Below are 112113 nucleotides of genomic sequence, written 5' to 3' on the forward strand. Positions count from 1 at the left end.
TGCCGGGAACGTTGAGCGTGGTGGTGGTGTCCGCGGCGGCGGCGCCCACGTTGATCGTGGACAGCGGCCCTGCGCCCGCGTTCAAGGCCGAACCCTGGGCGTCGCGCGGGGTGCAGCGGGTGGGTGCCCACTGGTTGCCGAAGAAGCTCGCGAGGGGCAGGAAGGTGTAGTAGTTCTCGTTGTTGTTGTAGGTACCCGCGCTGCCCGCGGTGCGCACCTTCGGCGTGATGACGCCGGCCGCGCCCGCGGTGACGGTGACATCGATGGCGGGGAGCCGGAACCAGCTGTCCCCGTTGGCGTTGGTGCTGCCGTCGAGGTTCTTCTTGAGCTTCGGTGCCCGGATGCCGCCCAGGCTGTTGGTGCTCGACGAGGGGCTGTTGCCGATGACCTCGTTGTTACCCGAGAGCCGCAGGATCGGACCCGCCGCGTCGGGGCTGCCCGAGGTGTTCACCCGAATCACACTGGGCGCAACGTTGTCCAAGTTGATGCCGGTGCCAGGGACCACATTCGCGCTGACGAACGTCGCGTTCGCGGGGATCTCGTAGTCCACCTTCAGCCGCGAGATGTAAGTGGTCGTGGCCCCGGAGTCGCTGTTGGGGTACGACCCGCCGCCGGGCTGGATGCGGTAGGTGAACGTCTCACCCGCCGTGACCGAGGCGGGCGCGTCAACGGTCATCGACGTGTCGGCCACCTTGTGAACGGTGATGGTGGCGCTGGCCTGGCAGGCGTTCTTGAACGAGGTGGTCGTGGGTGCCGCGGACGCGGGACTGCCGATCAACAGCAGACCCGCGGCCAGCGCCACGGACGTGACCGGTACGGCGCATTGCCGCACTGTGGACTTGGACATAACACTCCTTGCGCCCGACTCGCGGGAGAGATGTCGAGCATCGGTTGGATGAAATTGCCCACACTGTGCCACCGCAATCGGGAACTTGTTGCAGTTTTGACTACAGGCACCGCAAGTTACGGTCGGGTAACGAGTTGTGTCAGAAACCGCGGGTATTGCCTGGAATGTCGGTTTCAGCTGGCCTCCGAGGCCCATCGATCTCGGAAATCCGCCGATTTCATCTTGCGGATCGGCGCCGATAATGCAACACGTTCATCGGAGCAGGCGAGGGGTTCGCTCAGGCAGGCGCCGCCGCGAGCGGCAGGTCGACGATCAGCTCCGGTTCCGTGCACTCCAGCACCTGCGCCACCTCGACACCCGGCGCGACCTCACGCAGGACCAGACCTCCGGCGGTGACGTCGATGACGGCCAGATCGGTGATGATGCGGTGCACCACCGCCCGGCCGGTAAGCGGCAGCGAGCACCGCTCGACGATCTTCGGCGCGCCGTCCCTGGCGCAGTGCTCCATCAGCACGATCACCCTGCCCGCGCCGTGCACGAGGTCCATCGCCCCGCCGGGCCCCTTCACCATCTTGCCGGGGATCATCCAGTTCGCCAGGTCGCCGGTCGCCGAGACCTGCATGCCGCCGAGGATCGCCGCGTCGATCTTGCCGCCCCGGATCATCCCGAAGCTGAGCGCGGAGTCGAAGAACGACGCTCCCGGGAGCACCGTCACCGTCTCCTTGCCCGCGTTGATCAGGTCCGGATCCATCTCGGGCTCAGTCGGATACGGGCCGACGCCGAGGATCCCGTTCTCCGACTGCAGCACCACCGAGCAGTCGGCGGGCACGAAGTTCGGCACCAGGGTGGGCAGCCCGATCCCCAGGTTCACGTACCAGCCGTCGCGCAGTTCCTGCGCGGCCCGCGCCGCCATCTCCTCGCGGGTGCGGGCGCCCGCCGTTGTGTTGCCGCCGGCCATGCTCATCGCTCGCTCTCGGTAGTCGTTCTGACGGTGCGCTTTTCGATCCGTTTGGTGATGCCGTGGCCGACCTCGAGCACGCGGTGCACGTAGACCCCCGGCAGGTGCACGGCGTCGGGATCGAGTTCGCCCGGTTCCACCAGTTCCTCGACCTGGGCGACGGTGATCCGGCCCGCCATGGCGGCCAGCGGCGAGAAGTTGCGGGCCGACAGATCGAACACCAGGTTGCCGTGACGATCACCCCGCGCGGCGTGGACGAGGGCGAAGTCCGTACTGATCGCCTCCTCGAGCACGTAGTCGCGGCCGCCGAAGGCCTGCACCGGCTTGGCGGGCGAGGCCACCGCGACGCCGCCCGTGCCGTCGTAGCGTCGCGGCAGTCCGCCCTCGGCGACCTGGGTGCCGACCCCGCTCTGGGTGTAGAAGGCCGCGATGCCCGAGCCCCCGGCCCGGAGCTTCTCCGCCAGCGTGCCCTGCGGGGTGAGCTCGAGTTCCAGTTCACCGGAGAGGAACTGGCGCTCGAACTCCTTGTTCTCCCCGACATAGGAGGAGACCATCTTCCGGATCCGGCCCGCGCCGAGGAGCAATCCCAGGCCCCAGTCATCGACGCCGCAGTTGTTGCTGACGACCTCGAGATCCGATGCGCCGCCGTCGAGCACCGCCTGGATGAGCACCGAGGGGATGCCGCAGAGCCCGAACCCGCCCACCGCCACGCTGGAGCCGTCGGTGATGTCGGCGACGGCCTCGGCGGCCGTCTGTACGGTCTTGTCCATCATCGCGCGCTCCACCCGCCGTCCATCGTGTACGAGGCGCCGGTCACCATGCCGGCCTCGTCGCCCGCCAGCCAGGCCACCAGCGAGGCCACCTCGGCCGGTTCGACCAGGCGCTTGATCGCGCTCTCGGTGAGCATCACCCGCGCCAGCACCTCCTCCTCGGGGATGCCGTGCACGGCGGCCTGGTCGGCGATCTGCTTCTCCACCAAGGGGGTTCGCACGTACCCGGGATTGACGCAGTTGCTGGTCACCCCGTGCCTGCCACCCTCGAGCGCGGTCACCTTGGACAGCCCCTCGAGGCCGTGTTTCGCGGTGACATATGCGGACTTGAACTCGGAGGCGCGCAGCCCGTGCACGGAGGAGACGTTGATGATCCGGCCGAACCCGTTGGCGTACATGTGCGGAAGGGCCGCCCGGATCAGCAGGAAGGGTGCCTCCACCATCAGCGTCAACAGCCTGCGGAACTCCGAGGGCGGGAAATCCTCGATGGGGCTGATGCTCTGCACGCCAGCGTTGTTCACCAGGATGTCCGTCTCGAGGGTGAGCCCGGCGAGCGCCTCGGTGTCGAGCAGGTCGACGGCCCAGGCCCGGCCGTCGAGTTCGTCGGCGAGCGTCTTGGCGGCGATGTCGTCGACATCGGCGATCACGACCCGGGCGCCCCTGGCCGCGAGCGCCCTTGCGGTGGCCGCGCCGATCCCGCTCGCGCCGCCGGTGATCAGGGCGGAGCGCCCGGCGAGGGTCTGCTGCGTCATCGGGCCACCGCCGCGCTCTGGCCGGAGACGAGCGGTGCGTCCGCCGCCTTCTCCTCGGCGAGTGTCCGCGCGTCCGCGGCGTCGATGGATTCGAGCGAGATGCCCTTGGTCTCACGGGCGAAGGCGACCGCGACGATGGTCACGACCGAGGCACCGAGCAGGTAGAACGCGATCGGCACGGACGAGTGGAAGCGGCTGAGTAGGCTGGCCGCGATGATCGGCGCGAGCGAGCCCGCCACGATCGAGGTGACCTGGTAGCCGAGCGAGACACCGGAGTAGCGCATCCGGGTGGGGAACATCTCCGCCATGATCGCGGGCTGGCCGGCGTACATGAAGGCGTGGATGATCAGCCCGATCACGATGGCCGCCAGGACGACCGCGTTGTGCGCGCTGTCCATCATCGGGAAGGCGAAGAAGCCCCATGTGCCTGCCAGGACGGCACCGATCAGGTAGGTGGGGCGGCGGCCGAGGGTGTCGGACAGCCGGCCGCACAGCGGAACCGCGACGAAATGCACGCCGTGGGCGATGAGCATCATCCACAGGATCTTGCTGGTGTCGGCGTGCACGACCACCTTGAGGTAGGTGATCGAGAAGGTCACCACCAGGTAGTACATGATGTTCTCCGCGAACCGCAGCCCCATCGCGGTGAGCACGCCGCGCGGGTAGCGGCGCAGCACCTCGAACACGCCGTACGAGGCGGCCTTGTTCTTCTCGACCAGCTTCTGTGCCTCGAGGAAGATCGGCGCGTCACTGACCTTGGTGCGAATGTAGTAGCCCACCAACACGATCAGGGCGGACAGCCAGAAGGCGACGCGCCAGCCCCAGCTGAGGAAGGCCGCGTCGGAGAGCGTGGTCGTCAGGACCAGGAGCACGACGGTGGCGAGCAGGTTGCCGGCGGGGACGCCCGCCTGCGGCCAGCTGGCCCAGAAACCCCGACTGCGGTTGGGGCTGTGCTCGGCGACGAGCAGCACCGCGCCGCCCCATTCGCCGCCGACCGCGAAGCCCTGGATGAAGCGCAGCGCCACCAGGATCGCGGGCGCCCAGTAGCCGATCTGTCCGAAGGTGGGGATGCAGCCCATCAGGAAGGTGGCCGCGCCGACGAGCAGCAGGCTGAACTGCAGCAGCTTCTTGCGGCCGAACTTGTCGCCGAAGTGCCCGAAGACGATGCCGCCGATGGGCCGGGCCGCGAAGCCGACCGCGTAGGTGACAAACGCGGCGATGATCGCGTCGAGCTCGTTCCCGCCCGCGGGGAAGAAGACCTTGGAGAAGACCAGCGTGGCGGCGGTGCCGTAGAGGAAGAACTCGTACCACTCGACGACGGTCCCCGCCATCGAGGCGCCGACGACCTTCTTCAGCCCGGACGGCGCGGTGTCCTTGGCCGGGCCCGGGTCGCCCCCGCCCGCCCGTGACAGTTGTTCGGTACTCATCGCTGAACTCCTCATGTGCTCGGCCCGACAATCGCGTCCGCCCTGTGATGTAGTCCACATTCGGCGTCCTGCGATGAGTATTGGTGCACGCGATGCGCCCCACAATGAGGAAAATCGCACCCTGTATCTGCAAGAATGCAGATGTGGTGGATTCCGTGGACCGGCATTCGCTCGGTCGTCCGAGCGCCGATGATCTCCTGGTGCTGCTCGCCGTCGGCCGGACCGGGCGCTTCACCTCCGCCGCAGAGGATCTCGGCGTCAATCACACGACCATCTCCCGCCGCATCGCGGCCTTGGAGAAGAGCCTGGGCGGGCGACTGCTGGTGCGGGCGGCGGGTGGCTGGGAGCTGACGGACCTCGGCAGGCAGGCGCTGGCCGCGGCGGAGAGCGTCGAGTCGGTGGTCGACGCGCTCGCCTCCGACTCCTCCGGTCAGGGCAGGCTCAAGGGGGTGGTGCGGGTGTCCGCGACGGACGGGTTCAGCGCGTACATCGCCGCGCCCGCCGCCGCGCGGGTGCGCAGGCGCCACCCGGACCTCGCGGTGGAGATCGTGGCGACCACCCGCCGCGCCTCCCGGCAGCGGTCCGGCATGGACGTGGAGATCGTGGTCGGCAGGCCGCAGGTGCACCGGGCCGAGGCACTGCCGTTGGCGGACTACGTGCTGGGGCTGTACGCCTCCCGCGACTATCTGCGTGAGCGGGGCACCCCGCACGCGATCGAGGAGCTCGCCGAGCACTCCCTTGTGTACTTCGTCGATTCGATGCTGCAGGTCGACGACCTGGACGTCGCGCGGAGCATCGCGCCCGAGATGCGGGAATCGGTGAGCTCCACCAACGTCTTCGTGCACGTGGAGGCCACCAGGGCCGCGGCGGGCATCGGGCTGCTGCCGTGCTTCATGGCCGACCGGCACCCGGACCTGGTGCGGTTGCTGCCGGAGTTGGTCTCGACAAAACTGACCTATTGGCTGGTGGCCCGGTCGGAGGCGCTGCGCAGGCGGGAGGTGGCGGCCGTGGTCGAGGAGATCAGGGACACCGCCGAACGGGAGCGCGACCGGCTGCTCGGGACGTTTCGGTAGCGCCGATGAGTTTCGGTCGCTCCGCGAGTCAGAAGCTGTGACACCCGCGACACCGAGCGCACAGGAGCACGACGATGAAACTGACAGTCACCACCTTCGTCACCCTCGACGGCGTATACCAGGCTCCTGGTGGTCCCCAGGAGGACCCCAGCGACGGGTTCGTCCACGGGGGCTGGTCGGCGCCGTACGGCGACGAGGACTTCGGGCGGTTCATGACCGAGGTGTTCGACGAGGCGGACGCCTTTCTGCTGGGCCGGAAGACGTACGAGATCTTCGCGTCGTACTGGCCGCTCCAGACCGACCCCGCGCACCCGATCGCCACCAGGCTCAACACGCTGCCGAAGCACGTCGTCACCACCACTCTCGCCGCGGCCGACTGGCAGAACACGCGGCTGATCACCGGTGATCCCCGCGCGGCGATCGCCGCCCTCAAGGAGCGGGACGGCCGCGAGCTACAGGTCCACGGCAGCGGGGAGCTGGTGCGGTGGCTGTTGAAGGAGGGCCTGATCGACACGCTGCGCCTGCTGTCGTTCCCGGTCCTGCTCGGCACCGGGAAGCGGCTGTTCCCGACCGACGCCCTGCCGACTGCCTATTCGTTGGTTCAGTCGCGGACCACGAGTACCGGTGTCGTCCTCAGCTCGTATGAGCGTTCGGGTGAGCCCGAGTACGGCGACCTGGGAGAGGAGTAGCGGGACTAGGCGGGGGTGCGCAGCTCCCCGAGCGCCGTGCGGAATCGGCGCTGCTTGATCGTGGCCAGGGTCGCGCCCGCCTTGGATGCGAGGCCCCTGGCGCGGTCCATCGCGGCGGACAGGACGGCCTGCTCGTCCACCGCCTCGTCGGCGATGCCCTCGGCGGTGGCCTCGGCCCCGCCGTAGCGCCTGCCGGTGGTCATGGCGTCATGCGCGGTCCGCACGGGGAGCTTGGCGGCAATCAGTTCGGACATGCCCACCGAGAAGGGGATCTGGATGTCGACCTCGGGGAAGCAGAAGTACCCGCGGTCGGCGCGCATGACCCGCTGATCGTGGGCGAGCGCGAGCATGGCGCCCGCGCCGAAGGCATGTCCCTGCAGCGCCGCGACGGTCGGCAATCCCAGGGCGAGGACGCGGGCGAACAGGGCCTCGACCCGCGCGCTGAACGCCGGGATCTGGTCGGCGTTGGCCATCAACCACTGTAGGTCGAGGCCGTTGCTCCAGATCTTGCCCGTCGCGGTGGTGACCAGGGCCCTCGGACCCTCGGCGGCCTCGATCGCGTCGAGGTGCGCGTCGATCGAGTCGAGCCAGCCGGGGTTGAACCGGTTCTCGCCGGAGCCGAGGCTCAGCACGAAGACGTCGCCGTCGCGGTTGAGAGTGGGCAGGTCGTCGTGGGTGTTCAAGAATGTCATTTCTAGAAAATATCTTCTAGAGCGGATGGCTGTCCAGTCGCGGACTCTGCGATACTCGGCGAATGGCCCGGACCACGTTCTCCATCGACGCACTGCTCGACGCCGCGCGTGAGGTGATCCTCGAGCGCGGTCCGCGGTCCGCGACGGTTGCGCTGATCGCCGCGCGGGCCGGTGCGCCGACGGGGTCGATCTATCACCGCTTCGCCTCGATCGACGAACTGCTCGCGCGGACCTGGCTGCGTGCCGTGCGCCGCACGCAGGAGGTCCGCCCCGTCGGGTTCGACCCCGCAGGGGATCCCGTCGAGGTGGTGGTCGAGCTGGCGCTCGCGCTCTACGACCACTGCGTCGCCGAGCCCGGCGACATGCTGTTGCTCGATCGGCTGCGCCGCGAGGACGTGCTGCACCTGAACCTGGGCGACGGTCTGCTCGCCGAGGTGGGGCGGTCCGACGAGCAGACCGGCAGCCTGATCGCGAAGCTGGCGCGCGCGGTGTTCGGGCGGGCGGGCAAGCGGGAGACGGACCTGGTGGTGCTGGCCCTGGTCGACCTGCCGTACAGCTTCGCCGGCCGCTATCTCCAGGCCGGTGCCCGGCCGCCGAAGAGCCGCCGGGACCGGCTGCCCGACGCCGTGCGGGCGGTCGTCGCGGCCGGGCGGCCGGACTAGTCCCTGGCTCAGGCCGGCCTGATGTTGGCGTTGAGGTGGAAGGTGTTGTCGGGGTCGTACTGTGCCTTGACCGCTGCCAGCCGGTCGTACTTGCCGGGGCCGTACGCGGCACGGACCCGGTCCTCGTCGGGTTCCGCCATGAAGTTGACGTAGCTGCCCTGGTTCGACGAGAGCGGCCGGAGCGCCTCCCAGATCGATCGGGTCCAGGCCCGGTCCGCGGCGAATACCTCGGGGGCGTCGGACATCCCGGTGATGTTGCAGACGTAGTGCGGGGTGCGGGCACCGCCGAACGCCGTGTCGTCCTCGCCGACCGCGGTGAAGGCCCCGTCCAGCCGGAAGATCGGCATGAACGAGAGCGGTGAGCTCTTGCGCGGCGCCCGCTCGACGATCACGGCGATCACCTCGTCCGTGAGGGCATCGAGGTCGAGCGCCTTCTCGTAGCCGAGGATGCCCCATGGCGCGGCGCCGTCGAGCATCTGCTGCAGTCCGGTGTAGTGGATGGGGGTGACGAACTCGAACAGGGGCGCCAGGGCGTCCCGGACAGGCGCCACCGTGGCCGCGTGCTCCGCCGCCGACGAGTACCCGGCGATGATGAGCGCGTGGCCGGGCATGCCCCGGAACTGTTCGGGTACAAACGGTTCCGGAGGGGCACACATCCCGGCCGCGATCAGGCAGCCGGCCCGTGCCGGCAGGGTCGGGATGAACTCCTCGCACACGTGCAGCGCGGCGGCGCCGTCGTCGAGCGACCAGAAGAACAGTCCGAGGTTCACCTCGGGGCCGACCGGGTGCAGGCGGTACTCGAACTCGGTCACCACGCCGAAGTTCCCGCCGCCGCCCCGCAGCGCCCAGAACAGCTCCGGATGCTCGTCGTCGGACGCCCGGACGACGCTGCCGTCCGCGAGCACCACCTCGGCCGACTCCAGGTTGTCGATGGACAGCCCCGCGAGTCGGGTCAGCCAACCCATGCCGCCGCCGAGGGTGAGTCCACCGACCCCGGTGTGGCTGATGACCCCGCCGGTCACCGCCAGCCCGTGTGCCTGGGTCGCGGCGTCCAGGTGCGCCATCGTGGCGCCGCCCCCGACCCGGGCCATGCCGGTCTCGGGTTCCACAGAGGTGTGGTTCATCGCGCTGAGGTCGATCATCATGCCGCCCTCGCTGACCGAGGTACCGCTGTAGGCGTGCCCGCCGCCCCGGATCGAGACCTCGAGTTCGCGATCCCGGGCGAAGCCGAGCGCGGAACCGACGTCGCCGGCGGACGTGCATCGCGCGACGCAGATCGGACGGCGATCGATGTCGCCGTTCCAGATCGATCTGGCCTCGTCGTATCCGGTGTCGCCGGGACCGAACACCGGCCCGCCGATCGCCGACCTCAACACACCGAGGTCGTCGCTCACCTCAGTCATCACGCTCTCCGTCCGTCGGGCCGGCTCCGCAATGCGTGCGGTCGCGCGCTGCTCCCACTGTCCGAGAACGCCGGACCTCGGTGCCGACCGGACCGCGACGGCGCCCCGAACAAGGCACCTGTGACGTGTGTCAATCGTATTCGGTGGCGTTTGAGCGCGGCAAGGTCGCGCACGGAAGGGAATCGCCCGCGTCTGCGGGCAGGGGGGCGTCACTCCGCGCGATGTCGATCTGCCATCTGGACCTGGACCATTGACCAGGGCCCGGTCCAGATATCCAGGGCCACATTCTGTTTGGCGAGTATTGGGGATGGTTGTCCACTCAGCCGGCGTCGAGCCTGCACCGCGTCTTCTGAATTGCCTGGGTGACCGCGAAGACGATGCGGTCACTCGTGTTGGACAGGCTCAGCCATTCGCCCCGATAGTCGCGGGCTGACCCATTCTGTTCGGCGAGATCACGGATCCTCGATGGGAACGCACGGAGTTCGGCAGGGTCCACCTGCAATGGATCGGACATCGTTCCCCCTCCGGAATCCCCCAAAACCTCGCTATTACAGCACATCGCGCTCGCGCCTGCGCGGTGAATACTGCGGGACTTGGCTGCCATACTTCCTGGATCGCCACCGAATTTCTGCGAATGATCGATCGGTCGTAGGCGTGGATCGACGGAACCGATCGGGAGGGCGGTGCGTCTAAGTGCACCTATTACGAAGTCGATGATCCCAACCGGGAACTCTGTGACGTCGCCTTCGGCGTCGGCGACGAATTGATCCTTGTTCGTGTTGCGAAGAAGGAGGGGTCGGGTGAGTTGTGGAAGACCCCTCCGCGGTGGCGATCAGAACTGCAATCGGGCTGAATGGCCACCTTCCGGCGTGGAAAGGCTTACGCCGCAGCGCAAGAAGCCAACGCAGGTGGGATGGGTGCGCGACCGGGACGGCCAGGCGGAGGGCAATCGGCGCCGCGACGACACCTGCGGCAACCTGGTGCAGCCGCGCCAGGATCGAACCGCCGGACCCGTCCGGTGCCGCCCCGCGTGGGGACGGCACCGGGGGTCCTCAGGCGAGCGCCTCCGCGTCCTCGGGCGCGTCCTGGTCGGCCCATTCGACGAACTGGACGACGATGCCGTTGGGATCGGTCACCTGGAACAGCTTCTCGCCCCATGGCTCTTCCCGCAGCGCCATCGTGATCTCGACACCCTCCGACTTGATGCGGGCCTCCTGGGCGGCGAGATCGTCGACGGTGAACGCGAGGATGAGGCCGTCCGCGTGGCGGTCGCGGAACCCCTCGGGCAGCACCTCGATGCCGCGCTGCAGCAGCACGACGTCGACGGCGGCATCGTCGCGGCCGAGTGAGGCGAAGCCGTCGGCGGCCACGCGCTGGGCGTAGCCGAGATGGGTGGTGAAGAACCGGGTCGACGCCGCGACGTCGTCGACGGTGAGCGAGATGGTGGACGTGGTGACCTGCATGGGACCTCCTGGCTGGGTGGGCGGCTGGTGGCGGGGCGGGATCGGGTCAGAAGGCTCGGCGACGGGGCACACCGAACGGCTGTCGCACCCGGTCGTGGTGGCGGGGCGTCGGCTGCTGGTGCCTGCGGCTCCGGCGGGACGGGCGCGGTGCGGTGGCGGACATCGTCTCGGTGAACGGCAGGGGCGCGGTCATGTGGGCTCCGATCTGTCGGTCGTAATTTTACGACGGACGTAATTATACCCACGGCGAACCGGCCGTCAAGGATTTTCTTACTACGGGTGTAAAAATTGATCGAACGTATGAAATGCTGAGGTCATGATCGGACTGCGCGCGCAGAAGAAGCAGGAGACCCGGCAGGAGATCTCAGACCAGGCCACCCGGCTGTTCATCGAGCGGGGCTTCGAGGCCACCACGATCGCCGAGATCGCCGACGCCGCGCGAGTGGCGAAGAAGACGGTGACGAACTACTTCCCGCGGAAGGAGGACCTGGCCCTCGACCACCATGAGGCGTTCACCGCCGGGCTCGCGGCAACGGTCGCCGGGCGGGCACCGGGGGAGTCCGCGCTGGCCGCGCTGCGCGCGGCGTTCCTGGGCGCGGCCAGCAGTCACGACCCGGTGATCGGGTTCTCCGGCGAGCCGTTCGCCCGCATGATCGCCGACAGCCCGACGCTGACCGCGCGCCTGCGCGAGCTCCACGAGCTGCGGGAGGAGGCGCTGGCCGCCGTCCTGGCCGTCGAGACGGGCACGGCGCCCGGCGACATCGGGCCGCGGGCGGCCGCGACCCTGCTCGGTGGCGCGCACCGGGTGCTGTTCCGCGAGGTGATGGACCTGACGCTCGACGGCCTCGGCAACGACGAGATCGCGGACCGGGCCGTGGCGTCGGCGTCGGCGGTGTTCGACCTGCTCGAGCCGGCGCTGGGCGACTACGCAGTGCGCGACGCGGCCTGACTCCGGCGCGAATAGAGCTGGGGGAGGCACGCCCTAGACGCCGGCCAGCCAGCCGTCGATCGCGTCGGCGCTCAGGGTGATCACCGCATCCAGCGCGCCCGGCTCCTCGAACAGGTGGGTGGCGCCGGGCACCACCGCGAGGTCGACCGGGCCCGCGAGCAGCCGGGCCGCGCGCCGGTTGAGTTCGAGCACCGTGACGTCGTTGCCGCCCACGATCAGCAGGGTCGGCGCGGTGACCCGGGGGAGTGCGTCGCCGGCCAGGTCGGGCCGCCCGCCGCGGGAGATGACGCCGCGGATGCGATCGGGCCGGTCGGCGGCCGTGGTGAGCGCGGCCGCGGCCCCGGTGCTCGCGCCGAAGGCGACCGCGGGCAGCGTCGCGGTGTCGTCCTGGCCCGCGAGCCAGTCCACGACGCCGGTCAATCGGCCGGCGAGCAACGGGATGTCGAAGCGGTACTCGCGGGTGTGCAGATCCACCCGCTCCTCGACCGTCGTGAGCAGATCCATCAGCAGGGTCGCGCATCCGGTCCGTCGCAGCCCGGCGGCCACGTGCCGGTTCCGGGGGCTGTGCCTGCCGCTGCCGCTGCCGTGTGCGAAAACCACCACCGCGCGGGCGCCGTCGGGGACGCACAGGTCGGCGTCGAGCACCGTCCCCGCGGTCTCGATCCGCGCGGTGCGCTCCTGGGTCCCGCTGTCGGCCACCGCGGTTCACTTCCCGGTCTCGCTCGCCGTGGGGCCGATCCTACGCGCGGGGTGGCCGATGGCCGAGCGTCCTCGAGTGGTGGACGATCGGACATGTTTCGGAGATCTGGAGACATTCTGCGGCTCGTCGGATCTCCCTACGGTTGAGAACACCAACCCGATCGACAGAGGAGTGTTCGCAATGCTGGCAGTAATCCAGAACGAGTTCGGCGGCCCCGAGGTGCTCGAGGCCGTGCAGATCGACCGGCCGGAGCCGCGCGGCGGCGAGGTGCTCATCCGGGTGCACGCGAGCGGGGTGAACCCGGTGGACGTGGCGGTGCGGTCGGGTGCGTACCCGCTGCTGGGTGAGCCGAGCTTCGGGGTCGGCTGGGACGTCTCGGGCGTGGTCGAGGAGGCCGGGCCCGGCGCCCGGTTCCGCGTCGGCGACGAGGTGTTCGGGATGCCGTTCTTCCCCCGCGCCGCCACCGGCTACGCCGAATACGTGGTCGCCCCCTCGCGGCAGGTCGCCCGCAAGCCGGCGACCATCGACCACGTGCAGGCGGCCGCACTCCCGCTCGCCGGGCTCACCGCCTGGCAGGGGCTGGTGGACGCGGCGCGGGTCGGCGAGGGCGACCGGGTGCTGATCACCCGGGCGGCGGGCGGCGTCGGTCACCTCGCGGTGCAGATCGCCAAGGCGCGGGGCGCGCACGTGATCGCCCTGGCCGGTGCACCCCGGCACGAGTTCGTGCGCGGTCTGGGCGCCGACGAGGTGATCGACTACCGCGAGACCGACTTCGCGGAGGTGGTGCGGGACGTCGACGTGGTCTTCGACTCCACCTCGCAGGGCAGGCGCTCGCTGGGAGTGCTGCGGCAGGGCGGCACGCTGGTCAGCATCATGGAGCACGGCGACCGGCAGCTCGCCGCGGAGGTCGAGGCCGCCGGGCGGCGCTTCGCCGGGGTGTCGGTCGAGCCGGACTACGCCTCGCTCGAGGCGATCGCCGCACTCGTCGACGCCGGCCGGATCCGTCCACACCTGGACGCGACATTCCCGCTGGCGGAGGCGGGCCGGGCGCACGAGCTGGTCGGCTCGGGCCGGACCAAGGGCAAGGTGGTGCTCACGGTCGCGTGAGCGCCGGTGCGTGGACCGTATCGTTGCCGTCGAGACGAGGAGGCACCGCGTGGACATCCTGACCGAGGCGCTGGGCTCGATGCGTACCGGGCACCCGTCGTCCGTACGCACCGACGGTCGTGCCCCGTGGGGCCTGCGGCTGCCTCCGGTCGCCGGGGCGGGATTCCACGTGGTGCTGCACGGCACCTGCTGGCTGGTGCCGTTGGAGGATGCGCCGCACCTGTCGCCGATCGCGTTGAGCCCGGGTGACGTGATCTTCCTGCGCGACGGGCGCGGGCACATCCTCGCCGATCATCCGACCACCCCGCCGGTGCAGGAGACCGCCCAGCGGTTCGACCCGGGCTCGCCGATCGGGACGGTGTCGCTGGGCGGCGACGGGCCGCTGACCAGCCTGCTGTGCGGCAACTATCACCTCGACCAGCGGCGCCCGCACCCGCTGGTGCGCCAGCTGCCGGAGGTGGTCCACCTGCAGACCGGGCACGGCAGGCATCCCGAGCTCAGCGCAGCCGTGCAGCTGCTCGGGGCCGAGTTGGAGAACCCGCGGATCGGATCGGACGGCATCGTGCCCACGCTGATCGACTCGCTGTTGCTGTACATCCTGCGGGCCTGGTTCGAGGCCCAGCCGTCGGCGAGCGCCGAGGGCTGGGCCGCGGCGCTCGCCGACCGGGCGGTCGCGCCCGCGCTGGCGGCGATCCACGACGATCCAGCGGCCGCGTGGTCGGTCGAGTCGCTGGCCGACCGCGCCGGGCTGTCCAGGGCGGCGTTCTCCCGGCGCTTCACGACACTGGTCGGGGAGCCGCCGATGGCGTATCTGACCCGATGGCGGATGACGACGGCGGCCCGGCTGCTGCGCGAAACGGACGCCCCGCTGAGCGTGGTCGCGGGCCGGGCGGGATACGGCTCGGAGTTCGCCTTCGCGAAGGCGTTCAAGCGCGAGTACGGGCTTGCGCCCGGGGCGTACCGGCGCGAGGCACGAGCGGCCTGACGACGGCATCGGCCGACCCTTCGTCGGGGGTCCGGCCGAGCACGTGTTCGCGGCCCCAGGCGCCGAGCGGTGCCAGGGCCGCGTTCAGCGAGCGGCCGAGCTCGGTCAGCGAGTACTCCACGCGCGGGGGCACCTCGCCATAGTCGGTGCGGAGCACGATGCCGTCCAGCTCGAGCTCCCTTAGGTGGGAGGCGAGCACCTTCTCGGTCACGCCGGGCACCTGCCTGCGCAGCTCGCCGAACCGGCACGGTCGCTGTTCCAGCTCCCACAGGATCAGCACCTTCCACTTGCCGCCGATCACCCCCATGGCGGCATCGATGCCGCAGACATAGGTTCCCGCTCTCGGTACGGTTGCCATCTCCCCGCCTCCCACCTCGTCACTCACCTCAGGGTAACCACCCACCTCAGAGTGCGTACTTGTTCGTCCAGGCATCGGAGACGAGCCTGATCCGTATGACAGACAACAACATTCAGACAAACTCGATCACCTTGCTCGGCCTTGGGTCGATGGGCACGGCGCTGGCCCGGGCGTGGCTGGCCGCCGGCACGTCGCTGACCGTGTGGAACCGCACCCCAAACCGCGCGCAGGCGCTCGCTTCGGAGGGGGCGACGGTCGCGCCCACGGCCGCCGAGGCGGTGGCCGCCGGCCGGCTCGTCGTGGTGTGCCTGCTCGACGACGAGTCGGTCGGCGCCGCGTTGGACGGGATCGACCTGTCCGGCAAGGATCTGGTGAATCTCACCACCGGCACGCCCGCCCAGGCCCGTGCCCGGGCGGAGTGGGCCCGCGAGCGCGGCGCCCGTTTCCTGGACGGCGGGATCATGGCCGTGCCCCCGATGATCGGCGTCCCCGATTCGGGCGCCTACGTCTTCTACAGTGGGTCCGAGGACCTGTTCACCGAACACCGCGAGGCGCTGGCGGTCCCGGCGGGAACGACCTTCGTCGGCGTCGACCCCGGCTATGCCGCGCTGCACGACGTGGCGCTGCTGAGCGCGATGACCGGGATGTTCGCAGGGGTCGCGCACGCCTTCGCCCTGGTCCGCCGCGAGGACATCGCACCCACGGGGTTCGCGTCGCTGCTCGCCGACTGGCTCGCCGCGATGACCGCGTCGGTGCACCTGGCCGCCGAGCAGCTCGAGACCGGCGACTACACCACGGGCGTTGTCTCCAACCTCGCCATGCAGGTCGCGGGAAACGCCACGCTGCTGCGCACCGCCGCGGAACAGCGGGTCAGCCCGGAGTTGCTCACGCCGTACATGGCGTTGATGGAACGACGTCTGGCGGCGGGGCGCGGCGACGAGGACACCACGGGCGTGATCGATCTCCTCGCCGTCGGCTGAGCATCCCGGATACACAGAAGGGCCCGATCCGCGTCGCGGATCGGGCCCTTCTGGCACTGTCGGGGTGGCGGGATTTGAACCCACGACCTCTTCGTCCCGAACGAAGCGCGCTACCAAGCTGCGCCACACCCCGTGCCCTGCATCTGCCCTCATCGGGCAGCGAGCGAAAGTCTAGCGCACGACTGCCGCGGAAGACGAAACGCCTGGTCGCACGCCCTTGTTGGGACCCTTGTTCGGTGCCGCGACGAGGGTCAGCAGGGTCGCCTCCGGCCGGCAGCAGAACCGAGCGGGCGCGTAGGGGGAGGTGCCGATTCCCGCCGAGACGTGCAGCTGGGTGTGCGCGCCCCACTTCGACGGACCCTTGACCCGCGACCGGTCGATCTGGCAGTTGGTGACCAGCGCGCCGTAGAACGGCAGGCACAACTGGCCGCCGTGGGTGTGCCCGGCGAGCACCAGGTCGTAGCCGTCCTCCGCGAACCGGTCCAGCACGCGGGGCTCCGGCGAGTGGGTGATGCCGAGCTTGAGGTTGGCCATCGGGTTCGGCGGCCCGGCGATGGTGTCGTAGCGATCCCGCTTCAGGTGCGGATCGTCGACGCCCGCGGTCGCGATCCGGATGCCGGCGACCTCCAGCTCGCGCCGGGTGTGGGTCACGTCGAGCCAGCCGCGCTCGGTGAAGGCCGCGCGCAGGTCCTGCCACGGCAACGGCTCGCCGTGTGTGCGCTTGTGTTCCTTGTTGAAGTACTTGAACGGGTTCTTCGGCTTCGGGGCGAAGTAGTCGTTGCTGCCGAAGACGAACAACCCTGGGCGACCGAGCAGGCTGCTGAGCGACTGCACCACCGCGGGCACGGCACGCTGGTGCGACAGGTTGTCGCCGGTGTTCACCACCAGGTCGGGGTCGAGCCGGTCGAGCTCGCGGAGCCAGTTCTGCTTGAGCTTCTGATTCGGCATCATGTGCAGGTCGCTGATGTGCAGCACCCGCAGCGAGGATGACCCGGGTTCGAGGACCGGCATGGTGACCTCACGCAGGGTGAAGGCGTTCCGCTCGATCAGGGAGGCGTACCCGATTCCGAGCGCCGCGGCGCCCGCCAGTCCGGCCGCTGTTCCCCGGAGCACGTTGCGTGAGTCGTCTAACACCATTTCAGGATACGCAGCGCGCGCAATCGACATGCGCGTCAGTGCGCGGAGCGCGTAGCGTTCGGCACCATGTCCGATTCGACTTCTTCCCTCAAATCCACGCTCCGGGCCGACATGACGGCCGCCATGAAGGCCAAGGACGCCCTTCGTCTGCAGACCCTGCGGATGCTGCTCGCCGCCATCCAGACCGAGGAGGTCTCCGGCAAGGAGGCCCGGGAACTCACCGACGACGAGGTCCTCAAGGTCCTGGCGAAGGAATCCAAGAAGCGCGGCGAGTCCGCCGAGATCTACACCGAGGCGGGACGCGGCGAGCTGGCCGCGACCGAGCGTGCCGAGGCGCAGATCATCGACGAGTACCTCCCCACCCCGCTGACCGACGCCGAGCTGGCCGACGTCGCGGACACCGCCATCGCGCAGGTCGCGGAGGAGATCGGTGAGCGGCCCGGGATGCGTCATATGGGGCAGGTAATGAAGGCCGCCACCGCGCTCGCGGCGGGCAAGGCCGATGGCACCCGGATCTCGAAGGCCGTCAAAGACCGGTTGTAGACGCTTCGAGCCCCGTGAGTACTTCCGGCCCCTAGGGGGACCAGAAGTGCTCACGGGCGGCGCAGCCGCCTCAGCGCGGCAGCGGGGGGAGCTGGATCGGCGGCAGGCCGGGGATCTGGATCGGCGGCGGGGGTGCCGCCGCGGGTCCCGGCGCCGGTGCCGCAGGCGCGGCGGACTTCGCCGAGCCGTCGCTGACGTAGAGGGAGATCGCCGAACCCGGCACCGCCGAGCCGGCGGGTGAGGTGCTCAGCACGTTGCCGCGCGGCGACGGTCCAGGCGTGTTGACGGCGTTGACGGTGAAGCCGGCCGCCTGCAGCGCCCCGGTCGCCTGCGACTGCGTCATCCCGGCCACGTCCGGCACCTGAGCGTTCTTCGATCCGCGCTGGTACTTCGGGTCGATCGGCGGTAGCGCGGTCGGACCGTACTTGTCGACCACCGGCTTCATCGCGAGATACCAGGCCCTTGCGGGTTCGTTACCGCCGAACACGTTGCCGTCGCCGCACTGTCGCAGCGGCGAGGTGCAGATCTCGCGGGGGGTCGGCGAATCCGCGTACACGTAGACGCTGGCCGCCAGGTTGTTCGTGAAGCCGACGAACGCCGAGGACATGTGCGACTCGGTGGTGCCGGTCTTACCTGCCATCGGCAGCGTCCAGCCGACGGATCCGGCGGCGCCAGCCGAGGTGCCGCCGGGCTTGTCGTCCTTGCTCATCGCGTTGGCGAGGGTGTCGGCGAGGCCGGGCTCGACGACCTGCTCACAGGCTTCCTGCGTGATGGACACCGGCTTGCCGTTGCGGTCGTAGATCGAGTCGATCGGCGTTGGTGGGCACCACTTTCCGTGCGAGGCGAGGGTCGCGGCGACGTTCGAGAGCTCGAGCGGGTTGATCCAGGTCGGGCCGAGGGTGAACGACCCGAGGTTCTGCTCCTTCTGGAAGTCCGCCATCGACTGGTTGTCGTGACCGGAGGTGCCCGGCTGCGTGTAGGAGCGCATGCCGAGGCGCACCGCCATGTCGACGGTCGGCGCGACGCCCACCTGCTCGATCAGCTTGACGAACGCAGTGTTCGGGGACTGGGCGAGGGCGTCGGTGACGGACATCGAGGCGGGGTACTTGCCTGCGTTCTCGACGCAGTACATGTTGGCCGGGCAGCCCTTCGCGCCGCCGAAGCCCATGCCCTTGACCTCGGCGCGGCCGGGGACCTGGAGGACCGCGCTGGTGCCGAGGCCCTTCTCCATCGCCGCGGCGGTGGTGAAGAGCTTGAACACCGAACCCGCGCCGCTGCCGACCAGTGAGTACGGCTGCGGCTGCACGGTTTCGTTGATCTCGCCGTTGAGGCCGTAGGTCCGGCTGCTGCTCATCGCCAGCACCCGGTGCTGATCCTGGCCCGGCTGCACGACGTTCATCACCTCGGCCACCCCGTCGACCTTGGGGTTGGCCGTGGCGGTCAGGGCGCTGTGCGTCGAGTTCTGCAGGACCGGGTCGAGGGTGGTCTTGATCAGGTAGCCGCCCTTGTTGACCTGTTCGCGACTGATCCCGGAGTTGGCCAGGTACTGCAGCGCGTAGTCGCAGAAGAAGCCGCGGTCGCCCGCGGCGATGCAGCCTCGGGGCAGGGTGTTCGGCTCGGGCAGGACGCCCAGCGGCTCCTCCTTGGCTGCGCGGATCTCGTCGGCGCGGCCGGGGATGTTCGCGATCATGGTGTCGAGCACGATGTTTCGGCGCTCGAGCACGCCCTCGGGGTTGGTGTACGGGTTCAGCGCGGAGCTGGACTGCACCATGCCGGCGAGCATCGCCGACTGGGTGAGCCCGAGATCCTTCGCGTCGACCCCGAAGTAGGTGCGTGCCGCGTCCTGGATGCCGAACGAGGCGTTGCCGAACGGCACCAGGTTCAGGTACCGGGTGAGGATCTCGTCCTTCGTCAGCTTCTTGTCCAGGGTCAACGCCATCCGGATCTCGCGCACCTTGCGGGCCGGGGTCGTCTCGATGGCGGCCCGGCGCTCGGCGTCGGTCTTGGCGACGACCAGCAGCTGGTAGTTCTTCACGTACTGCTGGTCGATCGTGGAGGCGCCCTGCTGGACCTGGCCGCTGGTGGTGTTCGTCAGGAAGGCCCGCAGCGTGCCCTGCCAGTCCACGCCCTGGTGGTCGGCGAAGCGCTTGTCCTCGACCGAGACGATCGCCAGCTTCATGTTGTTGGAGATCTTGTCGCTCGGCACCTCGAATCGGCGCTGCTCGTAGAGCCAGGCGATGGGGTTGCCCGCGGCGTCGACCATGGTCGAGACGGTTGGGGCATCGCCCTGTACCAGCTCGGCAGAGACGTTGTCGACGGTATCGGCGGCCCGGTTCGACAGGATTCCGAACCCGCCTGCCAGGGGGAACATGACGCCCGCGAGCAGAGCCCCGGCAAGAGCGGAGCATCCGGCGAGCTTCGCGACAGTTTTTGCGATCGGCACGGGGGACAGCCTACGTGGGCCTGCGGCTGCGACCTGCAGATGTGGGCCGCATGCAGCACTTGATGGACGTCCGTACCAAAAAAATGCCTCAGCATCTTGCGCTGGACGATCTTCAATGCCTAAGTTGTCTTCTGAGTGTGATAGAGATAACACTCGTTGAGGAATGTGGTGTGACTCGCTGTGATACGGCGGGTCATACGTAATTCCAGAGCGTCAGCGAGGGCGACGCTTGGACTGCAGAGGGGCACCAGAATGACCGTTATCACCACGGCCCACAGGTTGGACGTCGAGGAAGCCGAGGCCCGTATCGCGTGGGTCGCACAGGCCAGATGCCGGGCTGTTGATCCTGACCAGTTGTTCGTCCGCGGCGCGGCACAGCGCAAGGCCGCCACGATTTGTCGGCATTGCCCGGTTCTCATGCAGTGCGGCGCCGACGCCCTCGACAACAAGGTCGAGTTCGGCGTGTGGGGCGGCATGACCGAGCGTCAGCGACGTGCCTTACTCAAGCAGCATCCCGAGGTCGAGTCCTGGGCCGACTTCTTCGATACCCAGCGCGCACAGTCCAACGCCGTCTGACACCGGCGCGCCGGCCGGGGCGAATGCCCCGGCCGGGCCGGTCGGCGGAGGTAACGACACCCCGCCATTTCGGCTGTAAGAACCCGCTCGATTCATTTCACCCGCAGATATTCCTGCCGGTTTTGCCCGTGGACCGAATGGCCACGTGACCGTGCTGTTATCTGCGGGGGTCCGGCACCGCGCCAGGGGCGCTAGTCCCCGCGCAGGCGGAAGTCGGCGAAGTCGAATCCCGGCACGACCACGCAGCTGACCAGCGTCGGCTCGTCTCCTGCGGGGCGGGCCCGCTGCCAGTGCCGCGCCGGTACCACCAGTTGCGGCGCCTGACCGGCGACGATGTCGGGGCCGAGGAGGTGTTCGGTCGCCTGGCCGGGTCGGTCGTCGTCCCCGCCGAGGTCCAGCCGGAGCGGGCCGCCGCGGTGGTGGAGCCAGATCTCCTCGCTGCGCACGGTGTGCCACGCGGACTGTTCGCCCGGCATCAGCAGGAAAAGGATGGCGGTCCCGGCAGCGCGGGCGCCGGGATAGTCGCCGGGCAGGGCGGTCGCCGGGACGGTGATGTCGCTGCGCCAGGTCTCGCGATACCAGCCGCCCTCCGGGTGTGGCGCGAGGTTCAGCTCGCGCGCCCAGTCGGGCAGCTCCGTCATGACACCGATCATTGCAGGGTCGGGGTCCCGCCGTGCGTCGACACGCCTCCCTCCGAGTTATATGCTTGCCGATAGGCAATTAATTCGGGAGGGGTAGCGATGGCGACGGTGTACTCGGAGGACGAGGTCACCCGCCTCAAGATCGCCCTCGCCCGGATCGCCCGACTCGTCGACCGGCAGGTCTCGGGCGGCGGCATGACCCGGACGCAGCTCTCCGTGCTCGGCACCGTCGCCCGGCTCGGCCCGCTGCGGTTGGGTGCGCTCGCCGAGACCGAGGGACTGAACCCGACCATGCTCTCGCGGGTGGTCGGCAAGCTCGAGGCCGACGGCCTGCTCGAGCGTTCCACCGACCCGGCGGATCGACGGGTTGCGCAGGTGCAGGTCACCGAGGCGGGCGAGCTGTTGCACCACAGGCTCCGCCGTGAACGGACCCGACTGTTCACCGACGCACTCGCCCGGCTCCCCGAGGAGCAGGCGCGGGCCCTTCGATCCGCACTGCCCGCGCTCGAATCGCTGGCGACGGAGATCGCACCGCAGCCTGCCGGATCCGGAACGGGCGCCGCCGCGCGCGGCCGGCCGTGACCACGCTCGCGGCGGCCGCGCACCGGACCTTCGCATCCCTCGCCACCCCGAACTTCCGCCGGTACTACGGCGGGCAGGCGGTGTCGATGGTCGGCACCTGGATGCAGGCCGTCGCACAGGCATGGTTGGTGCTGCAGCTGACCGGTTCGGGCACCGCGCTCGGCCTGGTGATCGCGCTGCAGACCCTCCCGGTACTGCTGTTCGGGCCGTACGGCGGCGTCGTCGCCGACCGGATGGACAAGCGCAGGCTGATGATCGGGCTGCAGTCGATGATGGGCGTGCTCGCGCTGGTGCTCGGGATCCTGACGGTGACCAACGCGGTGACGCTGTGGCAGGTGTACCTGCTCGCGTTCCTGCTCGGGGTGAACAACAGCTTCGAGAATCCCGCACGACAGGCATTCGTTCTCGAGATGGTCGGGCCCGAGGACCTGCGCAACGCGGTCAGCCTGAACTCGGTCCTGGTCAACGTGGCCCGCGCGGTCGGGCCTGCGGTCGCAGGCATCATCATCGCGGCAGGCGGGCTCGGACTGTGCTTCCTACTGAACGCGGTCAGTTTCGTCGCGGTGGTCGTGTCGCTGGTCACCCTCGACCTCGACGCGCTGCGTCCCGCGCCGGCCGCGCAGCGCAGGCCGGGGCAGCTGCGGGAGGGCCTGCGGTACGTGCGGCGCACCCCGGCACTGTTGGTCCCGCTGCTGATGATGGCGCTGGTCGGCTGCCTGGCCTACGAGTTCCAGGTGGTGCTGCCGGTGCTCGCGCGCGACACCTTCGGGGGCGACGCCAGCGTCTACGGATTCATGACCGCGGCGATGGGATTCGGTGCGGTGGTCGGCGGGCTGTTCGTCGCCGCCCGCGGCAAGACCGGGATCCCCGCGCTGGTCGCGGCGGCGACGCTGTTCGGGGTGCTGATCGCTGCCGCCGCCATCGCCCCGACCCTCTGGCTCGAGCTGGTGATCCTGGTTCTGGTCGGGGCGGCGAGCGTCGGATTCCTCTCCATCGGGAACAGCACCCTGCAGCTCGAGGCCGAACCCGGCATGCGCGGCCGGGTGATGGCCCTGTGGTCGGTGGCGTTCCTCGGGTCGACGCCGATCGGCGGTCCGATCGCGGGCGCCGTCGCCGAGCAGTTCGGCGGCCGGGTCGCCCTCGCGATGGGCGCGGCCGCCTGCCTGGTCGCCGCCGGCGGCGCCGCGCTCGTCGTGCGGCAACCCCGACGGGCGGGGGCCGAGCCGGGCGGCGAGGTCGGTCAGCCCCGGCCGGTCAGCTGATCCGCGACGGCCCGCAGCGCCTCGAGGTCGGAGACCTCGAACGGCAACGACGGCACGCCGACCACCGGCACCCGGGGATGGGCGCCCGTGAACCGGCCGAGCAGCCGCAGCTCTCGCTGCGCGGTGCGGGCCCGCTCCGCGTGGATCCGCAGGACCGCCGCCGTCAACGGGTGCTCGCCCCGGTCCTTCAGCTGATCGGCCGCGGCCGTCGCCCGATCGGCCGACAGGGAGCTCAGGGTCGGATGGGTCCGGTTGAGCACCAGCCCGGCCAGCGGCATCCCCTCGGTGGACAGCCGGTCGACGAAGAACGAGGCCTCGCGGAGCGCGTCCGGCTCGGCGGCCGCGATCACCAGGAAATGGGTGCCCTCCGCGCGCAGCAGCTGATAGGTGTGGTTGGCCCGCTCCCGGAACCCGCCGAACATCGACTCGAAGGACTGCACGAACGCCGATGCGTCGGACAGCATCTGGCTGCCCACGATGGTGTTCACGGCCTTGAGCGCCAGGCCCATCGCGCCGGTCACCAGGCGGCCGATCCCGCGGCCGGGAGCGGACAGCATCCGGATCATCCGGCCGTCGAGGAACGCGCCGAGGCGTTGCGGGGCATCGAGGAAGTCGAGCGCGTTGCGCGAGGGCGGGGTGTCCACGACCACCAGGTCCCACTCGTCGCTGGCGGCCAGCTGACCCAGCTTCTCCATGGCCATGTACTCCTGCGTGCCCGAGAAGGAGGTGGCCACCGTTTGGTAGAAGGGGTTGGCGAGGATCTGCTGCGCGGTGTCGGGGGCGGAGTGCTCGAGCACCATGTCGTCGAACGTGCGACGCATGTTCAGCATCATCGCGTGCAGCTCACCGGTGGCGCCGGGAGCCAGCTGCACCGGCTGCGGTGAGTTGTCGAGTTCGCGCACCCCGAGCGCTTGGGCGAGCCTGCGGGCCGGATCGATGGTGAGCACCACGACCCGGCGCCCCTCCTCGGCCGCGCGCAGCGCCATCGATGCGGCGGTGGTCGTCTTGCCGACGCCGCCGGCCCCGCAGCACACCACGATCCGGGACGCGGGGTCGGTGAGGATCGCGTCGATGTCGAGTGTCGTGGTCATCAGGTGTTTGGCGCGGATACTCCGTCGTTCACGGGGGAGTGGGAGCGCCATCCTCCTATCGCGGGTTGTGTCGGGAAGGTTTGTCGGTGGCTGTGGCTACGTTGCCTGGTGTGGACGAGGTGGTGTGCTTCAGCTATCGGCTGCGGCCGGGTGTGGTAGCTGAACGCGCTCTGAACGCCGAGTGGCAAAGGTGCCGGTTCCTCTGGAACGAGGCTGTCCACCAACAGAAATCGGGCGGAAAGCCGACACTCGGGAAGCTGAGCAAAATCCTCACCGACGCTCGCTCCCGCAGCGGATGGTTGCGGGAAGGGTCGCAGGTCGCGCAGCAGCAGACGTTGCGCAACTACGCCCGCGCTCTCGGTCACTCGTTCACGGTGAAGGGTCGTGGCCGGCCGGCATTCAAATCCCGAAAGAAGACGCTGCCGTCGTTGGAGTACACGCGGCGGGGGTTCAGTCTCCGTGACGGTCGGCTGGTCCTGCCGAAGGGTGTCAGTGTTCCGGTGGTTTGGTCGCGGGAGTTGCCATCCGAACCGACCAGCGTGCGCATCTATCAGGATTCGCTCGGGCATTGGTACGCCTCGTTCGTCGTCCGTCGGGACGTCCTGCCCGCACCGGAGGTCACGGGTGGGATCGGTGTCGACTGGGGTGTGAGCACGACGGCCACGACCACCGACACGGAGTTTGACCTGCCGTATCTCGGGCACCGCAAACGCTGTGCCGGCGAACTCGCGAAGGCGCAACGGAAGATGGCGAGGCGCCACAGCGGGAAGCTTGGTCCGCAGTCCCACGGGTACCAGCGGGCAACGCGCGAGGCCGCGAAGTTGCACAAGAAGGCGGCCCGCCAGACCGCGCACGACAGCCGGGTGTGGGCGAAACGGGTAGTCGATCGGCATGACCTGATTGCGGTGGAGGACTTCAAGCCGACCTTTCTGGCGAGGTCGACGATGGCGCGCAAAGCTGCGGACGCGGCTATCGGTGCGGCGAAGCGGGAGTTGATCGAGCGTGGTGCGCGGGCTGGCCGGAAGGTGGTGTTGGTGCAGCCCGCCTATACGACGATGAAGTGTTCGAGTTGCTTTGCGAGAGCCAAGCAGCGATTCGGACTCGCCGAACGAACCTTCCGATGCCCTGAGTGTGGCTTCACCGCAGGTCGGGACCGGAACGCTGCCAGGGTGATTCTGGCTGTGGCAGAACGCGGCCACATCGGTGTCGACGACGTGAGACAAGCGGATCACCTCCTTCGGGTGGGTGGTTCGGTTGCGGTCTGAGCTGTGAATCTCCTGCCAAGCAGGAGAAGCGTTAACGGACGCCCTGCTCGGCCAGCTGTTCGGCCAGCTCGTACAGCGCACCGAGGTCGATCCCGTCGGTGAGCGCCGTCAGGTGCAGTCGCGCGACGTCCAACTCGTCGAGGGTGGCGGCGCTGTCGTCCTGGGCGCGCAGCGTCGCGGCGTACTCGATGGTCTCGGTGAGCAGGCCCGCGAAGTCGGCCTCGGACAGCGAGATCCCGGCGGCCTCCAGCCCGTCCCGGACCGCGTCCGCGTCAATGGTGCCGTTCGCGGCCTGCGCCATCGTCTTGGTCGGCAGGTAGGCGGTGCCGCTGCGGTTGACGATCACCGTGCCGAGCCGGAGGTCGGCGGCCTCCAGTTCCACCACCGCGTCGGTGGTCTCCTGCACGGGCAGCGCCTCGAGCAGCGTCACCAGGTGCACCATCGTCTCGTCCGAGTGCAGCAGCCGGACCACCCCCTCGGACTGCGAATACACCGGCCCGCCCTTCGCGAGGTCGGCCATCGCCTTCGTCACGTCGAGGAAGCTGCCGATCCGGCCGGTGGGCGGGGAGTCGACGACGACCTCGTCGTAGATCCGGGCGCCGGACTTGTCCGTACGCACCACGCACTCCTTGATCTTGCCGGTGACCAGCACGTCCCGGAGGCCGGGCGCGATGGTGGTGGCGAACTCGATGGCGCCGATCCTGCGCATGGCCCGCCCGGCGAAGCCGAGGTTGTAGAACATGTCCAGGTACTCGAGGAACGCGTGCTCGATGTCGAGGGCAAGCGCGTAGACCTCGCCGCCGTCGTCGGCCGTGGCGATCTTGGTTTCCTCGGGTGGCAGCGGGGGCACGTCGAAGAGCTGCGCGATGGACTGCCTGCCCTCGACCTCGACGAGCAGGACCCGTCGCCCGCCCGCGGCGAGCGCGAGCGCCAAAGCGGCCGCGACCGTGGACTTTCCGGTGCCGCCCTTGCCTGAGACGAAATGCAGCCGAGCCTTGTCCGCCTTGGCGGGCCACTCGTATACGGGTGCTGTCGCGGGTGCTGCCACCCCCCGAGCCTATAAGTCGCGGGAGCGCGGCGTCGGCCGACTAGGCTCAGCGGCATGAGCGAATTGACTACCTGGGAATATGCCACCGTTCCGCTGTTGACCCACGCGACCAAGCAGATCCTCGACCAGTGGGGTGGCGACGGCTGGGAACTGGTGTCGGTGCTGCCCGGCCCGACCGGCGAGCAGCACGTGGCCTACCTCAAGCGCCCGAAGGGCTGATCGCGCATGACGGACTGGACCTCCAGGCTCGCTGAGCTGCGGATCGAGCTGCCCGCGGTGGCGGCGCCGGTCGCGGCCTACGTTCCCGCGGTACGGACCGGGAACCTCGTGTACACCTCCGGCCAGCTGCCTTTCATCGACGGTGAACTGCAGCAGGCGGGCAAGGTGGGCGGCGCGGTCTCCGTGGACACGGCGAAGGATGCGGCCCGCACCTGCGCGCTCAACGCGCTCGCCGCGATCGACGCGCTGGTCGGACTCGACTCGGTGGTGCGCATCGTCAAGGTGGTCGGCTTCGTGGCCTCCGCGGAGGGGTTCACCGGGCAGCCCGGCGTCATCAACGGCGCCTCCGAGCTGTTCGGCGAGGTCTTCGGCGACGCGGGAGTGCACGCCCGGTCCGCGGTCGGCGTCGCCGAGCTGCCGCTGAACGCGCCGGTCGAGGTCGAGGTCATCGCCGAAGTCCGATAGGGGCGGTATGCCCGTGCGCGTTCCGCCCGCCGACCGGTGGGCCCGCGCACGGGCGTCGACGGCGGATTCAATCCGCATGCGGCCCAAGGCCCGCGGCGACGACGGGTCGTACAGTGAGCCCATGACCACGGCACATCCGGCGTACGCCCAGCTGCGCCAGGTCACCCCGATCGCGGCGGTGATGCTGGAGAACAACCCGGGCATGATGACGCTCGACGGCACCAACACCTGGATCCTGCGGGCGCCCGGCCGCGAGGAATGTGTGGTGATCGATCCGGGTGACGCCGACGAGGAGCACCTGTTGCGGGTGGCGGCCGTCGGCCCGGTGGCGCTGACCCTGATCACGCACCGGCACGGGGACCACACCGGTGGCGTGGAGCGGTTCGCCGCGCTCACCGGCAGTCCGGTCCGGTCCGTTGACCCGCGGTTCCGCACGCACACCGACGCGGGCCTGCCGGACGGCGAGCTCATCGAAGAGGTCGGTCTGGCGATCCGGGTGCTGCGAACTCCCGGGCACACCAAGGACTCGACCTCGTTCGTGATCGAGGGGGAGGGGTCGGTGCTGACCGGCGACACCATCCTCGGTCGGGGCACCACCGTCCTGGACGCCTCCGACGGCGATCTCGGCGACTACCTGGCCTCCCTGCGTGCGCTCATCGACCTGGGCACGGGCCGCGCGGTGCTGCCAGGGCACGGACCCGACCTGCCGGACCTGCAGACGGTGGCGCAGCAGTACCTGAGTCATCGCGAGGAGCGACTCGATCAGGTGCGTGCGGCGCTCGAGGTCCTCGGCGCCGACGCCGGCCCTCGTGCGGTGGTCGAGCACGTGTACTCCGACGTCGATCAGAGCCTGTGGCCGGTGGCCGAGCAGTCGGTGCGGGTGCAGTTGGAGTACCTGCGCCGCTGAGCTCCAAAGTGATATGGGTCACAAGACTGCTTGTCTTGTGACCCATTTTGCATTGGCCTACCTGCGCGTTTCGGGCAGGGGGTGCGGATTTCTGTGTAACCGCGCGTAACGGACGACTAGACATTTGCTACGCCTAACTAATAGCTTGGCGTCCGGCACGGTATGTGTGCCACGTCACAACGCGATGTTAGGAGTTCCCCATGGGATCCGTTGAGAACCTGCTCGATGCCAACGGCGCCGGTTTCGGCCTGCTCGACATGCTCAAGCTTCTCCCGCTGATGAAGGCCATCGAGGGCCTCGATTCCGTCAGCGCGGCGAACTGACCGACCGATCACGAACTGGAGACGACGATGACCTCTGTCGAGAACCTCACCGAGCTGGTCAACTCGCTGACCACGCTGTTCACCGGACTCAACTCGGGCTCGGCCGGCGCCGGTAGCGCGGGCGAGACCCCCAACCCGTAACGCCGGACCGCCGGCGGCACCCTCGACTTCTAGGAGTATGACCATGGGATCTGTTTCCGATCTGGGCGACGTGTTCAAGGCCCTCGTGCCGGTCCTCGGCGACCTGCTGGGCAACCTGGCCGGCGGCTCGCTGAGCCCGGTCGAGCCCAAGTAGTCCCTGCGCTCCACGCGCACCCCACCGACGGTCGCCGCGCGATCGGTCCATTCCGGCCCGATCCCGCGGCGACCGTTGCGCATTCGGGCGGGGGCGACGACTGTTGACATCAGGCGCAGTCGAGACCGAGGAGCGCGGCGATGACCGACTACGGGCGTCCACTGCAGTTCGGCATGTTCCCCACCCCGGATGCCGACCGGGTCGACGCGATCCTCGACCTCGTCCGGATGGCCGACGAGGAGGGCCTGGATCTCGTTGGCATCCAGGATCATCCGTATCAGAAGAGATTCCTGGACACCTGGTCGCTGATGGCCGTCGTGCTCGCGCGCACCACCAGGATCCGCGTGTTCCCCGACGTGGCGAGCCTGCCGCTGCGGCCGCCTGCCGTGATGGCGAAGGCGGCCGCGAGTCTGGACGTGATCTCGGGCGGACGGTTCGAGCTGGCGGTCGGTGCGGGCGCGTTCTGGCAGGCGATCGGTGCGATGGGCGGGCCCGAACGGACCCCTGGCGAGGCCGCGGGCGCGTTGACGGAGGCCCTCGACGTCATCCGGCTGATGTGGTCCGGCGAGAAATCGGTGCGCTACGACGGCGCCCACTACCAGCTGTCCGGCGTGCACCCTGGACCGCGACCCGCCCACGACATCGGACTGTGGCTCGGGGTCGGCGGCCCGCGGATGCTCGGCGTGCTCGGCCGGGAGGCCGACGGCTGGGTCCCGTCGGTCAGCTACTTTCCGCCGCCGGTGCTGCCCGGCCTGCACGCGCGCATCGACGAGTCCGCGACGGCCGCCGGCCGCGACCCCGCGGCGATCCAGCGCATCTACAACGTGTTCGGGGCCATCACCGATGGACCGAGCGGCGGGTTCCTCAACGGGCCGGTGCAGCAGTGGGTCGACGAGCTGACCGGGTTGGTGCTCGAATCGGGCATGGACACCTTCGTGTTCGGCGCCGAGGGCGACGACCCGCACCAACACCGGAAATGGGCGGTGGAGGTGGTCCCGGCGGTTCGCGAGGCGGTCGCCCGGCATCGAGACATGCCCAAATAGCTATAGGGTGCGAGGAATTTCGCATTTGTTCGGCATGGATCGACGGCCAATCATGGGTCCATGACCACATCGCGCGAAGCCTGGATTCGCAATTACGTGGACGGCGGCTTCGTCGACCCGGACCCGGAGCGAAGTTTCGAGAACCTCGACCCGGCCACCGGCCGGCTGGTGGCCCGGGTGCACGAGGCGGACATCGCTCTCGTCGACCGCGCCGTGCGATCGGCGCGGCGCGCGCTGGACAACGGTTGGGCCGACACCCCCGTGCGGGAACGTGCGGCCCTGCTGCGGCGGGCGGCAGACCGGATCGAGGAGCGCTTCGAGGAGTTCGTCGCGGCCGAGATGGCCGACACGGGTAAGCCGATCACGCAGGCCCGCGAGCTCGACGTGGCCCGCGCGCTGACCAACTTCCGCACCTTCGCGGACGTGGTCGCCGCCGCGGGCCAGGAGTCGTTTCTCACCGACCTCGCGGGTGGTCGGCAGGCGTTGAACTACGCGGTGCGCAAGCCGTTGGGCGTGGTTGCGGTGATCGTGCCGTGGAACCTGCCGCTGCTGCTGCTCACCTGGAAGGTGGCGCCCGCGCTGGCCTGTGGCAACGCCGTCGTCGTCAAGCCGAGCGAGGAAACCCCGTCCACCGCAACGCTGCTCGCGGAGGTGCTGGAGGAGGTCGGACTCCCGGCCGGCGTCTACAACGTCGTGCACGGTTTCGGCCGGGACTCGGCAGGGGAGTTCCTGACGGATCATCCCGGCATCGACGGCGTCACCTTCACCGGGTCGTCCGCGACCGGCTCGCACGTGATGAAGACCGTGGCGCCGCGGGTCCGGCCGGTCTCCTTCGAGCTCGGCGGCAAGAACGCCGCCGTGGTGTTCGACGACGTCGACGTCGACGAGGCCCTCACCGGGCTGACCCGGTCGGTCTTCGCCAACACCGGGCAGGTGTGCCTGTGCACCGAGCGGGTGTACGTCCAGCGCGGCGTGTTCGACGACATCGCGGCCGGGCTGGTCGAGCGTGCCGAGGGGCTTCGTCTCGGTGCGCCGGCCGACACCGCGACCACGACCGGTCCGCTGATCTCCCAGGCCCATCGCGAGAAGGTCCGCGACTACTTCGAGATCGCCGAGCAGGCCGGGGCCAAGGTGCTCACCGGCGGCGGGATCCCCGCGCTCGGCGAGGGCCTCGCCGGCGGCTCCTGGATCGAGCCGACGCTGTGGACCGGGCTGACGAATGCCGATCGCGCAGTGCGCGAAGAGATCTTCGGTCCGGTCGCGGCACTGATCCCCTTCGACACCGAGGAGGAGGCGATCGCGCTCGCCAACGACACCGAATACGGACTCGCCGCGGCGGTCTGGACGAACGACCTGCGCCGTGGGCACCGCGTCGCGCAGCAGATGCGGGTCGGCATCTCCTGGGTGAACACCTGGTTCACCCGCGAACTCCGCTCCCCGTTCGGCGGCGCGGGACTCTCCGGGATCGGCCGCGAGGGCGGCGAATCCTCCCTCCACTTCTATACCGAACCCACGAATGTGTGCGTGCAACTGTGACTGTGACATCGGGAACGACAGTGGACAGGGAGAGTGAGAAGTGATGCCGCTCAACATGATCGATATCGAAGGCCTCTGCGACCGTCTGGACCGCGCCCAGCGGACCGTCACTGACACGCCCAGCCTCGCGGACAGCCATGAGGTCGACATCGACGATGCCTACCGGATCCAGAACGCGCTGATCGGCCGCAGGCTGGGCCGGGGCGAATCGATTGTCGGGGTGAAGCTGGGATTCACCAGCAAGGCGAAGATGGCCCAGATGGGTGTCTCCGACGTGATCGTCGGGCAGCTCACCGATGCCATGCGCATCGAGGACGGCGGCGACGTCGACCTGACCCGGTTCATCCACCCGAAGATCGAGCCGGAGATCGCCTACCGGCTCGCCCGCGACGTGGATCCGGGCGATCCGGCCGTGGACGTCGTGTCCTGTGTGGACGCGGTCGCGCCCGCGATGGAGATCATCGACTCGCGCTACCGGGACTTCCGCTTCACGTACACCGACGTGGTGGCCGACAACACCTCCGCCGCCGGCTATGTCATCGGCCCCTGGCAGCGGATGCAGGACGTCGACGACCGCGAGGTACGCCTCGAGGTGGGCGCGGACGCCGTGCTGGGATCCACGTCGGCGATTCTGGGCGATCCCGTCCGCGCGCTGCACGCGCTGGTCGACATGGCCCGGCGGCGCGCGATCCCGCTGCGCGCGGGGCAGGTGGTCCTCGCAGGGGCGGCCACCGCGGCGGTCGCGCTGACCGCCGAGGTCGCGCAGTGCCACATCGCCGGTCTCGGCCGAGTCAGCGTGAAGGGGACGAGATGACCGACGCCAAGGTGATCGACCGGCTCGCGACACCGCGGGGCCGGTTCCCGCACGTGAAGGTCGCAGGCGATTTCGTCTACGTCTCGGGAACCAGTTCGCGACGCCAGGACAATACGTTCGTCGGCGTCGAGGTCGACGAGATGGGCACAACCGCGCTCGACATCCGCGCACAGACACGCGCGGTCATCGAGAACATGCGCGCCATCCTCGCCGAGGTCGGGGCCGAGCTCGGCGACCTGGTCCAGGTCACCTCGTACCTGGTGTCGATGAACGACTTCGGCGGCTACAACGAGGTATACGCCGAACTGTTCGACGAGAACGGGCCGACCCGGACCACCGTCGCGGTGCACCAGTTGCCGCATCCGCACCTGCTCATCGAGATGCAGGGTGTCGCATACCGACCCGTCGCTCGCCCGCCGCACCCAACCACCGCATCGGAGGCCCTGTCATGACCCGAGTCCCGCAGACCATCAACTTCCAGAAGTGGATCGCCGACAACGAGCACCTGCTCAAGCCCCCGGTGAACAACCAGACCATGGCGCTCGGCAGCGACTTCATCGTCCAGGTCGTCGGCGGGCCGAACCAGCGCACGGACTACCACCTGGACCCCTACGAGGAGTGGTTCTACCAGATCAAGGGCGACATCCACGTCGACGTCATGACCGAGAACGGCCCCGAGAGGGTGCACATTCGCGAGGGCGAGACATGGTTGTTGCCGGGGAATCTGCCTCACTCACCGCAGCGCCCGACCGCGGGCTCGATCGGTCTGGTCATCGAGCGGGTGCGCGAGGAGGGGACCCTGGAGAAGTTCCAGTGGTACTGCATGAACTGCGACGCGCTCATCTACGAGGTCGAACTGCAGGTCAGGGACATCGTCGCCGACCTTCCCCCGGTCTTCACCTTGTTCTACGACAGCGTCGACGCCCGCACCTGCGCGAGCTGCGGAACCCTCCATCCGGGCAAGGGGTGAGACGTGAGCGGAATGATCGACGTCCACACCCATTACGTGCCGAAAGGGTGGCCCGACCTGACGTCGGACGCGGGACCGGAGGCGCCGTGGCTGCGGATCGAATCCGAGTCCGAGGCGATGATCATGATGGGCACCAAGGAGTTCCGCCGGATCCAGGCGGACGCCTGGGACGCCGAAACCCGGTTGCGGGACATGGACGCGGACGGTGTGCACACGCAGGTGGTCTCGCCGACCCCGGCGTTCTTCAACTACGGGCGCACCGGCGCGCAGGGGGAGCGGATCGCGCGGATCTTCAACGACCTCGCCCTGGAGATCGTCGCACCCGCCCCGGATCGCCTGATCCCGTTCTGCCAGGTCCCGTTGCAGGACACCGATGCCGCGTGCCGTGAGCTCGAGCGGTGCATCGCCAACGGGCACCGGGGCGTCGAGATCGGCAACCATGTCGGCGACCTGGACCTCGACAGCGAGGGCGTGGTCACGTTCCTGCAGCACTGCACGTCGCTGGACGTGCCGGTGTTCGTGCACCCGTGGGACATGGCGAGCTCCCCTCGGCTGGATCGGTGGATGGCGCAGTGGTTGACCGCGATGCCGTCCGAGACCCATCTCTCCATACTTGCGTTGATCCTCGGCGGCGTGTTCGACCGGATCGACGAGAGCCTGAAGATCGGATTTGCCCACGGCGGTGGATCTTTCGCGTTCTGGCTGGGGAGGATGGAGAACGCCTGGCACGGTCGGAACGACGTGATCGGCACGTCGGAGTTCCCGCCGTCGCACTACCTGGGTCGCTTCTACGTGGACTCCGTGGTCTTCGACGAACGGGCGTTGCGCTTGCTGGTCGACACCGTCGGCGTCGAGCGGGTGATGGTGGGCAGCGACTACCCCTACCCGCTGGGGGAGCGGCCGGTCGGAGAAGTGGTGCGCAAGAGTGAGTGCCTCGATGACGCTGCGCGGCAATTGATTTCCCATGGAAACGCCGAGCGGTTCCTGGGGCTGGGCTGATCGGATCGGCGCCCGGTTCGTCGGGGCGGTCCGGCGCGCCGGCTATGACCAAATGGGCATGGAAGATCGGCGAATCGGCATTTGTGTGTCATGGCTCACACGGTGAGACTGTGATCAGCAACGCACGCACCCTGTTTGCGTCACCATCGGTCCCCACATCCGCTGTCTCCCAACATGATAGGTCCCACGATGAACGAGAATCCGGAACCCGGCCCCGCCGCGGCGGCCCGCAGTCGGGTGGCCATGGCCACCCTCGCGGGCACGACCCTCGAGTGGTACGACTTCTTCCTCTACGGCACCGCGGCCGCGCTCATTTTCAACAAGCAGTTCTTTCCCAGCCTGAGCCCGTCGGTCGGCACCCTCGCGGCCTTCAGCACCTTCGCCGTCGGCTTCGTCGCCCGACCCCTCGGTGGCCTGGTGTTCGGCCACTTCGGTGACCGAATCGGCCGCAAGGCCACCCTGGTCGTCTCGCTCGTGATGATGGGCATCGGGTCCACGCTCATCGGGCTGATCCCGAACTACGACTCGATCGGGTTCTGGGCCCCGGTGCTGCTGGTGGCGCTGCGGATCGTGCAGGGCATCGGCCTCGGCGGGGAGGGCGCGGGCGCCACCCTGATGTCGATGGAGCACGCGCCCGAGGGTAAGAAGAACCTCTATGCCGGCTTCCCGCAGATGGGGACGCCTGCCGGTCTCGTGCTCGCCAACGCCATCTTCCTGACCACGAACGCGGTGCTCCCGGACGAGGCCTTCGCGTCGTGGGGCTGGCGTATCCCGTTCCTGCTGAGCTTCGTGCTCGTCGCGATCGGCCTGGTGATCAGGCTTCGGGTGACGGAATCACCGTCGTTCGCTGGGGTTCTCGAGAAGGGTGATGTGGTCCGTTTCCCGCTGCGGGAGTCGCTGAAGGTCGGGTTCCCCCGACTCTCCCTGACCCTGCTCGCGGTGGTGGCCAACTCCGCGGTCGCGTACGCCTTCATGGTGTTCACCCTGTCCTACGGCACCCAGCACCTCGGATACGGCAAGCAGTTCCTGGTGCTGTGCGTGACCGCGGCGGCCGTGCTGTGGTTCGCGAGCATCCCGTTCTGGACGATGGTCGCGGACCGCTACGGCAGGCGGACGATGTTCATCGCCGGATCGGCGGCGATCCTGCTGTGGTGCATCGCGTTCCTCCCGCTGCTCAACACCGAGAACTCGGTGCTCGCGGTCATCGCGTTCCTCGGCATGGGCCTGATCGTCCCTGTCACGCACTGCGTGCAGGGCAGCATCATCGCGGACACCTTCCCGGCGCGGGTGCGCTATTCGGGCTCGTCGCTGATCCTGCAGACCGCAGCCATCCTCGGTGGCGGCCTCGCGCCGATGATCTCGACGGCGCTGCTGAACGCCACGGGATCGTCGGCCGGCGTCACCTGGTACCTGGTGATCATCTGCTCGATCAGCCTTGCGGGCGCGATCGCGCTGTTCCGGCTGGTGCCGTCGACGTCGCGCGGGCCGCAGGCCGCGACCGCGCAGGAGCACGCGCACGCGTAGGACCGGCGAGTCATCGCACTCTCGACGAGCCGCTCATCCCCGACGGGTGGGCGGCTCGTCGCCGTCGGCGCGACGGCGACGAGCTCACCGACCGGGCGGGGCGATCTCCGCGGCGATCCGACGCAGATTGCCCACCAGTGCCTCGGCAGACGGGCTGAGGGTGCGGCCGGGGGAGAGGGTGATCCCGACGCTGTGCCCGATCGGATCCAGCGCCACCGGGAGCGTGGTCAGCCGGGCGTCGTCGCGCGGGATCAGGCTCGGCAGCACGGCGATCATGTCGGTCTCGATGAGCAGCTGGCGGACGGTGAGGAACGACGTGGCCTCGACCCGGTTCGCGGGCAGGGGCATGCCGTTCCTGGCGAAGAACTCCTCCAGCTCGCGGCGCAGCGACGTCTCGGTGCCGGGCAGGATCCAGGGGTAGTCGGCCAGGTCGGCGAGCGTCAGGCTGTCGAGCTCGGCCAGCGGATGGCGGGCGCGGGTGACGAGTTCCACCGATTCCTCGTAGAGGGTGTCGCGGATGGCGGACTGGTCGGTGGGGGAGGTGAGCCGGCCGACGATCAGGTCGACCCGGCCGGCCTCGAGCTCGACGAGCAGGGTCTCGGGGGTGCCCTCCCGCACGATCACCGTGAGCAGGGGCCGCTCCACCTTCAGTCGCGCGATCGCGCCGGGGAGCAGGACGTTCGAACCGGCGAGGTGGGTGCCGACCACCACGGTCCCGCGATCCGCTTCGGCCAGCTCGAAGACGTGCCTGCCCGCCTGTGTCAGCTGTGCGATGACGGCCCTCGCGTGTGCGGTGAAGGCCTCGCCGAAGATCGTCGGGGTGATGCCGCGCGGGCCCCGCTCGTACAGTTCCACTCCGAGGATCGACTCCAGGTCGTGCAGGCTGCGGGTGGCCACCGGCTGGGTCACGTGGAGCGCCGCGGCGGCACCGACCACGCTGCCCTGCTTCGTCAGCGCATCGACGAGCACGAGGTGTCGCAGCTTCAGCCGCCCGTCGAGCAGTTTGGGTATGTCCATGCGGCCGAGCCTATCGGGATCTGGAGCCCTGGCAATAGCTGAATGCGACAGTTCTCGGTCCGCGCTATGCTCTTTCGGCTATGGCAGGGCGCGGGCGGCGGAGTGCCGTTCTGCGAGCCCGTCGATCATCCGGACGAGGGCGCGGTTGAGCGTGGTGGTGGGGTCGGCAAGATCGAGAAAGATGTCGTAATGGTTGCGATCGGGAACGACGAGCAGGGTGCAGGCGGAGTGTTCGGCCCAGGCGTCGTGGAACCGCTTGGTCTGCGTGCGGAACCCGGCGCCGTCGCGGTCCGCAACCGCGATCACGGCCGTCGGTCCCGGTCCGTCCGCGAGAAGCAGTGGGCTCAGCGCCCGCGCGCGCTCGATGTCGAGCCCGAGCCATTCGTTCGCGAACGAGTCCACGAGCGGGCGGAGGTCGAACAGTCCGCTGATCGGCATGGCACCACGCACGACGTTCTCGGGTAGGCCGAGGGGTTGCTGCCAGCCGGGGACCATGAGGGTGCCGGTGAGGTGCCCCCCTGCGGAGCTGCCGCCGACGACGATCCGATCGGGGTCGAGCCCATGGTCGGCGCCGTGGTGGTAGACCCAAGCGACCGCAGCTCGGACCTGGCGGACGATCTCCTCGAGCGGCGTCTCCGGCGCGAGGCCGTAGTCGACGGTGACGGTGGCGATGCCCTCGCTGTCGAGGGCGCGCGCCATGAAGGCCGTGTGATGTCGGGACAGGGCGCGCCAGTAGCCGCCGTGGATGGCGACGAACACCGGCCTCGGCTCGTCGGAGGTTCCCCACACGTCCAGTTTCTGCTGGCTGTGCGGGTCGTAGTAGATGTCGGTGAATCCGCGCAGGCCCCGTACCGCGCTCTCGGATCGGGCCAGGTACTCGGCGATGATCTCGTCGAAGAGCTCCGGCGAGACGGTGTTCCGGACGTTGTACTCGACGTCGGTCTGCGGGTCGGACATCAGATGCCCATTCCGGGATGCCCGTGGTGCAACGGATCTCATCCCTCGATACTGCGGTCTCGGTCCCATGCCTGTCGAATGCGAATTCCGCTCTCGGATATGCCCCTACGCCTATATGGACGGGCCACAACGCAAATCGGCCACCCCGCATGACGGGATGGCCGATTTGTTGTCGCTGTGGGTTACCGCGCGCGGCGGGCCAGGCGCTCCGAGTCGGAGATCAGCACGCTCTTGCCCTCGAGGCGCAGCCAGCCGCGGTGCGCGAAGTCGGCGAGCGCCTTGTTCACGGTCTCGCGGGAGGCGCCGACCAGCTGGGCGATCTCTTCCTGGGTGAGGTCGTGCGTCACGCGCAGCGACCCGGCCTCCTGGGTGCCGAAGCGCTGGGCGAGCTGCAGCAGCGCCTTGGCGACACGGCCGGGGACGTCGGTGAAGATCAGGTCCGCGAGGTTGTTGTTGGTGCGGCGCAGGCGACGGGCCAGCACGCGCAGCAGCTGCTCCGCGATCTCGGGGCGCTGATCGATCCACGACTTCAGGGCGTCGCGGTCCATCTGCACGGCGCGGACCTCGGTCACCGTGGTTGCGGTGGAGGTACGCGGGCCCGGGTCGAAGATCGAGAGCTCACCGAACATGTCGGAGGGGCCCATGATGGTCAGCAGGTTCTCGCGACCGTCGGGGGAGCGGCGTCCGAGCTTCACCTTGCCGGACACGATGATGTACAGCCGATCACCGGGCTCGCCCTCGTTGAAGATCACGTGCCCGCGAGGGAAGTCGACCGGCTGCAGCTGCTTGACCAGCGCGGCCACCGCCGACGGTTCGACTCCCTGGAAGATTCCGGCTCTGGCCAGGATCTCGTCCACGTGTGCTCCTTCTTCGGGTCGTTGGGGGACGCCATCGTGTGGTCTCCCCCGACGTGATCGACGCAAGATCGCGTCGACCTATCGTTGGTACTCGATGGAAGTCTATCGTCCCGACGTCGAAGACTAGTGACCGACGCCACGCGTCGCATGCCGAACAGGGTCCGACACTCCGGAAGGGTCAGCTGGCGCGCTGTTCCTGCGCCTGCGATTCGTCGTCGTCCTCGTCCTCGGCGCCGCGCTTGCGGCGGAGGTGGAACCGGGCGAGCGCCCGGGGCAGGCCCTCGTTGGCCAGGGTGGCGACGTCGGCATGACTCGCCTTGTCCAGGAACTCCTGGACCTCCTGCTCGCGCACGGTCAGCCGGCGCAGCCGGAACTCCACCCGCTCCATTGCCAGTGCAAAAAGAATGAGCAGCACTGGGAAGAGCACCACAGCCAGTCCTTGCATACCGGGTAGTAAACACGGCGTTTGTCTCAGAAGCGAAACGATGTCCAGTTCCGTTTGGCACCGTCCGTAGAGTTGGTCCGGTGTCCACCACCGCATCGCAGACCCCGGCCCCGCGTGGGGCGGCGCCGACTGTGCGACCGGCGAAGGAGGCGACCCGGCTCGGCCTCGTGCGCCGGGCGCGCCGGATGTACCGCACGCTGACCGTGGCGTTCCCGCACGTTTACTGCGAGCTCGACTTCACCACGCCGCTCGAGCTGTCGGTGGCGACCATCTTGTCCGCACAGTGCACTGACGTGCGGGTTAACCAGGTGACGCCCGCGCTGTTCGCCCGCTACCGCACCGCCCGCGACTACGCCGAGGCGGACCGAACGGAGCTCGAGGAGTACATCAGGAGCACCGGCTTCTACCGGAACAAGGCGAACTCGATCATCGGGCTCGGGCAGGCGTTGCTCGAACGGTTCGACGGCGAGGTCCCCGGCGACCTGAAGAATCTGGTGACGCTGCCCGGCTTCGGCAGGAAGACGGCAAACGTGGTTCTCGGAAACGCGTTCGGTGTGCCGGGTATCACCGTCGACACCCACTTCGGCAGGCTGGTCCGGCGGTGGGGCTGGACGCAGGAGGAGGACCCGGTGAAGGTCGAGCACGCGGTCGGCGAACTCATCCCGCGCAAGGAATGGACCGACCTCTCGCACCGGGTGATCTTCCACGGCCGCCGGGTCTGCCACGCGAAGAAGCCGGCCTGCGGGGTGTGCCTGCTGGCCAAGGACTGTCCCTCCTATGGGATCGGGGTCACCGATCCGGTGGCGGCGGCCGCGCTGGTGAAGGGCCCCGAGACCGAACATCTGCTCGAGCTGGCGGGTCGGTGAGCTGAACGTGCGATTGTCGAACACCGGCCGGTGGAGCCTGGCCGCGCTCGTGGTGGTTGCGGCCCTGATCGTCGCGATCTGGCCGCGCGGCGACTCGGAGGAGACCGGCTCGCGCAGCTATGCCGACTACGGCGTCCCCACCGCTGCGCCCCAGGAGCGGGCCTCAGGCGACACCCCCGAGGCTCTGGCCGGGGTGCGTGCCGAGGCAGCCCTGAGCGCCTGCCCGGCTCCCGCGCCAGGTGCGGTCCCGGCCGGACCGCTGGCCGGGATCGGGCTCGAGTGCCTCTCCGACGGTGGCAGGATCGACGTCGGTGCCGCGCTGGCGGGCAAGCCCGCGCTGGTCAACCTCTGGGCCTACTGGTGTGGGCCCTGCGCGAGGGAACTGCCCGCCCTGCAGGAGTACGCGCAGCGCGCGGGAGACGCCGTCACCGTGCTGACCGTCCACCAGGACCCGAAGGAAGGGAATGCGTTGTCCGCCCTGACCGAGTACGGCGTGCACCTGCCGGGCGTACAGGACGGCACGGGCAAGATCGCCGCGGCCGTCGGGGCTCCGAACGTGCTGCCCGTGACAGTGTTGGTCCGGGCCGACGGCACCGTGGCCGGGGTCCTGCCGGTGCCGTTCGAGAGCGCCGACCAGATCGCCGACGCGGTGCGCGAGAAGCTGGGCGTGAGCGTGTGAGCGAGACCAACCACCTGCCGCCGGAATGGCTGCGTCGGGTCTCGACGCTGCCGCCGTCGGAATCCAATTCCGTCAACCCCGTGTTGCTGCGGCGGGCACCGAGCGGCGTTGCGGCGCGCGAGGCCGCGGTGCTCGTGCTCTTCGGCGGGTCCCCCGAGGCGGATCCCATCGCGGTCGGTGGCCTGCCCGAGGACGCCGACCTGCTGCTGCTCCAGCGCGCCTCCACCCTGCGCCAGCACGGCGGCCAGATCGCCTTTCCCGGTGGTGCCAGCGATCCGGGGGACGACGGGCCCGTCGGGACCGCGCTGCGGGAGGCGGAGGAGGAGACCGGGCTCGACCCGGCCGGGGTGCGCACCCTCGCGGTGCTGCCCGGCATCTTCGTCCCGCCCTCGGGCTTCGACGTCACGCCGGTGATCGGGTACTGGGACCGCCCGTCCCCGGTCCGCGCGGTTGACCTCGCCGAGACCGAGCGGGTGGCCAGGGTGCCGATGCGCACCCTGCTCGACCCGGACAACCGTTTCCAGGTCCGGCACCGGCTCGGCTACCAGGGCCCGGCGTTCCTCGTCGACGGCATGCTCGTGTGGGGCTTCACCGCGGGCGTGCTGGCCGGGCTGATCGCGATCTCCGGCTGGGAGATCGAGTGGGACCGATCGGACATCCGCGACCTCGAGGTCGCGCTGGCCGAGGTGGACGCGGGGATCGTGGAGGTACACGAGCGATGACCGGTTCAGCCTGGATCGACCTCGCGATCCTCGCGATCGCCATCCTGGCGGCGACGTCGGGGTGGCGGCACGGGGCGGTCGCGTCCGCGCTCGCCTTCTTCGGCGTGGTGCTCGGTGCGGTCGCGGGGATCCTGATCGCGCCGCACGTGCTGGTACACGTCGACGAGGGTCGGATGCGCGTGCTCGCGGGCATCACCCTGATCATCGTGCTGGTGGTCGTCGGCGAGGTCGCGGGCATGGTGCTCGGCCGCGCCGCGAGGGGCGGCATGCACAGCCCGGTCGCGCGGTCGGTGGACAGCGTCATCGGTGCAGGCCTGCAATGCACCGCCGTCCTGGTCGCCGCGTGGCTGCTGGCCATCCCGCTGACCGCGTCCTCGCAACCGGAGGTCGCCAGCGCGGTACGTGGGTCGCGGGTCCTGACGCAGGTGGACGAGTACGCCCCGAGCTGGATGCGCAGGCTGCCGGACGAGTTCTCGGCGCTGCTGGACACCTCAGGCCTGCCCGACGTGATCGGGCCGTTCGGCCGCACCCCGATCGCCGTCGTCGAGCCGCCCGACCCCAGCGTGCTGCGCAGTCCAGTGGCGCAGCGGCTGCAGACCAGCGTGCTCCGGGTGCGCGGGGTCGCACCGAGCTGCCAGCGCGCGCTCGAGGGGTCCGGTTTCGTGGTGTCGCCGGAGCGGGTCATGACCAACGCGCACGTCGTCGCGGGGACGACCGGGGTCTCGGTGGACACAGCGGACGGGCCGCTCGACGCCGAGGTGGTGCTCTTCGATCCTGCGGTCGACGTCGCGGTGCTGGCGGTTCCCGGCCTGCGGGCCCCGGTGCTGCCGTTCGCGCCCGAGCCGGCCGGGAGCGGGGACAGCGCGATCGTCCTCGGTTACCCGGGTGGCGGCCCGTACACGGCCAGCGCGGCCCGGGTGCGCGAGACCCTGGACCTGACCGGCCCCGACATCTACCGCGCCGCCGAGGTCGAGCGCGAGGTGTACACGGTGCGCGGTTCGATCCGTCAGGGCAATTCCGGTGGGCCGCTCGTCGACGAGCAGGGCAGGGTCCTCGGCGTGGTGTTCGGCGCCGCGGTGGACAACAGCGACACCGGCTTCGTGCTCACCGCCGAGGAGGTCTCGCGCCAGCTGGCCGCGGCCTCCGCGGCGAGCAACGCGGTCAACACGGGCGGCTGCATCCTCTAGCGGCTTCGCCGAGTGTGCAGTTGTCAGGGCATCGCCCGAGTGGACGCGCTGACAACTGCACACTCGCCGGGAGGTCAGCGGGTGAGGAACTCCGTCAGCGCGGCGGTCACCTCGGCAGGCCGCTCCTGATGGGCGAAATGGCCTGCGCCCGCGACGGTGTGCAGGCGTCGCCCCGGGGCCCACCGGGTGTCCCTGCGCAGGGCGGCGGCCAGTACGTAGGGGTCCTGGTCCCCGTGAATTTGCAGCACCGGGATGGTCATCACCTGGTTCATCGCCTTCATGAACCGGCGGCCGTCCGGCCGCCACTGGCTGCGGAACGCCCAGCGCTGGTACTCCAGCGAACAGTGCGCGGCGCCCGGGATCTGGACCGCGGACCTGGCGCGCTCGACGACCTCCGCGAACTCCTCGGTCTGCGGCCATTCCGGACCGGACCGCCCGCGCAACAGCCGCTCGACTTCGGCGCCGTCGTCCCTGGTCAACATCCGCTCGGGCCGCCACGGCAGCTGGCAGCGCAGGAACGCGGGCAGGAAGGCGGACCGCTGGGCGCTGTCGGCCAGCACGGACCGCTTGAGCGCGATCGGATGCGGCGAGCTGACCAGGGCGATCGACCGGACCAGCCGGGGATGCAGCACCGCCGTTGCCCAGCACACCAGGCCGCCGTCGGCGTGGCCGACGAGCGTGGCCTCGGTGTGACCGAGGGCGCGGATCAGCCCGGCGACATCACCGGCCAGGGTCCAGCCGTCGTATCCGCGCGGCGGCTTGTCGCTGTCCCCGTAGCCGCGCAGGTCCAACGCGACCGCGCGGTAGCCGGCGTCCGCGAGGGCCGTCAGCTGGTGACGCCAGGACCACCAGAAGTCGGCGAATCCGTGCAGCAGGACGACCAGCGGTGCGCCTGGGTCGGACGGGCCCGCCTCGACCGCGTGGAAGCGGATGCCGTTGGCGTGCACGTCGCGGTGCTGCCACGGGCCGTCGAATCGGACTGTGGAGGGATCCGGGTAGGTCACGGGAAGGGTGATGCTCTCGGTTCGATGCCGGCGCTAGGGTGCGGTCCGGCGGGCGTACTCGCCCGGCGTGTAGTCGCCGTGCTTGTAGCTCGATTCCGCGGCGTTCGGCAGCACCGTCGCGGCCTGGCGGAGCGAGTCGATGGTCTTCTCCGGGGCCCGGAGCTTGCGGACCCGCAGGTAGCCGAACAGCGCCAGCACCGCGGTGGTGACCACCATCAGCAGGAACACGATCAGGAACGCGAGCCAGCGCGGCGTCCAGACGGCGAGGGTCTCGGCGAGGAAGAAGAAAAAGAAGAAGGAGCTGAACAGCAGGACGGTGAGGGCGAGGATGAAGAACAGCGAGCCCTGCAGGCCCTTCTTGACCTCGCTGGTCACCTCGGCCTTGGCGAGCGCCACCTCGGCGCGGACCAGGGTGGAGACCTGCGTGGTCGCGTCCTTGACCAGGTTCCCGATGCTGGCGGTGCCGGGGGCGTGCGCATCGACGTCGGTGAGCGGGATCGACGTGATGGTGTTCGGCACCCCGTCCCCGGTCAGCCGGTCGTACCTGTCGCCGTTGCGGTCACTGATGCTCACGTCTGCGCCCCTCCAAGGTGTCGTCGTCCGGCTCGCCGGAGTGTGGTCGTTTCTGACCGGTCGCGGAACCGGCCGCGTTGGCGCGCGCATGGTGGACGCGCCCCCGGCGCAACAGTAGCGCCGAGCCGATCAGTGACGCCGTCAGCGAGGTCAACAGGACCGCAGCCTTCGCCGTCTCCGCCTCGGCTCCTTCGAGCGCGAGTTCGGCCACCAGAAGGCTAACGGTGAACCCGATCGCGCCGAGCACCGACAGCGCGAACATGTCGCGGAAGCCGAGGTTTCCCGGCTTCGTGGCCAGGCCAAGCCGGACCGCGACCCACGAGACACCGAAGATGCCGACGGTCTTGCCGACGAGCAGGCCCAGGATGATCGCCAGCGCGATCCGGTCGGTGAACATCGACTCGAGGACCTCTCGGCCCAGCGGGACCCCCGAGGCGAACAGGGCGAACACCGGCACGCAGAACCCCGCGGAGAACGGCTGGATCCGGTGCTCGAGCCGGGTCGCGGGGGCCTCGGCCTCGCCCGGGTCCCTGCGGACCCTGGTCAGCAGGCCGAGGGCGACGCCCGCGAGGGTGGCGTGGATGCCCGCCTCGTGCATCGAGTACCAGGCGAGCAGCGCCAGCGGGACGTACAGCAGCGGGGTGGTGATCCGCCGGTGCTGCGCGTACGCGTAGGCGGCGAGGCAGGCGACCGCGCCGAGCAGCCACAGCATCGCGATCGAGGTGGTGAACAGCGCGGCGATGATGATGATGGCCAGCAGGTCGTCGACGACCGCGAGGCTGAGCAGGAACACCCTGGCGCTGGCCGGGATCCTCGATCCGGTCAGCGCGAGCACGCCGAGGGCGAAGGCGATGTCGGTGGCGACCGGGATCGCCCAGGCCTGCTCGATGCCGGGGGTGCCCCAGCCGACCGCGAGCGCGATCAGCGCGGGCAGGATCACGCCGCCGACCGCCGCGATGATCGGCAGCAGGGCCTTCTTGCGGTCGGCCAGCTCTCCGACGACCAGTTCGCGTTTGAGTTCGAGGCCCGCGACGAAGAAGAACACCGCCAGCAGGCCGTCCTGGGCCCAGGTGTTCAGGCTCAGGTTCAGGTGGATCGCGCTCGGCCCGACCTGCCAGTCCCTCAGGGCGGTGTATGCGTCGGCCCAAGGGGAGTTCGCCCAGATGACGGCGACGGCGGCCGCCACGAGCAGGATCGACCCGCCGACGGTCTCCGTGCGCAGATACCGGGTCAGTTCGGAGCGGAGCGGTTGGATCACGTCAGGCTTCTCCAGGTGGTCGCGGGCGTACAGGTGTGCCATGTGCCGACCAGACTTCCCGGCGCTCCGCTAGCAGCTTAACGCGATCTTGATACCGCTCGGCGCAAACACCTCGCGCTGGATTGCCCCGGAAACGGCGGGGGTGATCTGCTTCCTGAGGTTTGGGCGGTGGATGTCCATTCCGTGGAACAGGTGTGCAGGAGAATCGGATGAGCAAAGCCCCGGACGTACTGGTCGACGAGGCGGTCGCCGCGAAGGACGCGGTACCCCGCAGTCGGATCGTGGTGGCCAGCATGATCGGTACCTCGATCGAGTTCTACGACTTCTACATCTATGCGACGGCGGCCGTCTCGGTCTTCCCGCACCTGTTCTTCCCCAAGGGGAACGGCACCACCGCGCTGCTGGCCTCGCTGGCCACCTTCGGTCTCGCGTTCGTCGCCCGTCCGCTCGGCTCGATCGTGTTCGGCCACTACGGCGACCGGATCGGCCGCAAGGCCACCCTGGTCGGGTCGCTGCTCACCATGGGCATCGCGACGTTCGTCATCGGCCTGCTCCCGACGTACCACTCGGTCGGGCTGATCGCCCCCGCGTTGCTGGCCCTGATGCGCTTCTGTCAGGGCCTCGGGCTCGGTGGCGAATGGTCCGGCGCGGCGCTGCTCGCGACCGAGACGGCGAAGTCCGGCAAGCGGGCGTGGGCGGCGATGTGGCCGCAGCTCGGTGCGCCGATCGGGTTCTTCCTGGCCAACGGCCTGTTCCTGATCATCACCCTGTTCATGGGCCACGACAACGCCAACCCCGATCTGGACAGCGCCTTCCTGACCTGGGGATGGCGAATCCCGTTCCTGCTCAGCGCGATCATGGTGATCATCGGCCTGTACGTCCGGCTCAAGCTGGAGGAGACCCCGGTGTTCGCGCGCGCGGTCGAGCGCGGCGAGAAGGTCAAGACCCCGCTGGCGACGGTGTTCAAGACGAGCTGGCGTCAGCTGATCATCGGCACCTTCGTGATGCTCGCGACGTACACCCTCTTCTACATCATGACCACCTGGGTGCTGAGCTACGGCACCGGCAAGACCGTCGCCGCAGGCGGCACGGGTCTCGGTTTCAAGTACTCGGATTTCCTTGTGCTGCAGCTGATCGCCGTGTTGTTCTTCGCGGCGGGCGTGCCCGTCACCGGCTGGCTCGCGGACCGGTACGGGCGGCGCATCACCCTGCTGGTCACCACCGCCGCGATCATGGTCTTCGGGCTGACGTTCGCGGTGACCCTCGACCCCGAGAAGATGACCGACGCCCGCATGCTGGTCTTCCTCATCATCGGAATGGTGTTGATGGGCTTCACTTTCGGTCCGATGAGCGCGGTACTGCCGGAGCTGTTCCCGACCAATGTGCGCTACACCGGCTCGGGCATCGCCTACAACACCGCGAGCATCCTGGGTGCGGCGGTCGCGCCGTTCATCGCGACCTGGCTCGCGACCAGCTACGGCGTCGGGTGGGTTGGCATCTACCTGCTGGCGGCGAGCGCACTGACGTTCATCGCGCTGCTGGTGATGCGCGAGACCAAGGACGCCTCGCTGGACGCGCCGGAGCTCGATCCGCGCGGGGTCGAGCTCTAGTCCTGATTCGTCCGCCGGACCAGCACCACCGCGCCCGCGCCCACCGCGATCAGCACCGCAAGGGCGCCGAGCAGGCCCCAGTTGGGGCCCGAGTCCGACGGCGCCGCGTCGCCGTACCGATCCCGCTCCTGTTCGGCACTGGTCCGTAGGTCCGCCGCCCCCGGATAGCCGGGCGCGAGGGATAGCACCTCGTCGAAGTCGGCGATGGCGGCGGTGTAGTTCCCGTCGACGTAGTGCTCGACCCCCGCGCGGTAGGCGGTGTCGGCCGGTCCGAGTGCCGGGGTGACGCCCTTCTCGCGCATCAGGTCCGTGAGTCCGCGTGCCGGGGCAACGAAGGCGAACGGCTGTGTCTGCCCGTGGATTCCGAAGCTGTTCACCCCGATCGCCGCTCCGTTGAGGTCGGCGGTGGGGCCTCCGCTCATGGCCTCGGACACCTCAGCGTCGGTCTGGTAGACGGGGACCGTCCCCGTGGCCTTCTTGGCGTTGATCTCGCCGCCCGCGACCACTGGTCGCAGCGTCGGCTCGGCCGCGGTGTCGGTGGTGCCGGGGAACCCGGCCGACACCACCGGGGTGCCGAGGTCGACGCCGGTGTCGGTGCTCAGCTCCGCGGCGGCCAGGCCGCCCCGCTGGACCTTGAGCAGCGCGACGTCCCCCTCGGTGAGCGGCACCAGGCCGACGACCTCCGCGCCCAGTGCCTCGCCCTCGGCGGTCCCACCCGCGATCACGGTCATGGCAAGCGAGGGGGGCGAGCCCGGCTCGTCACCCTCGACCCGCCAGTTCGCTTGGGCGGTCTCGGTCACGAGCGCGGGATCGAGGGTGGGGATCACGTGTACCGCCCAGTCGACGGCGGTACGCAGGAGTGCCTCGCGGGCGCCCTCGGCGCAGTGGCCCGCCGTGGCCACCCAGCCGTCCGGGTTGACGACGAATCCGCTACAGCGCCAGCCTGTTATGAAGGGATCGACCTTGATCGGCGGGCCGTCGGGAAAGCGGACCCAGCCCCTTGCCTCCGCCTTGACCAGGACGACGGACGGGGTGACGAGCGCGGCCGCGCGTTGCTCCTGGCTCGGCACGGGACGATCGGGGGAGTCCTGGTCGCCGAGTGCGACGGCGGGGGAGCCGATGAGCGCCGCGAGCAGCAGTACGAGTATGGCGGCGAACCTCGTTCGCCGATGCCGATCGGGCATGACGGTCTCCGTTCGAGCTCGGACCCGCGGTTGACCCGTGAGCGTCACTCGGCTCGGCACTCGTCATGAATGGGACTGTGGGCCATCGCTGACGGACCCATGGTAGGCCAATCCGGCACGGCCGGGAAGGTTCGCGGCCCCCGGCCGGCGGGGCCACGCGACCGGAGACGACGGTGCCCCCGTGCGAACGAATCGCGCGGGGGCACCGTCGGTGGTGAGGCGGTGAAGGGCTACTTGCCTCGGATCGCGTCGAACACCTTGGGGTCGACCAGCGTCGAGGTGTCACCCAGATCGCGGCCCTCGGCGACGTCGCGGAGCAGCCGCCGCATGATCTTGCCGCTCCTGGTCTTCGGCAGCTCGGGGACGATGGTGATCTGGCGCGGCCGGGCGATCGGGCTGATCTCCGTCGACACCTGGACCTTGAGCTCGGCGATCAGCGTCTCGCCCGTGTTCTCGGCCCCCTCCCGCAGGATCACGAAGGCGACGATGCCCTGGCCGGTGGTCTCGTCGGCGGCGCCGACCACCGCGGCCTCCGCCACGCTGTGGTGGCCGACCAGCGCCGACTCGACCTCGGAGGTGGAGATCCGGTGGCCGGAGACGTTCATGACGTCGTCCACCCGGCCGAGCACCCAGAGGTCGCCGTCGTCGTCGTAGCGGGCGCCGTCCCCGGCGAAGTACCAGCCCTCCACGGCGTACCGGGACCAGTAGGTGTCCTTGAAGCGCTCCATGTCACCCCAGATGCCGCGCAGCATCGACGGCCACGGCTGGTCGAGCACCAGGTAGCCGTTGCCGCCCGCGCCGAGCGGCTTGGCATCGTCGTCGACGATCTTCGCGGAGATGCCCGGCAGCGGCGCCATCGCGGAGCCCGGCTTGGTTGCCGTGACGCCGGGCAGCGGGGAGATCATGATGGCGCCGGTCTCGGTCTGCCACCAGGTGTCCACGATCGGGCAGCGCCCGCCGCCGATCACGTCACGGAACCAGCGCCACGCCTCGGGGTTGATCGGTTCGCCGACGCTGCCCAGCAACCGCAGCGAGGACAGGTCGTGCGCGTCGGGGATCTCGCGGCCCCACTTCATGAAGGTACGGACCAGCGTCGGTGCCGTGTAATAGATACTGACGCCGTACTTTTCGATGATGTTGAAGTGCCGGTGCTCGTCCGGCGAGTTCGGGGTGCCCTCGTAGACCACCTGCGTGGTCCGGTTCGACAGCGGCCCGTAGACGATGTAGCTGTGTCCGGTCACCCAGCCGATGTCGGCGGTGCACCAGTAGACGTCCTTGCCAGCCTTGTGGTCGAAGACGTTGTGGTGGGTGTACGACGCCTGGGTGAGGTAGCCGCCCGAGGTGTGGATGATGCCCTTGGGCTTACCCGTGGTGCCGGAGGTGTAGAGGATGAACAGCGGGTGCTCGGCGTCGAAGGCCTGTGCCTCGTGCTCGGGCGAGGCCGTGGCCACCGTCTCGTGCCACCAGAGGTCGCGGCCCTCGGTCCACTCGACGTCGATGTCGGTGCGCTTGACCACCAGCACGTTCTGGACGGACTCCGCTCCGTCGACGGCGGTGTCCACGGCGGTCTTGAGGGGGGCCGCCTGGCCGCGGCGCCACTGGCCGTCGGTGGTGATGACCAGCTTGGCCTCGGCGTCGTCGATCCGCGACCGCAGCGCGGACGCGGAGAATCCGGCGAAGACCACCGAATGGGTCAGGCCGAGCCGGGCGCAGGCCAGCATCGAGACGATCGCCTCGGGGACCATCGGCATGTAGATGGCGACGCGGTCGCCTGCCACGAGGCCGAGCTCGGTGAAAGTGTTTGCGGTCCTGCTCACCTCGGCGAGCAGGTCGTTGTAGGTGACGTCGCGGCTGTCGCCCGGCTCGCCCTCCCAGTGGATTGCTACCTGGTCGCCGTGGCCGTCGAGGACGTGCCGGTCGACGCAGTTGTACGCGACATTGAGCTTGCCGCCGACGAACCACTTGGCAACCGGGGCGTCGGACCAGTCCAGGACCTGGCTCCACGGCTCGTGCCAGTGCAGACGCGAAGCCTGGTCGGCCCAGAACCCCAGCCGGTCGGCATCCGCTGCGGCCTGGAGTTCCGGCCCGGCATTCGCGGTCGCGACGAACTCCGCGCTCGGCGGGTAGCTCGTCGCGTGCTCGGCTGCGTTGGTATCGGCGGTACTGGTCATTATGTGTTTGGCGCGGATACTCCGTCATTCACAGGGAGTTGAAGCGCCATCCTCCTATCGCGGGTTGTATCGGGAGATTTGTCGGTGGGTGCGGCTAGGTTTTGGGCATGGATGAGGTGGTGCGCTTCACCTATAGGCTGCGGCCTGGTGTGGTGGCGCAGCGTGCTCTGACAGCAGAGTGGCATCGGTGCCGGTTTTTGTGGAACGAGGCTGTCCACCAGCAGAGGTTGGGCGGCAAGCTGACCTTTGGGAACTTGAGCAAACTCCTCACGGCAGCTCGCTCGTGTAATGGATGGTTGCGGGAGGGATCGCAGGTCGCGCAGCAGCAGATGTTGCGTAATTATGCTCGCGCCCTCGACCACTCGTTCACAGTTAAAGGGTGCGGCCGGCCGACGTTCAAACCCCGCAAGAAAACCTTGCCGTCGTTGGAATTCACGCGGCGAGGGTTCCGGATTCGCGACGGCCGGTTGGTCCTGCCGAAGGGCGTCAGTGTTCCGGTGGTGTGGTCTCGGGAGTTGCCATCCGATCCGTCCAGCGTGCGCATCAGCTGTGATTCGCTCGGACACTGGTACGCCTCGTTCGTCGTCCGCCGCAATGTCCCGCCCGCGCCTGAGGCTAACGGTGGGATCGGTATCGACTGGGGTGTGAGTACTACAGCGACGACCACCGAGACCAAGTTTGATCTGCCGTATCTCGGACACCGCAAACACTGCGCTGCTGAACTCGCCAAGGCCCAACGGAGAATGGCGCGTCGCCACAGCGGGAAACGCGGCCTGCAGTCCAACGGGTACCAGCGTGCCAAACGAGGCGCCGCGAAGCTGCACAAGAAGGCGGTCCGCCAGACCGAGCACGACAGCCGGATGTGGGCGAAACGGGTGGTCGAGCGCCATGACCTGATAGCGGTGGAGGACTTCAAGCCGAGATTCCTGGCGAAGTCGACGATGGCGCGCAAGGCTGCGGACGCGGCTATCGGCGCGGCGAAGCGTGAGCTGATCAAGCGTGGCGTGCGGGCTGGCCGGAAGGTGGTGTTGGTGCAGCCCGCCTACACGAGCATGACGTGCAGCCAGTGTTTTGCGAGAATCAAGCGACTCGAACTGTGCGAGAGAACCTTCCGGTGCCCTGGGTGCGGTTTCACCGCAGGTCGGGATCGGAACGCTGCCAGGGTGATTCTGGCTGTGGCAGAACGCGGCCACATCAGTGTCGACGACGTGAGACAAGCGGATCACCTCCTTCGGGTGGGTGGTTCAGTTGCGGTCTGAGCTGGAAGTCTCCTGCCTTAGGTAGGAGAAGCGTTAAGTCGCCCGTGCCCTCTTTCGGTGATCGCTGGGGCGCTATTCGCGCCTTTGTGAGGGTAGTCACATGTCCCGGCGGGCGCATCGTTGCAGGCGCTTGCAACCCTCGGATCTGCGGCGATCGGTCGTCTCCGCACGACCGACGGTCTAGGTAAGCGACGAACGGTCCTGACAGGGGGACAGGCCGCGCGCGACCGCGCGGTGACCGATCGTTCCGCCAGGTATCCGAGGCGTTGCAATTGCCCGACGACTTGGTCCCGACCGAGACAATCGCCAGACACCCGGACGCCCGGTGGTTACTCTTCGCGGCATCCACGGTCGGCCGCGTGCGCGCCGCGCCCACCCGGCGCGGGCGACGTCGGCGTCTTGGTGTGAACGAACAGGAGGCGACTCTTGAAGTTCCACAGGTTGACCGCACTGACAGCGCTCGCGCTGTCCGGGGTGCTGGTGCTGTCCGCGTGCTCGTCGACCTCCGACGGAGGCAGCGACATGGTCACGGCCAACGGAAGCGAACCCCAGAACCCGCTGATCCCGACCAACACGAACGAGAACGGCGGCGGACGCATCGTCGACCGCCTCTTCGCCGGACTGGAGTCCTACGATGCGCGGGGCAACATCCAGCACGAGGTGGCCCAGTCGATCGAGACCACGGATTCGAAGTCGTTCGTGATCAAGATCGAACCCGACTGGACGTTCACCGACGGGACACCGGTCACCGCGAAGTCGTTCGTGGACGCCTGGAACTACGGCGCGCTCTCGACGAACGCCCAGCTGCAGTCCAGTTTCTTCGAGCCGATCGTCGGCTACGACGAGGTCGCAGCCGGCCCGCCGACCGCGCAGACGATGTCCGGGCTCAAGATCGTCGACGACACCACCTTCACCGTGGACCTCAAGCAGCCGACCGCGGACTTCCGGCTGCGGCTCGGCTTCACGCCGTTCTATCCGCTGCCCGAGGTGGCGTTCCTCGACATGGCGGCGTTCGGTGAGCGGCCGGTCGGAAACGGCCCCTACGAGTTCGCGGCCGGCGACGCGTGGCAGCACAACGTCAGGCTGGACCTGGTGCCGAACCCCGACTACCGCGGCAACCGGACCCCGAACAACGGCGGCATGAGCTTCGTCTTCTACAGCTCGCTCGACACCGCCTACGCGGATCTGCAGGCAGGCAATCTCGACGTCCTCGACACCGTCCCGGAGAGCGCAATGAGCACCTTCAGGGCTGACCTCGGTGACCGCGCCCTCGAGGCCCCGACCGCGCAGAACGGGCAGATCGGCATCCCGGGAAACCTGCCGCACTTCGCCGGGCCGGAGGGCGGTCTGCGCAGGCAGGCACTGTCGCGGGCGATCGACCGCGGGCAGATCACCCAGCAGATATTCCAGGGCCTGCGCACGCCTGCGCGCGATTTCACGGCGAGCTCGCTGCCCGGGTTCAACGCGAACCTGCCCGGCGTCCTTGCGCTCGAGTACGACGCGGAGGCCGCGAAGGCGCTGTGGGCGCAGGCCGACTCCCTCTCCCCGTGGAGCGGCCGGTTCGAGATCGCCTACAACTCCGACGGCGGACACCAGGCGTGGGTCGATGCGGCCGCCAACAGCATCAGGAACACGCTTGGTATCGACGCGGTCGGCGCGCCGTATCCGACGTTCAAGCAGATCAGGACCGAGATCACGAACCGGACCATCGGGTCGGCGTTCCGGTCGGGCTGGCAAGGCGACTACCCATCGATCCTCGAGTTCCTCGAGCCGCAGTTCGTGACCGGTGCCGGCTCGAACGACGAGGACTACTCGAACCCGGCGTTCGACGACCTGGTCCGCAGGGCCGAGGCCGCAACCGGACAGGAGGAGTCGTTCGCGCTCGCCGGGCAGGCGCAGGAGATCCTGCTCCGTGACCTGCCCGTGCTCCCGCTGTGGGACTACATCGCGGCCGCCGGACACTCCGAGGCGGTGAGCGAGGTGCAGATCAGCTGGAACGGCCTGCCCATGTACGAGGCGATCAAGAAGTCCTGACGCCGCGCCGCGCGGCCGGAAGGAAGTGACCTGGTGGGGTGGTACATCGGGCGGAGACTGCTGCAGATGATCCCCGTGTTCATCGGGGCGACGCTGCTCATCTACGCGATGGTGTTCCTGATCCCGGGCGACCCCGTACAGGCGCTCGCGGGCGACAAGCCGCTCAGCCCCGCGGTGGCGGACCAGCTTCGCGAGCGATACCACCTCGACCGGCCCTTCGTCGTGCAGTACCTGCTCTACCTCAAAGGCATCTTCACCCTCGACTTCGGCACCTCGTTCTCCGGCCAGCCGGTGCGGGACGTGCTGGCCAGGGCCTTCCCGGTCACGATCAGGCTCGCGTTCATGGCGATCGTCATCGAGGCCGTGTTCGGCATCTTCTTCGGTGTCATCGCAGGCCTGCGCAAGGGCAGGGCGTTCGACGCGACCCTGCTGGTGCTCAGCCTCCTCATCATCGCGGTGCCGGTCTTCGTGATCGGCTTCCTCGCCCAGTTCTTCCTCGGCGTGAAGTGGGGGATCGCGCCGGTCACCGTCGGTGCCGATGCCGGCTTCTCGAGGCTCCTGGTGCCCGCCTTCGTGCTCGGCCTGGTGTCCTTCGCGTACGTGCTGCGGCTGACCAGGACGTCCGTGGCGGAGAACAAGGACGCCGATCACGTCCGTACCGCCACCGCCAAGGGATTGAGTCGTCGCCGCGTGGTGGCGGTGCACATCCTGCGCAACTCGCTGATCCCGGTGGTGACCTTCCTCGGCGCCGACCTGGGAGCGCTGATGGCGGGCGCGATCGTCACCGAGGGCATCTTCAACATCAACGGCGTCGGCGGCACGATCTACCAGGCGGTGATCCGAGGCGAGGCCCCAACCGTCGTGTCCTTCGTGACGGTGCTGGTGGTCGTGTTCCTGGTCGCCAACCTGCTCGTGGACCTGCTGTATGCCGCGCTCGACCCGAGGATTCGCTATGCCTGATGCGGACCTCCCCGCGGTACCCGATCGCGCATCCTCCGAGGCGCGAGCGGGGCAGGGCTACTTCGTCGCAGGACCCGAGGAGGTGGAGGTGCTCGGCATCGATCGGCTCGACGAGGCCTCGCCGCCCACCAGCATGTGGCGCGATGCCTGGCGCGGGCTGCGGCGCAACCCGATGTTCCTCGTCTCGACCCTGCTCATCCTCTTCGTCCTCCTGGTCGTTGCCGTTCCCGGACTGTTCACCGGTCAGGACCCGCGAATGTGTCTGGGGGAGAACAGCATGCGGGGACCGGGGTCTGGGCATCCGTTCGGGTTCGACCTGCAGGGCTGCGACATCTTCGCCCGCACCGTGTACGGCGCGCGGGCCTCGGTGCTCACCGGCGTCGGCGCGACCGCGATCTTCCTGCTCATCGGAGGCACCGTCGGTGCCCTCGCAGGCTTCTACGGCGGCCGACTCGACGCGGTCGTCTCCCGGATCACCGACGTCTTCTTCGGCATCCCACTCATCCTCGCCGCGATCGTGATGATGCAGCTGTTCCGGAACCGGAGCATCTGGACGGTGATGCTGATCCTGGCGCTGTTCGCCTGGCCGCACGTGGCCAGAATTGCGCGGGGCTCGGTCATCGCGGTGCGCGGCAGCGACTTTGTGCTCGCGGCGACGGCGTTGGGCGTCTCCCGGTTCCGCATCCTGCTGCGGCACGTGCTCCCCAACGCGAGCGGTCCGGTGATCGTGGTGACGACGATCTGGCTCGGCGTCTTCATCGTCACCGAGGCGACGCTGTCCTACCTGGGCATCGGGCTGCCGACGACCGTGGTGTCGTGGGGCGGGGACATCAGCACGGGGCAGAGCAGGCTGCGGTCCGGTTCGGGGATCATCTTCTACCCCGCCGCGGCCCTTGCGGTGACGGTCCTCGGCTTCATCATGCTCGGCGACGCCCTGCGTGATGCGCTGGATCCGAAGGCGAGGAAGTGATGAGAGACGAACCGCCTCCGCTGCTCGAACTCCGCGACCTGAGCGTCGACTTCCGCTCCGGCGGTCGCGCCGTACCCGCGGTGCGCGGGGTGAGCCTGACCGCCTACCCGGGCCAGACCGTGGCGATCGTGGGGGAGTCGGGCTCGGGCAAGTCGACCGTGGCACACGCCATCATCGATCTGCTGCCGGGCACCGGGAAGGTCACCTCGGGGCAGATCCGCTTCGACGGCCGGGACCTGGTCGGGGCCACGAAGGCGGACATGGTGGCGCTGCGCGGGCGCGGCATCGGGCTGGTTCCCCAGGAGCCGATATCGAACCTGAATCCCGTGTGGAAGATTGGCTTTCAGATCGCGGAAACCCTGGCGGCCAACGGGATCGCGAAGGGGAAGGCGGCAAGGGCGCGGGCCGTCGAGCTGCTGGCCGAGGCGGGCATGCCCGACGCGGGGCGTCGGGTCGATCAGTATCCGCACGAGTTCTCGGGCGGTATGTGCCAACGTGCGCTCATCGCCATCGGGCTCTCCTGCCGACCTAAGCTGCTCATCGCGGACGAACCGACCTCCGCACTTGACGTGACGGTGCAGCGGCAGATCCTCGACCATCTCGCCGGGCTCACCGGTGAACTCGGCACGGCGGTGCTGCTGATCACCCACGACCTGGGCCTGGCGGCGGAACGGGCCGAGCATCTGGTGGTGATGTATCGCGGCCGGGTCGTCGAGTCCGGGCCCGCCCGGCAGATCCTTCGCGATCCGCGGCACGAGTACACCAGGAAACTGGTATCCGCCGCGCCGTCCCTGTCCTCGCAGCAACTCGAGCCCGTCAGGGCCCGCGCGCGGGCTCGGTCGCGCGCGATCCCGGTGACCGGCCAGGCGGCGGCGGACGACGGGACCGGGACGGGCGGCGGTGACGTGCTGGTGGCCTCGAACCTGGTCAAGAGGTTCAGGATCCGGGGCGGCGCGCCGTGGCGGCATGCCGACTTCACGGCCGTCGACACCGTGTCCTTCCGTCTCGAGCGCGGCACCACGACGGCGATCGTCGGGGAGTCCGGATCGGGTAAATCGACTGTGGCGCAGATGGTTCTGGGTCTGACGAAGCCGACCTCGGGAACCGTCACGTTCGAGGGTCGCGACCTGGCGGAGTTCGACGCGAAGGCCACCTTCGCGTTCCGGCGCCAGGTGCAGCCGATCTTCCAGAATCCCTACGGGTCGCTCGACCCGATGTACTCGATCTACCGCACCCTCGAGGAGCCGTTGCGCACCCACCGGGTGGGGGACAGGGGCGAGCGCGAGCTGATCGTGCGCGACCTGCTCGAGCGGGTGTCGCTGCCGAGCTCGGTGCTGCGGCGATACCCCAACGAACTCTCCGGTGGCCAGCGGCAACGGGTGGCGATCGCGCGGGCGCTGGCTTTGCGGCCGGAGGTGCTCGTCTGCGACGAGGCGGTCTCATCGCTGGACGTGCTCGTGCAGGCGCAGATCCTGGACCTGCTCGGCGACCTGCAGGCCCAACTCGGCCTGTCTTACGTGTTCATCTCGCACGATCTGGCGGTGGTGCGGCAGATCGCCGACGACGTGGTGGTGATGAGCCAGGGCCGGGTGGTCGAGGCAGCCACGACGGTGGAGGTGTTCGACAACCCACAGCACGACTACACCAGGAAGCTGCTCGAGGCCATCCCCGGCCGCGACCTCGTGCGGGGTGTCTGAGGCCGCGGAACGGCCCGGCTCGAGCCCGAGCACGTGGTTCAGTGGGGGGATGGATCAGCATCTGAGCGTGCTCACCCTCGGCGTCGTCGATCTGGCTCGATCGCACGCGTTCTACGTCGGGGGTCTTGGGTGGAGGCCGACGCTGTACGTCGAGGGCGAGGTGCTGTTCCTCCAGGTCGGACCCGGCATCGTGCTCTCGCTGTGGTCGGTCGACGAGATGACTCAGGAGGCCGGGCCGACGGCGCCCGTCGAGGGTGAGCAGGGCCGGGCCCCCATCACCCTCGGTCACAACGTCGGCAGCCAGGGGGAGGTCGACGAGGTCCTCGCGACCGCGGCACGAGCGGGCGGAACGGTCCTGGTGCCGGGCGCCCGGCGGGCGTGGGGTGGGTACAGCGGGTACTTCACCGATCCCGACGGCTACCGCTGGGAGATCGCGTACAACCCGGGTCTGGTGGTGCACGAGGACGGCCGCGTCGCCTTCGGGGAGGCCGACCCCGAAGGTGCGGGGTGACCGCTCGCGGAGCCGCCCGGCCTCCTCGCGCGCGGGACCGATAGCGGCGCCGGGTAGCGTTGAGCAGCGTGAACGACCCCTTGCAGCCCCTGGTGGACCTGCCCGGCGTGCGCGAGGCCGCCGACCGGGCACGCGATGCGCTCGGCGACGTGCACCGGCACAAGACGAATCGCCGCGGCTGGCCGACGACGGCGGCCGAGGCCGCCATCCGGGCCGCGCGGGCGTCGGCGTCCATCGACGGGGGCAGCACCGAACTGCCCGCCGAGGGCCAGGAGGGCGACCCGATCCTGGCCGGCGCGCTGCGGGTGGCTCAGGCCATCGACGGTGACGCGCTCACCATCATGGTGCCGACCTGGCAGCGGGCGCCGCTCCAGGCACTGGCCCGGCTGCACCTGCTCGCGGCGGCCGACCTCGTCACCGACCAGTCCACGTTGGGCCGACCGCGGACGGACCCAGGGGTGGCCGAGCGACTCGACGGTCTCGCGCAGTTGGTGACCGGCGGAACGAAGGCGCCCGCTCCTGTCCTCGCGGCCGTGGTGCACGGGGAGTTGTTGTCGCTGGCTCCGTTCGGCACCGCCGACGGCATCGTCGCCAGGGCCGCGTCCCGGCTGGTGGCGGCATCGACCGGGCTGGATCCCCACAATCTGGGTGTGCCCGAGGTGAGTTGGCTGCGGCGGCAGCAGGCGTATCGCGACGGTGTCAAGGGCTTCGCGTCGGGAACCCCGGAGGGTGTCGGCAGCTGGGTGATCCTGTGCTGCGGCGCGATGGAGGCCGGGGCGAGGGAGGCCACGTCGATCGCGGACGCGGCGGCCGCGGGCTGATCCGATCGGGGGCGGACTTCGTCTGCGGCGCAACGGCACTGGGCTCGATGCGTCAACGGCCCCGGACGCAATGCGAGCGGCGCTGCCGACTCTCGTCGACTTCGCCGCCCGCTAGCACGGATCGCCGGGTTACCAAGCGTGCTTGGTGGGTTGTGTGTCCGGCCTCGGCGTAGGCTCGAGCATCGTCAGTTCGCCTCTGCAACTCGTGCAAGGTCCTCGCTGCCGAATGTTCGAGTCACGCAGGCCCACAACGCTGCTGCCCTTATAGTGGCTTGCGGCTCCGCGTGGGTGCCTGGTGTCCGTGCTGGGACTTTGCGGCCGGGAGACCGATCCTTCTCTTCCGGGTCGACCTTGGCCTGCCGTTCATCCGTAACTCCTTTGTACCCTGTGACAGCACTCGCTTCAAGGGGTTCGGACACCTGGATTGATACCAGTCTTCGGGGTCTGTCAGCGCCGACGGCGCAGCATTCCGTACGTCAGTGCGCCAGCCGCGAGCGCCCCGAAGCCCAGCGCCGCGGTTGTCGCGACGGTGGTCCTCGACGGTGGCTGGAGGCGGGCCCGGAGGGACACCGGGTTGGAGAAAGTCAGTATGGGCCAACCATTTCCGGCAGCTTCCTTCCGAAGGGCGCGGTCCGGGTTGACGGCGGTCGGGTGGCCGACCGCGGCGAGCATCGGCAGGTCGGTCACCGAATCCGAGTAGGCGAAACTGCGGTCGAGATCGTAATTCTCCCGTCGCGCCAGTTCGCGGATCGCGTCGACCTTGCCCTCGCCGTAGCAGTAGAAGTCGACCTCGCCGGTGAAGCGCCCGTCCTTGACCTCCATCCGGGTCGCGGCGGCGTGGTCGGCTCCGAGGGCGTCCGCGATCGGCGTCACCACCTCCTCGCCGGATGCCGACACCACGATGACATCGTGGCCGCGCAGCTTGTGGTCGGCGATCAGATCGGCCGCCTCGGCGAACACGAGTGGGTCCACGATGTCGTGCAGCGTCTCGGCGACCACCGCGCGGACCTGCTCCACGTCCCAGCCCGCGCACATATTGGTCAGGTGGGTGCGCATCCGCTCCATCTGGTCGTGGTCGGCGCCGGCGAGCAGGAAGAGGAACTGCGCGTAACTGCTCTTGAGTACCGAGCGTCGATTGATCAGGCCCTGGTCGAAAAAGGGCTTGCTGAACGCGAGCGTGCTCGACTTTGCGATGATCGTCTTGTCCAGGTCGAAGAACGCCGCGACCCGGCCGTTCCCGGGCTGTCTGTTCGCCTCTGCGGTCACGGAAACCAGGATAGAGCCCCCGGGTGAATCGTGGATCCGAGCACGATTCTCAGTGTTCACCTTCGGATCTCCGACAGGAAATTCGAATTTGCAAACTCGGATCGCGGCGGGTGTAGTATCAAAATCACCTGGACTTGATCTGGGTGTGTTCAGCCCGACCCCCCGGGGCTGAACTCTGAAGACCCCCGCCTCCTCCCCCCCTGGCGGGGGTCTTCCTCCGTTTTCAGGCTCGTTCGGGCCTCCTCTTCTCCCGCGCAGCGCGATGGTTCCGCACGGTCATCGACGCCGGAACGGTTCGCGGGTACCGGAATCCATCCCCAGGCCGGATTCTGTCCACATTCGGCGAGATCTCCGGCCTGCGGTCCCGTCCGGTCGCGCAGGCTCGTCGGCATGGAACCCCCACATGCACCGGATGCCCCGCGTCCGTCGAATGTCCGGCCGGTCCTCGCGGTCCTCGCCGAGGACGGCCTGTCCCTGAGCGTGCGCCGTGCCGCGGCCGCGGCCGACCGCGCCCTTGACGAGCGGATGCTCCCGATTCCCCGACAGGTATGGGACGGCGCGGCGTCGATCGCGCTTGATCCCGCCGCCGCGAGGGCCTGCGCCGCCGACGCGTTGCCGCGCAGGTCGGCCGTCCATGTGGTGTGTCAGGGACCGCCCGGTCTGCCCGAATGGCAGGCCGCCGCGGCGGTGGGGGCGGAGTCCGTTCTCGTCCTGCCTGCCGACGAACCCACCCTGGTCCAATCGCTTGCGCAGCGACGCGACCGTATCGTCGCCGGCGGTTCGGTGATCGCCGTGGTCGGCGGCTGCGGGGGTGCCGGGGCATCCACGCTGGCCGCGGCGATCGCCCTGGCGGGCCCCGCCCGTCGGGCCGGGAGCCGCTCGCTGCTGGTGGATGCCGACCCGCACGGCGGCGGCCTCGATCTGCTGCTCGGTCTGGAGGATCGGCCGGGGCTGCGCTGGCCTGCGGTGGTCGTCGAGGGCGGGCAGGTGTCGGCGGCCGCCCTGCACGACGCCCTGCCCGGTGCGGGCGCCGGGGTGGCGGTGCTGTCCTGCGGGCGCGGCGGCGAGGCCGGACGGCCGTCCGCGACGGCGATGCGGGCGATGATCGAATCAGGCTGCGGTGCTGGTGATCTCGTGGTGTGCGACGTGGGACGGGGGCTCGGCGACCTGGCCGCCGCGGTTTTCGATCTGGCCGACCTGGTGGCGGTCGTCGTGCCGGCCCAGGTGCGGTCGGCGGCGGCCGCAGAATCCGTGGTGGCCGCGGCGCGCACCAGGAATCCGAATGTGGGTGTGGTGGTGCGCGGTCCGGCGCCCGGCGGGCTGCGCGGCAGGGATGTCGCCGAGCTACTCGGGCTTCCCGTGCTCGCGGTGATGCGGCCGCAGCCGCGGCTGTCGGCCGCCCTGGAGCGCGGCGGCCTGCGGCTGCGCAGGCGATCGCCGTTGGCCGCGGGCGCGGGCGCGATCCTCGAGGTGCTCGGGACGGGTACCGGGGGGCGGGCCGGATGAGCTCCCTGGTCTCGCCCGAACTCCTGGACCGGGTTCGGGAGCGGTTGTCGAGGACGTCGGCCCAGCCCAGCCCGGCGATGGTGGCTGCGGCGATCCGGGCGGAGGCCTCAGGGGTGCTCGGGGACACGGACCTGCTCGACGCGCTGCAGGTCCTGCAGACCGAACTGACCGGTGCCGGAGCACTGGAACCGCTTCTCGCGCAGTCGGATGTCTCCGACGTCCTGGTCACTGGGCCGGACCAGGTCTGGGTGGACCGGGGCTCAGGCCTGGAGCGCGCACCGGTCCGGTTCGCCGACGAGGCCGCGGTGCGACGGCTCGCGCAGCGCCTCGCGCTGGCGGCGGGCAGGCGGCTCGACGACGCCCAGCCCTGGGTGGACGGCCGCCTCCCCGCGGCGGCGGGGTCCGGCTTCGGCGTTCGGCTGCACGCGGTGCTCGCGCCGCTCGCGCAGGGCGGAACCTGCGTGTCGCTGCGGGTGCTGCGCCCCGCGACGCAGGGACTCGACGCCCTCTGCTCGGGCGGCACGGTGCCCGCCGAGGCTCGTGAACTGCTGGTGCGGATCGTCGCCGCCCGACTCGCGTTCCTGGTCGTCGGCGGGACGGGCGCCGGCAAGACCACCCTGCTGGCGGCGCTGCTGGCGGAGGTCGACCGACGTGAGCGGATCGTCTGTGTGGAGGACGCGGCCGAGCTGGCGCCGACCCACCCGCACGTGGTGCGGCTGGTCGCCCGCGCCCCGAACGTCGAGGGGATCGGCGAGGTGACTGTCCGGCAATTGGTGCGGCAGGCGCTCCGGATGCGGCCGGATCGCATCGTGGTCGGCGAGGTGCGCGGTGGCGAGGTGGTGGACCTGCTCACCGCGTTGAACACCGGTCATGACGGCGGGGCAGGCACCGTGCACGCGAACTCGCCGGAGGAGGTGCCTGCCCGGTTGGAGGCGTTGGCGGCGCTCGGCGGCCTGGATCGTGCCGCCCTGCACAGCCAGCTCGCGGCGGCGGTGCAGGTGGTGCTGCACGTACACCGTGCGGCGGACGGCAGGCGCAGGCTCGCTCAGATCGGTGTGCTGGACCGGGACGAGCGCGGGCAGGTCGGCGTGCTGCCTGCGTGGACCCCGGCCGCCGGTAGCTGTCCGGGCGCGGACCGTCTCGCGGACCTGCTCGAGCGACGCGGCATCGGGGTGGGGTCGTGGTGATCGCGGCGTCGACGGCCGCAGCGCTCGCGCTCATCGTCGCGCCCACCACCAGGACGATGACGAGACTGAGTCCGCCGCGTCGCGTCGAGGGCCCGTGGGGACATGCCCGGTTGCGGGCGGCCGTGGCGCTCGGACTGATTGCCGCCGTGATGATCTACGCGCCGACGGCGGGATGCGCGGGCGCCGCGCTCGCGTTGACGACGGCCTATCGCCGCGCTCGCCGTCGGCGCGAGTGCGCGCGTGACGCGGACCTGCGCGGGTTGCTCGGCTGCCTGGAGGCGGCGACGGGGGAGCTGCGGGTGGGGGCGCATCCGGCGAATGCCTGCACCACCGCGGCCGGGGAATCGAGCGGTGCCGCGGCGGATGCGTTCCGGGCCGCCGCGGCCCGCGCCCGGCTCGGTGGCAGTGCCGCCGACGGATTGCAGGCTCAAGGGAGCGCGATCGACGTCGAGTTGGCGCGGGTGGCGGCGGCGTGGCGGGTGGCCGACCGGTACGGTGTCGCACTGGCGGACCTGCTCGATGCGGTCCGCGCGGACATGTTGGGGCGCATCAGGTTCCGGGACCGGGTGGAGGCCGGGCTGGCGGGAGCCAGGGCCACGGCGGCGGTGCTCGCCTGCCTGCCGTTGCTGGGAATCGCGCTGGGCCAGTTGATGGGCGCGAGCCCGCTGCGGGTGCTGCTGTCCGGCGGACTCGGGGGGATGCTGCTGGTACTCGGCACGGTGTTCGCCTGCGCCGGCCTGCTCTGGACGGACCGCATCACCGGGCGGGTGACCCGATGAGCGCAGGGGCGGCGGCGCTGTTCGCGGCCGCCGCGCTCGCCGCTCCCGGTGCCGGTGCGGCGGCGGCGCGACTCCGGGGACCGGCGGCGGCGCCGCAGGGGCGGGCGCACCGCGCGCGGCACCGCGAGGTCACCGATCCCATGGCGATCGCGGCCGGATTCGACCTCTTGGCGGCCTGCCTGCAGGCGGGGATGCCCGTCGCCGTGGCGGCGGAGGCGGTCGCGGTGTCCGCTCCGGAGCCGCTGGGCAGCGCGCTCGACTCGGCCGCGAACCTGCTCACCCTCGGCGCTGAGCCCGAGATCGCCTGGGAGCGCGCGGCGGCGCACTCGGAGACCGATGGGCTCGCGCGGATGGCTCGTCGCTCCTCGCGGTCCGGCGCGGCCTTCGCGGGTGCGGTGACCGAATTGGCGGCGCAGCGCAGGCTCGCGCTCGAGGACCGGGCGGTGGCCGCGGCGGAACGGGCGGGTGTGCTGATCAGCGGTCCGCTCGGGCTGTGTTTCCTGCCCGCGTTCCTCTGCCTCGGAATCGTCCCGGTTGTGGTCGGCCTGGCCACCCGGGTGCTGAGCGGGGGTGTGCTGTGAGTCCGCGCAGCCGAAGGACCGAGAGGACCCGCCGCGGAGACGCCGCGGCGGTGATCGAGAAGGGGGAACATCATGGTGACCAAGGGGATTGGTGTGCTGCGTACCCGATTGCTGCTCGCCGCGGCCGCAGAGGAGGGCATGTCGACCGCGGAGTACGCGATCGGGACCATCGCCGCGGCGGCATTCGGGGCGGTGCTGTACTCGGTGGTGACGGGCGACTCCATCGTGACGGCGCTGACCGGGATCATCGACAAGGCGCTGAACACCGCGGTGTGAACGAGGCCGGTGCGGTGACGGTGGAGGCCGCGATCGCGATCGCCTCGATCACGGTGGTCGTGGTGTTGTGCCTGGGTTCCTTCCTCGCGGTGTCCGCGCATGTTCGCTGCGTGGACGCCGCGCGGGAGGCTGCCCGGCTCGTCGCGCGCGGCGACCGGGCTGAGGCGATCAACGCGGCGCAGCGGGTGGCTCCTCGCGGCGCGCGTATCACGGTGCGGGAGGTCGACGGGTTCGCCACCGCGGTGGTCGAGGCCGCGGTGCCACTGCTGCCCGCGCTCGACATCTCGGCGGAAGCGGTTGCCGCAATGGAGGACTCGGGTGTCGCCGAAGCCTCTGTCGTCACTTCGCCGCCTCCCGGGGCGAACGGAGCAGGAAGGTGAGGGACGAGCGCGGCTCCGCGACCGTTCTCGCCTGCTGGGCGATGCTCGCGCTGATCGCGGTGGCGGCCCTGGTGATCCATCTCGGCTCGGCGGTGTCGGCACGGCACCGGGCCCAGTCGTCGGCGGACCTTGCGGCGCTCGCGGCCGCGGCCGCCCTCGAACGTGGCACCGAGGCGGCGTGCGCGTCGGCGACCACGATCGCCGCGCGGATGCGGGCGGTGGTCCGTGACTGCCGGGTCGAGAGCTGGGACGTGGTGGTGACCGTCGGTGTCCGGCTGCCGCTACCGGCCGTCGGAGGTGGTGAGGCCGTCGCGGCGGCCAGGGCGGGTCCGGTGTCGTAGCGGCGCGACCAGGCACGTCCGGCGTCCAACGCCCTTACCCGATCGCAAACTTGAGCCCCACCTCACAGCAACCAATCGGTTGGTTGGGTTGACGGGCGATTCGGGTGGACCTAATTTTCTGTCCACGGTCATGAGTGTCAGCGTCAAGCCCCGGCTCGCTGATCGGCAACCCTCCAGTGCGGCGGGGTGCTCCGGGTGACGACCGGATGGCGGTCATCCGACGCCATAAGCGCTCTATTCAGTCCTCGAAGGGGATACCCATGTCCGCAGTACAGTTCGCCCCGGCTCTCTCGTCGCAGATCCCGGCCACCGAGGCCATCGCCGAGGTCCCGCTCACGGATCTGGTCGTCGTCGCCGATCGATTCCGCGGCTTCGCCGATGGCACGCGCGTCCACACAGTGTCGGGTCTCGTCTCCGCGCTGCGCGGCGGCGCGTTCCGGAACATCGACACCGACCTGACCATCCGGCTCGGGCAGGGGATCAAGCGGCACGACAAGGAATACGTCGAGCACGTCGCGTCGATCCATGCCCCGGCCGCGGAGGTGCGCCTGCTCGGCGACATCGACGCCCCGGCGCCACGCCATCACGTGCACAAGTACCAGGAGACGAACGTCCTCATCGCCAACCTGACGCGTGCCGAGGACGGGAGCTTCACCTCCGACCTCCGGATCGACGGGGACAACGAGCTGCTCATCGACCACCAGACCGGCGAGCACGTCCAGGGGCTGGTGATCGTCGAGGCGGCGCGGCAGCTGTTCCTCGGGGCGTTCGAGCTCGAGTACGGCAACCGCTGGCCCGAACGGCACTACTACGTCGTCTGGAACTCGATCGACCTCGCGTTCAAGACCTTCCTGTTCCCGTTGCCCGCATCGCTGCACGCCCGGTTCGGCGCGGTCTCGATCCAGGACCCGGCCAAGCTGAAGTTCACGATCGACATCGAGGTGACCCAGTTCGGCCGCAGCGTCGCGACCGCGACGATCTCGTTTGCCGCGCTGGAGAACTCGACGATAAGCCAGATCGAGCGGCGCAAGGCGGCAAAGGCGATCGAGGCCTTCCTCGGGGCCACCGCGTGACGGGCACCGGCCCACGACCCGCGCAGGTCGCCTTCTTCGACGTCGACGAGACGCTGATCACCGTCAAGAGCATGTTCGCCTTCCTCGAACACTGGCTCTGGGAACGCGGTGACGACGGCAGCGAGTACGCGAGGCTGCTCGGCGCGCTGCGGCGGCAGGCGGACGAGGGTGCCCCCAGGGAGGAGGTGAACCGGAGCTACTACCGCACGTTCCGAGGAGTGCCGCTCGTCGAGCTCGAGGAATCGGGCCGCCGGTGGTACCGGGAGTTCGAATCCACAAATGCGCCGTACTACGCGGCCACCCTGGCCGCACTGCACGCCCATCGCGAGGCCGGAGCCGTGATCGTGCTGCTCTCGGGCTCGTTTGCGCCCGTCCTCGTTCCGATCGGAGAGGCCGTCGGTGCCGACCGGATCGTGGCGAGCCGCCCGGTCACCGACCAGGGAGGGGTGCTCACCGGCGAGGTCGAGCGGCCGATGATCGGGAAGGCCAAGGCGGAGGCGGTCACCTCGGTGCAGGCCGAACTCGGGGTCGATGCCGAGAACAGCTACGGATACGGCGACCACGAGAGCGATCTCGCCTTCCTCGAGGAGGTCGGGCACCCGGGACTGCGCGGCGACGACCAGGTGCTCCTGGCGCGCGCTGCCCGGGATCGGTGGCGGTTCCTCGGGAGCGAGACCACCGGCCTCGCCGGAGACGGCCCGCTCACGGGCTCCGCTACCGCCGGGCTCGCGCAGCGAGGCATCCTATGACGGAACAGGTTTCGACCGAATCCAGGGTCTACGAGCTCACCCCCACCACGCAGGGCCCGCTCTATCCGCCCAGCGAGGTGGTCGACGACGAGGGCAATTTCATCGTGGTCGGGTGGATCACCAGGGACACGGGTGACGGCTCCGTGACGCGGGAATGGGGGAGCGCGATCGTCGATGCGGGCACCCCGGTTCCGGTGTTCGGGGGCGTGAAGCCGTACGCGATCGTGCGCGAGCTCGGGGCGCAGCTGTCGGCGGAGGACGAGGCGACGGTGCTGCACACCCTGCCGCTACCGTTGCCCGCCAACAACTATCCGATCGTCTTCGCGCCCGACCAGGTGCCGGAGGCCGCGCAGGTCCGGCGGCCCAGCTATGCCTTCCACGAGACGCCGATCCCGGATCTGCGGCACGAGGACGGCAGGCGCCTGACCGAACCGGTCACCCTCGGGAACTGGCTGCGGGCGCGAGGGACCGTGCGGGTCGGAGTCAGCGCTGACGGCAGGCACGGCGAGTTCGACTTCGAGTTCTCGGGCCTGATCCCGGAGTCGCTCTACACCGTGATGTCGCTGCGCCAGCGGGACCTGGACCCGGCCGCGCCGACGCGGCCAGGGCCGTTGGGGGTGCCGAACGTATTCGTCACCGATCCGGAGGGACGCGCGACGTACCGGGCCTCACTGCCGAACGCGTTCCCGCCCGCGGACAGCCCCGGCGCCAACCGCATCGTCAGTGTCGTGGTGCTGTGGCAGAGCTACCAGCAGAATTACGGGGGTGCGATCGGTCAGTTCGGGCTCGGTGGCGACATCCATGCGCAACTGAAGATCCCGGTCCCGGGCTTCGAGGAGTTCACCACCAGGGAATGAGCCCGGCGCTCACGCCGGAGCCCCTGTCCCGCAACGGGACAGGGGCTCCGGCGTCGGTCGTTCTCAGCCCACTCGTGTCGACGCGTAGGCGAGGCCGGCACCCGCGAGGGCCACCGCGGACATCGCGCCCGCGACTGCCCAGTAGCCGGCCCCGGCGAGCAGATTGGCCAACTGGGGACCGGTGCTCGCACCGAGGAACAGGGTGAACGTGTACAACGAGGTGGCAGCGCCGCGGGCGGGTCCCGCCCGCTCCGCGATGGCCTGAACCAGCGCGGGAGCGGCGACCGCGATCGCCGCCACGAACAGCAACAGGCACAGTGCGACCCACACGCCCCCGAACGGCGCGATCGTGGCCGCCGCGGTGATCGCCGCGGCGAGCAGCGCCGCGACGACCCGGGTCGTCGGGGCCACCCCGGCCAGCCGGCCCGCCAGCAGCGGCACCGCGACCATCGCGGGCAGGGCGCTGGCCCGAAGCGCCAGCATCGCCCCGTCGCCGATGCCGTCCGGGGGGCTGAGCTGGATCCCGGTGTAGAGACCGACGAACACGCCGAGCACGCTTATGCAGCTGGCGAACAGCAAGGCCGACACCGGGTTCCGCAGCAGTCCGGCGAACGGCCGGAACGAGGCGCGGAGGCCGGACGGCTCGTTCGCCCGCGGGGCCGGGGAGGGTGCCCGCGGTTGGAGCACGAACCAGGCTGCCGCGCCGACCAGCACGAATCCCACGCTGCTCAGCAGGAAGATCGCGCTCGGGCCCCATGCGGCCGCGGCCGCCTGCGATGCCACCTGAGCGAGCACGCCTGCCGCGAGGAATGAACTGGTCAGGCAGGTCAACGCGAGCACCCGCCGTCGCGGTTCGATGTGCTCGGCGAGGTAGGCGAAGGCGGCCGGGGCGAACAGGGAGGCGGTCGCACCCTGCGCGATCCGGGCCGTCAGCCCGAGTTCGAGGCTCGGGGCAAGTGCCACGAGCAGGGTCGTCACCGAGGTCGCCAGCAGCCCGCCGACGATCACCGGGCGCCTGCCCCAGCGGTCGGAGAGCGGACCCGTGACGAGAAAGCCCAGCGCGTAGGCCAGCCCGAAGCACGTCGTCGTCCACGTCACGGCCGCGCGCGCCGCCCCCCACTCCCGCGCCAGGGCGTCGAGGAGTGGGAGAACGACATACAGCTGCCCGACGACGAGGACACCGGCAAGACAGATCAGGCCGACCGTTCGTCCCGTCGGCGCCCAGTGTGGTTCCGCCGTCGCAGCGGCGGGCGCCGCCGCGAGATCAGAAGGCAGCTGCGAGCTCACGCGCCCGCTCCTGCGCGAGGGCAAGGCCGGCCCCGGGGTCGGAGGTCAGAACAGTCGGGGCGTAGCGGATCTCGGAGACCGACTCGACGCCGACGAAACGCAGCCAGTCCTCGACGAACGGGGTCGCGAAATCGGCTCCGAACTCCAGGGGGACGCCGGGGCTGTGGACGCCGCTGGTGTAGACGGTGACCGCTCGCTTGCCCTCGAGCAGGCCGGTGTATCCCTGCGTCGGATCGAACTCGAACGCCCACCCCGGCTGGGTGACGAGGTCGATCCACTGCTTGAGGATGTACGGGATCCCGGAGTTCCAGATCGGGATGCTCAGCACGTAGAGGTCCGCCGCCGCGAAGCGGTCGAAGACCTCTCGGGCCTGCTCCCAGGCCCGACGCTGTTCGAGCGTCTGCTCCTGGCCGGTGAAGACGGCGAGCTTCGCGCCAGCGGCGGCGGTGGCGAAGTCGGGCAGCCGCTCCTCGAACAGGTCGAGCGTGTCGACGGTGAGTGTCGGGTCCTGGGCGGCAAGGGCGTCGAGGAACGTCGTGGCGATGCCGCGCGAGTCGCTCGATTTGCCGCGCGCGGAGGCGTTGATGTGCAGGGCGTTGGTCATCGAAGGTCCTTCCATTGTGGGCAGGCCATACTTCTACCAACCAGTTGGTTGGGGCACAAGGGTTCGGGGAACCAGGAAATGTTGCGGATAGGATTCGCGCATGGATGGGCAAGCCGATGGATCATCGACGCGACGAAAACTCCTGGACGCGGCGCGCTCTGAGTTTGCGGAGAACGGCATCGCGGGCGGACGGGTCAACCGGATCGCCGAGCGGGCAGGCGTCAACAAGGAACGCATCTACGGGTACTTCGGGAGCAAGGAAAAGCTGTTCGACGCGGTGATCATGGAGGCGCTGACCGAGCTCGGCCAGGCGCATCCGCTCACCCCGGAGACCGACATCGAGGAGTACATCGGCGCGGTGTTCGACTTCCATCGCGCGCGCCCGGATCTGCTGCGGCTGTTGATGTGGGAGTCGTTGCACTACCGGGAGGAGGACCTGCCGAGCGTCGAGGCCCGCAGCCAGGTGTACCTGGACAAGGTGCAGAGCCTCGCGGGCCTGCTCGGCCGCGAGGCGGACGTCCGCACCGCGATCTCGCTGTTCACGCTGATCGGGATCGCCGCATGGCCGTCCACCGTGCCGCACCTGCTGACGATGGTGACCGGCGGAGCCGAGGCGGTGGACGAGGCCACGCTTCGGGCCTCGATCATCGAGCTCGGAAAGCGCGCGATCGGCTGCTAGCGCAGGCCCTGGCCGCCGTCGACGCCGAGTGTGACGCCGGTGATGTACGAGTTCGCCATCAGGAACAGCGCCGCGTGAGCGGCCTCGCGGGCGTCGCCGATTCGGCCGAGCGGGATGGAACGTCCCGCGGCCGCAACCGATTCGTCGTCGACGGGGCCGCCGGTGGTGCGGGCGAGGGCGCCGCGCAGCATCGGGGTGTCGATCCGCCCCGGCCGGATGGCGTTGACGCGATTCCTCGGTGCCAACTCGAGCGCGAGCCCCCTGACGAACGTCTCGAGTGCGGCCAGTCCGGCCGCGACGACGCTCGTGTCGGCCGCGGGCCGGATCGCGAATCCGCCGGAGGTGAAGACGAGCGAACCCCCGGCCGTCAGGGCGGGTGCCGCGCGTTGCGCGACGGCATACGCGGTTGCGAGGCGGTCGCGATACGCCGACTCGAGGGCCGACCACGGGGTGGTCCGTGCGGGGCCGGTCGCGGCGAATCCCGCCGTCAGCAGCACGTGATCGACCGCGCCCGCACGGGTGAAGATCGACTCCAACCCGGCCGGGTCGCGGGCGTCCGCCGCGATCGGGAGCAAGCGGGCGGCGTCAGGTCCGCCGATCGTGGTGAAGGACCGTTTCAGGCTCGCCTCGTCCCTGGCGACGCCGACGACGGAGGCCCCCGCCCGGTATGCCATCGCGGCGGCCGCGAGGCCGATACCGCTGCTCGCGCCGATGACGAGTATTCGGGCGTCGGATAAGTTCAGGTTGACCGGCGCCGGTCTGGATTCGTTCACGGTCCGACACTACTGAATTGTGTTCGGGCCCATTGTTTCACGGTGATCCGAATTATTGTGAACCGTTTCGGAATTGTAAATGTGCAGGGCTGGGTGGTCGCGGGAAGGCCGGCACGGGCTGCGGCGGCCCGGCAAGCCCAACCGGACGGTTGACACCTGCTGGGGGCCCGGATACCTTCTCTCCCAACGGTCATGAGTATCAGCTGACAGCCCCGGCTTGCTGATCGGCAACCCTCGCGGAGCGGTGGGGTGCCCCGGGTGAGGACCGGGCTGTATCCATGCGGATACGGCAAGCGCCCCTACTGTTGTGAAAGCTGAACGCGTTGATGATCGCCATGGAGTGTAGAAGCCGATCAGTCTGAGAACTGATCGGTATTCGAGTCGAGCGCTGCCGCTGTGCCGCGCAGACAAGTCGAGAATTCAAAGAGACGGATATCGACGTCGAAACCCCCCTTCGAATGAAGGGCCGGAATCGGCGATCGGTGTAATTCGCGTGCCCCGTCCCTCTATTTCAACGTCCTTTCACCTTCGCCCGCGACAACGAGGTCGCGGGCGAAGGCTTCCCGTCTGTCGCGGCGAGCTCGCGCGGATGAAACACCCGGAGGAATTCGCAGAATGAGTACCCACCCAGCCGTCCAAGGACGCACCCGCAGGCTAGTGGCGGGAATGGTCGTCTCGGTGTCGCTGCTCGGTTTGACCGCCGCATGCAGCGATTCGGAGGCGGCCACCGCCGGCACCGTCTATTTCGGTGTGTCGGGGCCCAAGACGGGGCCGTCGGCGGAATACGGGCGTCTCTGGCAGCAGGGCTTCGACCTGGCGCTGGAGGAGATCAACCAGAACGGTGGCATCGACGGGCGCAAGGTCGAGCTCAAATGGGAGGATTCGCAGTCCGATCCGAAGCAGACCGTCCCGATCGCGACGAAGTTCGTCGACGACCAGACGGTGATCGCCGAGCTCGGCGACTTCTCCTCGCCCGCCTCGATCGCCGCCTCCCCGGTGTACAACCGGGGCAAGCTGGTGCAGTACGGATTCACCAACTCCGCGGTCGAGTTCACCAACGGGGGCGAGTACTCGTGGAGTCCGTCGATCACGCTCGACGTCTTCCAGGAGCGCAATGCCGAGTGGGTTTCCCGCAAGGCGAAGAAGGTCTCCGTCGTCTATCTCGAAACCGACTGGGGTAAGCAGGCATTCAAGTACTTCTCGCAGTTCGCGGCGGAGAAGGGTATCGAGATCGTCTACTCGTCGCCGATCCTCCCCGACTCTACGGACGTCAAGCCGATCCTGATCAAGGGTCGTGAGGCGGCGCCGGAGGCATTCGTGCACCTCGGCTACGGACCCGACGGCGCCCTGGTGGTCAAGCAGCTCCGGGACGTCGGGTTCGACAAGCAGTTCTTCGGGGGCCAGAACACGCCACAGTTCATCGAGCTGGCGGGCCCCGCGGCGGAGGGCGACATCGTGAACGGGATCTTCAGCCCGGCGGACACCGATCCCCGGATCCAGGACTTCGTCGGCAAGTTCCGGGCGAAGTTCGGGGTCGATCCCGGTGACTTCAACGTCTACGCCTATGACGCACTGAAGGTGCTCGTCGACGCCGCGAACCACGGTGGCGCGACGCGGGAGGGTGTCCTGAAGGGCCTGAAGGAATCCGAGTTCAACGGAATCGGATTGGGCGAGTTCACCTTCGACCAGAAGTCTCGCCGTCCCGACGGGGTGTCGCCCCGCGAACTGGTGCTCCAGAACGGGAAGTTCGTACCCACCACATGATCGACACCCTCATAGCCGGACTGATCCACGGCAACGCCTATGCGCTGATCGCCGTCGGGATCACCCTGATCTTCGGCGTGACCAACGTGATCAACTTCGCCCACGGCGCTGTGTTCGCGTTCGGATCGATCTTCGCGTGGTGGCTGATCGCCGAACTCGGGCTGTCACTGTGGACCACCATCGTGGTGGTGGTCGCCGTCTCGGGTCTGCTCGGGTTCGTCATCAACATCGTCGCGGTGCGCCCGTTGAGCCGCGGCCCGGCGGTGGCGGCCCTCCTGGCCACCGTCGCCGCGGGCATGATCATCGAGAATCTCGTCCAGATGATCTTCGGACCCGAGACGCGGCCGTTCCCCACGGTGCTGCCGACGAACAACTGGCAGATCGGCGGCGTGCGGTTCGGGACCTCGGACGTCGTGATGCTCGCCATCACGATCGTGGTCATGGCCGCCCTCGCCGGTTTTCTCAAGTACGGACGGTACGGGTTGGCGATCCGGGCGACGGCGCAGGACCCCGATGCCGCCCTCCAGATGGGGATCCCGGTTCCTCGCGTGCAGAACCTGGCGTTCATCATCGCGTCGGGCCTCGGCGGTCTGGCGGGAATCTTTGTCGGACTCTACAACTCGAACATCTCGCCGACCAGCGGCACGATCGCGGGGATGAGCGGCTTCGTCGCGGCGACCATCGGCGGGCTGGGCTCGATCCCCGGTGCGGTTATCGGGGGCTTCGTACTCGGCATCATCGAGGCAGTGGGGATCTACCAGTTCGGGGACGGATACCGAGACCTGATCACCTTCGGGGTGCTCATCGCGCTCCTCGTGCTGAAACCAGGGGGACTGCTGGGGAGGGCGCCGTCCATCGCGAGTGAACCGCTGACCGGCACCTTCCTCGGGGCGGGTCGACAGATCCGGGTGCAGTGGTGGCAGGCGGCGGCCGTCTTCGTGGTGGTCGGGCTCGGGGTGCCGCTGGTCTCCAACAGCTACGGCCTCGTGGTCGGGACCCAGATCATCGCCTACGCCATCATCGCGGTCTCGATGACGCTGGTGGCGGGTTCGGCCGGCCAGCTCACCATCGGCCAGGCCGGGCCGATCGCGATCGGGGCGTACACCTCGGCCATCCTCACGATCAGCTACGAATGGCCCTTCCTCGCGGCGGTGGCGGCGGCCGCGCTGACCGCGGCGATCGTGTCCTCCGTGCTGGCGGCTCCGCTGTGGAGGCTCAACGGCCACTACGTGGCGATCGCCACGCTCGGGATCGGCGTCGTCACGGTCGGGATCATCCGCAACTGGGAATCGGTGACCCGCGGCAGCTACGGACTGTTCGGGATCCCGGCGCCGCGGATCTTCGGATACGAGTTCTCCACGGCCGCCGACTTGTTCCGCCTCGATCTGGTGTTCCTGGCCGTGACCGTGGCGGTGGTGGTCGCGATCCAGCGGTCACACCTCGGCACGGTGCTCAGATCGGTCGGCTCCGATGAGGTGGCGGCGAGATCGTCGGGCGTCCGGGTGCGCGACTACAAGGCGCTCGCCTTCGCGATCAGCGCGGTCTTCGCCGGTATCGGCGGAGCTCTGCTCGGGCACCAGTACTCGTACATCGATCCGACGGTGTTCAACCTGGGGCTCTCGCTACTCGTGGTCACCATCATCGTGCTCGGCGGGACCGGGTCGCCTTACGGCGCGATCCTCGGCTCGGTGGTCCTGATCGGCGTCCCGGAGCTGTTCCGGCTGGCGCCGGAGGTCCGCATTCTGCTCTACGGGGTGATCCTGCTGTTGATCATCCGCTTCAGACCACAGGGAATCTGGACGAGGAGGGACCGTGTCAGCGCAACAGTCTGAGCAGATCCTGTCGGTGACGGGACTGCGCCGATCCTTCGGTGGAGTGCGGGCAGTCGACGGGATCGACTTCGAGGTCAACAGGGGTGAGTTCGTCTCCATCATCGGGCCCAACGGGTCGGGAAAGAGCACAACGATCAACCTGGTGTCCGGCGTCCTCCGTCCCGATTCCGGTCGGATCCTGCTGCGCGGCAGCGCGGTACGGCACGGCTCCCCTGAGGATGCGGCGGAGGCGGGTATCGCGAGGACCTTCCAGAACGGCCGGGTCTTCGGAAATCTCACGGTGGCCGAGAACGTAGAGGTGGGGCTGCACACCACCCTCGGGGCCGCGCGACCGTTCCGTTCTCTGGTCCGGTATCCCGTGCTCCGTTGGGTGCCGATCCTCGCGGAGTTGGCACTGGCGCTGCTGCCGACTCCGAAGGTGCGTGCCGAGCGGGAAATCCTGCGCGCCGAGGTGGATTCCGGGTTGGCGAGATTCGGGGAACGGCTCTCGCCGCGTGCGGGGGACCCGGCCTACACCCTGTCGTACGCGAACCGGCGGCGGACCGAGATCGCGCGCGCCCTCGCCCTCGACCCCGTCCTGCTGCTGCTCGACGAGCCGGCCGCTGGCATGAATCAGAGCGAAACCGCCGAGGTCGGACGTCAACTGGCCGAGCTCAAGGCGAACGGCCAGACCATCATCCTGGTCGAGCACAAGCTCGAGCTCGTCAACCAGCTCTCCGATCGCGTGATCGTCATGGACGAGGGCTCGATCATCGCGGTCGGGACCCCGGAACAGGTGCAGGCCGATGAGAAAGTGATCGAGGCCTATCTCGGGCGGCGTCGCCTGCGGCCCGCCACGGTCGGCGGGGGAGGGCAGGTGGACTCCGATGGCGGTCGATGAGAACGCGGCCCCGATCCTCGAACTCGACGGGGTGAGCGTGTACTACGGACGCTCGCGCGCGCTCGACGAGGTGTCCATCCGGGTCCGGCCGGGCGAGATCGTGTCCCTGCTCGGGGGGAACGCCTCCGGTAAGTCGACGACGATGAAGACCGCCCTCGGGCTGCTGACCCCCGTGACGGGGCGGGTGCTGATCGACGGGGAGGACGCCACCGCGGTGGCTCCCGCGGGCCGGATCAAGGCCGGACTGGCCTCGGTTCCCGAGGCGCGCCGGGTGTTTCCGGAGATGACGGTCGAGGAGAACCTGTACGTCGGTGGCTACGTGCATCGCGAGCGGCGCTCCGTGCTGGCGGACCGGGCCGCCGAGCTGTTCGATCACTTCCCGCGGCTGGCGGAGCGGCGCGGGCAGCACGCGGGGACGCTGTCCGGCGGCGAACAGCAGATGCTGGCGTTCGCCCGTGCGCTGATGAGCCGGCCGCGGTTGATCTGCATGGACGAACCGACGATGGGGCTGTCCCCGCTGTTCGTCGACCGGGTACTCGACGAGATCGTCCGGCTCAACGAGCGGTTCGGGCTCGCGATCCTCATCGTCGAGCAGCAGGCCGAGCTCGCGCTGTCCATCGCGCACACCGGCAACGTCCTGGTGGGCGGCCAGATCGTGCTGGACGGCGAGGCCTCTGACCTGTTGGGAAATCCCGCAGTTCGCGAAGCATATTTGGGAAAGGTGGCATGACGTGACCGAGGACAAGCGGCTCGGGTGGTTCACCCGACTGGTCGGCGACGAGGGTCGGGACGCGGGCGAGCTCTATCGTGACGCGCTGGCACAGTTCGTCCTCGCCGAGGAACTGGGTTTCGACGTCGGCTGGGTGGCCCAGCATCACGTCGATCCCGCCGAGGGCGGCCTGCCGTCGCCGTTCGTGTTCCTGGCGCACGCGGCGGCCAGGCTGAGCACAATCCGTCTCGGCACGGCCATCGTCACGCTCGGGCTGGAGGACCCGATCCGGGTCGCCGAGGACGCGGCGGTGCTCGATGCGCTGTCCGGTGGCCGGCTCGAACTGGGTCTCGGCACCGGCGGGTCGGCGAGCGCATTCGCGTTGTTCGCTCAGGCGGATGCGGATCGACGGGCGCTGTACGACAACAAGATCGGTCGCCTGACGTCCGCGCTGTCGGGATCCGAGATCGTCGACGACAAGCGGCTCTACCCGCGGGCGACGGGGCTGCTCGAGCGTCGCTGGCAGGCGACCTTCTCTGTGTCGGGCGCCGTGCGAGCCGGCGAATCCGGGGACGGTCTCCTGCTGTCGCGAACCCAGCCGAGGGAACCGGGTCTCGCGGTCGCGACCCTCGGGGAGGTCCAGCAGCCGTTGATCGAGGCGTACCGGGAGGCGCTCCCGGCTGGTGCGAAGCCGCGGATCGGTGTCTCGCGCAGCGTCTTCGTCGCGGACGACCACGAGGTGGCCTTCGAGCTCGCCCGTCGCGGTGCGCTGCGTTTCCGCGGATACCTGGAGCGGCTCGGCCTCGCCGACGGCAGCGAGAGCACCGAGGACATTCTGCGCGATTCCGTCGTCGGCACCCCGGACGAGGTGACCGACCTGCTCGCGGCCGACCCGGCTGCGCAGCAGTCGACCGATCTGATCTTCCAGGTTCATCCGATCGACCCGGACCAGGCGGCCACGCTGCACTCGATCGAACTCATCGCCACGAAGGTGGCCCCGCGCCTCGGCTGGAATGGTGCCTACCGGAAGGAATCACGACCATGACAACGTCCTCGACCCAGTCCCCGCCGAACTCGACGGCGGATGTGCTCGACGGGGTGCTGGGCGCCCGGCTGGCAGGCGCCGTCGCCCCGCTCAGGTCGGCGCGGCCCGCGGTCGCGGAGCACACCCAGCGGCTGCACGACGCGCTCTTCGTCGCGCCGTCCGCCGACCTGCCGACCCGCGAGCAACTCGTCGCCGTCGCGCTGCGGGTCGCGGTGCTCGCTCGGCAACCCGCACTCGCCGAGCACTATTCGGCGCTGCTGCCCGAGGACCTCGCCGAGGCGGTGGCGACGGGTGCCGTCCACGACCCGGTGCTCGCGGCATTGCTGAGTCATGCCGCGCTGGTCACCGTCGATCCCTCGGCCAGCGCCCGGTCCGCGATCGAGACCCTGCGTGCGGCGGGGCTGTCGGAGACCGCGATCGTGACCGTGTCCCAGGCGATCGGCTTCGTCAACTACCAGATCCGGCTCGTCGCCGGGTACACCCTGATCGGAGAATCGGCATGACCGAGGTACGTGAGGTCGAACAGCACCGCCGCCCAGGCGGTTTCACCCAGGACCAGCTCGACTGGGTGCCCTGGCTGGAGCCGATCCGGCTCGAGGACGCGACCGAGGAGCAGCGTCCCCACCTGGAGGGCTTCCGCGGCGAGAGCCCGTATTTCCGTCTGCTGGCCCGCGATCCGGAGGTGCTCGGCGAGCGCAGCGCGAACGACAAGGAGATCTTCTACGGGCGTGGCGGGCTCGCCCGTACCGAGCGAGAGCTCGCGGCGACGGCGACCTCGCGGCACAACGGCTGCGTGTACTGCACCTCGGTGCACGCACGCTTCACGGCCGAGCTGTCCAAGCGGCCGACCGATGTGCAGAAGATCCTGGACGAGGGCGTCACGGCCCGCGTCGACGAGCGGTGGGACGCCGTCGTCGACTTCGCCGCCGCGCTCGCCGCCCAGCCACCGCGCGCCGACGCCGATCACCTGGCGCGGCTCCGCGCCGTCGGATTCACCGCCGAGGAGATCGGCGATCTCGTCCTGGCCACCGCGTCGTTCTCGTGGGCGAACCGGCTGATGCTCAGCCTCGGTGAACCGGAGGTCCCCGCGCGGGCGGTGTGAGGGCCGGGGCGGGCGCGCGGCCTCATCGGCCGCGTTTCGAGGGGTGAGATCCCTGGCCGGTGGCAGTATCGGCTTGTGACCACCAGGGATCGATCGCCGTCGCGGTTGCGGTCCTGGCTGTTCGAGAACATCACCGAGGAACCGTCCGGGCACCAGGGCCCGTTCCGGGTGGTGTCGAAGCCGGAGCAGAAGCACCCGTGGTGGAAGGTCATGTGCCTGACGGGCGTCGACTACTTCTCCTCGCTCGGGTACCAGCCGGGCATCGCCGCCCTGGCCGCGGGCGTGCTCTCGCCGATGGCGACCCTGGTCCTCGTCGGGCTCACGCTGCTCGGCGCGCTCCCGGTGTATCGCCGTGTCGCGCAGGAGAGCCCGCGCGGTGAGGGCTCGATCGCCATGCTGGCGCGGCTGCTGCCGAAGTGGGGCGGCAAGATCTTCGTCCTGGTCCTGCTGGGGTTCGCGGCGACCGACTTCATCATCACCATGACGCTTTCCGCCGCCGACGGTGCGGCCCACGTCGTGCAGAACCCGTTCGCGCCCGCGGCTCTGCGTGGGGAGAACCTGCTGGTCACGCTGGTCCTGCTGGGTCTGCTCGCGGCCGTCTTCCTCAAGGGCTTCGCCGAGGCGATCGGGATCGCGGTCGCGCTCGTCGGGGCCTACCTGACGCTGAACCTCGTGGTGGTGGCCGCCGGGCTGTGGCACGTGGTGACCGCGCCCTCCGTGGTCACGGACTGGACCGCGGCCCTCACGGCCGAGCACGGCAGCCCCTGGATGATGGTCGCGATCTCGCTGCTGGTGTTCCCGAAGCTCGCGCTCGGCCTGTCCGGCTTCGAGACGGGGGTCGCGGTGATGCCCCAGATCGAGGGCGATCCGAGCGACACCAGGTCCGCGCCGCGCGGCCGGATCCGCGGGGCGCGGCACCTGCTGACCACCGCCGCGCTGATCATGAGCGCATTCCTCATCGTGACCAGCTTCCTGACCACCGTGCTGATCCCGGCGGACGAGTTCAAGGCAGGGGGACAGGCCAACGGGCGTGCGCTGGCCTACCTGGCCCACGAATACCTCGGCAACGTCTTCGGGACCGTGTACGACGTGAGCACCATCGCGATCCTCTGGTTCGCCGGTGCCTCGGCCATGGCAGGCCTGCTCAACCTGGTCCCGCGGTACCTGCCCCGGTTCGGCATGGCCCCGGACTGGGCGCGGGCGGTGCGGCCGCTGGTGTTGGTGTTCGCTGCGATCGCGTTCGGCGTCACCTGGTATTTCGACGCCAGCGTCGACGCCCAGGGCTCGGCCTACGCCACCGGGGTCCTGGTGCTGATCACCTCGGCCGCCGTCGCCGTCGCGCTGTCCGCGTACCGGCGGGGTCAGCGTCGCAAGGCGATCGGCTTCGTGGTGGTCGCGGTCATCTTCGTCTACACGACCGTCGTCAACATCGTCGAACGCCCGGAGGGCCTGCACCTGGCGATCCTGTTCATCCTCGCCATCCTGACCGTCTCGTTCGCGTCCCGCTTCACGCGGGCCTACGAACTGCGTGCCTACTCGGTGAGTTACGACGCCACCGCACGGGAGCTGATCGACGAGGCCGCGCGGGGGGTCATCCGGATCGTCGCCCACGATGCCGACCGTCCGTATCCGGAGGCGTATCGGGCGAAGGAGTCAGCTCGGCGGCGGGTCAGCCGGATCCCGGCCGCCGAGCACCTCGTGTTCCTCGAGGTGAGCGTCACCGACGCGTCGGAGTTCGCCACCGACCTGCGGGTGCACGGACATCACCGCGAGGGGTTCCGGGTGCTGACGGTTCGCAGCGCGGCCATCCCCAACTCCATCGCCGCGATCCTGCTCGACATCCGGGACCGGACCGGGACGGTCCCGAACGTGTACTTCGAGTGGACGGAGGGAAACCCGGTCCGCAACCTTCTGCAGTTCCTGTTCTTCGGGCACGGCGAGGTGGCGTCCGTGACCCGGGAGGTGCTGCGCCGCGCCGAGCCCGATGTGTCTCGCAGACCGCGCGTGCACGTCGGATAGGCTCGATCACCCCATGCGAGTCGACGGACGAGAGATCCCGGTCCAGGGCAGCCTCCTGCAGCCGTTGCGTCGGCGTACCAATGATCAGCTCCGTGTCGTGCTGGCGGCGCTGTGCATGGGCGCGGTGATCGCCACGTCTCTGATCACCCGCGGCCGCTGGGAGGCCGTGGAGAACTCGGTGTCGGACCTGATCGGGGTCGCCTCGCCGGAGGTGTCGACCCGGATCTACCTGCTGTACGGCGCCGCGATCGTGATCCTCCCGTTCGCGATCCTGGTCGGCCTCGTCCTGGGCCGACGCTGGAAGCTGCTCGCGGGGTACGCGACCGCGGGACTGCTCGCCGTCGTCGCGCTGTCCATCACCGGCACGGGGGTGTCCGCGCCGAAGTGGCACCTCGACCTGGACGGGCACCTCGACACCTTCGTGTCGCAGTTCCTCGACGACCCGCGCTGGATCGCGATGCTGGCCGCCATGCTGACCGTGTCCGGTCCGTGGCTGCCCGCCCGCTGGCGTCGGATCTGGTGGCTGCTGCTGCTGGCCTTCGTGCCGATCCACCTGTTCGTCAGCGCCGTCGTCCCCGCGCGGTCGATGCTGGGGCTGACCGCAGGGTGGCTGATCGGCGCGCTGGTGGTGCTGTTCGTCGGCACGCCCGCGCTTGAGGTCCCGGTCGATCTCGCGGTCCGGATCCTCGGCAGGCGCGGTCTGCGGGTGGACGCGTTGTCGGTGCTCAGCCCCACCGGATCGGGCCCGCTCGTGCTCGCCGCCGACTGCAGTCCCGGTTGGCGCAAGGTCGATCTCGGCGTCGACCTCCGGAAGGCGGGCGCGGACGACGCGGTGATCCTCGAGCTCTTCGGGCCGCACCAGCGCAGCGAGGGCGCCCTCCGCCAGGTCTGGCACTGGCTCACCTTCCGGAGCTCGGAAACGCCTGCGCCGTACGCGTCGCTGCGCCGGGCGGTCGAGCACCGGGCGCTGATGTCGACCGCGGTCGCACGGATGGGGCTCTCGTCCAGCCTGGCCGTCGCGGTGTCCCCACTCGAGCGGGGCTGGATGCTCTACGCGCATTCGGTGCCCGCGGGGACCCCGCTCGAGCAGGCGGAGCCCGAGCACCTCGAGGCCGCTTGGTCCGGCCTCCGGATACTGCACGCGAATCAGGTCGCGCACGGTGACCTGCGCCCGGACAACCTCCGGATCAGCGGGGACCGAGTGCATTTCGAGGGCTTCGCGCACGCGGAGGTCGGTGCGTCGGACGCGCAGCTCGAGTCGGACATCGCCCAGTTGCTGCTGACCACCGGGGCACGGTTCGGGGCGGAACCCGCGGTGCGGGCGGCGCTCGCGACGCTGGGCGAGGACGCGGTCCTCGCGGCGTCGGGCCGGTTGACCAAGGCCGCGATGCCCAAGCGGCTGCGCCGGGTGCTGCCGGACGCGGACGAGCTGATGTCGGCCACGCGGCACCAGGTCCGGACCCAGACCGACTCCGAGGTGATCAAGACCGAGCAGGTCACCCGCTTCAGCCGGAATCAGATCATCCAGCTGGTGCTGCTGATCGGACTGGTCTATGTCGCCTACCCGTTCGTCAGCCAGGTGCCGGCCTTCCTCACCGAGCTGAAGACCGCGAACTGGTGGTGGGCGCTGCTCGGCCTGGTGGTGTCGGTGTCGAAGTACATCGGGACGGCGGTGGCGCTGTGGGCCTGCGCCTCGGAGTCGGTCCGGCTCAAGAACCTGGTGATCATGCAGTTCGCCAACACCTTCGCGGCCACCACCACGCCGGCGGGGGTCGGGGGCCTGGCGCTGAGCGTGCGGTTCCTGCAACACAACGGGCTCGGCGGGGTGCGGGCGACCGCGGCCGTCGCGCTGCAGCAGACCGTCCAGGTGGTCACCCACATCGGGCTGCTGATCCTCTTCAGCATCGCGGCGGGCAGGAGCGCGGACCTGTCCGGCTTCATCCCGAACGCCACGGTCATCTACCTGGTGGTCGGTGTCCTGCTCGGCGTGGTCGGCGCTTTCATGATCGTGCCGAGGTTGCGGCGCTGGCTGATCGACGAGCTGCGCCCCCAGATCGCCGACGTGAGCACCGAGCTGCTCGACCTCGCCCGTGATCCGGGCCGGTTCCTGCTGATCGTCGGCGGGTGTGCGGGCACCACTCTCGGTGCCGCGCTTGCCCTCTGGGCGAGCGTCGAAGCGTTCGGCGGCGAGGTCAGCTTCGTCACCGTCACGATCGTGACGATGATCGGCGGCACGCTGGCGTCCGCCGCCCCGACCCCGGGCGGTGTCGGCGCGGTCGAGGCGGCGCTGATCGGTGGGCTCGCGGCCTTCGGCGTGCCCGCCGCCGTCGCGGTGCCGTCGGTGCTGCTGTACCGGGTGCTCACCTGCTGGTTGCCGGTGTTCGCCGGCTGGCCGATCCTGCGTTGGATGCAGAAGATCGACCTCATCTAGCGCGTTCCCCTCAGCGCCTCCACCACCGCCGTCAGCAGCCGGACCGCGCCGTCCTTGTCGAGGGGGTCGTTCCCGTTGCCGCACTTGGGGGACTGCACGCAGGACGGGCACCCGGCCGTGCACTCGCAGGACCCGATCGCGTCCCTGGTGGCGCGCAACCAGCGCAGCAGCTCGGCGTGCCCGCGGTCCGCGAACCCGGCGCCGCCCTGATGGCCGTCGTAGACGAACACCGTCGGCAACCCGGTGTCCTGGTGCAGCGCCGTCGACACCCCGCCGATGTCGCCGCGGTCGCAGGTCGCCACCAGCGGCAGCAGTCCGATCGCGGCGTGCTCGGCGGCGTGCAGCGAGCCAGGGAACCGGTCCGCCGTGATGCCTGCCCGTTCCATCAACTCCGGTGTCACCGTGTACATCACCGCGCGCGTGTTCAGGCACTGGGGCGGCATGTCGAGCTCGATGGAGTCGAGGACCTCGCCGGAGGGCAGCCGCCGGAGGTAGCCGACCACCTGGTGGGTGACCTCGACCTCGGTCAGCGCCACCGTGACCGGGCCGTGCTCGGCGTGCTCGAGGAGGGAGGTGACGACGATCTCGGTGGTCTCGCGCGCCGAGGTGCTCCACTCCGGGGACTCGGCGTGCACCAGCGCCAGCCCTTCCTCCAGGTCGAGCATGTCCACCACGAAGGACTCGCCCTGGTGCAGGTGCACTGCTCCCGGGTGCGCGGTCGCGGGGGCGCGGCCGCCGTCGACGGTGCCGAGCAGGCGGCCGGACTCGGCGTCGACGATGGCGACCTGCTTGCCGATGCCGCCGCGGATGTCAACGGACGCATGGGGGTTGGACTCCGCAGTGACGAACCAGCCGTGCGCGCGACGCCGGATGAGCCCCCGCTCGGCGAGCCCGTTGAGCAGGTCGACGGCGCCGAACTGCTCGACCTCGGCGTCGCTGAGCGGCAGCTCCATCGCCGCGCACAGCAGCTGGGGCCCGAGCACGTACGGGTTGGACGGATCGGTGACGGTGGCCTCGACCGGTTTCTCCAGCAGCGCGGCCGGGTGGTGGACCAGGTACGTGTCGAGCGGATCGTCGCGGGCGACCAGCACCACCAGCGAGCCCTCGCCGCGGCGGCCGGACCGCCCGGCCTGCTGCCAGAACGAGGCGACGGTGCCGGGGAAGCCCGCGACCACCACCGCGTCGAGGCCGGCGATGTCGACCCCGAGCTCGAGGGCATTGGTGGTCGCGGCGCCGAGCAGGGTCCCGTCCGCGAGCGAGGCCTCCAGCTCGCGTCGGTCCTCGGCCAGGTAGCCGGCCCGGTAGGCGGCGACCCGTTCGGTCAGGTCCGGGGCGGACTCCGCGAGTAGCCTTTTCGTGCCCATCGCGGTCAACTCGGCGCCGCGGCGCGAGCGGACGAAGGTCAGGGTGCGGGCGCCCTCGATCATCAGGTCGGCCATGATCCGGGCGGCCTCCGACCCGGCGGCGCGGCGGACCGGGGCACCGTTCTCGCCGGTCACCTCGGCCATCAGCGGGGGCTCCCACAGCGCGACCGTCCGCGGGCCGTGCGGGGAGCCGTCGGCGGTGACCTCCTCGCATGGCGCGCCGATCAGCCGGGACGCCGCGGCTCCAGGCGCAGCGGTGGTGGCGCTGGCGAGGATGAACACCGGGTCGGCGGCGTAGCGGCGGGCGATCCGCTTCAGCCTGCGCAGGACCAGTGCCACGTTCGAGCCGAAAACTCCTCGGTAGGAGTGACATTCGTCGATCACGATGTAGCGCAGGTTCCGAAAGAAATGGGCCCAGCGCTGGTGCGAGCGCAGCATGCCGATGTGCAGCATGTCCGGGTTGGTGAAGATCCAGCGCGAGTTGGCTCGCACCCACTGACGCACCTCTGTCGGGGTGTCGCCGTCAAAAGCGTTGGGGTAGACGGTCGCGAGCGATTCGGCCTGCTCGGTGAGCGCGATGGTGGACCGGATCTGGTCGGCCCCGAGGGCCTTGGTCGGGGCGAGGTAGAGGGCGGTCGCGCGCGGGTCCTCGGCGAGGGCGGTGAGGATGGGCAGCTGGTAGGCCAGTGATTTGCCGGATGCGGTGCCGGTGGCGACCACGACGTGCGTGCCGGCCGCGGCGAGCGAGGCGGCGGCCTCCTGATGCGTCCACGGCAGCGGGATTCCGTTGCCGCGCATGGCATCGACGACATCGGGGTGAATCCACGATGGCCATTGCGTGAACCGGGACTCGCGAGCGGGCAGTTCCGCCACGTGGGTGAGCGGATCTTCGCCGCGGGGGGTGCCTGCGAGCACCCGATCGAGCAGCGACTGCCCGTAGCTTGCTGCGGCGGCCGGTTGGCTCACTGATAACTCCGAGTTCGTTGGTTGGCCGCGTAGACGTGCCCGTTCACCTGCGGTTTTGATGGTACTTGCCGGGATGTGTTTAACACTGTGTAGCCCTTGCCAATACTTGACGAGCGTCCAATAGAGTGGTTGCCGACGCGCCGTCGGATACAAGATCATTTCTTTACGACCATTGTTTGGATTTCGACTGTTGCCATCGCGCGAACCGTGATTGACTTATAAGTGGTCGCAGCTTCTGTGTTCGTGTACGCGCTCGCAGGATCGATGTTGCGAGCGCGGTGGCGATGCTTTTCCTGAGGGGGAAATCAGCGGTACAGCGGTCGGAACCGGCCCGGTGGACTGTTGACTGCTGTTCACCGAATCCGGTGTTAGAAAGTGAAGGAAAAGTATGGCACAGGGCACTGTGAAGTGGTTCAACGCGGAGAAGGGCTTTGGCTTCATCGCCCCCGAGGACGGCTCCGCTGACGTCTTCGTCCACTACTCCGAGATTCAGGGCAGCGGTTTCCGCACGCTCGAGGAGAACCAGCGCGTCGAGTTCGAGGTCGGTCAGGGCACCAAGGGTCCCCAGGCCACCGGCGTTCGCGCGGTCTGATTCATTCGTTCCTCGAGACGGATCATCTCGTCCCCCAGCGCCGTGAGGTGGTGGGGGACGAGTCGTTTCCCACCGGGCTCCGCGCGGCCTGCCGTGTCAGCGCGGGCCGGACGGCCGGATTGTCCTACTGTCCCTCTTGTGAACCAGCTGTCCTTCTTCTCCGCGGAGGCGGTGCCGCCCGCGGTATCGGACCTGAGCGGGCTGCTGGCCGCGCAGGGGCAGGTCTCCGCCGCCGCCGGCCGGGCCAGGGTGTCGGTCGTGGTCGACGCCTCGTGGCGGGCCGACGCCGTCGCCGAGCTGATCGAGGAGACCGGGCTGGCCGCCGAGATCACCCGATCCGATGAGGGCAGCCCCCTGGTCCGCACCGCATCGGTGCCCGAGCTGGCCGCGCTCGCGGCCCAATGGACCAAGGGTGCGGTCAAGGCGGTGCCCGTCGGCTGGATCCCGGACTCGCGCGCCCTGCGGGCCTGGGTGCTGGCCGCGGGCAGGTCCGAGGGTGAGGGCGATCGGTTCGTGCTCGGCCTCGACCCGCACGCCCCCGACACCCACCCGGTGCTCGCCCAATCGCTGATGCGGGCCGGGATCGCCCCCACCCTCATCGGCACCCGCGGAGCGGGCCCCGGGCTCAGGATCGTGGGGCACAAGCGGCTGATGCGGCTGGTCGAGAACATCGGGCAGGCCCCTGACCGGCAGGAGGCGCGCGAGGCCTGGCCGCAGGTGTAGAACAGTCGACACGGGATTGATCTGCAAAGATGGTCTCGCGGATGTGTCACTCTGTTACTGAAGTGATCGCCGTTTCGAGTCGAGGAAGGTGCAGGCAGCAAGGTGGCAGCTCGGGAGAAGGACACGGCGGGCGACAGCCCCGCCACAGCCGACCAGACGCGCCGTCTCGTGATCGTCGAGTCGCCGACCAAGGCCAGGAAAATTGCCCCCTACCTGGGCAAGAACTACGTCGTCGAGGCCTCGGTCGGCCATATTCGCGACCTCCCGCGTGGTGCGGCGGACGTGCCTGCCAAGTACAAGGGTGAGCCGTGGGCCCGGCTCGGCGTCAACGTCGACCACGACTTCGAGCCGCTCTACGTGGTGAGCCCGGACAAGAAGACCAAGGTCGCCGAGCTCAAGAGCCTGCTCAAGGACGCCGACGAGCTCTACCTCGCCACCGACCCCGACCGCGAGGGCGAGGCCATCGCCTGGCACCTGCTCGAGACCCTCAAGCCGAAGATCCCGGTCCGCCGGATGGTCTTCCACGAGATCACCAAGCCCGCCATCCTGGCCGCGGCCGAGGACACCCGCGACCTCGACCAGGACCTGGTGGACGCGCAGGAGACCCGGCGCATCCTCGACCGCCTCTACGGCTACGAGGTCAGCCCGGTGCTGTGGAAGAAGGTCATGCCGAAGCTGTCGGCAGGCCGAGTGCAGTCGGTGGCGACGCGCGTCATCGTGCAGCGCGAACGCGAGCGGATGGCCTTCCGGTCCGCCGAGTACTGGGACATCTCCGCCACCCTCGACGCTGGCGCCGAGGCGAACCCGCGCAGCTTCGGCGCGCGCCTGGTCAGTGTCGACGGCAGCCGCGTGGCCGCGGGCCGCGATTTCGGGGCCGACGGCCAGCTGAAGTCGACCGGCGTCACGGTGCTGGACGAGGGCTATGCCCGCCGCCTCGCCGAGGCGCTGCACGGCACCGATCTCACCGTTTCGTCCGCCGAGGACAAGCCGTACACCCGCAAGCCGTACGCGCCGTTCATGACCTCGACGCTGCAGCAGGAGGCGGCACGCAAACTGCGCTTCACTTCCGAGCGCACCATGCGGACCGCGCAGCGGCTGTACGAGAACGGCCACATCACCTACATGCGTACCGACTCGACCACGCTGTCGGCGTCGGCGATCTCCGCGGCGAGGGCGCAGGCCACCGAGCTGTACGGCGCCGAGTACGTCAGCCCGTCGCCGCGGCAGTACACCCGCAAGGTCAAGAACGCGCAGGAGGCGCACGAGGCGATCCGCCCCGCCGGCGACGTCTTCGCCACCCCGGGGCAGCTGCACTCGCAGCTGGCCGCCGACGAGTTCAAGCTCTACGAGCTGATCTGGCAGCGCACCGTGGCCTCGCAGATGGCGGACGCCCGCGGCACCACCCTGACGCTGCGGATCACCGGCACCGCGGGCACCGGCGAGGAGTGCACCTTCTCCGCGTCCGGCCGCACCATCACCTTCGCGGGCTTCCTCAAGGCATACGTCGAGAGCGTCGACGAGGAGGCGGGCGGCCAGTCCGACGACGCCGAGTCGCGGCTGCCAGTGCTCGTCGCCGGGCAGGCGGTCACCGCCACCAAGCTCGATCCGGACGGTCACACGACGAACCCGCCCGCCCGCTACACCGAGGCCAGCCTGATCAAGGCCCTCGAGGAGCTGGGCATCGGTCGACCGTCGACGTACTCGTCGATCATCAAGACGATCCTGGACCGCGGCTACGTCTACAAGCGCGGCAGTGCCCTTGTGCCGTCCTGGGTGGCGTTCGCCGTGATCGGCCTGCTGGAGGCACATTTCGGCAGGCTGGTCGACTTCGACTTCACGGCAGGCATGGAGGACGACCTCGACGAGATCGCCGGTGGCCGCGAGCAGCGCGGAAACTGGTTGTCCAGCTTCTACTTCGGTGGCGAGCGCGGCGCCGAGGGTTCGGTCGCGCGCTCCGGTGGACTGAAGAAGATGGTCGGTACCAATCTCGAGGACATCGATGCCCGCGAGGTGAACTCGATCCGGTTGTTCGCCGATTCCGAGGGCCGCGACGTCGTGGTGCGGGTCGGCCGGTTCGGGCCGTACCTCGAGCGCATGGTCGTCAATCCCGATGACCCCGACGGTGATCCGGTCTCGCAGCGCGCGAACCTGCCCGACGACCTGCCCCCGGACGAGCTGTCGCCCGAGTACGCGGAGAAGCTGTTCGCCACCCCGCAGGACGGTCGCAAGCTCGGCGTCGACCCGCTCACCGGGCACGAGATCGTCGCGAAGGAGGGGCGTTTCGGTCCGTACGTGACCGAGATCCTGCCCGAGCCGGAACCCGAACCCGAACCCGAGCCGGACATCGTGCCGGTCACGGCCGAGGGGGAGGGCGCCGTCACGACCAAGGCGCCCGCGAAGAAGGCCGCCGCGAAGAAGACCGCCAAGAAGGCCGCGGGCCCGAAGCCGCGGACCGGCTCGCTGCTCAAGAGCATGGACGTGGCGACGGTGACGCTCGAGGACGCGCTGCGGCTGCTCTCGCTGCCGCGCGTGGTCGGCGTCGACCCGGAGTCGAAGGAAGAGATCACCGCGCAGAACGGGCGTTACGGCCCGTACCTGAAGAAGGGCACCGATTCTCGTTCGCTGGAGAACGAGGAGCAGATGTTCACGGTGACCCTCGAGGAGGCGCTGAAGATCTACGCGGAGCCCAAGCGTCGGGGCCGCACGGGCGCGGCGACCCCGCCGCTGCGTGAGCTCGGCAAGGACTCGGCGACGGACAAGCCGATGGTGATCAAGGACGGCCGCTTCGGTCCGTACGTCACCGACGGCGAGACGAACGCGAGCCTGCGCAAGGACGACGATGTCGCGACCATCACCGACGAGCGCGCCTCGGAGCTGCTCGCCGACCGGCGCGCGCGTGGCCCGGTGAAGAAGAAGGCCGCCGCGAAGAAGGCGCCTGCCAAGAAGGCCGCTGCGAAGAAGACCGCGGCCAAGAAGGCGCCTGCCAAGGCGGCCGCGAAGAAGGCTGCAGCGAAGAAGTCCTGACCGACCCGCGCTGAGGTGGTGTAGCCGAGGTGGCGTATCGGGAACTGCGCGCGGAGGTTCCGGGGACGGTCGCCTGGTCGGTGATCGCCGGGCCCCGCCCGCAGCAGGACGAAGGCACCCTGGTCCTGCCCGACGGGTGCATGGATCTGATCTGGCACTGCGGCGGGCTGCTGGTGGCAGGCCCGGACACCCGGGCGCACCGCACCACCGCCGCGGGTACCAGGGCGATCGGCTTGCGGTTCGCGCCAGGTGTCGGTCCGCATGTGTTCGGTGTCCGCGCCGACGAGCTGCGGGACGTCCGGGTGCCGTTGGATCAGCTGTGGCCGGATGCGATGGTGCGCAGGCTCTTCCATGCCGCCGAGGCGGATCCGCTGCGGGCGATCAGTGCGGCGGCACGCGACCGTCTCGACGGGGTGGGGGGTCCCGTCGAGACCGCGATCGCGGCGCGGCTGGCCCGCGGTGTCCCGGTGGCGCAGGTCGCCGCGGATGTGGGCTGGAGCGAACGCCGTCTGCACCGAAAGTCCTTGTCCGCATTCGGGTACGGCCCGAAGACGCTGGCCAGGGTGCTCCGCTTCGACCGCGCGCTCGCGCTCGCCCGCGCGGGTGTCCCGCTCGCCAGGGTCGCGGCGGAGGCGGGCTTCAGCGATCAGGCACACCTGGCCAGGGAGGTCCGGGCGTTGTCCGGGGCCTCGATGACGGGGCTCCTCGGTCAGCCGGGCAGGGCCGAGAACAGCTCGATACCGTGGCCGTCCGGGTCCCTGACGACCGCGTAGCGCTGTCCCCAGAACGCGTCCCACGGCTTGGACTCCGCGGCGCAGCCTGCCTCGGTGAGCTCGCTGAACTTGGCGTCGACCGCTTCGGGCGTGCCGCAGTCGAAGGCCATCGAGGGGCCACCGGTCCCCTGCGTGAACTCGGGGGAGAAGCTGCGGATGACCTCGAGGGTGTCCCAGGCGACCCGCAGTCCGCCAGCCAGGGTGATCTCGTGGTGTTTCTCCTGGCCGGGATCGGCCGGCAGGTCGAAGCCGAGCCGCCGGTAGATGTCGAAGGATCGGGACAGGTCCGCGACGGCGAGACCGATCATCGAGAGCTGTGGTGTCATGCCGCGACGGTAGTTCCCTGCGGCCTGGACCGTCTTGAACGTTTCGGACACCCGCCCGGTGGCGTCGGCCCCGCCCGATAGGCTCGGCCCGTGGCGGGAGTATTCGATCGACTGGTCGGCCAGGAGCACGTCGAGGTGGAGCTGACCGGTGCCGCGAGGGCGGCAAGGGGCGGCGCCGAATCGGCGGGTTCGCTGATGACGCACTCCTGGCTGTTCACCGGGCCGCCCGGCTCCGGACGCTCCGTCGCGGCGCTGTGCTTTGCCGCCGCGCTGCAGTGCACCGACGAGGGCGAACCCGGGTGCGGGCGATGCCACGCCTGCACGACAACGATGGCCGGAACCCACGGCGACGTGCGCCGGGTGATCCCGGAGGGGCTGAGCATCAGCGTCGCGGAGATGCGCGGCATCGTGCAGACCGCGTCGCGGCGCCCCAGCACCGGGCGCTGGCAGGTGGTGGTGATCGAGGACGCGGACCGGCTGACCGAGGGCGCGGCCAACGCGCTGCTCAAGGTCGTCGAGGAGCCGCCTGCGCGGACCGTGTTCCTGCTGTGCGCGCCCTCGGTGGACCCGCAGGACATCTCGGTGACGCTGCGGTCCCGGTGCAGGCACGTGGCGCTGGTGACCCCGTCGGTGGAGGCGATCGCCGGGGTGCTGCGCGAGCGCGATCAGCTCGACGCCGAGACCGCGCTGCTGGCCGCCTCGATCAGTGGCGGCCACGTCGGCAGGGCCCGACGGCTGGCGACGGACGAGGAGGCCCGAACGCGGCGCGGCCAGGCACTGGGCATCGCCTCCGCGGCGACCCGCCCGGCCACCGGATACGCCGCCGCCGACGAGCTGGTCCGGGCCGCGGAGGCCGAGGCCAAGGAGATGAGCGCGGCCCGCGACGAACGCGAGACCGAGGAACTGCGCACCGCCCTCGGCGCGGGCGGGACCGGCAAGGGGGCGGCCGGCGCGCTGCGCGGGTCGGCCGGGGCGCTCAAGGACCTCGAGCGCAGGCAGAAGTCGCGGGCCACCAGGACCGGCCGCGACAGCCTCGACCGCGCCCTGATGGACCTGGCGGGGCTGTACCGGGACGCGCTGGCGGTCGCGCTGGGGTCGGGGGCGCAGCCGAACCACCCGGACAAGGCGGACCAGGTCAGGAAGATGGCCGCGGCGGGCAGCCCCGAGGCGCTGCTGCGGTGTGTCGAGGCGGTGCTCGAGTGCCGCGAGGCGCTCTCGATCAACGTCAAGCCCCGGTTCGCGGTGGCCGCGATGGTCGCCAAGCTGGGTGCCGAGCTGAAGTAGTGGGGGCCGTTTTCGCATCCGCGGGGTGAGCCGCTAGACTCCCTCTGGCTCGACCGCGAGGTCGGGCACGCCGCCTTAGCTCAGTCGGTAGAGCATTTCACTCGTAATGAAAAGGTCAAGAGTTCGATTCTCTTAGGCGGCTCCACTCGAAAGGCCCCTCGCCCGCACCCGCGGGAGAGGGGCCTTTCGAGTTCGGCGCGCGAGTGCGGGAGACTCCTCACATGACCACCGAACTCGAGCCGACGAAGTCCACCCGCGCCTGTCGCCGCGTCGTGACCGGAGCCGCCGTCGGCGCGCTCGTCGCGGTGGGGTTCGTCGTCGCCAACCGGTTCCGGACCCGCCCGTCGGTCACCCAGGCGCTCTGGGACGCCGACCCGATCGGCCCGGACGACCTCGCCGGGTAGCCCGACCCGCGCTCAGTCGGTGACGGCGGCGAGCGCGTCGAACTCGCTCGCGTCGTGCGCACAGATGATGGTGACCTCGTCGCCGTGTGCGGCGTGCAGTTCGCGGAGCCTGCCCTGGTTGGTGATTCGCGACCGGCGATCCATCTCCATCAGGATCTGGGTCGCCCGCAGGCCCGGCGGGCAGGAGGGCGGGGTCAGCTTCTCGTCGGCGAAGTAGTACCCGTCGCCCGCGTGCAGGAACCAGCCGCCGCCGGGACGACGCACCGCCACCGCGCTGTGCCCGAAGGTGTGTCCGCGCAGCGGTATCAGCAGCACGTCCTCGCTGACCGCCTGCACCGATTCGAAGCCGAACCACCGGTCGCCGCCGGGGCGGTGCTCGACCCAGGTCGGATCGTGCGCCCACTGTTTCGCGCTGTACCGCGTCTTGTCGAGCAGCGTCGGCCTGGTGCGCGCGGTCGCGAGCTCGTCGGCGTGCACGTGCACGCGCGCCCACGGAAAGTCGCCGAGGCCGCCCGCGTGGTCGCCGTCCAGGTGGGTGACCACGATGTCGCGGACGTCGGACGGGTCGTAGCCGAGCGCGCGCACCTGGGCGACGGCGGTGAGCGCGAGGTTCATCCTGGCGCCGACCGACATCACGAACGGCCTGCCGAGCCTGCCGACCGGATCGGCGACGTCGGCCGTGCCGAAGCCGGTGTCCACCAGCGTCAGGCCCTCCGGTCCCTCGACCAGCAGGCAGTGGGCGACCAGGCGTGACGGGGCGAGGCCAGGGACGAGGCCTGCGCTGGGGCACATCGTCGCGCAGCTGAGGTGGTGGATGCGTTGGCTCACGATCGACAACTCTGCGGCCTGGTCGTGTCCGGCGCAACAGCGGACCGGCGCCAGAGCCGCCGGGATCACGTGGTCGGATTCGGAACCCGAGTGTCGGGTATTGACCGGGGCGATGCGTACCCTACTTTGGGTCGCGGCTGGATCGCCCGGGCTGGACTGCGCCGGAATGCCAGGCCGCAGAGAGGATTCGACGATGAAGTTGATGTACGCCCTCTGGGGGCCGCGCTTGTCGGACACGTTGTTCGCTGAGCAGCTCCGCGAGCGACTCGCCGCGCTCGGAGCCACCAGGTTCCAGGTCAACATCGACGATGCCGACGTGGCGCCCGCGCAGCTCCGCCTGACGACCTACGAGCGGCCCGTCGGTGCCATCGTCAGCATCTGGATTCCGCACGAGCTCGCGGCCGTCACCGAAGCCCTCTCGGCGGCTGCCGACCGAATCGCGGGATGGGTGGTCGAGGAACGGGTGTTGATGCCTGCGCCATCGACAGCGAACGGAGTCCGCACCGAGGCCCTGGCCAACGTCGCACTGCTGCGGATCCCCGCCGGGATGGATCGACCCGAATGGCTCGACCGCTGGCAGAACCACCACACCACCGTGGCGATCGAGACCCAGGCCACCTTCGGCTACGTGCAGAACACCGTGGTCGAGCCGCTCACCGCGGGCGCCCGGGTCGACGCTCTTGTCGAGGAACTGTTCCCGATGGCCGCGATGACCGATCCGCACGCGTTCTACGGGAGCGCAGGGGACGACGCCGAGCTCGGGCGCCGGGTGGCGCGGATGATCGAGAGCACCGCCACCTTCGGCGCGAGCACCGACGTGGACGTGATCCCCACCAGTCGATATGTGTACGACCGGACCGGGGAGCGGCCTACCTGGTGATCTGCTCCAGGATCACCCGGTGCACGTGCTGCGCCTTCTCGATGCCGCGGAAATCGGCCTCGTAGGTCTGCTGGCCGATGTCAACGGCGATGCTGCTCGACGAGAAGAAATGTCCGGCCCACGATTTGTTGCTGAGAAAGGACACCGACCGGACATTCTTGTACGGAATGGACGTGATCGCGGTTCTGCTGCCGACGAAGCTCTTGTCCTGAATGACGACGCGGAGATCGGTCAGTCCGATGAATCCGGTGCCCGCACCGATGCAGTCGTAGACGGCGATGATCGTCTCGCCCTCGAGAATCGCCTGCTGTACTTGCTTGAGCTGTTCGGACTTGTCGAATATCGGTTCGGTCATGTCTGTCTCCTTGTCGCTGCCGTTCGTCTCGCAGTCTCAGGAGCCGACGTAGAAGACCCTCGACACTCGCGATCCCGGCGTCGTTGCCTGTGCTTTGGGATCAGGCGAAATGTAGCCCTCGAGAACCGGCCGGACAAGGACCGTGGCCGAATGTCGTTCCGGGCTATGGTTTGGGAAGTGAACCACCACCCTGCGGACAGGAAGTGGCGCCATGTCGGACCCGAATCAGCCCCAGCAGCCCGGCCCGACGTCGCCAGGTCCGCCGCCGCCCCAGCCCCCGTACGGCCAGCAGCCGCCGCAGTACGGGCCGCCGCAGTACGGTGCCCCGCAGTACCCGCCGCCAGGTCAGCCGCCCTACGGCGGCGCGCCGCAGTACCCGCAACAGCCGGGCTATCCGCCGCCGGGCCAGCCCTACGGCAGTCCGCCACCGCCCGCCTACCCGTATGCCTCCTGGTGGTCTCGGGTCGGCGCGTATCTGCTCGACCGGATCGTGGTCCCGCTGCCCGGCTACCTGCTCGCGGGGCTCGGGGCATTCATCGCATTCAAGGACTCGAGCTCGGTCACGACCACCTACTCGGGCGACTATTACTACGACTCCGACACCGAGCTGACGAATGTCAACGGCGTCGGCGTGGCCATCATGGTGGCCGGGATTCTGCTGGCGCTCGCGTTGCTGGTCTGGAACATGGTGTTCCGGCAGGGCAACACCGGGCAGACGCTCGGCAAGAAGTGGCTGAGCATCTCGGTGGTCCGCGAGGCGGACGGACGGCCCCTCGGTCCAGGCATGGCGTTGGTGCGGTGGTTGCTGCTGTGGATTCTCGGCGACCTCTGCTTCCTGAATTTCCTGTGGCCGCTGTGGGATCCGCGGCATCGGTGCTGGCACGACATGCTGGTCACCTCTGTCGTGATCAAGGGCGCGGTGACGGCCCCGCAATGAGTGTCATGGTGACGCGATGACGGTGATGCAGACGGGGAGCAGGGCCCGCTCGATGCGTGCGCCGATGGCCGTCGCGGCGGCAGGCCTCGGCGCGGCGACCCTGCTCTACCTGCGCGACCCGCACCGCGCGGGCGCCTACGGGTTCTGCCCGTTCCACGTGCTCACCGGCTGGTGGTGCCCGGGCTGCGGTGGGCTGCGCGCGGTGAACGACCTCACCCACGGGGACCTGATCGGGTCGCTGTCGAGCAACGTGCTGATCCTGCCGCTGGTGCTGGTATTGGCGGTGGCGTGGATGCGCTGGCTGCGGCGGCGGTGGGGCGGGGTCGACGACCGGATGATCGTGCTCGGCCGGTCCGCCACGATCGCGATACTGGTGTTGTCGGCGGTGTTCACCGTGGTGCGTAACACCCCGTGGGGTGCGGTGCTCGCGCCGACCTGACGACCGATGAACTCGACCTGGAGGTATCCGATGGCAATGCAGATCTTCTCGCTGATCGTGCTCGTCGGCGCGCTGGTCGTCCTCATCCCGGTCGCGCGTCGGGTGTTCCGCAAGCACGACGACTGATTCGGCGCGTCCGGTCGACAGCGGCGGTCGCTCTGGTCAATGCTCAGCTATGGCCGAATCGCTGAAGGACCGCGTGCGGGAGAAGCTGCTTCGTCAGATCGCCGAGGACGGCGGCCATCCCTCCGAGCGCGGCGAGGGCAACGATCCGCGGCTGGTCGCGCTCGACGACGACCTCGCCGCACTGGACGAGGCGCTCGACGACGATCCCGTGATCGAGCACCTCGCGGCCAAGTACTGGGTGCCATAGGCCACCCCAGAAATACCACCCCACCTGCGGCGGTGCTGCGCGCGGCCGGTATAAATACATCTTGTGTCTAAGTTGCATTCGGCGGCGGAGGTCGTCTACCGCGAGGTGAAGGAGCGGATCCTGTCCGCCGCGCTGCCCGGTGGTGAGCTGATCAGTGAGGGCGAGATCGCCGCCGAGATGGGTACCAGTCGCACCCCCGTCCGCGAGGCGTTCCTCCGGCTCGAGGCCGAGGGTTGGATGCGGCTCTACCCCAAGCGCGGGGCGCTGATCGTGCCCGTCGCCGACGGCGAGGCCGAACACGTCGTGGCCGCGCGCAGGCTTGTCGAGACGGACGCCGTCCGGACCGTCGCCGGCAACGAGACCGCCAGGACCGGGTTGGCCTCGGCCCTGCGCGCGAACCTCGTCGCTCAGCGCGAGGCGGCGGCGAGCGGGGACGTGGACGGGTTCAGCGGCCTCGACGCCGACTTTCACGGGCTGATCGTGCGCGCAGGCGGCAACCCGCTGCTCGTCACCTTCTACGCCCGCCTGCGCGAGCGGCAGCGGCGAATGACCGCGCGCTCGCTGGCCAGGGACCCGCTGCAGCTCGCGTCGATCATCGACGATCACACGGCGCTGGCCGACCTGGTCGAATCGGCGGACGCCGACGGCTACGACGCCGCCGTCACGGTGCACATGCGCCGCGTGCACGGCCTGCCGCTGCTGTCGGCCGGTGCCCGATGAGCGTGCAGACCGGCACCAGGGCCGACACCGCACCGGCCGCGCTCGGCCGCCGTGCGCGGAACCGGACCGTGGCGCCGTGGGCGCTCGTGTCCGCGGCGATGTTCGCTGTCGCGTGGGGCGGCAACGAGTTCACCCCGCTGCTGGTGATGTACCGCCTCGACCACGGCTACTCCCCGGTGGTGGTGGACAGCTTCCTGTTCGCGTACGTGTTCGGCATCGTGCCCGCCCTGCTCATCGGCGGGCCGCTGTCGGACCGGCTCGGCCGACGGCCGGTGATGCTGCCCGCCCCGTTCATCGCGGCGGCCGGATCCCTTGTGCTCGCCACCGGAGCGGACAGCTCCGTGCTGCTCGTCGGCGGACGCATCCTCAGCGGCATCGGTCTCGGCATCGGCATGGCGGTCGGCGGCAGCTGGCTCAAGGAACTGTCGGCGGAGCCGTGGGATCGGCGCGCGGGCGCCGGTTCGGGTGCCAGGCGCGCGGCCATGAGCCTGACCGCCGGGTTCGCCCTCGGCGCCGGGGTCGCGGGCGTGCTGGCGCAGTGGGCGCCGTGGCCGAGCGCACTGGCGTACCTGGTGCACATCTCGATCGCCGTGGTCGCGGGGGTCGCCCTGTTCGCGACGCCGGAGACCCGGCCCGTGGTGCCCGCCGATCAGCGCGTCCCGCTCCGCGAGGACTTGCGGATCCCGGCGGCCGGGCACCTGCGCTTCCGGTACGTCATCGTCCCGCTCGCGCCGTGGGTGTTCGGGTCGGCCAGCTGCGCCTACGCGGTGATGCCCGCGCTGATGGCCGAGCACAGCGGGGGTCGTCCTGTCGCGTTCTCGGCGCTGCTCTGCGTGGTCGCGCTGGCCGGGGGGTTCTCGATCCAGGCCGTGGGCAGGCGCATCGACACCCCGCGCAGCGCAAGGGCGGTTGCCGTCGCGCTCGCGATCCTGGTGGTGGGTATGACCGTCGCCGCGGTCGCCGCCGACCGGCTGACGGTCCCGCTGGCGCTGGCGGCGGCCGTCGTGCTCGGCGGTGGCTACGGCATGGCGCTGGTATCCGGGCTGCAGGAGATCCAGCGGATCGCGCGCCCCGACGACCTTGCCGGGCTCACCGCGGTGTTCTACTCGCTGACCTACATCGGGTTCGCGGTCCCCGCGGCGATGGCGCTGTGTGTGCAGGCCTGGCCGACGGTGTTCAGCTACCCGCTGCTGTTCCTGATAGGCGCCGTCGTCGCCGCGGCGTCCCTGGTGCTGGTGCTGGTCAAGAGCCGATCGCACCTGCCGACCCGCTGACAGCGGGTGGCGAGGTGGCGGCGGGCCTAGGCGGGCAGGGGGACCGGAACGCGGAGGTCGCCGATCTCTACACCCGTCAGATTGGCGCCAACGCCGGGCGTGGACAGCGGGCCGACGGCGGTCTCGCCTGCCCTCGCGTTGAAGCTGTCGCTGGGGAGCTGTGCCGAGGCGATGCCTGCACCCGCCGTGAGGACGAATGCGGCGGTGGCCAGCGCGGCGGCGGCGCGGTTGAGGGTTCTGGTGGACATGTCGGGGCCTTTCGGTCGGGAGGGCGGTCGGGGCGGCACGAGGCGACCCTGCTCAGGGGGCCGGCGCGGCCTCGGGCGAGGAGGCGGGCCGGGCCCCTGTGCTGAGACGAGGACTTGCCCCAGGCAAGAACTGGTCGCGATCAGCAGAACGTCACGAAGGCGCAGCTGCCGCCTGCGCCGCCGTTGCCCACGTTCGGCGAGCCCTGGTTGTTGCCGTTCGAGAGCAGCTGGATGCCGCCGACGCCGACGTTGAACGAGCCGCCGTTCCCGCCGTTCGGGTCGGCGGATGCAACACCAGCGCCTGCGCCCAGGGCGGCGGCCGAGAGGGCGAGGGCGGCAATGGTTCGCTTGATCGTGTTCGACATGTGAATCTCCTTGCTGGGTGGTGGTTTTGCTGACACGACAAGAGTCGCGTGTCAGCACCCACCGCCGCTATCCACCACAGGAGGGAAACCCGTCACCACCCTCCGCAGCCGCCTACGGCATCGCCTTCTGGAACAGCCACGCGTCCCACAGCGGGCGCAGCGACCGATCGGTGTAATGCGCCGCCAGGTCGGTGAATTCCTCGGTGGTGACGGTGCCGTGGCGGTGCTTGGCCGTCCACTGCCGGAGCAGGTCGAAGAAGGCCTCGTCGCCGAGCGTGGTCCGCAGCGCGTGCAGGGTGAGGGCGCCGCGCTTGTAGACCCGGTCGTCGAACATCAGCTCGGGCCCCGGGTCGCCGAGCAGCACGTCGTACGGCAGCCCGGTGAGGTTGCGGTGCGCCTGGGTCGCGATCTCCTGCGCCGACGGCCCGCCGGAGTTCTCCGACCACAGCCATTCCGCGTAGCAGGCGAAGCCCTCGTGCAGCCAGATGTCGCGCCACGACCCCAGCGTCAGGCTGTTGCCGAACCACTGGTGCGCCAGCTCGTGCGCGACCAGCCGTTCGGCGCTGCGCCTGCCGTCGCAGTGGTTCGCGCCGAAGACCGAGATGCCCTGCGCCTCAATGGGAATCTCCAGTTCGTCGTCGGTGACGACGACGGTGTAGTCCTCGAACGGGTAGGGCCCGAACAGTCGGACGAAAGTCTCCATCATCTGCGGCTGCCTGCCGAAGTCGTGCTCGAACGCCGTCCGCAGCCGCTGGGGGAGCACCGCGTGCATGGGGACGGCACCGTTGTCGACGTGCCTGCGCTCGTACGGTCCGATCTGGATGGTGGCCAGGTAGCTGGCCATCGGCTCGGTCTGTTCGTACACCCAGGTGGTGTGGCTGGCGCGGACCTGCTTGCGCACCAGCGCGCCGTTCGCCAGCGCGTAGTACGGCGAGTCCGTGGTGATCGAGATCCGGTAGCTGGCCTTGGAGCCGGGATGGTCGTCGCAGGGAAACCAGGACGCGGCGCCGTTCGGCTGGCTGGCCACCAGCGCGCCCTCGGTCAGCTCCTCCCAGCCCACCTCGCCCCAGAGGCTGCGGATCGGTTTCGGGGTGCCCGCGTACTGCACGGTGACCGACAGCGCGCCGCCCGCCGGGATCGCATGCGCCGGGGTGATCGTCAGCTTCCCCTGCTGGTGGGTGTACTTCGCGGGCCTGGCACCGTTGACCGACACCTTGGACACCGACAGGCTCTGCGACAGGTCGAAGGCGAACTTCGCCCGGATCTCCGTGGTGACGGCGGTGACCGACGCCTTGCCGGACAGCCGGTTCCCGTGCACCTTGTAGGTCAGGTCCAGCTCGTAACGCGACACCCGATAGCCGTGGTTGCCGACGTGGGGCAGGTACGAATCGATCGGTTCCTCGTAGAACTTCCCCGGCTTCACCATCGTCACGCCCAGGGGGTGATCGGGTTGCCCTGCCAGCGGGTGTTCGGCGGCACCGTGTCGCCGCGCATCACGAGCGACGCGGGCCCGACCGTGGCCCCGTCGCCGATACCTGCCGCGGGCAGCGCGACGCAGTGCGGTCCCAGGGTTGCTCCGTTGCCGAGGGTGACGGTGTCCATGGACATGATCCGATCATGGAACAGGTGGGTTTGCACGACGCAACCCCGTTCCACGGTCGCGCCGTCGCCGAGGGTCACCAGGTCCGCCTCTGGGAGCCAATAGGATTCGCACCAGACGCCGCGGCCGATCGTCGCACCCATGCCACGGAGGTAGACGGCGAGCACGGCGGTGCCGGTGGCCGCGCGCGCGAACCAGGGCGCGGCGACGGTTTCCACGAAGGCGTCCGACACCTCGTTGCGCCAGACGAAGGAGCTCCACAGCGGGTGCTCCACCTTCCGGATCCGCCCGACGACGAGCCACTTCGCCACGACGGAGGCGGTGCCGGCCACCGCGCCCGCGACCAGCAGCACGATCCCGCTGAACAGGGCCGCGAACCAGAAGCCGACCGCGCCCGCCATCGCCTGCAGCGCGAACAGCACGCCGAGGCCGATGCCGAAGGTGATCATGACCGGGATCAGCCGGCACGTCTCCACGACGGCCCTGGCGACCTTGAGCCGCAGCGGCGGTTCGAACGTCCGGGACGAGTCGGTGTCGCCCACCGACCGGCGCAGCCGCACCGGCGGGCTGCCCAGCCACGACGAGCCGGACTTGGCCTTGCTCGGCGCGGCGGACAGCACCGCGACCAGACCGTTCTTCGGTACCCGCCGACCGGGCCCCGCCATCCCGGAGTTGCCGAGGAAGGCGCGCTTGCCGACCTTGGCCTCCTTGATGTGCAGCCAGCCGCCGCCGAGCTCGTAGGAGGCGACCATGGTGTCGTCGGCGAGGAACGCGCCGTCCGCGACCGTGGTGAACTTCGGCAGCACCAGCGCCGTGGAGATCTCGGTGTTCTTGCCGATGTTCGCGCCGAGCAGCCGCATCCAGACCGGGGTGAGCAGGCTGGCGTACAGCGGGAACAGCAGGGTCCTCGCCGAGTCCATCAGCCGCTCGGTCGCCCAGACCTGCCAGCCGACGCGGCTGCGCACCGGGTGGTAGCCCTCGCGCAGGCCGATGCCGAGCAGCCGGACCGCGATCAGGGTCAGCGCCGCGAACACGGCGAGCGTCAGGACCGTCGCCGCAGGCAGCCAGGCGAGCGCCCGGCCCGCCGCGGAGCCGAGGTCGGGGGTGTCGTGGACGCCCCAGCCGATCAGCGCGATCCCGGCTGCGAGCGCGAGGATCGGCATGCCGGCGATGACGACGGAGGTGAGCCCGAACACGGGCACCCAGTGGGTCGCCAGCGGTGGGCGCTCGGTCGGCCACGGGTGGGTGGCCTTGCCGACCTTGACGGCGGGCGAGCCGGCCCAGCTCTGCCCGGCCTTGACCCGCCCCGTCACCGCCGAGCCGGGCGCGACCTCGGCGTTCTTGCCGACACGGGCGCCGGGCAGCAGCGTGGAGCGGGCCCCGATCGCCGCGCCTGCGCCGATCCGGATCTCTCCGATGTGCACCACGTCGCCGTCGATCCAGTGCCCGGTCAGGTCGACCTCTGGCTCCACCGAGCAGCCGTCGCCGAGCACGAGCATCCCGGTCACCGGCGGCAGCGTGTGCAGGTCGACCCCGCGGCCCACGGTCGCGCCGAGGGCACGCGCGTAGTAGATCATCCACGGCGCGCCGGACAGGTTGGCGGCGCCGCTGGCCTCGGTGAGCCGGTGCGCGACCCACAGCCGGACGTGTTCGCTGCCGCCGCGCCGGTAGGTGCCGGGGGCGAGCCCGCGCAGCAGCAGCCGGCAGCCGGCGACGGAGATCGCCATCCGGCCCAGCGGGGTGATGAAGGCGACGAACGCGGCCAGCACCGCCCACCAGGACACGGTCGGCGCCCATGGCACGTCGGCGAACAGGGCGAAGACGTTGTTGACGATCGCCAGCCAGGTCACCCACTGCAGCCCGGTCAGGGTGGTCAGCGGGATGGTGAGCAGGATCTGCGCGAGCTGGGTGGACCGTGGGGTCGGCTCGACGTTCCTCGGCTCCGCCGTCACGCTCGGTGCGAGCTCGTCGAGGAACCCGGCCAGCGAGCCGAGCCGCGGATGGTCGTACACCTGGGCGACGGTGACCTCGGGGAAGCGCTCCCGCAGCGCGGTCACCACCTGGGCGGCCGCGAGCGAGCCGCCGCCGCTGGCGAAGAAGTCGTCGTCGGGACCCGTGATCTGCGCGCCGAGGATCGACGCCCACAACCCGGCCACCCAGGCCGCCGTGCCCTCGAGTCCGGCGCCTGCGGCGGCGTCCCCTGTGCCCGCGCCCGGCAGCGGCCACGGCAGCGCCGCCCGGTCCACCTTGCCGGAGGTGCGGGTGGGCAGCTCGTCGAGCAGGGCGAGCCTCGGCACCAGCGCCGCGGGCAGCCGCTCGGCGAGCAGTTCGCGGGCCGCTGCGACATCGAAGTCGGGGTCCGTGCTGGCCAGGTACCCGACGAGGATCGAATTCCCGGCGGCGGTCTTGCGGACGGCGGCCGCGGCCCCGCTCACCCCCGGCAGGTTCTGGAGCGCGTTGTCCACCTCGCCGAGCTCGATGCGTCGACCCCCGAGCTTGACCTGGTCGTCGGCGCGACCCTGGAACAGCAGCCCCTCGAGCTCGAGGCGGACCAGGTCGCCGCTGCGGTAGGCGCGGTCCCAGCCGAGAGAGGGCATCGGCGCGTACTTCTCCGCGTCCTTCGCCGCATCGAGATAGCGGGCGAGGCCGACCCCGCCGATCACCAGCTCGCCGACCTCGCCGACCGTGACCGGGTTGCCCTCGCCGTCGACCACGGCCAGGTCCCAGCCGTCCAGCGGCAGCCCGATGCGGACCGGGCCGGTGCCGTCCATCAGCGCGCCGCAGGCGACGACAGTGGCCTCGGTCGGGCCGTAGGTGTTCCACACCTCGCGCCCGTCGACCGCCAGCCGTTCGGCCAGCTCCGGCGGGCAGGCCTCGCCGCCGAAGATGAGCAGCCGCACCGCTTCGAGGGCCTCGGCGGGCCACAGCGCGGCCAGCGTCGGCACGGTGGAGACGACGCTGACATCGCGTGAGACCAGCCACGGGCCCAGGTCCATTCCGCTGCGGACCAGGGCGCGCGGCGCGGGGACCAGGGTGGCGCCGTGCCGCCAGGCCAGCCACATCTCCTCGCAGGAGGCGTCGAAGGCGACCGACAGCCCGGCGAGCACCCGGTCGCCCGGACCGAGCGGCGCGTGCTGCAGGAACATCCGCGCCTCGGCGTCGACGAACGCCGCCGCGTTCCTGTGGCTGACCGCGACGCCCTTGGGGGTGCCGGTGGATCCGGAGGTGAAGATGATCCAGGCGTCGTCGGCGACGGTGGGGACCCGCGGAGCAGGCGGGTCCTGACGCTCGGGAGCGGTGCCGGGCTCGATGGAGTCGCCGGTGATGATCGCGGCCACCTGGGCCTCGCCGAACACCAGCTCCGCGCGCTCGTCGGGGTCGTCCGCGTCCACCGGCACGTAGGCGCAGCCCGCGGCGAGGACCGACAGGATGGCCACGTACAGGGTGTACGAGCCGGACGGCATCCGGATGCCGACGCGGTCGCCCGCGCCGACCCCGGCCTCACCGAGCTGCTGCGCGCCCCGGTACATCTCCTCGAGCAGTTCGAGGTAGGTCAGGGTGGTGGTGCCGTCGTCGATGGCGAGCGCCTCGGGGTTGGCCTCGGCGGTCGCGATGACGATGTCGATCAGGGTGCGTGGCGCGGGAGCCAGTGACGACCGAAGGTACTCGGTCGGGATCACCTGGGATCGGTCCGTTACCGGTTGGAACTGCAGTGGCACCCGGATTTCCTGTCTGAGTCGGCTGGCTGTCGAGTCGTTATCTCATGACAAGTTTGCTAGCTGGTGAACTCGCGGACGAATGCGGCGCGCAGTAGAGGGGGATCGGAGCCCGCGCGGGCGACGGAAACTGCCGCTGAGACATGCGAGAAGACTACGCCCGAAAATTTCTTCCGCCGTGGTGTCGTATTCGGGGTGGCGCCTTCGTCGCCTGGGTAGAGGGGCCTCCCGGCCCACACCCGACTGGAAGGATGACGACCATGTACTACCTGGCACTGTTGGCGGGCGAGGAGAACGGCGCGGGGTCGACCCCGGGGACCCCGGAGTTCGGGGATGCGGTGGCCCGGCACGAGAGGTTCTGGGAGTCCGCTGGCACCGCACTCGTCGGGGGCGGCGCGCTGTACCCGACCGCGGAGTCGGTCACGATCCGCCACGAGAACGGCAGCGCGCTCGTCACCGACGGGCCGTTCGCCGAGTTCTCCGAGGTGGTCGGAGGGTTCTATGTGCTCGAGGCCGACGATCTGGACGCGGCGCTCGAGCTGGCCCGGCAGATTCCGGACGCCTCGGAGGGATTCGTCGAGCTGTGGCCGATGGTCTTCTGGCGGCTGGAGGACGAGCACGCCGGGTGCTATCTCGCGGTGCTGCGCGAGCCGGCGGGTGCGGCGAACACGCCGGGGTCGGCGGAGTGGGACGAGAGCATCGGCGCGCACGCCCGGTTCGGGGAGTTCGCGGGCCCTGCCCTCCGCGGTGGCGGCGCGCTGTATCCGCCGTCGTCGGCGACGACGGTCCGCGTTCGCGATGACGAGCTGCTGCTGACCGACGGACCGTTCACCGAGGCCGCCGAGATCGCCAACGGCGTGTACCTGCTCGCGGCCGCGGATCGCGAGGCGGCGACGGCCATGGCGGCCCGCATCCCGCTCGGCCCCAAGGGCTGCATCGAGCTGCGACAGATCGTGGACGAGTGAGTGCAGGTCGACCAGGTTTTCAAGGCTGAGTCCGGCCGCGCCATCGCGACGGTGGCGCGGCTGGTCGGTGACCTCACGCTGGCGGAGGACGCGGTGCAGGAGGCCTTCGCCGAGGCGATCAGGAGCTGGCCGGGGACGGGGATGCCCGCGAACCCGGGGGCCTGGATCACCACGGTCGCGCGCAACCGTGCGTTGGACCGGCTTCGCCGGGAGTCGTTGCGGGGCAACAAGGAACTCGACGCCACCCGGCTGTTCCCGCCGACGGAGGAGGAGGTGTGGCCCGTGCGGGACGATCAGCTCCGCCTCATCTTCACGTGCGCGCACCCCGCGCTTGCTCCCCAGGCACAGGTCGCGTTGACGCTTCGCCTGGTCTGCGGCCTGACGGTGGCCGAGATCGCGCGGGCGTTCCTGCAGCCCGAGCCGACGGTGTCGCAACGGCTGACCCGCGCGAAGAGCAAGATCCGCACGGCCGCCATCCCGTTCCGGCTGCCGCCGGAACACCTTCTCCCTGAGCGTGTTCCGCAGGTTCTCGCGTGCATCTATCTCGTCTTCACGGAGGGATACTCGGCGACCTCGGGAAGCTCGGCGATCCGTGGCGAGCTGTGCGAGGAGGCGATCCGGCTCGGCCGATTGCTGTGTGAGCTGATGCCCGACGAGCCGGAGGCGTGGGCGCTGCTCGCGCTGATGTTGTTGCAGGACAGCCGGAGGGGAGAGCGGATCGCCGCCGACGGCACGGCCAGGCCGCTCGAGGAGCAGGATCGCACGCGGTGGGATCGCGGCCGAATCGAGGAGGGGATGCGGTCCCTGGCCGCGGCCAGGCATTCCACGGGCCAGTACTTTCCGCAGGCGGTGATCGCGGCAGCGCACGCGGGCTCGCCGAGCTGGGATGCCACCGAATGGACGGTGATCGTCGCGGCCTACGAGCGGTTGCTCGAGCTGACCGGTTCGCCGGTGGTGGCGGTGAACCGGGCCGTGGCGGTGGGTTTTCGGGACGGACCGGAGCGGGGCCTGGAGGCGCTGGACGCGGTTCCCGACGATCCACGGCTGGCCCGGTTGCGGGTCCCGGCCAGGGCCGACCTGCTGCGACGCCTCGGCCGCAGCGCCGAGGCCGAGGATGCCTACCTCGCGGCGCTGGAGTCGGCAGGCAACGAGACGACCGAGCGGTTCCTGCGGCGACGGCTCGAGGAGGTCAGGGCCACCCGCGCGGATGGGCACTGACATTCCGGGGCGGACTGGGGGTCGATGAGTTTCCGTCGGCTCGACTGTCTACATCGGTAGGCACCGGAAGTTTGCTCAGGCGAAGGAGGGCGACGTGCTAGAGGCTGAATTCACCGCGACCATGCGCAAGAGTGCGAGCAAGGGTGGCTGGACGTATGTGGTGTGGCCGGAGTCGGTGACGTTCTTTCGGACCAGGGGCCTGGTGACGGTCCGACTGATCGAGCGGATCGATCAGCCGGGCTCCGGTTCCTTCGTGAACGGCGTTTCGTCGCCTGGATAGATTTGGCCCCGGGGATCAGTTCCAGCGCCGCGATTGACAGCGTGGTGGTCAGAGGCATCGAGCCGAGTCGAGCTTGTAACGTGCGTTCGACATGACGATCGATTCGTCGCGTCTGGGGGTGAAGGCTTTCGCCTCGGTCTCGTTCTCGGGGATCCAGACCGATCCTCCCTCCACCCGCCGAATCTCACCCTTGCTGAGGATGGTCGGGTCCGCCTGGACGAAGGTTCCCTGATTGTTGAAGAGGTATACGAGTTCGACATCGCGGCATGCGGACCGGACACGGTTCGCGACCGTCATCCCTTCTGCTTCTGATTCGCCAGGCCCGTCGTAGCTGGTCACCGCGATCTCCGTGTATCCGTCTGCTTCGGCGCCGGCGGGAGCAGGCCAGGTGCATTCGCGGAAGAGGACGGTCCCCGCGGTTCCGCCCTCGTTCTTCTCGTGCGGGTCGTCCAAGCCGTGCCGGACCATGCAGGCTTCAACGGCGGCTTTGCGCTCCTCCCCTTCGGCCGGTTTCAGTGGGCCGGTGAACGCCACGACGATCCCGACGATCGCTGCAATGATTCCGATGACGCCACCCACCAGTGTCACGAGCGCGACAGGCTTGTGGAGGAAAGGTTGTCCCTGCGGAGCGGCGCCGAACCGCCGTGTGCCGTCGCTCGGTTCTCGCCGTTCCTCCGCAGTGCCCTCGTCCATGACTGAGTCGCCCTTCGACGGTGCGAGCGTAAGTTCGCGGGACGGGTTTCGAACGCCGACCAGGAGAAAACACGTTCGCCCTGTCGCAGAAGCCCGTCCGTTGAGGGGTGCTGGGATCATATTCCCGAACTGACCGGTGCGTACAGGCAGTGGCGTCACGGTTCGGTCGATCGCCAGTTCGATGGTGGCCTTGTGATCATCCTCGGGCGAGCGAGTCGAGGGCGTCGTCGATCGGGGTGTTGCCGGTGTTGAAGCCGATGAACAGCCCGACGGTCGCCGGCCGCACCAGCACCTCCGCCGCCACCCGCGCGACGTCTTCGCGGGGCACGGTGCCCGACTCGAGGCCCGGCCCGACCTCGATCCTGCCCGTGCCCGCGTCGAGGGTGAGCGTGCTGGGGCCGAGGATCGTCCAGGACAGGGCGGTGCCGCGGAGATGGTCGTCGGCCGCGGCCTTGGCCTCCGCGTAGGGGAAGAACGAACTGTCGCTCGGTACGCCGTGGTCCGCCCTGGCCCCGAAGTAGGACACCATGACGTACCGGTCGACGCCCGCGCGCTCGGCGGCGTCCATCGAGCGGATTGCCGCGTCCCGGTCCACGGCGTAGGTGCGCGCGGGGTCACCGCCGCCCGCGCCCGCCGACCAGACCACGGCGTCATGCCCGCGGATCAGCGCGGCGATCCGGTCGGTGTCGAGGTGCTCGACATCGGCGACGACGGCACTCGCGCCGGTCGCCTCGACGTCTGCGGCATGCCCGGGATTGCGGATCACGGCGGTGACCTGGTCGCCCCGGCCCGCGAGAATCGGTGCGAGATGCCGGGCGATCTTGCCGTGACCGCCGATGATGACGACGCGTGCCATGCCGGTTCCTTTCGTCGATGTCGCTGCCAGTACAGCGCGCTGGTCTGGCCCGCGCAACGGACGGCCGGCCTGCCACCGCCGCGCAGTGGCAGGCCCCGGACCTCAGGCAGCCGCCTTCTTCACGAGCTCGCCGATCCTCTTCTCGTCGGCATCGGTCAACGTCGTCAGGGCGAACGCGGTCGGCCACATGGTGCCGTCGTCGAGGTTCGCGATGTCGTTGAAGCCGAGCGTCGCGTACCGCGCCTTGAACTTCTCCGCGCTCTGGAAGAAGCACACGACCTTCCCGTCCTTGGCGTACGCCGGCATGCCGTACCAGGTTTTCGGTGCGAGGTCCGGTGCGTTGGCCGTGACGATGGCATGGATCCGTTCGGCCATCACGCGATCGGATTCCGCCATCCCGGCGATCTTCTCGAGCACGTCCTGCTCGCCATCCGCCTTCTTCGTGCGGGAGCCGCGGCGGGCGGCCGTCTTCAGCTCCTGGGCGTGTTCCTTCATCGCGGCACGTTCTTCGTCGGTGAACGCCACTGCGGACTTGGACTTCTGAGCGGTCATCGGTCTATCTCCTTCGTGTCAACTGTGGTCGGGACGATCGTGAAGCGTTGGAGCGGTGCTCCCGGGGTCACCGCACGCCGACGAGCCTGCGTGCGCTGCGCCGGGTGTACGGCAGCACGAACATGTAGAGGCCGCTGAAGAGCAGCACGGCGAGCGGGAGCAGCGGCAGGTAGGAAAACCAGATGGCGGCCTTCAGCGCCACGGCGACCGTGGCGACGATGACGGTGACCGTGAAGACGATGGCCGTCCAGCGGTGGATCTGCCGAAACCTGTTGTTCCAGTTCATGGGGACTCCTCGGGATGACGAGAGACGATGGCGTCGCGGACGGCGGTGGGGGTTGGACTCAGCGGTCCTGGATCAGCCCGAGGACATTGCCGTCGGTGTCGGTCACGGTGGCCACCAGGCGGCCACCGCCGACCTCGTTTGCGGGTTCCTTCACCGTGGCGCCCGCGGCGGTCATCTCGGCCAGCTTCGCCTCGATGTCCGGCACGTGCCAGTAGGCCACCGGCGCGGTCATGCCCTGCGGTCCACCACCGGGCACCAGCCCGATGTGCTGGCCCTCCGCCTCGAAGCCGACGTAGTAGGGCGAGTCGGTCTGCGGCTCCACACCGAGCAGCGCGGCGTAGATCGTCTTGGCCGCCGCGAGGTCGGACACGGGATGCAGAACGGTCTTGATTCCCTGGGTGGCAGTGCTGGTCATGATCACTCCTGAAGTCGTGGGTCGTGTCGACCCGGGTTGTCCGTCTGTCGAGGTGAACCGGACGTGTCACCACCATCTCCCTCAGCGGGGCCTGTCCACATCCGTGGTGACCACGGAACCTTCCACTGATCGGCGCACGGATCGCCCGTGCCCGACACGGAGACCGTCCGAAAGTCCTGAGTGCGAGGCGGATACTGCAAAATGAGGCCCATGACGGCGACAGTGGACATCTCCGCTCGGGAAGCCGAGGTGCTCACGCTGGTGGGGGAGCACCTCAGCAACGCGGAGATCGGTGCGCGACTGTTCATCTCGGTTCGCACGGTGGAGAGCCATGTCTCCTCGCTCCTGCGCAAGCTGGAGGTCCCGGATCGGCGGGCACTCGCCCAGCACGCGTCCGAGCCGGCTCGCGCCGACCGTTCGCACCCGGCGCCGGACCTGCCCGCGCCGCTGACCTCGTTCATCGGGCGGGGGCGGGAGCGGGCCGAGCTGACCGAGATGGTCAGGAACGATCGGCAGGTCACCGCGGTCGGCCCAGGCGGTGTCGGCAAGACCCGGCTCGCGTTGTCGGTCGCCGCCGAGGTGGCCGAGGAGTTCTCCGACGGCGTGTGGTTCGTCGACCTGGTGCCGATCACCAGCCCGGACATCGACGTGGTCGCGGGCACGGTTGGCCTCGCGCTCGGCCTCGGCGAGCAGCCCGGCCGCGGCATGGACGAGTCGGTGCTGGCCGCGCTGGCCGACCGTCACGCGCTGCTCGTCCTGGACAACTGCGAACACGTGCGGGACGGGGTGGCGCCCTTCATCGAGCGGTTGCTCGCGGCGTGCCCACGGGTGACGGTGCTGGCGACCAGCCGGGCCCGGCTGCTGGTGCCGTTCGAACGGGCGTACACGGTCCCGCCGATGTCGCTGGCCGGCGACGGTGAATCGGACGCGGTCGCATTGTTCATGGATCGCGCGGCGGCGAGCGGCTGGCCGCCCAATCATGCACTGCGGGAACAGGTTGCCGCGTTCTGTGGGGGATTGGACGGGATGGCGCTCGCGATCGAGCTGGCCGCGGCCCGCTGGACCACCCTCGGGCTGGACGGCCTCACCGACGGGTTGTCCGACCAGCTCCGGATGCTCGCGGGCGGTGCCCGCACCGACGATCGGCACCGCTCGGTGCGGGCGGCGCTGGACTGGAGCCACGCCCTGCTGGAACCGGACGATCGAGTGCTCCTGCGCCGGATGTCGGTGTTCATGAAGTCGTTCTCCGTCACGGCGGCCGCGGAGGTCACCGCGTCCGGGAAGGGCGTTGTCGCGGACGGGCTGGCCAGGCTCGCCGAGCAGAGCCTGCTGGCGGTGACGGCGTCCCCGACCGGGACCGAGTACCGGGCGCTGGAGACCATCCGCCAGTACGGGATGGAGCGGCTCGCCGAGGCCGGTGAACTGGACGAGGTCCGGTCCCTGCACCTGCGCTGGTGTCTGGCCGAGGCCGCCGAGCTTGCGGTGGTCCGGGCCGACTGGCGGGCACGATTCGACGCGGTGGCCGACGACCTCCGCGCGGCCCTGGCGTGGGCGGCCGACCGGCAGGAGCTGCGCGCGGAGGCGTACGGCCTCGCCCGGCAGCTGGCCGAGCTGACCTTCACCCGCCACCTGATCGGCGAGTCCCAGCAGCGGTACGAGCAGGCGGCCGCGCTCGCGGACGACTCTGCAGCCGCACCGATGCTCCGGCAGGCAGCGGCGGTGGCCGGATGCCGGATGCGCGGTGACGACATGTACCGCCTGAACCGGGCCGCCGCGGACGCCGCCCGGCGAGCCGGGGACACCGCGGGCGCCGCCGCCGACCTGGCGACCGCCGCCACCAACGCCTACCGATTCGCGAGCAAGTTCGTCAGTCCGCTTCCGCCGGGGGAGGCGATCGCGCTGATTGCCGAGGCCGAGGAGCTGGCGGGCGACGACCCGGCCGCAAGGGCCGCGGTGGCGCTGGCCGAGGCCGGGAGGGCACTCACCGAGGCGTTCGGTGCGGCCGAGGGCTCACCCGACGTCGTACCGGAGACGATCGCGTGCGCCGAACGGGCGGTCGAACTGGCCCACCGGGCCGGCGACCCGCTCGCCGAGTCCGCCGCGCTCGACACGCTCACCGGCACCCAGAGCTGGGCCGGTGACCCGTTCGCCGCCGCGGCCACGGCGCGGCGCCGGATCACGCTGCTCGCGTCCGCGCCGCGCACCCCGACCGGCACCCACGAGCTGATCGACGCGCTCGGTGAGGCCACCGAGGCCGGCCTCGGCGTGGGGGACCTTCCCGGTGCCCGCCGGTGGGCACGGCAACTCGCGGATCATCCGATGCTGGCCGAGGTCGGCCATCGTGCGATCAGCCAGCTGCTCGTGGCCGACGCATTGGCGGGCAACGTCGACGAGGTGCTGACCCGCAGTGCCCGGTTCCTCGAGGCGTGGCAGCGGGCAGGCAACCCGACCGGATCGGTTCTCGGTGCTGCGGTCGCGGGCGTGGAGATGATCCACGGCCTGCGCGACGACCAGGATGCACGGCACGAATGGTCCGCCGTGATGGATCAACTCGACACCCCGGCGGAACACACCTACGGCTACCGCGCGGTCTACGACTCGATGCTGTTGCTGCACAACGGGGATGCGGGCGGGGCGCTGGAACGGATGGCGCCGGAGCCCGGCGAGGTGTGGCGATGGGTCACCTGGGTCTGGCTGCACTGGTATGTGGCGCTGCGCGCCGAGGCCACGGTGCTCGCGGGCAGCCCCGATGCGGCCGACCGCCTGGCCGAGGCCGGGACCATCGTGGCGGGCAACCCCGTCGCCGGTGCCATCGTGGAGCGGGCCGGTGCGCTGCTCGCCGACGACCGGGAGCGGCTGCTCGCCACGGCAGAGGCGTTCGACGCCGCCGGGTGCCGCTACCAGTCGGCGCGGACCATGGTGCTCGCCGGCGGCGACCACGCCGCCCGCGGGGCGGCCGCGCTCGCCGAGCTCGGCCTCGCCCCGATGACCCCGCGCGGGTAGCGGTGACCGAGGCGGGACGCCTCGGTCAGGAACCGCCGGCCGAGGCGAGGGTGCCGACGCCGAGCGCGGCGAGGATTCCGGCGCTGACGGTCTCCAGCCGCTCGGTCACCTTGGGCCTGCGCAGCAGCGCGACGAGGCGCGACGCGGCGACCGCGAAGGCGCCCATCACCACCAGCGCCACCACAGCCTCGACCGCCCCGAGGGTCATCGCCGAGCCGAAGGTCACCTGGTCGAGGAACTGGGGGACGACGGCG

Annotated in this window: 113 protein-coding genes, 2 tRNA genes, 2 pseudogenes and 2 riboswitches (1 of these 119 only partly in view); of the genes and pseudogenes, 72 read left to right on the forward strand and 45 right to left on the reverse strand. The window is 69.7% G+C overall.

The features are described from left to right. The 5 genes and pseudogenes from RM1_RS05920 to RM1_RS05940 form a co-directional block, all read right to left on the reverse strand. A pseudogene (locus RM1_RS05920) lies at window positions 1–847 on the reverse strand (Ig-like domain repeat protein); the annotation flags it as partial. 277 nt (window positions 848–1124) lie between these two features. Beyond that, the gene (locus RM1_RS05925; RefSeq protein WP_245816100.1) at window positions 1125–1805 is read right to left on the reverse strand and encodes a CoA transferase subunit B; all 681 of its coding nucleotides are present in this window, start codon (window positions 1803–1805) and stop codon (window positions 1125–1127) included. 2 nt (window positions 1806–1807) lie between these two features. Beyond that, on the reverse strand, window positions 1808–2575 hold the full coding sequence (locus RM1_RS05930) for a CoA transferase subunit A (protein ID WP_218019682.1): 768 nt from the start codon (window positions 2573–2575) through the stop codon (window positions 1808–1810). Continuing rightward, window positions 2575–3327 carry a 3-hydroxybutyrate dehydrogenase gene (locus RM1_RS05935; protein WP_072750431.1) on the reverse strand — a complete coding sequence of 251 codons (753 nt, stop codon included), beginning with the start codon at window positions 3325–3327 and terminating at the stop codon, window positions 2575–2577. The genes RM1_RS05930 and RM1_RS05935 overlap by 1 nt, the downstream gene beginning before the upstream one ends. Continuing rightward, entirely contained in the window at window positions 3324–4754 is a 1431-nt protein-coding gene (locus RM1_RS05940; protein WP_072750432.1) for an MFS transporter, read from the reverse strand. Before RM1_RS05940 ends, RM1_RS05935 begins: the two co-directional genes overlap by 4 nt. A 92-nt stretch (window positions 4755–4846) precedes the next feature. On the opposite strand from RM1_RS05940, the gene RM1_RS05945 reads away from it, so the two are divergent. Next, window positions 4847–5827 carry a LysR family transcriptional regulator gene (locus RM1_RS05945; protein WP_425528672.1) on the forward strand — a complete coding sequence of 327 codons (981 nt, stop codon included), beginning with the start codon at window positions 4847–4849 and terminating at the stop codon, window positions 5825–5827. Window positions 5828–5901: 74 nt separating this feature from the next. Next, on the forward strand, window positions 5902–6516 hold the full coding sequence (locus RM1_RS05950) for a dihydrofolate reductase family protein (RefSeq protein ID WP_072750434.1): 615 nt from the start codon (window positions 5902–5904) through the stop codon (window positions 6514–6516). Between the two features lie 5 nt (window positions 6517–6521). Here the strand turns inward: RM1_RS05950 and RM1_RS05955 are convergent, their stop codons facing one another. Beyond that, the gene (locus RM1_RS05955) at window positions 6522–7181 is read right to left on the reverse strand and encodes an enoyl-CoA hydratase-related protein (protein WP_072750591.1); all 660 of its coding nucleotides are present in this window, start codon (window positions 7179–7181) and stop codon (window positions 6522–6524) included. Between the two features lie 89 nt (window positions 7182–7270). On the opposite strand from RM1_RS05955, the gene RM1_RS05960 reads away from it, so the two are divergent. After that, a complete protein-coding gene (locus RM1_RS05960) occupies window positions 7271–7870 on the forward strand; it encodes a TetR/AcrR family transcriptional regulator (RefSeq protein ID WP_072750435.1) in 600 nt (199 codons plus the stop codon). 8 nt (window positions 7871–7878) lie between these two features. Here RM1_RS05960 and RM1_RS05965 read toward each other — a convergent pair whose 3' ends face one another. The 4 genes from RM1_RS05965 to RM1_RS26350 form a co-directional block, all read right to left on the reverse strand. Beyond that, entirely contained in the window at window positions 7879–9273 is a 1395-nt protein-coding gene (locus RM1_RS05965) for an FAD-binding oxidoreductase (RefSeq protein ID WP_072750436.1), read from the reverse strand. A 319-nt stretch (window positions 9274–9592) separates the two neighbouring features. Beyond that, window positions 9593–9877: a hypothetical protein gene (locus RM1_RS26070; RefSeq protein WP_143069388.1), complete on the reverse strand. Its 285-nt coding sequence runs from the start codon at window positions 9875–9877 to the stop codon at window positions 9593–9595. Window positions 9878–10325: 448 nt separating this feature from the next. After that, the gene (locus RM1_RS05970; RefSeq protein ID WP_072750437.1) at window positions 10326–10736 is read right to left on the reverse strand and encodes a VOC family protein; all 411 of its coding nucleotides are present in this window, start codon (window positions 10734–10736) and stop codon (window positions 10326–10328) included. Window positions 10737–10782: 46 nt separating this feature from the next. Further along, window positions 10783–10929: a hypothetical protein gene (locus RM1_RS26350; RefSeq protein ID WP_169922291.1), complete on the reverse strand. Its 147-nt coding sequence runs from the start codon at window positions 10927–10929 to the stop codon at window positions 10783–10785. 123 nt (window positions 10930–11052) lie between these two features. Between RM1_RS26350 and RM1_RS05975 the strand changes: the two genes are divergently transcribed. Then, window positions 11053–11685, forward strand: coding sequence for a TetR/AcrR family transcriptional regulator (locus RM1_RS05975; RefSeq protein ID WP_072750438.1), 633 nt, complete (start codon window positions 11053–11055; stop codon window positions 11683–11685). A gap of 33 nt (window positions 11686–11718) precedes the next feature. Here the strand turns inward: RM1_RS05975 and RM1_RS27270 are convergent. Beyond that, window positions 11719–12315, reverse strand: a pseudogene (locus RM1_RS27270) (dienelactone hydrolase family protein); the annotation flags it as partial. A gap of 250 nt (window positions 12316–12565) precedes the next feature. Here RM1_RS27270 and RM1_RS05985 point away from each other — a divergent pair. After that, window positions 12566–13492, forward strand: coding sequence for an NADP-dependent oxidoreductase (locus RM1_RS05985; protein ID WP_072750439.1), 927 nt, complete (start codon window positions 12566–12568; stop codon window positions 13490–13492). A gap of 49 nt (window positions 13493–13541) precedes the next feature. Further along, entirely contained in the window at window positions 13542–14477 is a 936-nt protein-coding gene (locus tag RM1_RS05990; RefSeq protein ID WP_072750440.1) for an AraC family transcriptional regulator, read from the forward strand. Here the strand turns inward: RM1_RS05990 and RM1_RS05995 are convergent. Continuing rightward, the gene (locus RM1_RS05995) at window positions 14419–14835 is read right to left on the reverse strand and encodes a winged helix-turn-helix transcriptional regulator (RefSeq protein WP_072750441.1); all 417 of its coding nucleotides are present in this window, start codon (window positions 14833–14835) and stop codon (window positions 14419–14421) included. The genes RM1_RS05990 and RM1_RS05995 overlap by 59 nt on opposite strands. Window positions 14836–14930: 95 nt before the next feature. Here RM1_RS05995 and RM1_RS06000 point away from each other — a divergent pair, with 95 nt between their 5' ends. Beyond that, window positions 14931–15815 carry an NAD(P)-dependent oxidoreductase gene (locus RM1_RS06000; RefSeq protein WP_072750442.1) on the forward strand — a complete coding sequence of 295 codons (885 nt, stop codon included), beginning with the start codon at window positions 14931–14933 and terminating at the stop codon, window positions 15813–15815. Between the two features lie 59 nt (window positions 15816–15874). Here RM1_RS06000 and RM1_RS06005 read toward each other — a convergent pair. Then, window positions 15875–15948, reverse strand: a tRNA-Pro gene (locus tag RM1_RS06005). Window positions 15949–15986: 38 nt separating this feature from the next. Continuing rightward, window positions 15987–16949: a metallophosphoesterase gene (locus tag RM1_RS06010; RefSeq protein ID WP_092667726.1), complete on the reverse strand. Its 963-nt coding sequence runs from the start codon at window positions 16947–16949 to the stop codon at window positions 15987–15989. A 69-nt stretch (window positions 16950–17018) separates the two neighbouring features. On the opposite strand from RM1_RS06010, the gene RM1_RS06015 reads away from it, so the two are divergent. Continuing rightward, on the forward strand, window positions 17019–17495 hold the full coding sequence (locus RM1_RS06015; protein WP_072750444.1) for a GatB/YqeY domain-containing protein: 477 nt from the start codon (window positions 17019–17021) through the stop codon (window positions 17493–17495). Window positions 17496–17565: 70 nt separating this feature from the next. Here RM1_RS06015 and RM1_RS06020 read toward each other — a convergent pair whose 3' ends face one another. Then, window positions 17566–19938 carry a penicillin-binding protein gene (locus RM1_RS06020; protein WP_174562922.1) on the reverse strand — a complete coding sequence of 791 codons (2373 nt, stop codon included), beginning with the start codon at window positions 19936–19938 and terminating at the stop codon, window positions 17566–17568. Between the two features lie 252 nt (window positions 19939–20190). On the opposite strand from RM1_RS06020, the gene RM1_RS06025 reads away from it, so the two are divergent. Next, entirely contained in the window at window positions 20191–20514 is a 324-nt protein-coding gene (locus RM1_RS06025) for a WhiB family transcriptional regulator (protein WP_072750445.1), read from the forward strand. 191 nt (window positions 20515–20705) lie between these two features. On the opposite strand, the gene RM1_RS06030 is transcribed toward RM1_RS06025, so the two are convergent. After that, window positions 20706–21155 carry a cupin domain-containing protein gene (locus RM1_RS06030; protein WP_072750594.1) on the reverse strand — a complete coding sequence of 150 codons (450 nt, stop codon included), beginning with the start codon at window positions 21153–21155 and terminating at the stop codon, window positions 20706–20708. Between the two features lie 99 nt (window positions 21156–21254). Between RM1_RS06030 and RM1_RS06035 the strand changes: the two genes are divergently transcribed. Then, complete coding sequence (locus tag RM1_RS06035) at window positions 21255–21737, forward strand: MarR family winged helix-turn-helix transcriptional regulator (RefSeq protein WP_174562923.1); 483 nt, start codon at window positions 21255–21257, stop codon at window positions 21735–21737. Next, window positions 21734–22999: an MFS transporter gene (locus tag RM1_RS06040; RefSeq protein ID WP_072750446.1), complete on the forward strand. Its 1266-nt coding sequence runs from the start codon at window positions 21734–21736 to the stop codon at window positions 22997–22999. The genes RM1_RS06035 and RM1_RS06040 overlap by 4 nt, the downstream gene beginning before the upstream one ends. Here RM1_RS06040 and bagB read toward each other — a convergent pair. After that, window positions 22978–24090 carry an ATPase BagB gene (gene bagB, locus RM1_RS06045; protein ID WP_072750447.1) on the reverse strand — a complete coding sequence of 371 codons (1113 nt, stop codon included), beginning with the start codon at window positions 24088–24090 and terminating at the stop codon, window positions 22978–22980. The genes RM1_RS06040 and bagB overlap by 22 nt on opposite strands. Window positions 24091–24200: 110 nt before the next feature. Between bagB and RM1_RS06050 the strand changes: the two genes are divergently transcribed. Next, entirely contained in the window at window positions 24201–25355 is a 1155-nt protein-coding gene (locus tag RM1_RS06050; protein ID WP_245816079.1) for an RNA-guided endonuclease InsQ/TnpB family protein, read from the forward strand. A 31-nt stretch (window positions 25356–25386) separates the two neighbouring features. Here RM1_RS06050 and bagA read toward each other — a convergent pair whose 3' ends face one another. After that, window positions 25387–26403: an ATPase BagA gene (gene bagA, locus RM1_RS06055; protein ID WP_027500342.1), complete on the reverse strand. Its 1017-nt coding sequence runs from the start codon at window positions 26401–26403 to the stop codon at window positions 25387–25389. A gap of 54 nt (window positions 26404–26457) precedes the next feature. On the opposite strand from bagA, the gene sp36 reads away from it, so the two are divergent. From sp36 to RM1_RS06105, 11 genes are all read left to right on the forward strand, one after another. Beyond that, complete coding sequence (gene sp36, locus RM1_RS26075; RefSeq protein ID WP_072750449.1) at window positions 26458–26622, forward strand: Sp36 family protein; 165 nt, start codon at window positions 26458–26460, stop codon at window positions 26620–26622. Window positions 26623–26628: 6 nt separating this feature from the next. Beyond that, window positions 26629–27087: a RidA family protein gene (locus RM1_RS06065; protein ID WP_072750450.1), complete on the forward strand. Its 459-nt coding sequence runs from the start codon at window positions 26629–26631 to the stop codon at window positions 27085–27087. A gap of 121 nt (window positions 27088–27208) precedes the next feature. After that, window positions 27209–27994 carry an MBL fold metallo-hydrolase gene (locus tag RM1_RS06070; RefSeq protein ID WP_027500344.1) on the forward strand — a complete coding sequence of 262 codons (786 nt, stop codon included), beginning with the start codon at window positions 27209–27211 and terminating at the stop codon, window positions 27992–27994. Between the two features lie 200 nt (window positions 27995–28194). Further along, window positions 28195–28317: a hypothetical protein gene (locus RM1_RS27015; protein WP_269321311.1), complete on the forward strand. Its 123-nt coding sequence runs from the start codon at window positions 28195–28197 to the stop codon at window positions 28315–28317. Between the two features lie 435 nt (window positions 28318–28752). Continuing rightward, window positions 28753–29655 (forward strand): LLM class flavin-dependent oxidoreductase, encoded by a 903-nt coding sequence (locus tag RM1_RS06075; protein ID WP_072750451.1) that lies wholly within the window; start codon window positions 28753–28755, stop codon window positions 29653–29655. Between the two features lie 60 nt (window positions 29656–29715). Next, entirely contained in the window at window positions 29716–31191 is a 1476-nt protein-coding gene (locus tag RM1_RS06080) for a 2-hydroxymuconic semialdehyde dehydrogenase (RefSeq protein WP_072750452.1), read from the forward strand. Window positions 31192–31234: 43 nt separating this feature from the next. Then, complete coding sequence (locus tag RM1_RS06085) at window positions 31235–32005, forward strand: 2-keto-4-pentenoate hydratase (RefSeq protein WP_072750453.1); 771 nt, start codon at window positions 31235–31237, stop codon at window positions 32003–32005. Continuing rightward, the gene (locus RM1_RS06090) at window positions 32002–32457 is read left to right on the forward strand and encodes a RidA family protein (protein ID WP_072750454.1); all 456 of its coding nucleotides are present in this window, start codon (window positions 32002–32004) and stop codon (window positions 32455–32457) included. The genes RM1_RS06085 and RM1_RS06090 overlap by 4 nt, the downstream gene beginning before the upstream one ends. Beyond that, window positions 32454–32975: a 3-hydroxyanthranilate 3,4-dioxygenase gene (locus RM1_RS06095; RefSeq protein ID WP_072750455.1), complete on the forward strand. Its 522-nt coding sequence runs from the start codon at window positions 32454–32456 to the stop codon at window positions 32973–32975. The genes RM1_RS06090 and RM1_RS06095 overlap by 4 nt, the downstream gene beginning before the upstream one ends. Window positions 32976–32978: 3 nt before the next feature. After that, entirely contained in the window at window positions 32979–33974 is a 996-nt protein-coding gene (locus tag RM1_RS06100) for an amidohydrolase family protein (protein ID WP_072750456.1), read from the forward strand. A gap of 189 nt (window positions 33975–34163) precedes the next feature. Beyond that, on the forward strand, window positions 34164–35498 hold the full coding sequence (locus RM1_RS06105) for an MFS transporter (RefSeq protein ID WP_092667713.1): 1335 nt from the start codon (window positions 34164–34166) through the stop codon (window positions 35496–35498). A gap of 84 nt (window positions 35499–35582) precedes the next feature. On the opposite strand, the gene RM1_RS06110 is transcribed toward RM1_RS06105, so the two are convergent. From RM1_RS06110 to RM1_RS06125, 4 genes are all read right to left on the reverse strand, one after another. Continuing rightward, window positions 35583–36515: a LysR substrate-binding domain-containing protein gene (locus tag RM1_RS06110; protein ID WP_072750458.1), complete on the reverse strand. Its 933-nt coding sequence runs from the start codon at window positions 36513–36515 to the stop codon at window positions 35583–35585. A 78-nt stretch (window positions 36516–36593) separates the two neighbouring features. After that, the gene (locus tag RM1_RS06115) at window positions 36594–37472 is read right to left on the reverse strand and encodes an alpha/beta hydrolase (protein ID WP_072750459.1); all 879 of its coding nucleotides are present in this window, start codon (window positions 37470–37472) and stop codon (window positions 36594–36596) included. A 182-nt stretch (window positions 37473–37654) separates the two neighbouring features. Next, a complete protein-coding gene (locus RM1_RS06120; protein ID WP_027500354.1) occupies window positions 37655–38329 on the reverse strand; it encodes a Crp/Fnr family transcriptional regulator in 675 nt (224 codons plus the stop codon). A 178-nt stretch (window positions 38330–38507) separates the two neighbouring features. After that, complete coding sequence (locus tag RM1_RS06125; protein WP_072750460.1) at window positions 38508–38774, reverse strand: hypothetical protein; 267 nt, start codon at window positions 38772–38774, stop codon at window positions 38508–38510. Window positions 38775–38959: 185 nt separating this feature from the next. Here RM1_RS06125 and nth point away from each other — a divergent pair, with 185 nt between their 5' ends. The 4 genes from nth to RM1_RS06145 are packed head-to-tail and all read left to right on the forward strand — an operon-like array spanning window position 38960 to window position 42228. Beyond that, entirely contained in the window at window positions 38960–39640 is a 681-nt protein-coding gene (gene nth, locus RM1_RS06130) for an endonuclease III (RefSeq protein WP_083576568.1), read from the forward strand. 7 nt (window positions 39641–39647) lie between these two features. Further along, window positions 39648–40319: a TlpA family protein disulfide reductase gene (locus tag RM1_RS06135; RefSeq protein ID WP_072750462.1), complete on the forward strand. Its 672-nt coding sequence runs from the start codon at window positions 39648–39650 to the stop codon at window positions 40317–40319. Window positions 40320–40333: 14 nt separating this feature from the next. Beyond that, a complete protein-coding gene (locus RM1_RS06140) occupies window positions 40334–41041 on the forward strand; it encodes an NUDIX hydrolase (protein ID WP_072750596.1) in 708 nt (235 codons plus the stop codon). Continuing rightward, window positions 41038–42228 (forward strand): MarP family serine protease, encoded by a 1191-nt coding sequence (locus RM1_RS06145; protein ID WP_072750463.1) that lies wholly within the window; start codon window positions 41038–41040, stop codon window positions 42226–42228. The genes RM1_RS06140 and RM1_RS06145 overlap by 4 nt, the downstream gene beginning before the upstream one ends. Before the next feature lie 74 nt (window positions 42229–42302). Here RM1_RS06145 and RM1_RS06150 read toward each other — a convergent pair whose 3' ends face one another. Genes RM1_RS06150 through nhaA form a run of 3 tightly spaced genes read right to left on the reverse strand, consistent with a single transcriptional unit; the run spans window position 42303 to window position 45063 of the window. After that, entirely contained in the window at window positions 42303–43232 is a 930-nt protein-coding gene (locus tag RM1_RS06150) for an alpha/beta fold hydrolase (protein ID WP_072750464.1), read from the reverse strand. A gap of 33 nt (window positions 43233–43265) precedes the next feature. After that, window positions 43266–43799, reverse strand: coding sequence for a phage holin family protein (locus tag RM1_RS06155; protein ID WP_072750597.1), 534 nt, complete (start codon window positions 43797–43799; stop codon window positions 43266–43268). After that, on the reverse strand, window positions 43792–45063 hold the full coding sequence (gene nhaA / locus RM1_RS06160; protein ID WP_083576569.1) for a Na+/H+ antiporter NhaA: 1272 nt from the start codon (window positions 45061–45063) through the stop codon (window positions 43792–43794). The genes RM1_RS06155 and nhaA overlap by 8 nt, the downstream gene beginning before the upstream one ends. Window positions 45064–45272: 209 nt before the next feature. Here nhaA and RM1_RS06165 point away from each other — a divergent pair, with 209 nt between their 5' ends. Then, window positions 45273–46673 (forward strand): MFS transporter, encoded by a 1401-nt coding sequence (locus tag RM1_RS06165; protein WP_072750598.1) that lies wholly within the window; start codon window positions 45273–45275, stop codon window positions 46671–46673. On the opposite strand, the gene RM1_RS06170 is transcribed toward RM1_RS06165, so the two are convergent. Together RM1_RS06170 and acs are read right to left on the reverse strand one after the other, a co-directional pair. Continuing rightward, entirely contained in the window at window positions 46670–47857 is a 1188-nt protein-coding gene (locus RM1_RS06170; RefSeq protein ID WP_072750465.1) for a S1 family peptidase, read from the reverse strand. The two genes, RM1_RS06165 and RM1_RS06170, sit on opposite strands and share 4 nt — an antisense overlap. Before the next feature lie 230 nt (window positions 47858–48087). Continuing rightward, entirely contained in the window at window positions 48088–50028 is a 1941-nt protein-coding gene (gene acs / locus RM1_RS06175) for an acetate--CoA ligase (protein WP_072750466.1), read from the reverse strand. A gap of 107 nt (window positions 50029–50135) precedes the next feature. Here acs and RM1_RS06180 point away from each other — a divergent pair, with 107 nt between their 5' ends. The 7 genes from RM1_RS06180 (at window position 50136) to RM1_RS06210 (ending at window position 58280) form a co-directional block, all read left to right on the forward strand. Further along, entirely contained in the window at window positions 50136–51287 is a 1152-nt protein-coding gene (locus tag RM1_RS06180; RefSeq protein ID WP_425528671.1) for an RNA-guided endonuclease InsQ/TnpB family protein, read from the forward strand. Between the two features lie 441 nt (window positions 51288–51728). After that, a complete protein-coding gene (locus RM1_RS06185) occupies window positions 51729–53321 on the forward strand; it encodes a peptide ABC transporter substrate-binding protein (RefSeq protein WP_425528670.1) in 1593 nt (530 codons plus the stop codon). Window positions 53322–53354: 33 nt separating this feature from the next. Further along, window positions 53355–54281: an ABC transporter permease gene (locus RM1_RS06190; protein WP_072750469.1), complete on the forward strand. Its 927-nt coding sequence runs from the start codon at window positions 53355–53357 to the stop codon at window positions 54279–54281. After that, window positions 54274–55251 carry an ABC transporter permease gene (locus RM1_RS06195; protein WP_072750470.1) on the forward strand — a complete coding sequence of 326 codons (978 nt, stop codon included), beginning with the start codon at window positions 54274–54276 and terminating at the stop codon, window positions 55249–55251. Before RM1_RS06190 ends, RM1_RS06195 begins: the two co-directional genes overlap by 8 nt. Continuing rightward, the gene (locus tag RM1_RS06200) at window positions 55251–56948 is read left to right on the forward strand and encodes a dipeptide ABC transporter ATP-binding protein (protein ID WP_072750471.1); all 1698 of its coding nucleotides are present in this window, start codon (window positions 55251–55253) and stop codon (window positions 56946–56948) included. The genes RM1_RS06195 and RM1_RS06200 overlap by 1 nt, the downstream gene beginning before the upstream one ends. Window positions 56949–56997: 49 nt before the next feature. After that, entirely contained in the window at window positions 56998–57459 is a 462-nt protein-coding gene (locus RM1_RS06205; protein WP_072750472.1) for a VOC family protein, read from the forward strand. A gap of 68 nt (window positions 57460–57527) precedes the next feature. After that, on the forward strand, window positions 57528–58280 hold the full coding sequence (locus RM1_RS06210; RefSeq protein ID WP_072750473.1) for a Fic family protein: 753 nt from the start codon (window positions 57528–57530) through the stop codon (window positions 58278–58280). A 447-nt stretch (window positions 58281–58727) separates the two neighbouring features. On the opposite strand, the gene RM1_RS06215 is transcribed toward RM1_RS06210, so the two are convergent. Next, entirely contained in the window at window positions 58728–59546 is an 819-nt protein-coding gene (locus RM1_RS06215; protein ID WP_072750474.1) for an HAD-IB family hydrolase, read from the reverse strand. Window positions 59547–59936: 390 nt separating this feature from the next. Between RM1_RS06215 and ssd the strand changes: the two genes are divergently transcribed. From ssd to RM1_RS06265, 10 genes are all read left to right on the forward strand, one after another. Then, window positions 59937–61052 carry a septum site-determining protein Ssd gene (gene ssd / locus RM1_RS06220; RefSeq protein ID WP_072750475.1) on the forward strand — a complete coding sequence of 372 codons (1116 nt, stop codon included), beginning with the start codon at window positions 59937–59939 and terminating at the stop codon, window positions 61050–61052. After that, window positions 61049–62239, forward strand: a complete 1191-nt coding sequence (locus RM1_RS06225) for a TadA family conjugal transfer-associated ATPase (RefSeq protein ID WP_072750476.1) — start codon at window positions 61049–61051, stop codon at window positions 62237–62239. Before ssd ends, RM1_RS06225 begins: the two co-directional genes overlap by 4 nt. Continuing rightward, window positions 62236–63018 carry a type II secretion system F family protein gene (locus RM1_RS06230; protein WP_245816104.1) on the forward strand — a complete coding sequence of 261 codons (783 nt, stop codon included), beginning with the start codon at window positions 62236–62238 and terminating at the stop codon, window positions 63016–63018. The genes RM1_RS06225 and RM1_RS06230 overlap by 4 nt, the downstream gene beginning before the upstream one ends. Next, a complete protein-coding gene (locus RM1_RS06235; protein WP_072750477.1) occupies window positions 63015–63599 on the forward strand; it encodes a type II secretion system F family protein in 585 nt (194 codons plus the stop codon). The genes RM1_RS06230 and RM1_RS06235 overlap by 4 nt, the downstream gene beginning before the upstream one ends. A 72-nt stretch (window positions 63600–63671) precedes the next feature. Next, a complete protein-coding gene (locus tag RM1_RS06240) occupies window positions 63672–63875 on the forward strand; it encodes a DUF4244 domain-containing protein (RefSeq protein WP_027500374.1) in 204 nt (67 codons plus the stop codon). Beyond that, window positions 63872–64255, forward strand: coding sequence for a TadE family type IV pilus minor pilin (locus RM1_RS06245; protein ID WP_072750478.1), 384 nt, complete (start codon window positions 63872–63874; stop codon window positions 64253–64255). Before RM1_RS06240 ends, RM1_RS06245 begins: the two co-directional genes overlap by 4 nt. Further along, on the forward strand, window positions 64252–64596 hold the full coding sequence (locus RM1_RS06250; RefSeq protein WP_072750479.1) for an Rv3654c family TadE-like protein: 345 nt from the start codon (window positions 64252–64254) through the stop codon (window positions 64594–64596). Before RM1_RS06245 ends, RM1_RS06250 begins: the two co-directional genes overlap by 4 nt. Window positions 64597–64722: 126 nt before the next feature. Then, window positions 64723–64834, forward strand: a riboswitch (SAM riboswitch). A 22-nt stretch (window positions 64835–64856) separates the two neighbouring features. Beyond that, window positions 64857–65669: an AfsA-related hotdog domain-containing protein gene (locus tag RM1_RS06255; protein ID WP_072750480.1), complete on the forward strand. Its 813-nt coding sequence runs from the start codon at window positions 64857–64859 to the stop codon at window positions 65667–65669. Beyond that, window positions 65666–66418, forward strand: a complete 753-nt coding sequence (locus RM1_RS06260) for an HAD family hydrolase (protein WP_072750481.1) — start codon at window positions 65666–65668, stop codon at window positions 66416–66418. The genes RM1_RS06255 and RM1_RS06260 overlap by 4 nt, the downstream gene beginning before the upstream one ends. Further along, complete coding sequence (locus RM1_RS06265; protein WP_072750482.1) at window positions 66415–67275, forward strand: hypothetical protein; 861 nt, start codon at window positions 66415–66417, stop codon at window positions 67273–67275. The genes RM1_RS06260 and RM1_RS06265 overlap by 4 nt, the downstream gene beginning before the upstream one ends. A gap of 63 nt (window positions 67276–67338) precedes the next feature. Here the strand turns inward: RM1_RS06265 and RM1_RS06270 are convergent, their stop codons facing one another. Further along, the gene (locus RM1_RS06270) at window positions 67339–68562 is read right to left on the reverse strand and encodes an MFS transporter (RefSeq protein WP_072750483.1); all 1224 of its coding nucleotides are present in this window, start codon (window positions 68560–68562) and stop codon (window positions 67339–67341) included. Further along, the gene (locus tag RM1_RS06275) at window positions 68540–69166 is read right to left on the reverse strand and encodes an FMN-dependent NADH-azoreductase (RefSeq protein WP_072750484.1); all 627 of its coding nucleotides are present in this window, start codon (window positions 69164–69166) and stop codon (window positions 68540–68542) included. Before RM1_RS06275 ends, RM1_RS06270 begins: the two co-directional genes overlap by 23 nt. Before the next feature lie 100 nt (window positions 69167–69266). Here RM1_RS06275 and RM1_RS06280 point away from each other — a divergent pair, with 100 nt between their 5' ends. Beyond that, on the forward strand, window positions 69267–69845 hold the full coding sequence (locus RM1_RS06280; protein ID WP_072750485.1) for a TetR/AcrR family transcriptional regulator: 579 nt from the start codon (window positions 69267–69269) through the stop codon (window positions 69843–69845). Here the strand turns inward: RM1_RS06280 and RM1_RS06285 are convergent. Continuing rightward, window positions 69842–70618, reverse strand: coding sequence for an SDR family oxidoreductase (locus RM1_RS06285; RefSeq protein WP_083576557.1), 777 nt, complete (start codon window positions 70616–70618; stop codon window positions 69842–69844). The genes RM1_RS06280 and RM1_RS06285 overlap by 4 nt on opposite strands. A 188-nt stretch (window positions 70619–70806) precedes the next feature. Then, a riboswitch (SAM riboswitch) is annotated at window positions 70807–70920 on the forward strand. Window positions 70921–71233: 313 nt separating this feature from the next. On the opposite strand from RM1_RS06285, the gene RM1_RS06290 reads away from it, so the two are divergent. The 9 genes from RM1_RS06290 to RM1_RS06330 all read left to right on the forward strand — a co-directional run bounded on the left by RM1_RS06290 (window position 71234) and on the right by RM1_RS06330 (window position 82400). Then, window positions 71234–72382 (forward strand): ABC transporter substrate-binding protein, encoded by a 1149-nt coding sequence (locus RM1_RS06290; RefSeq protein ID WP_072750486.1) that lies wholly within the window; start codon window positions 71234–71236, stop codon window positions 72380–72382. After that, window positions 72379–74214 carry an ABC transporter permease gene (locus RM1_RS06295; protein ID WP_072750487.1) on the forward strand — a complete coding sequence of 612 codons (1836 nt, stop codon included), beginning with the start codon at window positions 72379–72381 and terminating at the stop codon, window positions 74212–74214. Before RM1_RS06290 ends, RM1_RS06295 begins: the two co-directional genes overlap by 4 nt. Then, entirely contained in the window at window positions 74195–75094 is a 900-nt protein-coding gene (locus RM1_RS06300; RefSeq protein ID WP_083576558.1) for an ABC transporter ATP-binding protein, read from the forward strand. Before RM1_RS06295 ends, RM1_RS06300 begins: the two co-directional genes overlap by 20 nt. Next, entirely contained in the window at window positions 75081–75824 is a 744-nt protein-coding gene (locus RM1_RS06305; protein WP_072750488.1) for an ABC transporter ATP-binding protein, read from the forward strand. The genes RM1_RS06300 and RM1_RS06305 overlap by 14 nt, the downstream gene beginning before the upstream one ends. Before the next feature lies 1 nt (window position 75825). Then, entirely contained in the window at window positions 75826–76848 is a 1023-nt protein-coding gene (locus tag RM1_RS06310; RefSeq protein ID WP_072750489.1) for an LLM class flavin-dependent oxidoreductase, read from the forward strand. Further along, complete coding sequence (locus tag RM1_RS06315; protein ID WP_072750490.1) at window positions 76845–77351, forward strand: carboxymuconolactone decarboxylase family protein; 507 nt, start codon at window positions 76845–76847, stop codon at window positions 77349–77351. The genes RM1_RS06310 and RM1_RS06315 overlap by 4 nt, the downstream gene beginning before the upstream one ends. Next, complete coding sequence (locus tag RM1_RS06320) at window positions 77348–77950, forward strand: peroxidase-related enzyme (protein WP_072750491.1); 603 nt, start codon at window positions 77348–77350, stop codon at window positions 77948–77950. The genes RM1_RS06315 and RM1_RS06320 overlap by 4 nt, the downstream gene beginning before the upstream one ends. Before the next feature lie 210 nt (window positions 77951–78160). Next, window positions 78161–79969, forward strand: coding sequence for an APC family permease (locus RM1_RS06325; protein ID WP_245816107.1), 1809 nt, complete (start codon window positions 78161–78163; stop codon window positions 79967–79969). A 13-nt stretch (window positions 79970–79982) separates the two neighbouring features. After that, window positions 79983–82400, forward strand: coding sequence for a lysylphosphatidylglycerol synthase domain-containing protein (locus RM1_RS06330; RefSeq protein ID WP_072750493.1), 2418 nt, complete (start codon window positions 79983–79985; stop codon window positions 82398–82400). On the opposite strand, the gene RM1_RS06335 is transcribed toward RM1_RS06330, so the two are convergent. Then, a complete protein-coding gene (locus RM1_RS06335) occupies window positions 82397–84730 on the reverse strand; it encodes a DEAD/DEAH box helicase (protein ID WP_072750494.1) in 2334 nt (777 codons plus the stop codon). The two genes, RM1_RS06330 and RM1_RS06335, sit on opposite strands and share 4 nt — an antisense overlap. A 388-nt stretch (window positions 84731–85118) precedes the next feature. On the opposite strand from RM1_RS06335, the gene RM1_RS06340 reads away from it, so the two are divergent. The 4 genes from RM1_RS06340 to RM1_RS06355 all read left to right on the forward strand — a co-directional run bounded on the left by RM1_RS06340 (window position 85119) and on the right by RM1_RS06355 (window position 89842). Further along, window positions 85119–85322 (forward strand): cold-shock protein, encoded by a 204-nt coding sequence (locus RM1_RS06340; protein ID WP_005248460.1) that lies wholly within the window; start codon window positions 85119–85121, stop codon window positions 85320–85322. A gap of 138 nt (window positions 85323–85460) precedes the next feature. Further along, window positions 85461–86045 (forward strand): hypothetical protein, encoded by a 585-nt coding sequence (locus RM1_RS06345; protein ID WP_072750495.1) that lies wholly within the window; start codon window positions 85461–85463, stop codon window positions 86043–86045. Window positions 86046–86147: 102 nt separating this feature from the next. Further along, window positions 86148–89069 carry a type I DNA topoisomerase gene (gene topA / locus RM1_RS06350; protein ID WP_072750496.1) on the forward strand — a complete coding sequence of 974 codons (2922 nt, stop codon included), beginning with the start codon at window positions 86148–86150 and terminating at the stop codon, window positions 89067–89069. Window positions 89070–89098: 29 nt separating this feature from the next. After that, window positions 89099–89842 (forward strand): helix-turn-helix domain-containing protein, encoded by a 744-nt coding sequence (locus tag RM1_RS06355; RefSeq protein WP_072750497.1) that lies wholly within the window; start codon window positions 89099–89101, stop codon window positions 89840–89842. Here RM1_RS06355 and RM1_RS06360 read toward each other — a convergent pair. Beyond that, window positions 89779–90168, reverse strand: coding sequence for a VOC family protein (locus tag RM1_RS06360; protein ID WP_072750602.1), 390 nt, complete (start codon window positions 90166–90168; stop codon window positions 89779–89781). The two genes, RM1_RS06355 and RM1_RS06360, sit on opposite strands and share 64 nt — an antisense overlap. 90 nt (window positions 90169–90258) lie before the next feature. On the opposite strand from RM1_RS06360, the gene RM1_RS06365 reads away from it, so the two are divergent. From RM1_RS06365 to RM1_RS06375, 3 genes are all read left to right on the forward strand, one after another. Next, window positions 90259–91452: a DNA polymerase III subunit delta' gene (locus RM1_RS06365; protein WP_027500392.1), complete on the forward strand. Its 1194-nt coding sequence runs from the start codon at window positions 90259–90261 to the stop codon at window positions 91450–91452. Window positions 91453–91521: 69 nt separating this feature from the next. Next, window positions 91522–91597: transfer RNA gene (locus RM1_RS06370), tRNA-Thr, on the forward strand. A 76-nt stretch (window positions 91598–91673) separates the two neighbouring features. After that, window positions 91674–91856 carry a hypothetical protein gene (locus tag RM1_RS06375; RefSeq protein ID WP_072750498.1) on the forward strand — a complete coding sequence of 61 codons (183 nt, stop codon included), beginning with the start codon at window positions 91674–91676 and terminating at the stop codon, window positions 91854–91856. 12 nt (window positions 91857–91868) lie between these two features. Here the strand turns inward: RM1_RS06375 and RM1_RS06380 are convergent, their stop codons facing one another. Continuing rightward, the gene (locus RM1_RS06380; RefSeq protein ID WP_245816083.1) at window positions 91869–92684 is read right to left on the reverse strand and encodes an MBL fold metallo-hydrolase; all 816 of its coding nucleotides are present in this window, start codon (window positions 92682–92684) and stop codon (window positions 91869–91871) included. A gap of 193 nt (window positions 92685–92877) precedes the next feature. Between RM1_RS06380 and RM1_RS06385 the strand changes: the two genes are divergently transcribed. Next, window positions 92878–93564, forward strand: a complete 687-nt coding sequence (locus RM1_RS06385) for an EthD domain-containing protein (protein ID WP_072750499.1) — start codon at window positions 92878–92880, stop codon at window positions 93562–93564. Here RM1_RS06385 and RM1_RS06390 read toward each other — a convergent pair. Next, complete coding sequence (locus RM1_RS06390; protein WP_072750500.1) at window positions 93554–93919, reverse strand: PH domain-containing protein; 366 nt, start codon at window positions 93917–93919, stop codon at window positions 93554–93556. The genes RM1_RS06385 and RM1_RS06390 overlap by 11 nt on opposite strands. 211 nt (window positions 93920–94130) lie before the next feature. Between RM1_RS06390 and RM1_RS06395 the strand changes: the two genes are divergently transcribed. From RM1_RS06395 to RM1_RS06415, 5 genes are all read left to right on the forward strand, one after another. Further along, a complete protein-coding gene (locus tag RM1_RS06395; protein WP_072750501.1) occupies window positions 94131–94856 on the forward strand; it encodes an RDD family protein in 726 nt (241 codons plus the stop codon). Window positions 94857–94872: 16 nt separating this feature from the next. After that, window positions 94873–95295, forward strand: a complete 423-nt coding sequence (locus RM1_RS06400) for a DUF2752 domain-containing protein (RefSeq protein ID WP_072750502.1) — start codon at window positions 94873–94875, stop codon at window positions 95293–95295. A gap of 175 nt (window positions 95296–95470) precedes the next feature. Continuing rightward, complete coding sequence (locus RM1_RS06405) at window positions 95471–95668, forward strand: hypothetical protein (protein WP_027500443.1); 198 nt, start codon at window positions 95471–95473, stop codon at window positions 95666–95668. 63 nt (window positions 95669–95731) lie between these two features. Then, window positions 95732–96388: a GntR family transcriptional regulator gene (locus RM1_RS06410; protein WP_072750503.1), complete on the forward strand. Its 657-nt coding sequence runs from the start codon at window positions 95732–95734 to the stop codon at window positions 96386–96388. Window positions 96389–96486: 98 nt separating this feature from the next. Beyond that, window positions 96487–97662 carry an MFS transporter gene (locus RM1_RS06415; protein ID WP_245816108.1) on the forward strand — a complete coding sequence of 392 codons (1176 nt, stop codon included), beginning with the start codon at window positions 96487–96489 and terminating at the stop codon, window positions 97660–97662. A gap of 26 nt (window positions 97663–97688) precedes the next feature. On the opposite strand, the gene RM1_RS06420 is transcribed toward RM1_RS06415, so the two are convergent. The 4 genes from RM1_RS06420 to RM1_RS06435 all read right to left on the reverse strand — a co-directional run bounded on the left by RM1_RS06420 (window position 97689) and on the right by RM1_RS06435 (window position 103594). Further along, window positions 97689–97910 carry a hypothetical protein gene (locus RM1_RS06420; RefSeq protein WP_072750505.1) on the reverse strand — a complete coding sequence of 74 codons (222 nt, stop codon included), beginning with the start codon at window positions 97908–97910 and terminating at the stop codon, window positions 97689–97691. 140 nt (window positions 97911–98050) lie between these two features. Beyond that, window positions 98051–98275 carry a hypothetical protein gene (locus tag RM1_RS06425; RefSeq protein ID WP_072750506.1) on the reverse strand — a complete coding sequence of 75 codons (225 nt, stop codon included), beginning with the start codon at window positions 98273–98275 and terminating at the stop codon, window positions 98051–98053. A gap of 112 nt (window positions 98276–98387) precedes the next feature. Next, window positions 98388–99701 (reverse strand): M1 family metallopeptidase, encoded by a 1314-nt coding sequence (locus RM1_RS06430; RefSeq protein ID WP_072750507.1) that lies wholly within the window; start codon window positions 99699–99701, stop codon window positions 98388–98390. Window positions 99702–99703: 2 nt separating this feature from the next. Beyond that, window positions 99704–103594: a Pls/PosA family non-ribosomal peptide synthetase gene (locus tag RM1_RS06435; RefSeq protein ID WP_072750508.1), complete on the reverse strand. Its 3891-nt coding sequence runs from the start codon at window positions 103592–103594 to the stop codon at window positions 99704–99706. Window positions 103595–103851: 257 nt separating this feature from the next. On the opposite strand from RM1_RS06435, the gene RM1_RS06440 reads away from it, so the two are divergent. From RM1_RS06440 to RM1_RS26735, 3 genes are all read left to right on the forward strand, one after another. Continuing rightward, window positions 103852–104556, forward strand: coding sequence for a YciI family protein (locus RM1_RS06440; RefSeq protein WP_072750604.1), 705 nt, complete (start codon window positions 103852–103854; stop codon window positions 104554–104556). Beyond that, window positions 104557–105774, forward strand: coding sequence for an RNA polymerase sigma factor (locus RM1_RS06445; protein WP_072750509.1), 1218 nt, complete (start codon window positions 104557–104559; stop codon window positions 105772–105774). Between the two features lie 94 nt (window positions 105775–105868). Then, window positions 105869–106054, forward strand: a complete 186-nt coding sequence (locus RM1_RS26735; protein ID WP_245816084.1) for a hypothetical protein — start codon at window positions 105869–105871, stop codon at window positions 106052–106054. A gap of 48 nt (window positions 106055–106102) precedes the next feature. Here the strand turns inward: RM1_RS26735 and RM1_RS06450 are convergent, their stop codons facing one another. From RM1_RS06450 to RM1_RS06470, 5 genes are all read right to left on the reverse strand, one after another. Continuing rightward, window positions 106103–106747, reverse strand: coding sequence for a hypothetical protein (locus RM1_RS06450; RefSeq protein ID WP_072750510.1), 645 nt, complete (start codon window positions 106745–106747; stop codon window positions 106103–106105). Window positions 106748–106943: 196 nt separating this feature from the next. Then, on the reverse strand, window positions 106944–107603 hold the full coding sequence (locus RM1_RS06455) for an SDR family oxidoreductase (protein ID WP_072750511.1): 660 nt from the start codon (window positions 107601–107603) through the stop codon (window positions 106944–106946). A gap of 102 nt (window positions 107604–107705) precedes the next feature. After that, window positions 107706–108155: an iron chaperone gene (locus tag RM1_RS06460; protein ID WP_072750512.1), complete on the reverse strand. Its 450-nt coding sequence runs from the start codon at window positions 108153–108155 to the stop codon at window positions 107706–107708. A 67-nt stretch (window positions 108156–108222) separates the two neighbouring features. Next, on the reverse strand, window positions 108223–108441 hold the full coding sequence (locus RM1_RS06465; RefSeq protein WP_072750513.1) for a hypothetical protein: 219 nt from the start codon (window positions 108439–108441) through the stop codon (window positions 108223–108225). Between the two features lie 58 nt (window positions 108442–108499). Then, window positions 108500–108856: a VOC family protein gene (locus tag RM1_RS06470; RefSeq protein WP_027500453.1), complete on the reverse strand. Its 357-nt coding sequence runs from the start codon at window positions 108854–108856 to the stop codon at window positions 108500–108502. Window positions 108857–109066: 210 nt separating this feature from the next. Between RM1_RS06470 and RM1_RS06475 the strand changes: the two genes are divergently transcribed. Next, window positions 109067–111859, forward strand: a complete 2793-nt coding sequence (locus tag RM1_RS06475; RefSeq protein WP_072750514.1) for an ATP-binding protein — start codon at window positions 109067–109069, stop codon at window positions 111857–111859. Between the two features lie 25 nt (window positions 111860–111884). On the opposite strand, the gene RM1_RS06480 is transcribed toward RM1_RS06475, so the two are convergent. Next, a protein-coding gene (locus RM1_RS06480; protein ID WP_072750515.1) for a LysE family translocator crosses the window boundary here: on the reverse strand, window positions 111885–112113 show its 3' portion. Its footprint extends 389 nt past the window's final position; the window shows 229 of its 618 coding nt (coding positions 390–618); the start codon falls outside the window, past its right edge; the stop codon is at window positions 111885–111887.

This window comes from Rhodococcus maanshanensis NBRC 100610 (assembly GCF_001894865.1).
GTDB classification, from domain to species: domain Bacteria; phylum Actinomycetota; class Actinomycetes; order Mycobacteriales; family Mycobacteriaceae; genus Rhodococcus_G; species Rhodococcus_G maanshanensis.

Bases quoted from the DNA above. Each gene is read 5' to 3' on its own strand.
- RM1_RS06280 (WP_072750485.1), top strand. From the start codon at position 69,267: ATGGATGGGCAAGCCGATGGATCATCGACGCGACGAAAACTCCTGGAC.
- RM1_RS05965 (WP_072750436.1), bottom strand. From the start codon at position 9,273: ATGACTGAGGTGAGCGACGACCTCGGTGTGTTGAGGTCGGCGATCGGC.
- RM1_RS06255 (WP_072750480.1), top strand. From the start codon at position 64,857: ATGTCCGCAGTACAGTTCGCCCCGGCTCTCTCGTCGCAGATCCCGGCC.
- RM1_RS05970 (WP_072750437.1), bottom strand. From the start codon at position 10,736: ATGCAGGTCACCACGTCCACCATCTCGCTCACCGTCGACGACGTCGCG.
- RM1_RS06290 (WP_072750486.1), top strand. From the start codon at position 71,234: ATGAGTACCCACCCAGCCGTCCAAGGACGCACCCGCAGGCTAGTGGCG.
- RM1_RS06195 (WP_072750470.1), top strand. From the start codon at position 54,274: ATGCCTGATGCGGACCTCCCCGCGGTACCCGATCGCGCATCCTCCGAG.
- RM1_RS06075 (WP_072750451.1), top strand. From the start codon at position 28,753: ATGACCGACTACGGGCGTCCACTGCAGTTCGGCATGTTCCCCACCCCG.
- RM1_RS06035 (WP_174562923.1), top strand. From the start codon at position 21,255: ATGGCGACGGTGTACTCGGAGGACGAGGTCACCCGCCTCAAGATCGCC.
- RM1_RS06430 (WP_072750507.1), bottom strand. From the start codon at position 99,701: ATGGTGAAGCCGGGGAAGTTCTACGAGGAACCGATCGATTCGTACCTG.
- RM1_RS06105 (WP_092667713.1), top strand. From the start codon at position 34,164: ATGAACGAGAATCCGGAACCCGGCCCCGCCGCGGCGGCCCGCAGTCGG.
- RM1_RS06170 (WP_072750465.1), bottom strand. From the start codon at position 47,857: ATGCCCGATCGGCATCGGCGAACGAGGTTCGCCGCCATACTCGTACTG.
- RM1_RS06080 (WP_072750452.1), top strand. From the start codon at position 29,716: ATGACCACATCGCGCGAAGCCTGGATTCGCAATTACGTGGACGGCGGC.
- RM1_RS06405 (WP_027500443.1), top strand. From the start codon at position 95,471: ATGGCCGAATCGCTGAAGGACCGCGTGCGGGAGAAGCTGCTTCGTCAG.
- RM1_RS05945 (WP_425528672.1), top strand. From the start codon at position 4,847: ATGCGCCCCACAATGAGGAAAATCGCACCCTGTATCTGCAAGAATGCA.
- RM1_RS06125 (WP_072750460.1), bottom strand. From the start codon at position 38,774: ATGCAAGGACTGGCTGTGGTGCTCTTCCCAGTGCTGCTCATTCTTTTT.
- RM1_RS06465 (WP_072750513.1), bottom strand. From the start codon at position 108,441: ATGAACTGGAACAACAGGTTTCGGCAGATCCACCGCTGGACGGCCATC.
- RM1_RS06205 (WP_072750472.1), top strand. From the start codon at position 56,998: ATGGATCAGCATCTGAGCGTGCTCACCCTCGGCGTCGTCGATCTGGCT.
- RM1_RS06305 (WP_072750488.1), top strand. From the start codon at position 75,081: ATGGCGGTCGATGAGAACGCGGCCCCGATCCTCGAACTCGACGGGGTG.
- RM1_RS06395 (WP_072750501.1), top strand. From the start codon at position 94,131: ATGTCGGACCCGAATCAGCCCCAGCAGCCCGGCCCGACGTCGCCAGGT.
- RM1_RS06200 (WP_072750471.1), top strand. From the start codon at position 55,251: ATGAGAGACGAACCGCCTCCGCTGCTCGAACTCCGCGACCTGAGCGTC.
- RM1_RS06425 (WP_072750506.1), bottom strand. From the start codon at position 98,275: ATGTCGAACACGATCAAGCGAACCATTGCCGCCCTCGCCCTCTCGGCC.
- RM1_RS06360 (WP_072750602.1), bottom strand. From the start codon at position 90,168: ATGACACCACAGCTCTCGATGATCGGTCTCGCCGTCGCGGACCTGTCC.
- RM1_RS06320 (WP_072750491.1), top strand. From the start codon at position 77,348: ATGACCGAGGTACGTGAGGTCGAACAGCACCGCCGCCCAGGCGGTTTC.
- RM1_RS06390 (WP_072750500.1), bottom strand. From the start codon at position 93,919: ATGACCGAACCGATATTCGACAAGTCCGAACAGCTCAAGCAAGTACAG.
- bagB (WP_072750447.1), bottom strand. From the start codon at position 24,090: ATGACCACGACACTCGACATCGACGCGATCCTCACCGACCCCGCGTCC.
- ssd (WP_072750475.1), top strand. From the start codon at position 59,937: ATGGAACCCCCACATGCACCGGATGCCCCGCGTCCGTCGAATGTCCGG.
- RM1_RS06110 (WP_072750458.1), bottom strand. From the start codon at position 36,515: ATGGACATACCCAAACTGCTCGACGGGCGGCTGAAGCTGCGACACCTC.
- nth (WP_083576568.1), top strand. From the start codon at position 38,960: ATGTACCGCACGCTGACCGTGGCGTTCCCGCACGTTTACTGCGAGCTC.
- RM1_RS06070 (WP_027500344.1), top strand. From the start codon at position 27,209: ATGACCACGGCACATCCGGCGTACGCCCAGCTGCGCCAGGTCACCCCG.
- RM1_RS06000 (WP_072750442.1), top strand. From the start codon at position 14,931: ATGACAGACAACAACATTCAGACAAACTCGATCACCTTGCTCGGCCTT.
- RM1_RS06165 (WP_072750598.1), top strand. From the start codon at position 45,273: ATGAGCAAAGCCCCGGACGTACTGGTCGACGAGGCGGTCGCCGCGAAG.
- acs (WP_072750466.1), bottom strand. From the start codon at position 50,028: ATGACCAGTACCGCCGATACCAACGCAGCCGAGCACGCGACGAGCTAC.
- RM1_RS06460 (WP_072750512.1), bottom strand. From the start codon at position 108,155: ATGACCGCTCAGAAGTCCAAGTCCGCAGTGGCGTTCACCGACGAAGAA.
- RM1_RS05975 (WP_072750438.1), top strand. From the start codon at position 11,053: ATGATCGGACTGCGCGCGCAGAAGAAGCAGGAGACCCGGCAGGAGATC.
- RM1_RS06065 (WP_072750450.1), top strand. From the start codon at position 26,629: ATGACGGACTGGACCTCCAGGCTCGCTGAGCTGCGGATCGAGCTGCCC.
- RM1_RS06225 (WP_072750476.1), top strand. From the start codon at position 61,049: ATGAGCTCCCTGGTCTCGCCCGAACTCCTGGACCGGGTTCGGGAGCGG.
- RM1_RS06455 (WP_072750511.1), bottom strand. From the start codon at position 107,603: ATGGCACGCGTCGTCATCATCGGCGGTCACGGCAAGATCGCCCGGCAT.
- RM1_RS06415 (WP_245816108.1), top strand. From the start codon at position 96,487: ATGTTCGCTGTCGCGTGGGGCGGCAACGAGTTCACCCCGCTGCTGGTG.
- RM1_RS06180 (WP_425528671.1), top strand. From the start codon at position 50,136: ATGGATGAGGTGGTGCGCTTCACCTATAGGCTGCGGCCTGGTGTGGTG.
- RM1_RS06440 (WP_072750604.1), top strand. From the start codon at position 103,852: ATGTACTACCTGGCACTGTTGGCGGGCGAGGAGAACGGCGCGGGGTCG.
- RM1_RS06470 (WP_027500453.1), bottom strand. From the start codon at position 108,856: ATGACCAGCACTGCCACCCAGGGAATCAAGACCGTTCTGCATCCCGTG.
- RM1_RS06015 (WP_072750444.1), top strand. From the start codon at position 17,019: ATGTCCGATTCGACTTCTTCCCTCAAATCCACGCTCCGGGCCGACATG.
- RM1_RS06295 (WP_072750487.1), top strand. From the start codon at position 72,379: ATGATCGACACCCTCATAGCCGGACTGATCCACGGCAACGCCTATGCG.
- RM1_RS05935 (WP_072750431.1), bottom strand. From the start codon at position 3,327: ATGACGCAGCAGACCCTCGCCGGGCGCTCCGCCCTGATCACCGGCGGC.
- RM1_RS05985 (WP_072750439.1), top strand. From the start codon at position 12,566: ATGCTGGCAGTAATCCAGAACGAGTTCGGCGGCCCCGAGGTGCTCGAG.
- RM1_RS05960 (WP_072750435.1), top strand. From the start codon at position 7,271: ATGGCCCGGACCACGTTCTCCATCGACGCACTGCTCGACGCCGCGCGT.
- RM1_RS06315 (WP_072750490.1), top strand. From the start codon at position 76,845: ATGACAACGTCCTCGACCCAGTCCCCGCCGAACTCGACGGCGGATGTG.
- RM1_RS26070 (WP_143069388.1), bottom strand. From the start codon at position 9,877: ATGGCAGCCAAGTCCCGCAGTATTCACCGCGCAGGCGCGAGCGCGATG.
- RM1_RS06085 (WP_072750453.1), top strand. From the start codon at position 31,235: ATGCCGCTCAACATGATCGATATCGAAGGCCTCTGCGACCGTCTGGAC.
- RM1_RS26350 (WP_169922291.1), bottom strand. From the start codon at position 10,929: ATGACCGCGCCCCTGCCGTTCACCGAGACGATGTCCGCCACCGCACCG.
- RM1_RS06025 (WP_072750445.1), top strand. From the start codon at position 20,191: ATGACCGTTATCACCACGGCCCACAGGTTGGACGTCGAGGAAGCCGAG.
- RM1_RS06115 (WP_072750459.1), bottom strand. From the start codon at position 37,472: ATGTCCGACCCGCAGACCGACGTCGAGTACAACGTCCGGAACACCGTC.
- RM1_RS06375 (WP_072750498.1), top strand. From the start codon at position 91,674: ATGACCACCGAACTCGAGCCGACGAAGTCCACCCGCGCCTGTCGCCGC.
- RM1_RS06330 (WP_072750493.1), top strand. From the start codon at position 79,983: ATGCGAGTCGACGGACGAGAGATCCCGGTCCAGGGCAGCCTCCTGCAG.
- RM1_RS05995 (WP_072750441.1), bottom strand. From the start codon at position 14,835: ATGGCAACCGTACCGAGAGCGGGAACCTATGTCTGCGGCATCGATGCC.
- RM1_RS05925 (WP_245816100.1), bottom strand. From the start codon at position 1,805: ATGGCCGGCGGCAACACAACGGCGGGCGCCCGCACCCGCGAGGAGATG.
- RM1_RS06450 (WP_072750510.1), bottom strand. From the start codon at position 106,747: ATGGACGAGGGCACTGCGGAGGAACGGCGAGAACCGAGCGACGGCACA.
- RM1_RS06265 (WP_072750482.1), top strand. From the start codon at position 66,415: ATGACGGAACAGGTTTCGACCGAATCCAGGGTCTACGAGCTCACCCCC.
- RM1_RS05930 (WP_218019682.1), bottom strand. From the start codon at position 2,575: ATGGACAAGACCGTACAGACGGCCGCCGAGGCCGTCGCCGACATCACC.
- RM1_RS06090 (WP_072750454.1), top strand. From the start codon at position 32,002: ATGACCGACGCCAAGGTGATCGACCGGCTCGCGACACCGCGGGGCCGG.
- RM1_RS06145 (WP_072750463.1), top strand. From the start codon at position 41,038: ATGACCGGTTCAGCCTGGATCGACCTCGCGATCCTCGCGATCGCCATC.
- RM1_RS06240 (WP_027500374.1), top strand. From the start codon at position 63,672: ATGGTGACCAAGGGGATTGGTGTGCTGCGTACCCGATTGCTGCTCGCC.
- RM1_RS06095 (WP_072750455.1), top strand. From the start codon at position 32,454: ATGACCCGAGTCCCGCAGACCATCAACTTCCAGAAGTGGATCGCCGAC.
- RM1_RS05940 (WP_072750432.1), bottom strand. From the start codon at position 4,754: ATGAGTACCGAACAACTGTCACGGGCGGGCGGGGGCGACCCGGGCCCG.
- RM1_RS06325 (WP_245816107.1), top strand. From the start codon at position 78,161: ATGTGCCTGACGGGCGTCGACTACTTCTCCTCGCTCGGGTACCAGCCG.
- RM1_RS06385 (WP_072750499.1), top strand. From the start codon at position 92,878: ATGAAGTTGATGTACGCCCTCTGGGGGCCGCGCTTGTCGGACACGTTG.
- RM1_RS06275 (WP_072750484.1), bottom strand. From the start codon at position 69,166: ATGACCAACGCCCTGCACATCAACGCCTCCGCGCGCGGCAAATCGAGC.
- RM1_RS05950 (WP_072750434.1), top strand. From the start codon at position 5,902: ATGAAACTGACAGTCACCACCTTCGTCACCCTCGACGGCGTATACCAG.
- RM1_RS06400 (WP_072750502.1), top strand. From the start codon at position 94,873: ATGACGGTGATGCAGACGGGGAGCAGGGCCCGCTCGATGCGTGCGCCG.
- RM1_RS27015 (WP_269321311.1), top strand. From the start codon at position 28,195: ATGGGATCCGTTGAGAACCTGCTCGATGCCAACGGCGCCGGTTTCGGC.
- sp36 (WP_072750449.1), top strand. From the start codon at position 26,458: ATGAGCGAATTGACTACCTGGGAATATGCCACCGTTCCGCTGTTGACC.
- RM1_RS06420 (WP_072750505.1), bottom strand. From the start codon at position 97,910: ATGTCCACCAGAACCCTCAACCGCGCCGCCGCCGCGCTGGCCACCGCC.
- RM1_RS06475 (WP_072750514.1), top strand. From the start codon at position 109,067: ATGACGGCGACAGTGGACATCTCCGCTCGGGAAGCCGAGGTGCTCACG.
- RM1_RS06030 (WP_072750594.1), bottom strand. From the start codon at position 21,155: ATGACGGAGCTGCCCGACTGGGCGCGCGAGCTGAACCTCGCGCCACAC.
- RM1_RS06340 (WP_005248460.1), top strand. From the start codon at position 85,119: ATGGCACAGGGCACTGTGAAGTGGTTCAACGCGGAGAAGGGCTTTGGC.
- RM1_RS06235 (WP_072750477.1), top strand. From the start codon at position 63,015: ATGAGCGCAGGGGCGGCGGCGCTGTTCGCGGCCGCCGCGCTCGCCGCT.